General features: G+C 34.6%; 79 protein-coding genes and 2 tRNA genes (2 of these 81 only partly in view). 55 read left to right on the forward strand and 26 right to left on the reverse strand.

The window, feature by feature from the left end:
• The 20 genes from OLM51_RS17565 to OLM51_RS17660 all read left to right on the forward strand — a co-directional run.
• Positions 1-196 carry the 3' portion of a RagB/SusD family nutrient uptake outer membrane protein gene (locus OLM51_RS17565; RefSeq protein WP_264551897.1) on the forward strand. 1,082 nt of this gene lie to the left of the window's left edge, so only the last 196 of its 1,278 coding nucleotides appear in the window; its start codon lies off the left edge, out of view; the stop codon is at positions 194-196.
• Between the two features lie 87 nt (positions 197-283).
• Positions 284-1,489, forward strand: coding sequence for an anhydro-N-acetylmuramic acid kinase (locus OLM51_RS17570; protein ID WP_264551898.1), 1,206 nt, complete (start codon positions 284-286; stop codon positions 1,487-1,489).
• Positions 1,490-1,535: 46 nt separating this feature from the next.
• Positions 1,536-2,807 carry an acyltransferase family protein gene (locus OLM51_RS17575; protein ID WP_264551899.1) on the forward strand — a complete coding sequence of 424 codons (1,272 nt, stop codon included), beginning with the start codon at positions 1,536-1,538 and terminating at the stop codon, positions 2,805-2,807.
• Positions 2,808-2,901: 94 nt separating this feature from the next.
• A complete protein-coding gene (locus tag OLM51_RS17580) occupies positions 2,902-4,473 on the forward strand; it encodes a glycoside hydrolase family 10 protein (protein ID WP_264551900.1) in 1,572 nt (523 codons plus the stop codon).
• Complete coding sequence (locus OLM51_RS17585; protein ID WP_264551901.1) at positions 4,460-5,782, forward strand: MFS transporter; 1,323 nt, start codon at positions 4,460-4,462, stop codon at positions 5,780-5,782. The genes OLM51_RS17580 and OLM51_RS17585 overlap by 14 nt, the downstream gene beginning before the upstream one ends.
• A 22-nt stretch (positions 5,783-5,804) precedes the next feature.
• Entirely contained in the window at positions 5,805-6,146 is a 342-nt protein-coding gene (locus tag OLM51_RS17590; RefSeq protein WP_264551902.1) for a hypothetical protein, read from the forward strand.
• A 98-nt stretch (positions 6,147-6,244) separates the two neighbouring features.
• Complete coding sequence (locus OLM51_RS17595) at positions 6,245-6,694, forward strand: GNAT family N-acetyltransferase (RefSeq protein WP_264551903.1); 450 nt, start codon at positions 6,245-6,247, stop codon at positions 6,692-6,694.
• A 2-nt stretch (positions 6,695-6,696) separates the two neighbouring features.
• Positions 6,697-8,310, forward strand: a complete 1,614-nt coding sequence (locus tag OLM51_RS17600) for a glycoside hydrolase family 3 protein (protein WP_264551904.1) — start codon at positions 6,697-6,699, stop codon at positions 8,308-8,310.
• Between the two features lie 123 nt (positions 8,311-8,433).
• Entirely contained in the window at positions 8,434-9,072 is a 639-nt protein-coding gene (locus tag OLM51_RS17605) for a peroxiredoxin (protein WP_035649265.1), read from the forward strand.
• 228 nt (positions 9,073-9,300) lie between these two features.
• A complete protein-coding gene (locus tag OLM51_RS17610; protein WP_007805605.1) occupies positions 9,301-9,609 on the forward strand; it encodes a thioredoxin family protein in 309 nt (102 codons plus the stop codon).
• A 104-nt stretch (positions 9,610-9,713) separates the two neighbouring features.
• Positions 9,714-9,971, forward strand: coding sequence for a DUF6952 family protein (locus OLM51_RS17615; RefSeq protein ID WP_035684509.1), 258 nt, complete (start codon positions 9,714-9,716; stop codon positions 9,969-9,971).
• Between the two features lie 340 nt (positions 9,972-10,311).
• Positions 10,312-10,809, forward strand: coding sequence for a thiol peroxidase (tpx, locus tag OLM51_RS17620; protein ID WP_264551905.1), 498 nt, complete (start codon positions 10,312-10,314; stop codon positions 10,807-10,809).
• Positions 10,810-10,818: 9 nt separating this feature from the next.
• The gene (locus tag OLM51_RS17625) at positions 10,819-11,193 is read left to right on the forward strand and encodes a diacylglycerol kinase family protein (protein WP_264551906.1); all 375 of its coding nucleotides are present in this window, start codon (positions 10,819-10,821) and stop codon (positions 11,191-11,193) included.
• Positions 11,194-11,208: 15 nt separating this feature from the next.
• Entirely contained in the window at positions 11,209-13,659 is a 2,451-nt protein-coding gene (locus OLM51_RS17630) for a DNA translocase FtsK (protein WP_264551907.1), read from the forward strand.
• 7 nt (positions 13,660-13,666) lie between these two features.
• On the forward strand, positions 13,667-14,359 hold the full coding sequence (locus OLM51_RS17635; protein WP_264551908.1) for a LolA family protein: 693 nt from the start codon (positions 13,667-13,669) through the stop codon (positions 14,357-14,359).
• 8 nt (positions 14,360-14,367) lie between these two features.
• A complete protein-coding gene (locus OLM51_RS17640) occupies positions 14,368-15,822 on the forward strand; it encodes an LptF/LptG family permease (RefSeq protein WP_264551909.1) in 1,455 nt (484 codons plus the stop codon).
• A 2-nt stretch (positions 15,823-15,824) separates the two neighbouring features.
• Positions 15,825-16,958 (forward strand): 3,4-dihydroxy-2-butanone-4-phosphate synthase, encoded by a 1,134-nt coding sequence (gene ribB / locus OLM51_RS17645; RefSeq protein ID WP_264551910.1) that lies wholly within the window; start codon positions 15,825-15,827, stop codon positions 16,956-16,958.
• A gap of 3 nt (positions 16,959-16,961) precedes the next feature.
• Complete coding sequence (locus OLM51_RS17650) at positions 16,962-17,360, forward strand: acyl-CoA thioesterase (protein WP_264551911.1); 399 nt, start codon at positions 16,962-16,964, stop codon at positions 17,358-17,360.
• A gap of 139 nt (positions 17,361-17,499) precedes the next feature.
• A tRNA-Ser gene (locus OLM51_RS17655) sits at positions 17,500-17,584 on the forward strand.
• 146 nt (positions 17,585-17,730) lie between these two features.
• Positions 17,731-17,815 (forward strand) — tRNA-Ser (locus OLM51_RS17660).
• Positions 17,816-17,883: 68 nt separating this feature from the next.
• Here OLM51_RS17660 and OLM51_RS17665 read toward each other — a convergent pair.
• Both OLM51_RS17665 and OLM51_RS17670 read right to left on the reverse strand, forming a co-directional pair.
• A complete protein-coding gene (locus OLM51_RS17665; RefSeq protein WP_264551912.1) occupies positions 17,884-19,287 on the reverse strand; it encodes an MFS transporter in 1,404 nt (467 codons plus the stop codon).
• A 258-nt stretch (positions 19,288-19,545) separates the two neighbouring features.
• Complete coding sequence (locus OLM51_RS17670; protein ID WP_264551913.1) at positions 19,546-19,776, reverse strand: helix-turn-helix domain-containing protein; 231 nt, start codon at positions 19,774-19,776, stop codon at positions 19,546-19,548.
• Between the two features lie 148 nt (positions 19,777-19,924).
• Here OLM51_RS17670 and OLM51_RS17675 point away from each other — a divergent pair, with 148 nt between their 5' ends.
• Positions 19,925-20,395 carry a JAB domain-containing protein gene (locus OLM51_RS17675; protein WP_264551914.1) on the forward strand — a complete coding sequence of 157 codons (471 nt, stop codon included), beginning with the start codon at positions 19,925-19,927 and terminating at the stop codon, positions 20,393-20,395.
• Positions 20,396-20,807: 412 nt separating this feature from the next.
• Here OLM51_RS17675 and OLM51_RS17680 read toward each other — a convergent pair whose 3' ends face one another.
• The gene (locus tag OLM51_RS17680) at positions 20,808-21,491 is read right to left on the reverse strand and encodes a helix-turn-helix transcriptional regulator (protein ID WP_264551915.1); all 684 of its coding nucleotides are present in this window, start codon (positions 21,489-21,491) and stop codon (positions 20,808-20,810) included.
• A 308-nt stretch (positions 21,492-21,799) separates the two neighbouring features.
• Between OLM51_RS17680 and OLM51_RS17685 the strand changes: the two genes are divergently transcribed.
• The 26 genes from OLM51_RS17685 (at position 21,800) to OLM51_RS17810 (ending at position 61,403) form a co-directional block, all read left to right on the forward strand.
• Complete coding sequence (locus OLM51_RS17685) at positions 21,800-21,937, forward strand: hypothetical protein (RefSeq protein WP_264551916.1); 138 nt, start codon at positions 21,800-21,802, stop codon at positions 21,935-21,937.
• Positions 21,930-22,208: a hypothetical protein gene (locus OLM51_RS17690; RefSeq protein ID WP_264551917.1), complete on the forward strand. Its 279-nt coding sequence runs from the start codon at positions 21,930-21,932 to the stop codon at positions 22,206-22,208. Before OLM51_RS17685 ends, OLM51_RS17690 begins: the two co-directional genes overlap by 8 nt.
• A 28-nt stretch (positions 22,209-22,236) precedes the next feature.
• Positions 22,237-22,953, forward strand: a complete 717-nt coding sequence (locus tag OLM51_RS17695; RefSeq protein WP_264551918.1) for a DUF3164 family protein — start codon at positions 22,237-22,239, stop codon at positions 22,951-22,953.
• A gap of 240 nt (positions 22,954-23,193) precedes the next feature.
• Positions 23,194-23,433: a hypothetical protein gene (locus tag OLM51_RS17700; RefSeq protein WP_264551919.1), complete on the forward strand. Its 240-nt coding sequence runs from the start codon at positions 23,194-23,196 to the stop codon at positions 23,431-23,433.
• 519 nt (positions 23,434-23,952) lie between these two features.
• Positions 23,953-24,093 (forward strand): hypothetical protein, encoded by a 141-nt coding sequence (locus OLM51_RS17705; protein ID WP_264551920.1) that lies wholly within the window; start codon positions 23,953-23,955, stop codon positions 24,091-24,093.
• Between the two features lie 32 nt (positions 24,094-24,125).
• On the forward strand, positions 24,126-24,386 hold the full coding sequence (locus tag OLM51_RS17710; protein ID WP_264551921.1) for a hypothetical protein: 261 nt from the start codon (positions 24,126-24,128) through the stop codon (positions 24,384-24,386).
• Positions 24,387-25,054: 668 nt separating this feature from the next.
• Complete coding sequence (locus OLM51_RS17715; RefSeq protein ID WP_264551922.1) at positions 25,055-25,300, forward strand: hypothetical protein; 246 nt, start codon at positions 25,055-25,057, stop codon at positions 25,298-25,300.
• Positions 25,301-25,609: 309 nt separating this feature from the next.
• Complete coding sequence (locus OLM51_RS17720; RefSeq protein ID WP_264551923.1) at positions 25,610-25,897, forward strand: hypothetical protein; 288 nt, start codon at positions 25,610-25,612, stop codon at positions 25,895-25,897.
• The gene (locus OLM51_RS17725; protein ID WP_264551924.1) at positions 25,894-26,346 is read left to right on the forward strand and encodes a CHAP domain-containing protein; all 453 of its coding nucleotides are present in this window, start codon (positions 25,894-25,896) and stop codon (positions 26,344-26,346) included. Before OLM51_RS17720 ends, OLM51_RS17725 begins: the two co-directional genes overlap by 4 nt.
• Before the next feature lie 31 nt (positions 26,347-26,377).
• Positions 26,378-26,866 (forward strand): hypothetical protein, encoded by a 489-nt coding sequence (locus tag OLM51_RS17730; RefSeq protein WP_264551925.1) that lies wholly within the window; start codon positions 26,378-26,380, stop codon positions 26,864-26,866.
• A 133-nt stretch (positions 26,867-26,999) separates the two neighbouring features.
• Positions 27,000-28,145 carry a hypothetical protein gene (locus tag OLM51_RS17735; RefSeq protein ID WP_264551926.1) on the forward strand — a complete coding sequence of 382 codons (1,146 nt, stop codon included), beginning with the start codon at positions 27,000-27,002 and terminating at the stop codon, positions 28,143-28,145.
• Entirely contained in the window at positions 28,142-31,066 is a 2,925-nt protein-coding gene (locus tag OLM51_RS17740) for a S8 family serine peptidase (RefSeq protein ID WP_264551927.1), read from the forward strand. The genes OLM51_RS17735 and OLM51_RS17740 overlap by 4 nt, the downstream gene beginning before the upstream one ends.
• Positions 31,067-31,070: 4 nt before the next feature.
• The gene (locus OLM51_RS17745) at positions 31,071-34,502 is read left to right on the forward strand and encodes a hypothetical protein (RefSeq protein WP_264551928.1); all 3,432 of its coding nucleotides are present in this window, start codon (positions 31,071-31,073) and stop codon (positions 34,500-34,502) included.
• Positions 34,492-35,109, forward strand: a complete 618-nt coding sequence (locus OLM51_RS17750) for a hypothetical protein (RefSeq protein WP_264551929.1) — start codon at positions 34,492-34,494, stop codon at positions 35,107-35,109. Before OLM51_RS17745 ends, OLM51_RS17750 begins: the two co-directional genes overlap by 11 nt.
• 690 nt (positions 35,110-35,799) lie before the next feature.
• Positions 35,800-43,107, forward strand: coding sequence for a hypothetical protein (locus OLM51_RS17755; RefSeq protein WP_264551930.1), 7,308 nt, complete (start codon positions 35,800-35,802; stop codon positions 43,105-43,107).
• Positions 43,108-43,119: 12 nt separating this feature from the next.
• Complete coding sequence (locus OLM51_RS17760; protein WP_264551931.1) at positions 43,120-48,954, forward strand: VWA domain-containing protein; 5,835 nt, start codon at positions 43,120-43,122, stop codon at positions 48,952-48,954.
• Positions 48,955-49,049: 95 nt separating this feature from the next.
• Positions 49,050-51,305: a hypothetical protein gene (locus tag OLM51_RS17765; protein ID WP_264551932.1), complete on the forward strand. Its 2,256-nt coding sequence runs from the start codon at positions 49,050-49,052 to the stop codon at positions 51,303-51,305.
• Between the two features lie 357 nt (positions 51,306-51,662).
• Positions 51,663-51,914 (forward strand): hypothetical protein, encoded by a 252-nt coding sequence (locus OLM51_RS17770; protein ID WP_264551933.1) that lies wholly within the window; start codon positions 51,663-51,665, stop codon positions 51,912-51,914.
• Between the two features lie 307 nt (positions 51,915-52,221).
• The gene (locus OLM51_RS17775) at positions 52,222-53,019 is read left to right on the forward strand and encodes a DUF5977 domain-containing protein (RefSeq protein WP_264551934.1); all 798 of its coding nucleotides are present in this window, start codon (positions 52,222-52,224) and stop codon (positions 53,017-53,019) included.
• Positions 53,020-53,030: 11 nt separating this feature from the next.
• A complete protein-coding gene (locus OLM51_RS17780; RefSeq protein WP_264551935.1) occupies positions 53,031-53,903 on the forward strand; it encodes a Hint domain-containing protein in 873 nt (290 codons plus the stop codon).
• A 205-nt stretch (positions 53,904-54,108) separates the two neighbouring features.
• Positions 54,109-54,801: a hypothetical protein gene (locus tag OLM51_RS17785; protein ID WP_264551936.1), complete on the forward strand. Its 693-nt coding sequence runs from the start codon at positions 54,109-54,111 to the stop codon at positions 54,799-54,801.
• Positions 54,802-54,807: 6 nt separating this feature from the next.
• Entirely contained in the window at positions 54,808-55,632 is an 825-nt protein-coding gene (locus OLM51_RS17790; protein ID WP_264551937.1) for a hypothetical protein, read from the forward strand.
• Between the two features lie 80 nt (positions 55,633-55,712).
• Positions 55,713-56,177: a hypothetical protein gene (locus OLM51_RS17795; protein WP_264551938.1), complete on the forward strand. Its 465-nt coding sequence runs from the start codon at positions 55,713-55,715 to the stop codon at positions 56,175-56,177.
• A 2-nt stretch (positions 56,178-56,179) separates the two neighbouring features.
• Positions 56,180-58,396, forward strand: a complete 2,217-nt coding sequence (locus OLM51_RS17800; protein ID WP_264551939.1) for a BspA family leucine-rich repeat surface protein — start codon at positions 56,180-56,182, stop codon at positions 58,394-58,396.
• Positions 58,397-58,647: 251 nt separating this feature from the next.
• Positions 58,648-59,112 (forward strand): hypothetical protein, encoded by a 465-nt coding sequence (locus tag OLM51_RS17805; RefSeq protein ID WP_264551940.1) that lies wholly within the window; start codon positions 58,648-58,650, stop codon positions 59,110-59,112.
• A 2-nt stretch (positions 59,113-59,114) separates the two neighbouring features.
• Entirely contained in the window at positions 59,115-61,403 is a 2,289-nt protein-coding gene (locus tag OLM51_RS17810; RefSeq protein ID WP_264551941.1) for a BspA family leucine-rich repeat surface protein, read from the forward strand.
• Between the two features lie 611 nt (positions 61,404-62,014).
• Here OLM51_RS17810 and OLM51_RS17815 read toward each other — a convergent pair.
• Complete coding sequence (locus OLM51_RS17815; RefSeq protein ID WP_264551942.1) at positions 62,015-62,218, reverse strand: hypothetical protein; 204 nt, start codon at positions 62,216-62,218, stop codon at positions 62,015-62,017.
• 420 nt (positions 62,219-62,638) lie between these two features.
• Between OLM51_RS17815 and OLM51_RS17820 the strand changes: the two genes are divergently transcribed.
• The 5 genes from OLM51_RS17820 (at position 62,639) to OLM51_RS17840 (ending at position 73,189) form a co-directional block, all read left to right on the forward strand.
• Entirely contained in the window at positions 62,639-63,217 is a 579-nt protein-coding gene (locus tag OLM51_RS17820; protein WP_264551943.1) for a phage tail protein, read from the forward strand.
• Positions 63,218-63,306: 89 nt separating this feature from the next.
• Positions 63,307-63,897: a phage tail protein gene (locus OLM51_RS17825; RefSeq protein WP_264551944.1), complete on the forward strand. Its 591-nt coding sequence runs from the start codon at positions 63,307-63,309 to the stop codon at positions 63,895-63,897.
• A 50-nt stretch (positions 63,898-63,947) separates the two neighbouring features.
• A complete protein-coding gene (locus OLM51_RS17830) occupies positions 63,948-65,084 on the forward strand; it encodes an ABC transporter substrate-binding protein (RefSeq protein ID WP_264551945.1) in 1,137 nt (378 codons plus the stop codon).
• 16 nt (positions 65,085-65,100) lie between these two features.
• Complete coding sequence (locus tag OLM51_RS17835; protein WP_264551946.1) at positions 65,101-71,832, forward strand: MBG domain-containing protein; 6,732 nt, start codon at positions 65,101-65,103, stop codon at positions 71,830-71,832.
• Between the two features lie 31 nt (positions 71,833-71,863).
• Entirely contained in the window at positions 71,864-73,189 is a 1,326-nt protein-coding gene (locus OLM51_RS17840) for an OmpA family protein (protein WP_264551947.1), read from the forward strand.
• A gap of 148 nt (positions 73,190-73,337) precedes the next feature.
• On the opposite strand, the gene OLM51_RS17845 is transcribed toward OLM51_RS17840, so the two are convergent.
• The 18 genes from OLM51_RS17845 to OLM51_RS17930 all read right to left on the reverse strand — a co-directional run bounded on the left by OLM51_RS17845 (position 73,338) and on the right by OLM51_RS17930 (position 103,458).
• Positions 73,338-75,665, reverse strand: coding sequence for a glycoside hydrolase family 20 protein (locus OLM51_RS17845; RefSeq protein ID WP_264551948.1), 2,328 nt, complete (start codon positions 75,663-75,665; stop codon positions 73,338-73,340).
• Between the two features lie 119 nt (positions 75,666-75,784).
• Positions 75,785-77,419 (reverse strand): beta-N-acetylhexosaminidase, encoded by a 1,635-nt coding sequence (locus tag OLM51_RS17850; protein WP_264551949.1) that lies wholly within the window; start codon positions 77,417-77,419, stop codon positions 75,785-75,787.
• Positions 77,420-77,576: 157 nt separating this feature from the next.
• Positions 77,577-78,431, reverse strand: coding sequence for a fumarylacetoacetate hydrolase family protein (locus OLM51_RS17855; RefSeq protein ID WP_264551950.1), 855 nt, complete (start codon positions 78,429-78,431; stop codon positions 77,577-77,579).
• Positions 78,432-78,490: 59 nt separating this feature from the next.
• Entirely contained in the window at positions 78,491-79,075 is a 585-nt protein-coding gene (locus OLM51_RS17860) for a LutC/YkgG family protein (RefSeq protein WP_264551951.1), read from the reverse strand.
• A gap of 19 nt (positions 79,076-79,094) precedes the next feature.
• Complete coding sequence (locus OLM51_RS17865) at positions 79,095-80,468, reverse strand: lactate utilization protein B (protein WP_264551952.1); 1,374 nt, start codon at positions 80,466-80,468, stop codon at positions 79,095-79,097.
• Positions 80,469-80,516: 48 nt separating this feature from the next.
• Complete coding sequence (locus tag OLM51_RS17870; protein WP_264551953.1) at positions 80,517-81,254, reverse strand: (Fe-S)-binding protein; 738 nt, start codon at positions 81,252-81,254, stop codon at positions 80,517-80,519.
• 6 nt (positions 81,255-81,260) lie between these two features.
• On the reverse strand, positions 81,261-82,025 hold the full coding sequence (locus tag OLM51_RS17875) for an SDR family NAD(P)-dependent oxidoreductase (protein ID WP_264551954.1): 765 nt from the start codon (positions 82,023-82,025) through the stop codon (positions 81,261-81,263).
• Positions 82,026-82,136: 111 nt separating this feature from the next.
• Positions 82,137-83,756, reverse strand: coding sequence for a UxaA family hydrolase (locus OLM51_RS17880; RefSeq protein WP_264551955.1), 1,620 nt, complete (start codon positions 83,754-83,756; stop codon positions 82,137-82,139).
• 52 nt (positions 83,757-83,808) lie between these two features.
• On the reverse strand, positions 83,809-85,098 hold the full coding sequence (gene fucP / locus OLM51_RS17885; RefSeq protein WP_264551956.1) for an L-fucose:H+ symporter permease: 1,290 nt from the start codon (positions 85,096-85,098) through the stop codon (positions 83,809-83,811).
• Between the two features lie 132 nt (positions 85,099-85,230).
• Positions 85,231-86,136, reverse strand: coding sequence for a metallophosphoesterase family protein (locus OLM51_RS17890; protein ID WP_264551957.1), 906 nt, complete (start codon positions 86,134-86,136; stop codon positions 85,231-85,233).
• A gap of 98 nt (positions 86,137-86,234) precedes the next feature.
• The gene (locus OLM51_RS17895) at positions 86,235-88,493 is read right to left on the reverse strand and encodes a GH92 family glycosyl hydrolase (protein ID WP_264551958.1); all 2,259 of its coding nucleotides are present in this window, start codon (positions 88,491-88,493) and stop codon (positions 86,235-86,237) included.
• Between the two features lie 72 nt (positions 88,494-88,565).
• The gene (locus OLM51_RS17900) at positions 88,566-90,749 is read right to left on the reverse strand and encodes a glycoside hydrolase family 3 protein (protein WP_264551959.1); all 2,184 of its coding nucleotides are present in this window, start codon (positions 90,747-90,749) and stop codon (positions 88,566-88,568) included.
• 398 nt (positions 90,750-91,147) lie between these two features.
• On the reverse strand, positions 91,148-92,440 hold the full coding sequence (locus OLM51_RS17905; protein ID WP_264551960.1) for a hypothetical protein: 1,293 nt from the start codon (positions 92,438-92,440) through the stop codon (positions 91,148-91,150).
• Between the two features lie 290 nt (positions 92,441-92,730).
• Positions 92,731-95,112 carry a GH92 family glycosyl hydrolase gene (locus OLM51_RS17910; RefSeq protein WP_264551961.1) on the reverse strand — a complete coding sequence of 794 codons (2,382 nt, stop codon included), beginning with the start codon at positions 95,110-95,112 and terminating at the stop codon, positions 92,731-92,733.
• Positions 95,113-95,215: 103 nt separating this feature from the next.
• Positions 95,216-98,542, reverse strand: coding sequence for a glycoside hydrolase family 38 C-terminal domain-containing protein (locus OLM51_RS17915; RefSeq protein ID WP_264551962.1), 3,327 nt, complete (start codon positions 98,540-98,542; stop codon positions 95,216-95,218).
• A 23-nt stretch (positions 98,543-98,565) separates the two neighbouring features.
• Complete coding sequence (locus tag OLM51_RS17920) at positions 98,566-99,945, reverse strand: sugar porter family MFS transporter (protein WP_264551963.1); 1,380 nt, start codon at positions 99,943-99,945, stop codon at positions 98,566-98,568.
• 103 nt (positions 99,946-100,048) lie between these two features.
• The gene (locus OLM51_RS17925; protein ID WP_264551964.1) at positions 100,049-102,712 is read right to left on the reverse strand and encodes an ROK family protein; all 2,664 of its coding nucleotides are present in this window, start codon (positions 102,710-102,712) and stop codon (positions 100,049-100,051) included.
• A 5-nt stretch (positions 102,713-102,717) separates the two neighbouring features.
• Positions 102,718-103,458: a GntR family transcriptional regulator gene (locus OLM51_RS17930; RefSeq protein ID WP_264551965.1), complete on the reverse strand. Its 741-nt coding sequence runs from the start codon at positions 103,456-103,458 to the stop codon at positions 102,718-102,720.
• 423 nt (positions 103,459-103,881) lie between these two features.
• Here OLM51_RS17930 and OLM51_RS17935 point away from each other — a divergent pair, with 423 nt between their 5' ends.
• The 3 genes from OLM51_RS17935 to OLM51_RS17945 all read left to right on the forward strand — a co-directional run bounded on the left by OLM51_RS17935 (position 103,882) and on the right by OLM51_RS17945 (position 108,140).
• Entirely contained in the window at positions 103,882-105,552 is a 1,671-nt protein-coding gene (locus tag OLM51_RS17935; RefSeq protein ID WP_264551966.1) for a GLPGLI family protein, read from the forward strand.
• Positions 105,553-105,792: 240 nt separating this feature from the next.
• Positions 105,793-107,124 carry an alpha-L-fucosidase gene (locus tag OLM51_RS17940; protein WP_264551967.1) on the forward strand — a complete coding sequence of 444 codons (1,332 nt, stop codon included), beginning with the start codon at positions 105,793-105,795 and terminating at the stop codon, positions 107,122-107,124.
• 47 nt (positions 107,125-107,171) lie between these two features.
• Entirely contained in the window at positions 107,172-108,140 is a 969-nt protein-coding gene (locus OLM51_RS17945; RefSeq protein ID WP_264551968.1) for a M20/M25/M40 family metallo-hydrolase, read from the forward strand.
• Between the two features lie 394 nt (positions 108,141-108,534).
• On the opposite strand, the gene OLM51_RS17950 is transcribed toward OLM51_RS17945, so the two are convergent.
• From OLM51_RS17950 to OLM51_RS17965, 4 genes are all read right to left on the reverse strand, one after another.
• On the reverse strand, positions 108,535-110,100 hold the full coding sequence (locus OLM51_RS17950) for a SusD/RagB family nutrient-binding outer membrane lipoprotein (protein WP_264551969.1): 1,566 nt from the start codon (positions 110,098-110,100) through the stop codon (positions 108,535-108,537).
• Positions 110,101-110,131: 31 nt separating this feature from the next.
• A complete protein-coding gene (locus OLM51_RS17955) occupies positions 110,132-113,467 on the reverse strand; it encodes a SusC/RagA family TonB-linked outer membrane protein (protein WP_264551970.1) in 3,336 nt (1,111 codons plus the stop codon).
• A gap of 264 nt (positions 113,468-113,731) precedes the next feature.
• Positions 113,732-114,745 (reverse strand): LacI family DNA-binding transcriptional regulator, encoded by a 1,014-nt coding sequence (locus tag OLM51_RS17960; protein ID WP_264551971.1) that lies wholly within the window; start codon positions 114,743-114,745, stop codon positions 113,732-113,734.
• Positions 114,746-115,333: 588 nt separating this feature from the next.
• Positions 115,334-115,343 carry the end of a glycosyl hydrolase family 95 catalytic domain-containing protein gene (locus OLM51_RS17965; protein WP_264551972.1) on the reverse strand. Its footprint extends 2,303 nt past the window's final position, so the window shows 10 of its 2,313 coding nt (coding positions 2,304-2,313); its start codon lies beyond the right edge, outside the window — the gene reads right to left on this strand; it ends in the stop codon at positions 115,334-115,336.

A 115,343-nucleotide genomic window follows, 5' to 3' on the forward strand; every position in this document is an offset into this window, starting at 1 on the left:
AGCAGCTATTTTGACTGAAATTTACCGAAACCGTTGTATCGAAATGTACATGTCGAGTTTGAAACTGGAAGACAGCAGAAGATTTGAGCGTCCTGGTGCAGGTACAGCCGGAGCCGAAAGAAACCGTAACTGGTATCCTTACCCGGATTCTGAAAGAAACAACAATACAAACACTCCACCAGATCCGGCAATATAAATGAATAAAAATGGGGACTAATTTTATGTCCCCATTTTATTAAATACATAGTATTTGAATTAAGAAAAATTCATAAATCTACCTTTCATGAACAAGAATATTAGCGCACTTTATCAAATTGCGCAAAAAGAAACCCGAAAAATTATTGGTTTAATGTCTGGCACATCATTAGACGGGCTTGATATTGCTTTATGCGAGATTTCGGGATCCGGAGAAAATACTGCCGTAAAACTTATTCAGTTTGAGACCATTGATTATTCGGAAGAAATTAAAATTGAAATTCGTAAAGTATTTGCCAAAAAAGAAATTGATTTCCAACATTTGGTTGTCCTTAACGAATGGATTGGTCTACTGCATGCTGAAATGATCAATACCAGTTTAAAAAAATGGAATATCACTTCTGATTCAGTCGATTTAATAGCATCGCATGGACAAACGGTTTTACATGCTCCAAAATTTTTGCATCAGCTGGAAAAATTTCCAAATGCTACTTTGCAAATTGGTGATGGTGATCACATTGCTATTAAAACCGGAATTATAACATTGTCAGATTTCAGGCAAAAGCATATAGCTGCCGGCGGCGAAGGAGCTCCATTGGCTGTTTATGGGGATTATTTTCTATTCGGAAAAAAAGGAGAAAACCGAATTATGCTTAACATGGGCGGTATTGCCAATTTTACTTTTTTACCTGCTTCATTAAACGCCAATGAAACGTTTGTAACCGATACAGGAACCGGAAATACTTTAATTGATCTTTTTGTAAAGCATTATTTTCCCGAAAAAAGCTATGACAAAGATGCCGAAATTGCCAAACAAGGAACAGTAAATCAGGTTTTATTGCACAATTTAAAAGACAATTCCTTTTTCCAGCAGGAGTTTCCAAAAACCATCGGACCGGAACTATTTGGTGCTGAATATGTAAAAGACGCCTTGAAAAAAAGTGCAATCGAAACCATCTCTGCTCCGGATTTATTAGCAACACTCTCCCGTTTTACTGCCGAAACAATTGCAGAAGCTATTCAATATGCCGTAAAAAATACCTCAACCCCTATTCAGGATTTTAAAATCTATATGTCTGGCGGAGGAACAAATAATCCTTTAATCGTAAGCTGGCTGAAAGAATTATTGCCTTGCCAATTTTATAAAAGCGATGATTTAGGAATTTCAAGCGATGCCAAAGAAGCGGTTTTATTTGCCATTTTAGCCAACGAAACAGTAGCCGGAGGAAACTTTGATTTTGGATCACAAAAAATCCCATCCATTACAATGGGAAAAATCTCCATGCCAGATTAAAACAAATTACTAACAAACCAAATCTAATTACAAAACCAACCCAAAAATGAAAGATCGTATAATTTCAGTCGATGTATTAAGAGGACTTACTGTCTTATTAATGACTTTAGTAAACAATCCCGGAAGCTGGAGCTATGTCTATCCGATATTAGATCACGCAAAATGGAATGGCTGCACTCTGGCCGATTTAGTATTTCCGTTCTTCATCTTCATCGTCGGAATTGCAGTTCCTTTAGCAATGCCCGTTAAAAAAGACAATACTGAAAACGTCACTAAAATTATCACCCGATCATTGCGTATTTTTTGCTTAGGGCTCTTTTTAAGCTATTTCTATTCGATTCATTTTATGGGTTTACAACCCGGAATTCTTCTTTTATGCATTCGTTTATTTTTTACCTTTTTAGTTGGTTATGCCTTAATTGGTGATTTCAAACCCAAAACAAAAACCATATTAGCAGTTACCATTTTTATAATTCTAATTGGCTTAGCATACAGCGGACATGAAAATTTTGCCAAAATAAGATTACTCGGTGTTTTACAACGCATTGGTATTGTTTACTTTTTTGTTTCGATTATCTATCTAAAAACCAATATAAAAACGCAAGCCATATTAGCAGCTAGCATCTTATTGGGATATTGGGCAATAATGACACTAATTCCTGTTCCTGATGTAGGGCATCCAAATCTCGAAGTGGGAACCAATTTTGCCTCTTGGCTTGACAGTGTTTTACTCGAAAACCATATGTATATCGAAACTAAAACCTGGGATCCTGAAGGTTTATTAAGCACATTACCCGTAATAGGAAACGGTTTGATAGGTTTGCTAATTGGTCAATTACTGATTCAGCCAATGCCAAAAATAAAAATTAATAAAATAATGACTGGTATAAGCTTCGTATTAATACTTCTCGGTTTAGTATGGTCTTTAGTCTTCCCTATAAATAAATCAATATGGACCAGCTCTTATGTTTTATTTACAGCAGGCTTGGCTCTATTATTGCTTTCGATAATATATTATATAATTGATGTTTTAGGATACAAAAAATGGACAACCTTCCTATTAACCTGGGGAGTAAACCCGATGATTGTATTCTTTGTTTCCGGGATTTTACCGCGAGCCCTGACAATGATTAAAATTCAGGATCCTGAAAATATTTCAGATACAATCAACGTTAGAGATTATGCCTACCATTTTTGGATTAGTCCGCTTTTTGAAAATCAGCTGCTTTCATCCCTAACTTATTCTATAATTTACATCCTATTATGGAGTGGTGTGTTATGGTATTTTTACAAAAAGAAAATGATTTTTAAAGTCTAATTTCTTAAGAAAAACCATAATTAATATTGCAAAATTTAAATTTCTTATAATCATCTAAAAAAACTATTTTTGGTTTCTGTTAAAAAACGTTGAAATGCATAAAAGTCAGTATCTAATATTCTCCATCATATTTATTCTTTTCTTTCCTGTGATTATTAATGCGCAGGAAAATACAATGCACCCAAAAAATGAATTTAGAGGTGTCTGGATTGCCACCGTTGTAAATATCGACTGGCCAAAAACAAGCGTTGATAATGTAGAAAAAGAAAAAGCTGATTATCTGGAAATTTTAGAAACTTATAAAAAATTAAATTACAATGCCGTAATCGTTCAGGTTAGAAGTGTTGGAGATGCCATTTATCCTTCTGAATTGGCACCCTGGTCACGTTTTTTAACCGGAAAAGAAGGTTTAGCACCAAACCCATATTACGATACATTAGCCTGGATGATCGAGCAGGCACATGCCAAAGGTTTTGAGTTTCATGCCTGGCTGAATCCTTATCGCGCTACTTTTGATTTGAATAAAAATATTTTAAGTCCGGGACACGATCTTTTTAAACATCCCGAATGGATGATTGAATATGGAGGAAAATATTATTATGACCCTGCTTTACCAGAAGTTCAGGAACATTTAACAAAAGTCGTAAAAGAAGTAGTAGATAAATATGACATCGATGCCATTCATTTTGATGATTATTTCTATCCGTACACTGTTCCGGGGAAAGTTTTTAACGATACCGCTTCATACAAAAAATACGGAGCCGGATTAAGCCTTTCAGACTGGCGCCGTGCCAATGTGAGCAATTTTGTACACACCATTTCAACCACTATAAAAGCAAGTAAACCGTGGGTTCAGTTCGGAATTAGTCCTTTTGGAGTTTGGCGTAATAAATCAGTCGATCCAAGAGGTTCTGAAACACAATCAACATCAAATTATGACGATTTATATGCTGATCCGGTTTTATGGATGGATCAAAAATGGATCGATTATATTTTACCTCAACTCTATTGGAGCATGAATAATCCTCGTGCTTCTTACTCAAAATTAGTAAAATGGTGGTCTGAAAACTCAAACAACACAGCCATTTATATCGGACATGCATCTTACAAAATCAGAGGTGATGGTGACAAAAGCTGGAACTTCATGAATGAAATTCCAAGTCAGATTGATTTTGCAAGAAGTTTCAAAAACGTTTCCGGAAGTGCTTATTTCAGCTCAAAATGGTTCATGGGTAAAAATTTAGATGTAGTTCGTCATTTAGAAGAAAACCAATACAAATACCCGGCGCTTCCTGCGGCAGTTCCAAATTTAAAACATGTTATTATTGATACTCCTCAAGTACTTGAATATACCAAAGACAGTATAAAATACACCTTTACAATCAAAAGTCCTCTGAATACAAATGTTCGCTATATGGTGATTTACGGAGGTGAGCATGTTTCAAAAATCAACATTAACGACGCTACAAAAATTGTGGATAAAGTAACCGTAAAAGAAATTGACGGAAAAATCACTTTCTCAGTTGCAGGAGGAAAACTTAACCTATTTAAAGCTTGTGCAGTAACATTTATTGATTACTATGCAAACGAAAGTACACCAACAGCAATAGATCTAAAAAAACCATTCAAAAACTATATACCAGCCCAACCAAATGAAAATAGATAATAAACCTTGGTTTTGGATTCCGTTTCTAAACTTTGCATCTGGATTGCCGTATGCCATAATTATATCGGTTTCGGTAATTATGTACAAAAATCTGGGAATTTCAAATGAGGATATTGGTATTTATACCAGTTTATTATATCTCCCTTGGGTAGTAAAACCGCTATGGAGTCCGCTTATTGAAATAATCGGAACCAAAAGAAAATGGTTTTTATCCATGCAGCTAATTATTTCTATAGCCTTTCTGTTAGTTGGATTCACCATTCCAACAAGTGGCTTTTTTATGATGTCTTTGGCTATATTTTGGGTAGCTGCTTTTGCTTCAGCTTCAAATGATATTGCCACTGATGGTTTCTATTTATTGGTTTTACCAGAAGACCAACAATCTTTCTTTATTGGTATCAGAAGTACTTTCTACCGACTTTCTATGCTTGCCGGAAACGGATTAGTGGTACTTTTTGCCGGATATTTAGAACACAAATATGGTGACAACACTAAAGCCTGGTCTTATACTATGATTTTTGTTGGTTTATTGATGACTTTCATTACAGCTTACAATTTTATTTTTACGCCAAAGAATGAGGTTAATGTCGTAAAAAGCAAAGAAGAAACAGCTCACCAGAACTTCGGAACTATATTTATCAGTTTCTTCAAGAAAAAACAAATCGGATTAATTCTGGCTTTTATTTTGGTTTTTCGATTAGGAGAATCACAATTACTAAAAATGTTAAGTCCTTTTTTACTTGATAAAAGAGAATTAGGAGGAATGGGATTAGATACAGAAGCCGTTGGAATCATTTATGGAACATTAGGTATTCTAGCTTTAACAATTGGCGGTATTTTAGGCGGAATTGCAATTTCTAAACATGGACTAACCAAATGGATGCTTCCAATGTTTTTAGCAATGCATCTCCCAATACTTGGTTTTATTGGCTTAGCTCATTTTCAGCCACAGGAATTATTCCATCTTCATATAAATTTATATTTTTTTGAAATAAATTCTCCATTAAATCTTTATACTTGTATTACAGTTGTTTTAGAACAGTTTGGATATGGTTTTGGATTTACCGGTTTCATGATGTATTTAATTCATGTTGCCGAAGGCGAATCAAAAACAGCGCATTATGCACTTGCAACTGGTTTTATGGCATTAGGAATGATGCTTCCGGGAATGTTAAGTGGTTTTATACAACAATATTTAGGCTATCAAAACTTCTTTGTTTGGGTTTTGATTGCCACAATTCCTGGTCTTATTTTATCACGTTTTTTAACTTTCCCGAAAGATTTTGGGAAAAAATCAGAAGAAGTTTAAACCCCAAATCAAACTTTTACCTATGGAAATCAATGAAAATTTGCAAGCCGAACGCAACTTGAAAGGAGCTGAATTCGAAAAAAGCGGAAATCCTGAAAAAGCAATTGAATTATATGAGGAAAATGTCAAGGAAGGCTTTAAAGGAAATCATCCTTACGATAGATTGGCAACAATCTACAAAAACCAAAATGACATTGAGAATGAAATTCGTGTTTTAGAAAAAGCCATTATTGTCTATGAAGAAATTACGCTTGTAGACAGAATTGAAGGTCTGCCAAAACTTTTCCGTTTCAAAAACCGATTAGAAAAAGCACTTGAGACCAAAAAACAATTAGCTAAGCAGAAAAAGGCAAAATTAAAATAAGTGAATTAAAAGAAGCTTAATTTTCTTTAACCATTAAGAGATTAAGTTATTTAAGCCAAGCTTTATGAACTTCATATCTTAATGGTAAAAAAGTAGAAATGAGTAATTTAAAACGTACAAATTCAGACGATATTGACTTTATAAATCTGGTTGCTTTATTAGATAAAGATCTGGCAATTAGAGACGGGGAAGATCATGCTTTTTACAATCAGTTCAATAAAACTGATAAAATAAAACATACGATCGTTTATTATGAAAATGGTATTCCAGTTGGCTGCGGCGCTTTTCGAGAAAAAGAAAGTGGTACAACTGAAATCAAACGAATGTATGTTCATCCTGATTTTCGCAATAAAGGAATTGCATCAAAAGTTCTGGCCGAATTAGAAATCTGGGCCAAAGAAGTGGGTTATACTTATACTATTTTGGAAACCGGCAAAAACCAGCCCGAGGCCATCAACTTATATCAAAAATTAAATTATACTATCATTCCAAATTATCCGCCTTACGAGGAAATGGACAATAGTGTCTGTATGAAAAAGACTTTATAATAATGAAAACCACAGCCGAAGCATTAAGACAAAGGATAGGGCAATTTTTCTTCCCAGCCGTTTTTATTAACGATACCGAAGAAAATATTCAGGAAACTGAACGCCTTATTAAAGAACATAATATTGGCGGACTAACCTTTTTTCATAGTCGCGCCAGTGCTGCAACCAATTACGAAAGCAAGAAAAAAGTTATTTTTAATGATGACAGCTACGAAAAAATCAAAGCGCTGATTGTTCGTTATCAAAAAGCAGCTTCCACCCCTCTTTTAATCAGTATTGACGCAGAATGGGGTTTAGCCATGCGTATTGAAAAAACACCACAATATCCGTATGCAATTACACTTGGAGCTTTACCTGAAAACAAATCTGATTTAGTTTTTGAAGTTGGAAAACAAATCGGTTTAGATTTAAAAGCAGCCGGAATTCAGTATAATTTATCGCCTTTGGCAGATATCAACAATAATCCAAATAATCCGGTTATTGGTTATCGTTCTTTTGGCGAAAACAAAGAAAAAGTAGCCGATTATTCAATTCAATATTTAAAAGGAATGTCGGAAGTTGGCGTTTTAGGCTGTCTGAAACATTTTCCCGGACACGGAAATACTAATGTTGATTCGCATTTAGGATTGCCGGTTTTAAAAGAAACTCTTGAAGAATTATTAGAAAACGAATTATATCCTTTTATAAAAGGAATAGAAAACAATGTCGATTCTATTATGATCGGACACTTGGCTGTTCCAAGTTTAAACGATGGGAAAGATACCTCAGCAACTTTATCAAAAGCAGTTATTCAGGATCTATTGCGTGATAAATTAGGTTACGACGGATTGGTAATTTCTGACGCATTAAATATGCACAGTGTTTCTAAATTGTATGATACTAAAGGTCAACTGGAATGGGAAGCTTTCAATGCAGGAAATGATGTTTTATGCTTTGCCGAAAATGTTCCCGAAGGAATCGAAGCCATCTTTAAAAATGCTTCGCCAGACCGTATTTTCGAAAGCTATAACCGAATTATGAAAGCTAAAGAAAAAGCTGGATTATTTTCGAATGAAACTTTTACTTCAGGCGAATTAAATTTTGAAAATGCTTCTAAATTAAACCTTGAAATCGCACAAAATTGCATCACAAAAATCATTGATAACGGAATTTCAGATTTAGCTTTTGAAGCTCAGAAAAACAACAATCTAGCCAAGCTGAGCTTATATAAAAATACCAAAAATACATTTTTTAAAACTTTAAGGGCTGAATTACCTTCACCGGAATTTACTTTTGAAAATTTAGAAGTTTCGGATATTTCATCCATTAAAAAAGAATTAGAAAATTTTGAAACCATTATTATTTCATTATTTGTTCCAAAGGCAAAACCAATGAACAATTTCGAAATGGATAATGAAGTTTTAGAGTTGCTTTCAAGTTTACTTCAAACCAAAAAATGCATTGTTTACGTTTTCGGAAATCCGTATGTTTTACCAATTATTCCAAATCTTAAAAAGGCTTCAGGATTAGTTCAGGCATATCAGGATTTTGAAGAATTTCAGAAATCGGCAGGAATTCAATTTTTAGAAAAAAATAGTTTTAACGGAGTTTTACCAGTAAATATTGATATTCAATAAGTTAAAAAGTTAAATAGCCAAAATTTATCAACTTATAAATTTTTATAATCACATCTTATTGTAAGTACCTGTACTTATGCCCTACTTTTGCATCAAATAAATTTTTAACGTAAAACGAATATTATGTCTTTAGTAGGAAAAAAATTCCCAAGTATTGCAGTAGATGCTATCTCAGAAATGGGTGACAATTTAAAAATCAACATTTTTGAAGAAGCGGTAAACAACAATAAAAAAGTACTTTTATTTTGGTACCCAAAAGATTTTACTTTTGTATGTCCAACTGAATTACACGCCTTTCAAGCTGCATTACCAGAATTCGAAAAAAGAAATACTATCGTAATTGGTGCTTCTTGCGATACTAATGAAGTTCACTTTGCTTGGTTAAACACACCAAAAAACAATGGTGGAATTGAAGGCGTAACTTACCCAATCTTAGCGGATACAAACCGTAACTTATCTAACATTTTAGGAATTTTAGATATTGATTCTACAGAATACAGCGAAGAAACGGATTCAGTTATCATCGAAGGTTCAAATGTAACTTTCAGAGCTACGTACCTAATTGACGAAACTGGAAAAATCTTCCACGAAAGTGTAAACGATATGCCATTAGGACGTAACGTAAACGAATATTTAAGAATGGTTGACGCTTACACGCACATCCAGACTAAAGGTGAAGTTTGTCCTGCAAACTGGGAAGCTGGTAAAGAAGCAATGTCTGCTGACAGACTAAGTACTGCTGAATACTTAAGCGCTAACTAAGCTGCTAAGATACTAAGGTTCTAAGTTGCTAAGTTTTTTAACTTAACTTTTGAATCTTACATACAATTCTACAATAAAAGTCAAGAGATTCTAAGATTAAACTTAGATCTTAGAATCTCAACGACTTAAAAAAACCTATCAAATAAATCCACACAAAGTTATTCGGTTCGAGAGCAAAAGCTTAGCATCTTAGAACCTTAGCAACTTAGTGTCTTAAAAATAAAAATTATGTTAATCGACTTAAACGAAGATACGTTAGCAGATTTAGTTGCTAAAAACGAAAAAGTAGTAGTACAATATTCAGCTTCATGGTGTGGAAATTGCCGTATTATGAAACCAAAATTCAAAAAATTAGCCACAGAAAATGAAGCTATCACTTTTGTTTTGGTTGATGCAGAAAATTCTCCTGAATCAAGAAAACTTGCTAATGTGAGCAACTTGCCAACATTCGCAACTTTTGTAAACGGACAATTAGTTGGCGAAACACAAACTAACAAACAAGAAGTTTTAATCGACTTGGTAAACGCTATTGCGTAATTAGATTATGAGACTTGCTTAGATTTTTAGACTACTTAGATATTTCTAAAAATTTGAAAAAGTCTAAAATGTCTAAGTAGTCTAACAATCTAAAAATCTAGAAAATGAAATTACCAGTAATAAAGCATTTAACACAGTTTATCGAAGAAAACGATCAGGATTATATCATAGAAACGATCGAAGTTTTGGAAGCCATGACTGAAATCTCTTCTCTTAAAGATGAAGAATTAGACGTAATCGGCGAATTGATTTCAAATATGTACGGTGCACTTGAAGTACAAAAATTGGTAGCACAGGGAACAGATAAAAAAGAAGCTCTTAATACGTTTATGAAGCGTGTTTTAGGCTCTATCGATAAATAAATCGACCTCTTTTTCAAATAAAAAACAAAAAAACATGACTGAGAAAGCGTTTCTATTTTAGGGACGCTTTTTTTTTATTGTTACAGATGGTACGCGGATGACACGGATTCACTTCGTGAAGTCGCGGATCTAAACGGATTTTTTCATTTTATTATTTTGTAAAAAAAAATCCGTGTAGATCCGCGTTTTTGCGTAAGCAAATCCGTGTCATCCGTGTGCCATTCGTCGTAAACCAAGATAAAAACTCACCTTCTTAATCTCTCCTTAAACCCATAACAAATACTTTTAGATTCAAATATTAATCCTTACTTTTGAGCCTCATTAATTTTAATCAAAAATCATGGCATCTATCACATTAGGAGGAAATCCAGTACATACATCAGGCGAATTACCAGCAGTTGGATCACAATTAGCTGATTTTAAATTAATTCAAAACGACTTATCAGTTGCTTCATTAAGTAATTTTGCTGGTAAAAAACTAGTTTTAAACATTTTTCCAAGTGTTGACACAGGAACTTGTGCTACATCTGTCAGAACTTTTAATGCAAATGCAAGCGGACTAGAAAACACGACTGTTTTATGTATTTCCAGAGATTTGCCTTTTGCTCAAAAACGTTTTTGTGGTGCTGAAGGATTAGAAAACGTGGTAAACTTATCAGATTTTCAGACTGGTGCTTTTGGAAAAGCAAACGGTTTAGAAATTGTAGACGGACCATTAGCTGGTTTACATTCAAGAGCAATCATTGTAGTCGATGCAAACGGAAAAATCACTCATACAGAACAAGTTGCAGAAATTGCAAACGAACCAAATTACGAAGCAGCTTTAGCAGCACTATAATACCCTTACATGGAATTTCAAAAAGACAATACATTTGTTACAGGCCGTTTAAAAAGCATGACTTATGCTTTTAACGGTGCTGTAAAACTGATTACAACAGAACATAGCATCATGGTTCAATTTTCATTGGGCATCCTGATGACTATTGCCGGGTTTTATTTTCACATCTCACAAACCGAATGGCTTTGTCAAACATTAGCTATAGGTTTAGTTTTAAGTATTGAAGGATTAAACACAGCGGTTGAAAAGATTGCTGACTTTATCCATCCGGATTACAGTAAACGAATCGGATTTATTAAAGATATTGCTGCCGGAGCGGTATTTTTTGCCGCAATGACTGCAATAGCAATTGGCTTAATTATCTATCTCCCAAAATTTATATAGGCAAGAAACGCAAGAATGGCAAAAAGTAAAAAAGAAACTGTAGACAAAAAAACCGAATCAAAAATTGAGAGCGTTAGGTCCTTCACATTATCCAGACAACAAAAATTTGTTTTAGGATGCCTTTTAGTCCTCTTTTCGATTGCATTATTAGTTGCATTTATTTCGTTTTATGTTAACGGGCAATGGCAAACAGACCAAAGTGCCGTAAGTCAGCTTGATGATCGTACTGAAGTAGTACAAAACTGGCTTGGTAAATTTGGTGCTTTCCTTGCTGATCTCATTGTTTACAGAGGTTTCGGAATTGCTTCTTTTATTTTTGTCCGTTTATTTTTCTTAACCGGATTATTCCTTGCATTAGAACTTTCGACCAAAAAATTAAAAAACACCTGGTTTTGGGATTTATTTGCCATAATAATTGTTTCTGTTCTGTTTGGTTTTTTCGCTACCTCAGCACCCGAACTAGGAGGAACAATTGGTTACGAACTAAATCTTTTTCTTCAGGACTATATTGGAAAAACAGGAACATTATTAACCCTGCTTTTTGGACTAATCGTTTACCTCATCTTCAAAATTAAACTGTCTCCTGAAAAAATTCAGTCTTATTTTGACTCAACAAAGAAAGAGTTCAAATCCGAATTAAATTCCATCAAACCCACTCCGCAACAACCGGAAAGTGCTTATAATCTGGAAGAGTTTGCTATTGAAGAAGATCCTGAAGTAGATAACATTCATTTAAAAACAGTAGATTCTCAATTCGAAATCAACAAAGAGGCTTTAAAACCAACCATTTCACATTCATCAGAAATTGATTTGAATCCGGTTTTAAAACCCGTACAAATGAATGTAAATCCAGTTGTAGAAACTGCTGCAGTTCATACAGAAGAATTTGTTATTGAAAAAGCTGAAGAAGAAGATATTATTGAAGAAAATCTGGCTTCAAGATTAGTTGCTGATTTTGGTTTATTTGACCCAACTTTAGATTTATCGAATTATAAATTCCCAACCATCGATTTATTAAAAGAATATTCGACTGGTGGAATTACCATTAATCAGGAAGAATTAGAAGAAAATAAAAACAAGATTGTAGATACACTTCGTAACTACAAAATTGAAATTGCACAGATTAAAGCGACCGTTGGCCCATCTGTAACTTTATATGAAATTGTTCCGGAAGCCGGAATCAGAATTTCTAAAATTAAGAGCTTAGAGGATGATATCGCCCTGTCTTTATCTGCCTTAGGAATTCGTATTATTGCACCAATTCCAGGAAAAGGAACTATCGGTATTGAGGTTCCGAACAAAAACCCAACTATGGTTTCGATGAAAAGCGTTATTGGATCAGCTAAATTTCAGGAAGCTGAAATGGAACTTCCAATTGCCCTTGGAAAAACCATATCCAATGAGACTTTTGTTGTCGATTTAGCCAAAATGCCACACTTATTGATGGCCGGGGCAACTGGACAAGGAAAATCGGTTGGATTAAATGCTGTTTTGACTTCACTTTTATACAAAAAACATCCTGCCGAAGTAAAATTCGTTTTAGTAGACCCTAAAAAAGTAGAGCTTACACTTTTTAATAAAATCGAAAGACATTACTTAGCAAAACTTCCAGATACGGAAGATGCAATTATTACCGATAATGCAAAAGTGGTTAACACGTTAAACTCACTCTGTGTTGAAATGGACAATCGTTATTCTTTATTAAAAGATGCGATGGTTCGTAACATAAAAGAATACAATGATAAATTTAAAGCAAGAAAATTAAATCCGGAAGCTGGTCACCGATTTTTACCTTACATCGTTTTGGTTGTCGATGAGTTCGCCGATTTGATTATGACTGCCGGAAAAGAAGTTGAAATTCCTATTGCCCGTCTGGCTCAGTTGGCCCGTGCAATTGGTATACATTTAATTATTGCCACTCAAAGACCTTCTGTAAACGTTATTACAGGTTTAATCAAAGCCAATTTCCCTGCTAGAATCGCGTTTAGAGTAACTTCAAAAATTGACTCGAGAACTATTCTTGACACACAAGGTGCAGACCAATTAATTGGTCGGGGAGATTTATTATATACAAACGGAAACGATGTAACACGTGTTCAGTGTGCCTTTATTGACACCCCTGAAGTAGAAAAAATTACAGATTTTATTGGTGGACAAAAAGCGTATGCCACAGCTTATTTACTTCCTGAGTTCGTTGGAGAAGAAACTGGCATCAATCTTGATATGGATATTTCCGAAAGAGACACCTTATTTAGAGAAGCTGCTGAAATAATTGTCAATGCGCAGCAAGGCTCTGCTTCATTATTGCAAAGAAAATTAAAACTAGGTTATAACAGAGCCGGCCGATTGATAGATCAATTGGAAGCAGCCGGAATTGTTGGTCCATTTGAAGGCAGTAAAGCAAGAAGCGTGAACATTTTAGACTTAAGTGCTCTTGATCAGTTTTTTAATAATGAACAAAATTAACCCCATCATGAAAAAGAAAATTCAGGAAATCAGCAACAATTCTATCACTAACAGGACTAAAAAGTATTTTCAAATGGCAATTATAATGCTTTTGAGCTTCACTTCTATTCAGGCACAGGATAAAAAAGCCAAAGATTTATTGAACGAAGTTACTTCCAAAATAAAAAGTTACGACAACATTGTAATTGATTTTAAATACTCTTTGAATAACGCCAAAGAAAATATTAATCAGGACAGTAAAGGAAATGTAACTATGAAAGGAAATCAATATGTATTGAATTTTATGGGCGTTACAAAAATATTTGACGGTCAAAAAACATACACTATTAATCCAGAAGACGAAGAAGTTACTGTTTCTAAAGTAAATGAAAAAGATGATAATGCTATCACACCTTCAAAGATGCTTACATTCTTTAATTCTGGCTATAAATACAATATGGATATCGTTCAGAATGTAAAAGGAAGAAAAATTCAGTACATCAAACTAGTCCCTACGAGTGGAAAAGATCAAAGAAAAGAAATTCTTTTAGGTATTGACGTTCAGACTAAACACATCTATAATTTGATTGAAACTGGAAAAAACGGAACAAAAACAACTTTAACCGTTAATTCTTTTAAAACCAATCAGCCTTTATCAAAAAATCAATTTACCTTTGTTGCTAGCAAATACCCAAAATATTACATCAACAAACTAGACTAATTACAAGGTTGAAAATTTTAGACAAATACTTACTAAAAACATTTCTGATTACATTTACTACGGTATTTGTAATCCTTTTTTTTATATTCATTCTACAAACAGTCTGGCTCTTTATCTCTGAACTTGCAGGTAAAGATCTGGATTTGATATTGATTGTAAAATTCCTGTTGTTCTCAATGCCCCGAATTATTCCGTTAGTTTTACCACTTTCGGTTTTACTGGCTTCGATTATGACATTTGGAAATCTAGCTGAGAATTATGAATTTGCAGCGATGAAATCTTCCGGAATATCGCTTCAAAGAGCCATGCGTATTCTGATTGTTTTTATATGTGTACTAAGTATTGTGGCCTTTTGGTTTGCCAACAATGTAATTCCGTATGCAGAATACAAATTCGTTAACTTCCGAAAAAATATCGCTCAGGCAAAACCAGCAATGGCAATTGCAGAGGGTCAATTTAACGATGTGGGAACTTACAATATTAAAGTAAATAAAAAGTCTGGTGAAAACGGAAACATCTTAACTGGTGTTACGATTCATGAGAAATCAAATAATATTGGAGAAAACAAAACCGTTATTAAAGCGAAAGACGGTAAACTTATAAGCAATGAAAAATCCAGTATCTTAAAACTGGTTTTGAATGATGGTTATTACTATCAGGATGTTACACCAAAAAAATATGAGGATCGCGCCAAACTTCCGTTTGTAAAAGCCGCCTTCAAAAAACAGATTATCAATATTGATCTTTCTGAATTGAATAAAGTTGACGAAGACAAAGAAAGCATAAATAGCACAAACGGTATGCTAAATGTTAACGAATTACGATACACTTTAGATTCTTTAAATAAAAATCTAAACAACGAAATTTTATCTTTTTCAGAAAACATAAATCAGCGAGTTGGAATTAAAACCTCTCCAATCGAATTAAAAACAGACAAAAAGAAAAAACCTTTACCTGGTAATCTTTTATCATTGTACACCAACAAGCAAAAGGCAGACATTTTAAGAATGGCCGGCAGCAATGTGACCAGCAATGTATATTCGATTGAAACGACTCAGAAAGACTTAAAAGACAAACAAAGAGAAATCAATAAACATTTAAGCGCATTATACGAAAAGTTTGTGATCGCTTTCGCCTGTTTCTTAATGTTCTTTATTGGCGCTCCCCTAGGCGCAATTATTCGCAAAGGCGGACTAGGTTTACCAATTGTGTTTGCCGTTTTAATTTTTATTACTTTTCATTTCATCAATACTTTTGGAAAAAGATTATCGCAAGAAGGCGGAATGACTCCGTTTATGGGATCATGGATGTCTTCTTTTATTTTGTCTCCACTAGCAATATTACTAACCTATCGTGCAACAAATGATAACGGGTTAATAAACTTTGATGCCATTACAACACCTATTTCGCAATTATTTCAAAAAATTTCTGAGCGGTTTTTTCCAGCTCAAAAGCAACAATAATTATGTCAACAACAAAAATACAACTGAATACCATTGAAGAAGCTATAGAAGATATTCGTCAAGGTAAAGTAATCATTGTAGTCGATGATGAAGATCGTGAAAATGAGGGTGATTTTTTAGCTGCAGCTGAAAAAGTAACTCCGGAAATGATCAATTTTATGGCCACACACGGGCGTGGTTTAATCTGCACTCCTCTTACCGAAAGCCGTTGCAAAGAACTTGATTTACGCGCTATGGTAACCAACAACACAGATCATATGGAAACTGCTTTTACTGTTTCTATAGATTTAAAAGGTAACGGAGTTACTACAGGAATATCTGCAGCAGATCGTTCTAAAACAGTTGAAGCTTTAGTAGATCCTAATACAAAACCTCATGATTTAGCACGTCCCGGACATATTTTTCCACTGATTGCAAAACAAGGAGGCGTGTTAAGAAGAACCGGACATACAGAAGCTGCAATTGATTTTGCCCGATTAGCAGGATTTAAGCCTGCCGGAGTAATTTGTGAAATCTTAAATGAAGATGGAACAATGTCTCGTTTACCGGAACTTATTAAAGTTGCTAAGAAATTTGACTTAAAATTAGTTTCAATTGAAGATTTGGTTGCCTACAGAATGCAGCACGATAGTTTAATTGTAAAAAAAGAAGATTTTGATATCGAAACTCGTTTTGGAACTTTTAGACTAAGAGCTTACGAGCAAACAACAAATAAGCAAATTCATATTGCTCTAACTAAAGGAACATGGAATTTAGGAGAGCCTATTTTAACCCGAATTCATTCTTCGCAGGTTAACAATGATTTGCTAGGCACATTGACTAATAATGCTGAACAGCAATTAGACGATATGTTTAAAGTAATTAATGAAAACGGAAAAGGCGCTGTTATCTTTATTAATCAGGATATGACGGCTGTAAACCTTTTAAACAGAATTTCTGAGCTTAAAACTTTACAAGCTAAAGGAACTTTAAAAGCTCCAAAAGTTATTATTGACAGCAAAGATTACGGAATTGGAGCTCAGATTCTTCATGACATTGATATTTCTAAAATTAGACTGGTTTCAAACACCGAACAAACAAAACGTGTTGGAATGATCGGATATGGCCTTGAAATCACTGAATACGTTAGTTACTAATTTATGGGAACATTAGAAGAAAGAATTCAGAAATCTGAAACACGTATTTTTAAAGCCGTTTTTCCTAGCACAACTAATCATTATGACACTTTATTTGGAGGAACAGCTTTGCAATTGATGGACGAAGTATCGTTTATTTGTGCTACTCGTTTCAGCCGAAAAAAGGTAGTAACCATTTCGACAGGTCAAATTGATTTTAGAAAATCGATTCCTGCCGGAACTTTAATCGAATTAGTGGCAAAAGTGGTAAGCGTTGGAAGAACAAGCTGCAAAATTCATGTAGATATTTTCATGGAACAAATGTATTCAGAGCTTCGGGAATCAGTAGTTTCAGGAACTTTTTCGTTTGTAGCCGTTGATGAAAACAAAAAATCTGTGCCAATTTTAGACCATTTGGAATAAAATCTCAAAAAAACCTTTTTCGGAAACACTGATAATTAAATACTTAAAAATTAATTTAAAAAAGTTTCCGAAAAAATTTTTATAATTGGAAAAGCGCACTATATTTGCACTCGCAATCACAAAATGATAGCAACATACTGGAGAAATGGCAGAGCGGTCGAATGCGGCAGTCTTGAAAACTGTTGACTGTAACAGGTCCGGGGGTTCGAATCCCTCTTTCTCCGCAGAACCTTGAAACCCTCAACTAACGTTGAGGGTTTTCTTTTTTTTATCATATTATTTTCTTTGTAAAATAATTTCAAAAAAGCTTTCATAATCAAAAAAACACCTTATATTTGCACTCGCAATCAGAAAACGATAGCGACATACTGGAGAAATGGCAGAGCGGTCGAATGCGGCAGTCTTGAAAACTGTTGACTGTAACAGGTCCGGGGGTTCGAATCCCTCTTTCTCCGCTAAACACAAAACCCTCAACAAATGTTGAGGGTTTTCTTTTTTATTTATATCCCGGTTTATCTTTTTATTAAGCAGGCTTTAAATTATCACCATCTTTAAAATGCAGCCTTCTAAAAACCAATCCTGATAAAATCGTCAGAAATCCTACCACCAAAAATGTATACCTGAAAGCATTATGAATTTCGTCATGAATGAGTTTTACATCGCCCTGAAAAATTTTTAGAACAAGCAAGCCAAAAGCTATTCCAAAGCCAATAGCCAACTGCTGATTTACCGAAATTAGCGAATTACCACTACTGGTATGATATTGCCTTAAATCGGCTATAGAAATCGAATTCATCGAAGTAAATTGTATAGAGTTAAAAAAGCCTAATATTGCGATTATAGGAACATACCAATAAATAGAAGTATGAATAGAAGGTATCGCCAAACAGCAGATCAAAATACCAATTATAAAAGTATTCACCATTAAAGTTTTGCGGTATCCAAACTTGTTCAGAATACCAATCACTGCTGATTTACCAAACATTGCCGTCAGAGCCATTGGAGCCACAATCCATCCCGAAACAACAGCAGATTGCCCATAAGCAATCTGAATCATCATTGGGAGCAATAACGGAATAGCACTAATACCTAAACGTGTAGCCATATTACCCACAATACCCACCCTAAATGTTCTCACCTGAAATAGATTTAAAGGAAAAATAGGATTATTATCTCTTGATGCATATCGATAATACAGATACAACATTAAAAAACCTGACATTAGCACCACTAAAACCGGTGAAACCCGTACCGTATTTCCAAACAGCTCCAAAGAAATAGACAATAAAAGTGAGGCTGCAGCAAATATGAAAAAGCCTTTTAAATCAAAATCAATTATTTTAGATTTATAATTAGGCATATATTTTAGACTCAAAAGAACTCCGATCAAACCAAACGGAATATTTATCAGAAAAATCCAATGCCAGGACAAATAATCAACCATATAACCCCCTACCAACGGACCTAAAACCGGACCTATTAAAGCAGGAATAATAGCAAAATTCATCGCTTTAAGTATTTCGTTTTTCGGAAATGTTTTTATGAGCGCCAATTTTCCAACCGGCGTCATCAAACTTCCTCCCACACCCTGAACAATTCGAGCTAAAACTAAATGCATTAAATTTTGAGAAAGCGCACAAAATAAAGACCCCACACTAAATAATACTAAGGCAAAAATAAGGACATTTTTTGTTCCAAATTTATCCGATAAAAAACCGCTCACCGGCATAAATAACGCCAAAGTTAAAACATAACTAATAATCGCATTTTGCATATCGAGCGGAGATTCGCCCAAATCTTTTGCAATAGAAGGCAGCGAAGTATTCAGAATTGTCGAATCCAGCATCTGCATAAAAATAGAAGTCGCTAAAATAATAGGTAATACCTTTTTTATTCCTTTCTTGTTTTGCTCTGTGGTTACTGTCATCAGATTTACTTTTAGGCTTAGATATCTTTATTGACTATTCTATTCGGGAACTATTTAACATATAACCTCTTATTATTCCCTAAAAATTAAAGATACAAAAAAAGCCTCGACAACAGAAAGCTTTTATTCTTTGACCTATTTATTACAAAACTTTATTGATTTTAATTATGGAGTTACTTATAAAAGAATGATCCGTCGTTAAAAATGACAAGATTATAATAATAAAACAGACATATTTTCGCCCTAAATATTAAATTTTCACAAATCTTTGAAAAAATCTCCCAGCGTAATTTTATGAATATCCAAAACTTTAATCAAAGTCTTCAAAGTCATATTCTTGCCTGATTCTATACGCCAGTATTGAACTCTGTTTAAATCATTTTCAAAAGCAAAAGTTTCATAACTCGTATAACCTTTCGACAACCTGATTTCTTTCAGTTTTTTAGAAATCTGATTAATTTTCAAATCTATATTATCTAAATTTTCCATAGAACGGAAAATTCCAAAAAATACCGCATATAATTTACCGCATTTATTATACAATTTACTATCTTTGCGAAGATTTTTCTTATAAAAAACAAGCTTTTCTGTGACATTTGATATTTAGATTTCCACAATTAATAAAAAAATCAGCTTTATGAAAACCTTAAAAGACAGACAAGATTGGAAAGTCGCATCAGAAATCGAATTGATTTACAAAATCAAAGTAAAAGCCTCACAGCGGCCTCATATTACCTCTTCTAGCGCTGCATACAAAGTAGCAATGGAAGCTTGGAATATGAATAAAATAGATTTTTTTGAGCAGTTTAAGATTCTTCTTCTCAATCAGTCTAATAAAGTATTGGGTGTTTATGAAGTGGCTTCCGGTGGAATATCCGGGACTTCTGTAGATCTTAGATTATTATTTGCCGCAGCGCTCAAAGCAAATGCTTCAGCCCTTATCATGATTCACAATCATCCTTCCGGCAAAACACTACCTTCTGCAGCCGATAAAATAATTACAATAAAAGCCAGACAAGCTGGTAATATTTTAAACATCGATGTAATAGATCATTTGATTATTACATCAGAAAGTTATTACTCTTTTGCCGATAGAGGCGATTTATGAGTGATCCTGATTATTTTCAATTTAGTCTTTTATTTCTTTAATAAAAAGTACCTAAAAATACTTTATTACTTTTAGAACTAGTAAAAAATAGTGGTCCTTAGAAAGTCATTCTATATCTCTTCAACCACTATTTTATATCAAATTTTGTAATATTCTGGCGTTTTTATCTTATTTCTTAGCCCTTAGAAAAGCTTTGTAGTCGTTAAAATCTTTGTCTTCTTTATCGATTGCTTTCTTGTTTTGCTCTGTAGTTAGCGTCATAACATTTACTTTTAGGCTTAAATATCTTTATTAAATACTCAAAACTAGTTCCATATTACAATTACTCATTCTTCTAAACCAAAACTAAAAGAATATACTTTTACAAGAAAAAACTAATTCTTTTACACAGCATCGTTCAATCACAAAACCTTTACATCATCGTATTAATACGAATACTGGCTTTTATAAGTGCCAGAGCAGATATTTTTGAAATATGAATATCTTTTGGCTGATGATGCGAATTCTGACTGACCAATTTTACATATTCCTGCCCTTGCTCCGATTTTTGAACATATTTTACAGTGATATATTCTTCCCAATCATTTAGCTTCACACTTAAAAGATACATTTCACCAAAAAAGATATTTTCAAATTCTGTTTCCTTATACAGAATAATATCTCCAGATTTTAACAATGGATACATACTGTCTCCTGTCACAGATATTGCCCCATCACATTTTGGCAAGTTCGGAATTTTTATGGTATCCAGAATTCTCTGCGGTTCTCCACTGCTAAACAATTCTCTCAACCCCGCAACAGCTTCCAAATCATACAATGGTATTTCCTGACTAGCATGTAGCGAATCGACTGTTTTTCTATCATTATCCATTATTACTAAGCTTGTATTTTCTTCTTTAATCATTGATCCATTTCCCGTTAATAGCCACTCCGAATTTAAGTCTGGATAGTAGTGTAATATTTTACACGCTTTATCTGTCCCCATATTACTACTATTATCCAAAAACTTATTAGAAAATCCTAAATCATTACAGAACTTATACTTAGTAATCCCTTTGTAATCAAGGTATTCCCGAACCCTTTCCGTTGATCCCATAAAAAGATGTATTATTTTACGTTAAAAATTTGTTTTAATGTATTATTTTACATTATATTTGCAAAGTAAAGAAAAATAAAATTGAAAAACAATAGGTTAAACCAGAAAATATTGAAAAAAGACAAATTAAACCAATCCGAAATAAAACACAAATAATTGATATACAACAATATCATAAAGCATAAACTTAAAAAGAAAAATACTACCCTAAAATATAAAAAGAATGGAAAATACTACGAGTTTAAAAATAGTCATTCATAAAAAATCTGAAAACAGGAAATATCATCAAAACTTTAATCCGCATTAAAATGGGAACAAATCAAATCAAAGAAAAAATTCGGGAACTGGAAAACTGGCTGATTGAAAATCCAAACAGTCCGGAGAGAAACTTAATAGAATCTGATGTTAAAAAATTACGAACCTTAATAGATAAAAATCATGAGTAAAAATCAAATCGAAGCAAGAATTTCACAATTGTATCTGGCACTTCAATATTGTTCTGAAAGATCAAAAACTTTTACGCCCGGAGAAAGAATCTGCATTAACCAGGAACGTTTTCAATGGATGCATATTCTGGAAGATGAAACCGCATCACCACGTCCGGTTTCGCAAATCATTGAAAACAAATTAAAAGAAGTCTGGAGACTTGCTGATCACTATAATTTTAAACCTTATTATGGTGATCCTTTTAAAGAGGAAATCTTATTGTATATCTAAAACTATTATAATCTAAAAGCCAATTACTATGAACACGCCATTAACAAACTCAATCAACCCAACTATGGATTTGTCGCAATTTTCTGCCCAGCAATTAAAAGAAGCTTTAAACCGAATTGAAAATAAAAAAAATGAAGAAAGAGATGCTTACAAAAAACTGGTCGCCGAAACGATTCCGAAAGCACTTTCGAGATTACATGAAACTTCAGAAATGATGAGAAATGCTAAAACAGAAACTTTTCAATTGTTTGAAACTATTCTGGATTTAAAAAATCAGGTTTATGGTTTTAAAGAAAAACAGATGTCACATACTTTTTCTAATGATAAAGAGGAAATCACGATTGGATATCGCATTAATGAGGGCTGGGACGATACTGTAACTATTGGAATCGAAAAAGTACAAAACTATATTTCTTCTCTTTCTACGAGTAGAGAAACAGCAGCACTGGTTAAAATCGTTTTTAATCTACTAAAAAAAGATGCTAAAGGAAATTTAAAAGGTTCGCGCGTTCTGGAACTTCAGAAATTAACAAAAGAGTTTAATAATGAGGAATTTACAGATGGTGTAGAAATTATTGCTTCTTCTTTTAAACCTATCCGCTCAAGCTGGTTTATTGAGGCAAACAAAATTGACGAAAATGGTGTAAGAACCAATATTCCATTGTCTATGTCCTCTGTAGATTTTTTGCAAGGATATGCCTTTAATTTCTTTAATCAGCAAAACGAACAAAGTCATGCAGCCTAGTAACGACATCTACACATCGGCACTTTTAGTAATTTTATTAATCGCAACCAATCTGAAACCTATTCTTATGTTTCATGAATGGCTAAATTTTAAAATAAACACAACGTACAAACAATATAGAAACGAACTCAAAAACAAAGTTAAAAACAGATCACAAAATTCTTTTTTAAACAATTAACTTCATCCAAATACCACAAATTACTACACTTCATTCTTTTCACCATTTTAATCATTTTATCTATGTCAATCTCAAGCCAAAGAAGTCTCGGAATTCAAAAAAACAAATTACTTAGATATAAACTTATAAAAGATTTATATCAAAAACACAAAACGGAAGATATTCCAACTACGGTCGTTTGGCGTAAATATATCTATCCTGTTTATCCTATCTCAAGAACTACACTTTACGAAATCCTGTGTACTCCTATTACAATCGAATTGAAAAAAATCGAGGAATTGAGCCAAAAAATGGCTTCATAATTGCATCCAATAAATTAGCTGAAATTGCTTTTCTGTACAAGTCTGTAAAAACTTCGAACATTGGTGTTCACACACCTTGCATTGACTTTTTTAAAGCAAATAAAGCCCACATCTTTGCTCTCTCAACTAGATTCATTTATAAAAAACTGAATCAAGAATCATCTAAATTGATTTAAAAATTATAGTATTAAAAATACGTTCTTTTGACATTTTAATCAAATAAAAAGCCTGTAACAATTTATTTTACAGGCTTTTTATTCTAAACAAAATTCGTTTTTTGATCTTAAAATATTTTTTAAACGTACTGCCTCTTTTTAGCTTTGTCTTTATAAAAGCTTCTCTTTAACATCTTTCAAAGTGAATCAAGAAAGTTTCATTTTTTCTGATTTCACGATTTGTAACAACTTCTCCATTTGTAAAAATTAATACAATCCATTTACAAAAAACAACATTCTAATTTCCTAAATCCATAAACTCATTTATGGAAAAAAGTCTCTCCATCTTAAATCCTAAATTAAAATGACTATTTCTCAAATCATTGAAAAAATACAGGAACTAGAATCCTGGCTGATTAAAAATCCTAACAGCGCTGAAAGAAGCCTAATTGAATATGATCTGAAAAAATTACGAACTATTCTACAACTGCGAAAACATGAATAAACACTAAATTAAGAAACGTATTGTACAACTTTATGTTGCACTTCAGTTTTGCTCAGAAAAAATTAAAACGTTTACTGCCGGAGAACGAATCTGCATTAATCAGGAACGCTTTTTTGGATAATCCAGAAGCTGAACTGCGCCCTGTTTCATTAGATCTTGAAAATAAAATAAAGCATGTCTCCCGACTTGTAGTGAAATATCGTTTTACGCCCTATTATGAAGATCCTTTTATGGAAGAAAAATTGACTTCTGTTGCAAAAAGTGAATTACAATTAGATCAAAAGACCAATTAAAGCTTTTCAAAATAACCCAAAAAACACTATAAATCAATGTTACCAAACCATGACCTTTACGCTTCTCTCCTTTTAGGGGCCCTTTTAATTGCAACAAACTTAAAACCGATATTGGATTTTCGCGAATGGATCAATTTCAAAATAAATTCGACTTTTAGGCAATACAAAAATGAGCGTAAAAAAAAGAACGATCAAAGATTGTAAATTGAATTTCACATAACTATTACTCATTGAAATTCATATCAAACAAAAAATAGTTTGATATGAATTTTTTCCCACTCAGAACCCGACAGTTTTTAAAACTGTAGCAAATAAAAAAGGTCCCTGTTTTCTTAACTTATTTTAAGAAAATCAGGAACCGAAAAGCGGGCGCTTTCTGCCCTAATCAAATAACTCAAAACCATTCTTTTTCCCAGGATGTTCCAAGTTTATAACTCAGGAACAAAATTGTCGTGCGGACTCTGCTGACTTAAATTATTAAGTTCTTATGCAAGAATGACTTCAGGACGAAGCTCCAGACGATTTTCGGCATTAGGAGAGTGGCCATTGATATATTAGGATCAAATGGTTTTGGTTATCTGTAATGCATTTAAAATTATTCTTAAGCCTCAAATGGCTGTACTTCTTTAATCTAAAAACAATTCTTTCAATCATTTTACTCTTTCATTATGGCAATATCTAATAACAGAAGTCTCGGAATTCAAAAAAATAAACTTTTACGCTATAAGCTTATCAAAGAATTGTATCAAAAACACAAAACCGAAGATATTCCTACTACTGTAGTTTGGCGTAAATATATCTGTCCAGTCTACCCTATTTCTCGTACCACTTTGTACGAGATTCTTTGTACTCCGATAACTTCTGAACTCAAAAAAATAGAAGAACTGATTTCGAATCAAACTAAGACTTTATAGAACAGTAAAATCATATTGTCTACTGCTATTTTATCTGAATCGCTTTGCAAAGATGTGTCTTTTTTTGCTGTAAAAAAGGCCCTTGTTCGTTGACTGAACAACTCTGTAAAGTACCAGAATACAAGTGTTTAAACACCTTTCATTCGTTTTTTTTACCGCTTTTTTAGACCAATCTTTGTACCCACTAAAGGAAACAACTACAGCGATTACAACAGAAAGTTCAGGCCACATTTCTTCAAAAACACACTCTCCAAAAGCTGTTTCTCCCAAAAACAAAATTCAATCCTAACACCAATTTTATAACATTAAATGGAACAGTTTCTATACCCCACTCTTACCGCATTTTTTGCCGCATTTATTACCTGGTTCTTCTCTATGAGAAAATCATTGGCTCAGGACAGAGCCGCCGAACTTGACAACGCCGTGAGCGCCGTAAAATATTACCGTGACTTACTCGATGACCTTACCGCCCGACTAACCACTGCAACTGACACCATTAAAAAAATGGAAATACAACATAGAGAGCTCATGCTCATAAACCAACAATTAGTAGATGAACTACAAAAATTTAAACAACTAAACGGAAAACAACAATGACATTATCCCAGAAAACCTTAGAAACTGCAATTGCTCAGGTTGGCGTTGAAGAAATGCCACGAAACAGCAATGCCGGTCCTGAAGTCGAGATTTATTTAAGAAGTGTCGGACTCGCAAAAGGATATCCATGGTGCATGGCTTTTGTTTACTGGTGTACTCAAAAAGCGGCATTACAATTAGGAGTCAAAAATCCTTTAAAGAAAACAGGCGGCGTATTAGACCAATACAACTCAAGTAAAACCTTAATAAAAAAAGAACCTCAGCCTGGCGATGTCTTTATTCTAGATTTTAAAAACGGAACTGGCCATGCCGGAATTGTCGATAAAGTTGCAGGAAGTCTTATCTACACCATTGAAGGCAATACAAACGACATGGGAGGTCGCGAAGGCTATAAAGTAGCCAGAAGAAAAAGAGAAATTAAAAGCATTAAAGGCTTTTTAAGACTCTAAAATATACTTAATAAACAAATTGCAATTTATCATGAATAATTTAAAACGTCTTGTTTTTTTGTTTTTTTCAGCCTTAGTTCTGGTTTCGTGCAAAAGCCCGAAGCCGGTTCTAAGCGAAGAAAAAAACAAAACTATTACTATCAAAGAAACGGTACACGATACTGTTTTTAAAATTCAGAAAGACAGCAGTTCTTTCAAAGCATTACTCGAATGTCAAAACGGAAAAGTAGTTGTTAAGAATGTTACTCAAGCCGAACCAGGGCGTACATTAAAAAGCCCAAAGGTTCGTCTTGACAACAACAAACTTAACGTAGACTGCGAACTCAAAGAACAGGAACTCTACGCCCGCTGGAAATCGCAACAGGTAAAAGAAACGGAAGTAAAAACCATCAACACCACAAAATTTGAAAACTATTTGACTTTTTGGCAAAAGGTACAGATTTGGTTGGGGAGAATTTTTCTTTTGGTGTTGGTTTACTATGTCTTAAGATTTATCAGGAGATTTTATCATTTATTTTAACAAGTGTATCTCTATATAAATTGGTCGGATTTTTGATTATTGTTTTTAAATTAGCTTTCATTAGCTTTTGTAATTAATTACAGCGTTTAGTAACCCAAATCATCCAGTCCAACTTAATAATACCACACTTATCATGAAAAATCTATGCTGTCTTTTCTTTTCACTATTCTCTTTATGCATCTCTGCTCAACAAAAAAATAATCAAGAGATAAAAATTTTTCTTGAAGATGCAGAAACAGGAAAAAATATTGATGACGCAAAAGTAACTCTTGAAGGTTTTGAAATTCCTCCAATCATTGGTCTGTATGACAAGAAAGATAAGTTTTATTATTTTGATAAAATACCTGCTGGGTATAATACAATCATGTCTTATCACAAAAAATATAATGAGAAGGGGTATCAAAACTTAGAGGGATTGCCGGGAGAGTTGAAGTTGAGGCTTTATGATCCTTTGAATGTTTCTTATAGCTTCGAGTCATATATCTACAAAAACAATTATGTAGAAGATCCTTATAAGATTAGCATATTGAAAGAAGATTTGTTAGAATATAATACTCAAAAAGATTTTATAAATCAAACGATCAAAGATTTACAACTAGCTGTAGAATTAGTAAATCCTTATTGGGAAATGAACAAAATTGAAAATAATTCATATGGCATTTCTCAAAAAGAAGGATATCCAGCATTAAATCTTAAAGAAAATCAAAAAGTAGAAGGAGATTATTTATTTCCATTAGCGGGAGGAGTAAGTTCTTTTTTTCCTGATAGATCTTATTCAAATACATCCAGAGATATATGTTTCATTTTAAGAAAAACAGATGGCTCAAAATTTAAAAGATATAACGATCCGATAATAAAAATACTAAAGCAATACAAATTTGAAGTCTATTCCATAGTATTAAACAAGAAAAATAGAACAGAATTAAATACCAAATTTAAAATCAGAGATCGTGAGAATAAAAAATTCAATCTAAAAAATAAAATAGATTCATCTAAAGTATTCTTTTATGATAATAATTTTCGAAACGAAAAAAAATCATTTGCACTGTTTAATTTTTTCAAAAAACAGTATTACTTACCATTTGATGAGCCAAATAAATCCACACAATTACCATCTTTCATTTTAATATCAAATAAAAAAAATGAAACCTATAATCTTTTCCCTGAGATAGGAAAAGAAAACCCAATCACACATAAAATACCTTTCCCTGATGAAGCTCTTGGACTCGGTATATTAGACATATATGAATATTACTCAAAAGTACATTTAAAAACATGAGAAATTGGCATCACAAAATAATAAAATTAGATCAGGCAAGGCAATTATTATCCAATAGTAATAGATTAGGCTCTTCTGATCTTTATATAGGGGTTATCGAAGGACAAATTGAATTTCGTCCTGTAAATAATCCTTCTCCGTTAACCATTAACTATAAACCAGCACACCCTAGTTTTTCAGACATTTCTAATAGCAGAAAAGTTTTTTTTAGAGATAAAGAAGGTAATCAGTTTACCCAAAATATTAGTTCTTTTTCTCCAAGTATGCACACTAATTGTGTTACAGGAATAATTTCAGGAAATGAAGATGTCAACAATCTCATTGATGGTATTTCTCCTAACATTCGAGTTATCAATTCTAATAATTTTGAAAATGGTTTATTCTTAGCATTAATAAATCCATTTTCTAATGGTAATATTAAATCTGCTTTTTTTCAATCTGCTTTTGACAACAGTTTTCTAAATAATGGAGCCTCTGATGTTAACAATTTATATTCAAGTCAAAGCGCCAGTATTATCAATTGTAGTTTTAATATACAATTAACATCATCTAAAGTTGATTTTATACTTAAAGAATTATTTGCTTATGGCAGAGACGGAAGAGGTACCTTGGTTGTGGTATCTGCTGGCAATGGAGATTCTTCAACCGGTTCTGGTCTTGAGATTAATGATACTGCAGGTTCTTCAGGGTTTAGAACGACTGTTTATAGTAATAAATCATTAATAGTTGCCGCATCAAAAGTACTATTAGATAGCTATCCATTATCTTCATATACAGGAACAAAACCTGTTTTTGATGAAAGAAAAGCGAACTATTCTAATTATGGAAAAAGAATTGATCTTTGTGCCCCAAGCGGTCCTGATAGTACTCCATCAAAAGACGATATAAATATTTACAGCACTACAATGCTAAATTGTGGAAATGTTGGAACCGATGATCAATTATTTTTTCCAAGAATAAATGCCGTAAGCAGTAGTACTAAACTAATTCTTGAAAACGTAAGAGGAATTTTTAAAGGCCAATCAATTGAATTAGGTACACGAAACAGCTATTTTCATGAATTGAGATATATTGCAAGAGTAGACAAAATTTCTGGTACAAATAATATCGAAGTTACTCTTGATGCTGCAATTAAATTTACCAAAGATTTTAACAAGGACGGTGTACAATTTACTTTAGTTGGCACTACGGCTAGAATAGTAGCTCTTAAAAAAGTCGCAACAAAACATATTGAATCGAACGGACAACCTTCTAATTATCAATTAAATCTAAAAAACCTAAACGGAATTAATCTTAAAGCAGGGGCTCCTCAAAAAGTTTATATTTATCCGGAAAATTCTGAACTATCCGGAATTGAAACAGAGATAATTTCAATTGCCAATCCTGATAATAATCGCATTGAGGTTAGAAATAACTTGAGTACACTACCCAACGATCCAAACATTCCACTAATTTTAGTTCCTGATCAAATTAAAGCTTCATTAACATGCATTAAAGCTGGAGCTCCTAGTAGTCAACCAGATCAGTCTCCTTATTATTTAGCACCTACAGTAAATGACTTAACAGGTTTCTTCGTTGGTCAAGAGGTTTTACTTTCCGGAGGAGGAAAAGAGCGAATTGCCTTTATTTCACAAATTACAGGAAGAGGAATAGAAATGTCCCATTCTCCAAGTATTATCGGCGATACTTTTACTATGACTTCATTAGCATATGGAGACTTTACTTCCAGATTCACAGGAACGTCTGCTGCTACTCCAATTGTTTCCGGTCTAGCAGGACTTGTTCTTTCTGCTAATAATGATTTAAACGCTGCTGAAATAAAACATATATTAAAAGAAACTACCGATAAAATTACAGGAGTATCTCATTACAGCATGGTTAATAATGACACAAAATACAACTATGGTTATACTACAAATGATGATTATGGTACTGGCAGAGTAAATGCTGAAGCTGCTATTCAATTGGCAATAGACTGGCATACTAGCACAACTATTCAGAAACCTAAAATGGAAATAGCTGATCGATTAAATGGCCTTGTTTTAGAAAGTGTTTTAGAAACTGAGCCAGTAGATAGTCCCGATATATGGATAAAATCATTAGCAGACAATACCCTTCAAGAACCTTCACCAACACAACTTTTCAACAACCCTAACACTTCTGTGGATCAAAAGATTTACATAAAAGTACGTAATAGTGGCAACAGAGCTAGTTTTAAGGAATGTGATTTAAGAGTTTATATTGCATTTACTGATGATGAAAATCCTGCTTTCCCATTTCCTTCTAAATGGTATGATCAAGCAGATGTAAAGTTATTAGCCGTAAAAGAAATACCAATTATTCAAGGTGGAAGTTCTACAATTGTAGGGATTGAATGGAAAGATATAGCGTCAAAATGGAATACGTGGAATAATTTGGATATAGCTACCACTAAAAGAAAAAATGCATATCTACTAGCACATATTGCTCCTTTTGATGGTAATTCTAATGAAGTACGAAATACTAATATTCGATTCAATAAACAACTCAGTTGCAGGCCAATCATAGTCAGTCATAATAGTATAACTGATGGATCTGCATTTCTACCTGGAAAAAAACTAGATCTTACAGTAGGCACGCAAACAATTCAAAGAGATTTCTATTTATTAATGGAAAATGTACTAACTACCAATTTAAGTAATTTTAGAATAAGAGCTCGTACAACAAGAAACAATAGTAATAAAACTGTTGAAGAAGTCTTTTTTGAACGAACAGGAAACACATGGGCCTTAGCTCCTTTGGCTACTAACAACTGGATTACTTTTGCTCAACCAATTGAAACTCCAGGAAATCATCCCGAATATACAAATATCAAATTCCCACATACCATTAATGTGGACAATACAACATTAGAAGTCAAATTAGAAATCGTAAATATTTAATACCATGCCAATCGAACCATTTGATTTTACATATAGCTTAACTTCTCAATCAGAAGAAAATGAAGTTTTAAATACTTTAGGAAAAGGTCGAATAAAAGAATTTGAACCCAAATCTTACTTTTTTACAGAATCTACTATCGCTGCACAGTCTACCGCTGAAGGTGCTTATGGACCAGATTTTGTAAGTACTAATACAAAATTTAATATTACCACCCAATTTGAACTGGCTAACAAAAAAGCTTATGCCGTTACAAGCGGGCAAGTATTAATCGTCCCTCAATCTGGTGATGAAAATGAATCTAAAGTAAACGTTTTCATCAAGCCTCTAAAAAATGTTGATGTTGGGGTTCAGATTAAATACTACGTTTACAGAGGGCTAAAAAAAGAGTTATTTATTAATTCAAACAATAACATTTTACCCAAAAGCAGTGCCAATACCCTTTTTATGGCTAAAGTATGGACAGACCTTGTTAATTTCAACGAACTAAAAGAACCACTACCTGAAATTTCTGCAAGTCTATTTGGATATAATACAACAGAAACAGATACAAATAGTTTAGATGCCAAATTTTTCAATACTTATGATGTAACAAGTACAGATGAAAATAAAGCATACAATCTTCCAATAATTGAGGCAGGACAATATTTTGGTGAGTTCCAGGATAACAAAGGTGGATTCGAAATTGTTTTAAATGACGGATTCTATTACCAGGAAAAATCAGATACCGGTTTTCAATTTGACCTCAAATATGCTAGAGCCGAAAAAGCAGTTTTAGATCTTGCTGAAATTGCAAGCGATCCAAATATTTCTGAAAAAATTTATAGAGAAAATGTTCAAAAATTTCTAGATCCTGCAGCCTTTTATGGGGCTCATATTACCGAAAAAGAAAAAGGTAAAGTGAAATTTGTAGATGATTCAACAGAGTATTCTTCTAGAGTAGATATTTTTAATCATGTAATAAATAAATTCTACAATAAACATAAATGCTACATTTATATTCAAGGTAATACAGGAAGGTCTTTCAATTTTGATGAATCATTAGGAGCAGATCCCATAAAAATTGGTATATCAGAAATTTTAGCAGTTGGTTCATATAAGACTAATGACTGGCCAATTATTATTAACGAGTTTGAGCAAACTCATTCATCGGATGAAAATGAAAATAAGAAAAAAAATAATAATTTATCTTTTCAGTTAAAATTTAAAACTGCAGAGAAAAACGTAACACTATATAATACGCATGGCAATTGTAGTAATACACTAATACAAGGAAAATTTTTAGGCAATAAAGCTCTAATTGATGATAATTATAGAGATACACAAGAATATACGAATAATGTAAATTTCAGATTAATTAACAACTATAGTTTAAGCGACAACCCATTAGTAACAAAAAACATAGCAACATTTATTTATATTAATCATGAAGAAAAAGAGGTTGAGTATTTTAATAATTTTTTTGGGCCTGTAAAGATTGATCACTTAAGGAAAACAAACCAATCTTCACAGTACATTACAAGAAAATCTTCAAACACAAAAATAAAAATAAAAAATAGTTACATAGATGGTAAAAGTATTGCTAGTAATGTTAACTTCACTACAATTCCATACTCAAATTCTTCAAATCAAACTCCAAATGAAGATAAATTCAAAATATATATATCAAAAAAAATAGATTCTGAAAATTCCAAAGAGCCAACCTTTAAAAGGACTACATCATTAGATATTACAGACAGAACCATAAAAACTTCTGATGATTACTCATTATTCGAATATGGAGATAAAAATTATAAAATTTGGAAAGGTCAAGTAGATAATAATGGCGAAACTATTAAAACCTTACAACTTATAAATTTCGAAGAAGAAGGTAATGTTACCAACTTTATGCATTTGGGGTTAATGAATGACGATTATAATAAAGTTGTTTATAACAGTTTAACATCTACAACTACAAATCATATTCCGGAGTCTTATTCAAATTTCTATTTTCATTTAGAAATGCCTGTTTCAAGCGTACAAGACGGTCTTGTCAAAAAATACATTTTAGGAGTGAAAGCTGAAAAATACCTCGGTCTTGTAAGTGAGATAATTTATCCTTCACCTGAAAATACTGTTTATGTATATACAGTAGATGGTCATTATTTTTTCACAAAAGAGTTCGCTGAAAAATTCACTTATACTGAAGAATTCTCTAGTTCTAGAGTAAATTTTAAACCTAAATATGATAAAATTCAAGGAAGTGGTTTCGATTGGATGAGATTGACTTCAGAATTTACACCTCCATTTGAACCATCTGAATATGGTTATGAAGATTCTATTTTAGGTGGATATGGCTTTATCAACAAAACAGATGCTTATCAAAATTTAAAAAGAGAATATACTACAATTACAACAAAACAAAATAATCTTTATTTTGTACCATATCTAAATACAATTGCTGGAACCCCCGAAAATATATCTGATAATTTTTCTTACATAACTTCTTTGACTGCGACAGTAGACATACAAGAAAAACTTACTAACCTAGAACTTGATTATGACCATGATTTGTTCGAAATTTCAACAAATTTACCTATAGATTTATCTCCTGGAAAAAAAGAATTTGATATTGAAATTATTTGCAAAAAAGAATTTCAGACTGATAAAAGCATTAAATTTATTGCATTCTCACAATTGAATGGAGAATTACCTATGTCTAAACTAGCAGGAGTTATAAAAGTTTTAAAAAATAGTAAGGAAAATCAAAAAAAAATAAAAATTGTACTAATAAACCTTAAAACAGATGTTGCTGGCTATGGATATCCTGAAACAGGAGAAATAGAAGATATTGAAAAAATTAATTTAAAAAAAATATTATTTCAAGCAAAGATTGCTGCAGATATAGAATCTTACACAAGTATTGATAAAAATAATAAGGTCACACATGAGTTGGATTTAACAAATGATTCTAAATTTAAAAGTTCTAATTCTACAAGTGGCGGTTATGTAAAATCAAATGGTACAGCAATATCCATCGTAAATTCAAACGGAGGAATTAATGATGAAAAACAAGATTACTTAAAAAAACTTATTGATGAAAAATATAAAAACCATTTCAAAGTTTATGCTTTCGGTATCCCTTGTAATGATGCCGGAGGAAACGTCCAAGAAATAGGAAAACATTCTGTGTGTTTATATTTCAATAGAACTCCTGTAGCTTTAGCACATGAAGTTTGTCATGGTTTAGGATTATTTCACACACATATAGATGGAAGCGTCACAGATGAAAGGCAAAAATATGTATATCCATACTCTGGTGACGAAGCAACTGAAGATGCTAAAAAAAGAGGAACTGACAATATTATGTGTTATAACCAACCTATAAGTAAATCAACATGGCAATGGCAATGGAAAATTATGCATGACAACATTAAAAATTATATCTATGAAGACTAAAATGATTGTGATTTTTTTTGCTTTCTTAAGCTGCAATGAAAGTAAAAAAGAAAATATAAGTGCTCCTATAAACAATACAATAATTATGAAAAAAATAAATACAGATTATCTAAATAAAATAAATGAAACTAATTTAATAAATGAAAAAATTCAATTTGTAGAAAATGACACTAATGTTGTTTTGATTGACTATGGAGATCATTATTTTGAAAGTAAGAGAAGATTTGACGAATCAATCATTAACTATATTATTTACAATAAGAAAAATAATCAAATGATTTCGTCAGGGACTTATTTTTATAATTCCCCAATAGACATATATAGAAAATACAATGAAAAAGGGGAAGTTATACAAGAAACAGATAACAATAAAGATTTTCCTTTTTCTATTTCCGATTTAATAGAAAAAATTAAGATTACACATAAAATAAATCTCAATGATGGGAAAATAGATAGAACCGTTAATCGTGGCATTGACGAAAAAACTGGCAGACCAACTTATTCTATACAGTTTGATATAAACAAAGATGAAGGTCATTTAAATTATATTACAATTGATGGTAAAACTGGTGAAATTCTATCAGAAGGAAGAAAGCAAATTTTGTAATTTCAAAAGCGGTATTAAACTACCGCTTTTAAATGTAGTTTAAAATCAAAAAAAATGTTTTCTATCTGAATAGATTGTTTTTTTGTCTTCTCATAATCTAGATTTTCTGGCATAATAATGTAGTATGTTTAGCTATATTATAAAACTTCGCATAGAAGAAAGGCCGTAACAATTATTGGCAATGTTATTTCTGATGAATCGGAGAGCATAATGACAGCTAACTAATAAATAAATAACAAATTCATCACTTTCTCAATTAATTGATGCTAAGTTTTTTAAATAAATTTCCACAACTTATTATTTTCTAATCAGAATCCTACGAACTCTTCATTTCTAAATTAAAAAAGTATTAAAAACAAATACTGATTTTACAAATCTTCCCAACCACTTTACACACCTGTAAAGCACACGAACAACTATTTTTTTTCCACTCAAAAATCACGCAAATTTGCTGAAACAAATCAACATTTCAGCAGATAAGTGAGCTTCTTTATAACTAAAAGTTCGGCTTTTTAAGGTTTTAAAAAACCTTGTATTTCACAATTTCATAAAACAGGTCAGTTACAAAAACTGACAAATTCATTTCAAAATCAATACTGTTTATCAGTTTTTGATCAAGCATTTTTTTGCCTAATGCTTTCCAAATTACAAACAAGAATTAAATAAATAATTTAATTAAACAATAAAAAAATGCCAACACCGACCACGCAAAAGTATTACCCTTCCTTGTCGACTGTAGTAAGTCTGGATGATTTTCCAGATGCTTTAGGCTTCATTAAAGATGGGATTCAACAAATATTTGACAAAGTATATATTAAAGATTTCCAGGCTAGCATTAGTCCGAGAGGAGAATCTGGTTTCTACGGCTTGTCTATTGTTTCCAAAGAACGATTACAGTTTCAAATACCAGGAACAGAAATGTTCTTAATTCTTAATCCGGACAATACCGATTCATCTATTTCATCTTTTCCCGTTACTGTAGAATATCAGTGGCTAATTTTATCTTACTTGAGAAGTTTCAATCTTCAAAATTTCTCTTATTCTCCGAGAGAATTCTTTGAACTTGGATTGCAAATTTTGAACACTTCTGAAGAAGAAGTGGTAACCTTAATCATTAACAATTTTGTTTCTCCAAAAAGTGACAACTTAACAAAAGTTGAGCAGTTTGTCAATGACATTAATTCTAAATTTGGATTAACGATTCCCGTTCCTACTTCAGATAACAAACCTAGAGAATTGGTTTTAGCAATTAAAAATCAATTCACTGATGAGGCTTCAATTGCAGCATTTTTGCTGTATCTTTTAGATGAATCAAGTGTTTCAAATTCTATTTCGAATGTAAAAAACTTCTTTAAGAACTTGATTCCTGATGATATTGACAGCTACATCAAAAATATCATTACTCCAAAAGCCCGAGTAACATTAGAATTAAGTGCTGCTATCGAGTTTCCAAATTCTTATTTGAAACCTGTAACTAAAGAAGGTAATCCTTACACTGACCCTTCAAATCCTAATCCTAAATCACAATTTAGATTTGCACAAGCTTTATTACAAGCTGATACTCAAGAAGGAATTGGCTATCAGTTTGAACTAGGAGGATCTCTAGGCCCTTCTAAATATGCAATGATTGGTAACACCGGAATGATTCTGGAGTTAGACACTTTAAAACTCGATTTAAGCAAAAAAACAAATATTCCGGAAGCTACTGCAGATGGCAGACCAAATGACTTCGTGGGAGTTTATGCACGTGCGGTATCTGTTACTTTACCTTCAAAATGGTTTCATGATTATGAAAAAGAAGGACAAGGAAGCACAAGCACAACATTAAGAATTGGCGCATCTGATTTACTAATTGGAACAGGTGGAATTTCTGGAGATATTTACCTGGAAACAGTTCCTGTGCCTACTGGTGTTTTTAGTTATTTCGGCGATAAATTCGATTTTCAGTATCCTCTTTCCATGTTACAAAGAAACGAAGAAACGGATGTTGTTGAAATCACACAAATTGCCGATTACAATGAATTGCTTGCTTATTTACAAGAATTTAGTGCTACGAGCAGCCTGCCTTATCCTTTCAGTTATCCTTTAACATTAACCACTAAATCTACATTAGTATCTTCAGAAGTTAGCCCTTCTACTATTTATACTTTTAAGAATGCTAAAGAATACCAAGCCTTTTTATCAAAACTTGCACCAGATAATACACTTTGGAAGAGAATTGGTAATCCTAATCGTGGGTTTGAAATTGGTTTCAACAAATTTGATATTTCTTTCAAACAAAACAAAGTTATTGGCTCTAATATCAAGGGACAATTAATTATCAATAAATTAAAAAATCCTGACGGAAGTTCTTTTCATGCAACATTGGAAGGACACTTATACGACGACGGTGACTTTAACCTAACTGCTTCTTTTGACAAAGCAAGTGAACCAAAAGCCAATTTATTTGGTCTGGTGAATTTCGATTTCCACAGTTTTGAACTTGGAAAACAAGATGATGATTATTATGTAGGAACTTCTTGTTATGTGTCTTTCCCTCAAGGAACATTAATGAACAGATTGGCTAAAGGTCAAGGTTTTGATGTTGAAAAACTTCGTATTTACAGCGATGGAAACATTGAAGTAGAAGGTGGTTCTATTCCAATTCCGATTAATTTATCTGTGAATCTTGGACCGGTTCAAATGGCGGTAAGCAACATCAACTTTGGTTCAACACAAATTAATGGACATAAATATAATTTCTGGGGATTTGATGGTGCCATCAGTGTCAATCCACTTGGATTAGATGCTCGTGGTGAGGGTATTAAATACTATTACAGCACCGAAGAAGGATTCAAAGATTCTTTCATCAGAATCCAGACTATCGAAGTTGATTTAATGATTCCCGGAACAGCTTCAGAAGAATCTGCTATGGCTATCATTCATGGTATGATTTCGTTACCCCAGCCAGGAGTTTCTCCTGAGTTCATGGGTGAGGTTTCATTAAAGTTACCAAAAGCAAAAATTACAGGAAGCGTAGGAATGCGTTTTGCGCCTAAATACCCTGCGTTCTTAGTTGATGCAGGTATTGAATTGCCTACAGGTATTCCGCTTGGATTTCTTTCAATCACAGGTTTCAGAGGTTTATTAGGATTTAGATATGTGGCTACCAAAAAAGCGGCTGGATTAACAACTGAAAATTCTTGGTACGAATTCTATAAACATCCAAAAGCCGGAATCAATATTAGAAAATTCAGCGGACCACCAGATTCTATGCAATATGACTCGCCGTTTTCTATTGGAGCTGGTGCAACATTTGAATCAACAGGCGGAACTATTTTAAATATGCGAGCCATGTTGTTGCTTTCACTTCCTACTCTATTTTATATCGAAGCAGGATTAAATGTTCTTGGCGATAGATTAGGTCCTATTGAAAAAGATCAAAGTACTCCCCCATTCTTTGCAATGGTTGCCTTTGGAGATAATTCGCTTGAACTGGCAGCCGGAGCAGATTTTCAAATGCCTAAAGATGGTGGACAGATTATTCAGTTGCATGCTTTATTAGAAGCTGGATTTTTCTTCAAAAATCAGAAACCTTGGTACATTAATCTTGGTTCTAAAAAAGATCCTATTACGGCTAGAATCTTGACTTTATTTACAGCCAAAGCATTTATTATGCTGTCGGCCCAAGGAATTGAAGCTGGAGCACGATTAGACTTTAAACTGGAGAAAAGCTTCGGACCTGCAAAAGTAAAATTATGGGCTTATCTGGAAATGGGTGGAAAAATCTCATTCAAACGTCCTCAAATGGGCGGTTATATTAGTGCCGGTGGAGGAATTCAGATTAAAATCTGGATCATTAATGTTGAAATTGTTTTAGACACCATATTCTCTGTAGAATCGTTTAAACCGTTCTTGATTTATGCAAAATTAGAATTAAGTGTACGTGTTAAACTTGGGTTCGTAAGGGTTCGTAAAAACTTCTTGATTGAACTTCAATGGGATATTAACAGAATTGTTGACCGTACGCCTTACAGTCCGCTTCCTAAAGGCACATATGGAGACGTTAATGACAATAGAACTGCCGATTCTGTCAAAGGAGTACACATGCTTACCAATGAAGCTTTCTTGCTTGATTATTTTGATCAAATGCCTAGCACAACAGCTATTAATAAAGTGATTCCGTTAGATACTTTCATCGATATTAAAATGACGAAGGGAGTATTGCCTGACACTAGTCTTTCTAAAATAATTGGTGGATACACGGCAGATGCAAAAAATTATACTGATTTAATGCCGCCTGAAGCAACATCAAAAGCAGGTAGAAAACTTCGTCAGGTAAAACACCAATATTCAATTGAATCGATTGAATTACTTTCTGCAAATGGAAACTCCTGGGAGGCTTATCATCCTTTTAAAGCGGTTGTGGATTCAACATCCCGAGACCTTGTAAAAGATTTGCCTTGGGCACAATGGCAAAAAGTAATCGATCAGTACGATAGCATTCGTGTATTGGCAACTAATCCATTTTCATACTTAAGTGCAGGAGAACCAGGCTGGCATGTTCCGGAACAATTCGGAATCACTCCTTCTAAATTATTCTGTGTCTCTGATAGTATTGAAGCAGAATATGTCAACTTTAAAAATAAAAAAATAGGAAAACGTTATTATGTACCTACTCAATATGAAGCAGATAGAATCAATGGTCTCTTCTTTAAACTCGTTGGTGAAACTCCTGAAATCGTGGATGGCAAGCTTTCTGGCGGAGATTTTATGAGCATTTCTGGAGAAAGCAACCCTTTTGGTTTTAGAAGATCACTATCCTTCAAAAATTATGATAAACTGGAAATCATTTTCCCTGAGTCTGCTATCGAACCGACTTTAAAACTTACAACTCAAGCCAAAACAGTACATATTACTGCCTATACTTCAGTTTTTGATAAAGGGGCTAAGTTGTCTAAATATAAAGAAGTTAAAATATGTAAGGCTAAAAATTCGCCAGCTTTATATGAGATCGCTTACACTAAAGCTGAACTGAGATCACCAATAACCTTATTTGATGAAAACGGCGATGTTTTATTGAAAAAGAAAATTGATAGAATTGTCATCAGCCCTGTGGCTGCAAATGCAGATGCTATTTTAGATGTTAGAAATAAAATTGCGGCGTTATTTAATGATACGTACGCTTCTGCTGATGGAGAATTTATTGTATCAGAACCAAGCAATATAACCGAATACAATCGTTTAATAACGTTATTGGCTGAATTAAAAGCTGAAGCAGGTAACGATAATCCAACTGGAACTTCTGAACCATTGACATTTACTCGTTTTTATGGATATAACGGAAGATCTCTTTTTGCCTTTGATAAAGTTTTCAAATACAATGACACTTACTTAATTTCATTTCATCCAACACCAAAAACTACTGTTATCGCTCAAATTGATGCAAAAGGAAATCTGTTGAGAGAGCGTTTATTGAATGGTTTGGTAACATCGATGCAAGTCGTAAATAATAATTTATTGCTTACTCAAGCTCTAGATGCAACGCAATGCAAAGGAATTGGAGAAGCGGTTGTTGATGACACTTTTATAGTAGGCTGCGTAGCTCCTGCTGCCACAACTGCCATTATTGAACTTGATTCTGAATTAAACAGAAACTCCGGAATGCAGTATATGAATACGTATTCTGAAAGTTTCAACAAACTTATTTCATTACCAAATAATGAATTGCTTTGGATTAATACTTTAGAAGACGGAACTCAAATTAACTGGGTTAACGGCATCGATCGTTCTCTAGTTCGTCGTGTAAAAGTAGGCGAAGTCGCAATCAAAGTTCTTCAGCATAACAGCACGGATTTCAGTTTGATTTCTAAAAACAAAAAAGTCATTCGTTTCAGCATCAATCTTAGCACTAGAACAATTACAATAACAGATACAAAACTAGTTTCAGAATCCTCAATTGTTGAAATTACAGATGCAGTAATTGCAAACGACAAAGTCTTGCTTACGGTTAAATTGATAAACGGAAAATTCGGATTGGCTCAAATTAACGGAACTGCTATTACAGTTGTGAAAAACGATGCAATTTTTGATTCTGCGATATATTTATCGAACAACACTTTGGCAGACAATTCTGTTATCGTCTATAATGAAAAATACCTGTTTGTGTTTAATATTTCATTAAACCTTGTAAGATTAATCGAAAGAGGAAGTTCATCAGATAAAGCATCTATTATTAACATTCAAAATGAGCCTTCGACGAATGAAATTCTAATGCTTTCTTCGAAACAAAATGAAAAAGGAGTTTATTTCTCTTTATTTAATGATCAATTTGATAACTGTTCTTTATATCCAAAAGAAACTGTCTCGGTTGTTTCGTCTGCATCTGCTTTAACAGATTCGACTGCGACTCATACAGACTTAGGCAGCACCGTTAAATTGGAATATACAAGAGGTACAAAATCTTCAAATTTATTGACAATCAACGCTCTTATTTGTTCTGCTGGAGGAGATTCTGATGATGATAATGAAGTAAACTACTCTACTTCTATTCAAGAAATTGGATGGTTAACCAGGGAAAGTGCGGTGCACAATCTAACTATTCCAGGTTCTGATGCTGTAATCGCAGATAATAAAGCAATGGAAGCAGCGATTCAAAATACAGTTCAACCAATTTGGAGGCCAAATTCAACTTATTGCTTAAAATTTACTTTAGCAGATAGAGTAGATGATGGAGCGCCAGTTAAATTCGATTACTATTATGGTTTCAAAACATTAGGTCCTGTAGGGCACTACCCTGTTCCAGATCCTGTGGTTCCTCCTGGACAAACACTTGTAAAAAATGAATTGACCGATTTATCAAAATCGCCATTAACTTCATTAAGACAGTATTTAGATTACAACCGTTCTTACCCAAATGCCGATGGAAGTTTATTATTATCTAAACCTTCATTCTACGGAAATGAGCAATGTAAGATAACAATGTTCTTCAAAAATCCTTATGTGTATCATATGCTTAAAGAATGGGATGTGTATGACAGCAGAGTAAAAATTGATGGTGCTTTAAATCTTATTATTAAAGATCCTTTGAATGATGTTCTTATTCCATATCCGTTGCCAACAGAAAAAACAACATATCCTAAAGCAGAAAAAGGCAATACAGAATGGGTTGACGATAACGATCCTAGAATTCCTCTAAACATTCAAATGTTGCAAAACATGATTAAAGGAAGTACTGGCAAAATAAGATGTGACATTACAATTGGAGATGCTTTAAAACCGAAATCGTATGGATATGAGGTCAAATTAACCGATTTAAAACCTTCGAAATTATATACAGTATTAGCTAAAAACTATTTCGATAAAAATCAAAACAATCAAATCGAAGATTCAGAAAATGTATTGGTACATCAATTTGGTTTCCAAACCTCTCGATACAGAGATTTTGCAGAACAAGTAAACAGTTATAAGCTTGACCAAGCCGAATCAAGAAAAGCTTTATTTGATGTTCCGTTAAGGTTAAGCGAAGATCAGATTACATCTTTAAACAATGTTGTTTTGGGACTTGACGATACTCTAAGTAATTCATTAGCATTAAAATATCAGCACTTATTTGATCGCGCTATCGAAGGAATTTTAAAAATGTCTCCTCTCGATCCAGCTCAATCTACAGAAGTTAATCGAATTATCAATACCAATACTGGTGAAGTGGTAGCGCTTTTAGTTCGCAATCCGGAGCCATTTAATATTCCTAAAATTCCATTAGAAGAAATTAAAAATACAATTTCAGTAGTTGACGATGCTGGTGCAGCAAAAGCAAACTATAAAGCACTTCATTCTAAAGACTATGCGCAGGTTTTAATTATGAATGACAGTAAAAAAATTACTGATGAAAATTTAAATATCAAGTTCGAATACAGAATGTGGAATAATAACGGGTCTGTTGCCCAGTATTCAACGCCATTAACAGTTCGTGCTGCTGAGCCGGTAACTTTAACTATTGAAAATATAAATCTTTAAAAAACAATAAAAATGAGTTCTATAAATCTTCAAGAAAGCCAATCCTCAGGTTGCGAAACGTATATCGCTATCGTTGTCGATGAGTCGGGGTCGATAAATGGCAATGAAGCGCAGCAAATACGAGATGGGCTGACTTCATTTATCAATTCTCAAGCTCAAAGCAAAATTACACTTTCGTTAATCGGAATGTCTGGTAGCGACAACAACTCAAGATCAGAGCATGTTATTCAAAAAAGAATTTCGGGAAATACTTCGAGTTTTTTAAGTTGGATTAATGGTTTTGGTTCAAGATCGGCCAATCCTCAATCTGATCACTGGGCTTCTGGTTTAGAAGTTGTAAACAATTTGACTGTAATTCCAGACGTTGTCGTGGTTGTTACAGATGGTTTGCAGGTCAATGATACCAATTTACTTAAAAATTTATATCAAAATCTGGATGATAAATCACATATTTTTGTTTACGGTGTTACAAGCACCGTAAACAATGCTACCGAGTTGGTAACACCGATTACTAACTTTTTAGGAAAAACGCCTGTACTAAAAAACAGCGGTCTTTCCATGCTAAATACAGACTATATCAGGGTTCCTGATTTTAGCACTTTAGGAGCTGAATTAAATCAGTTGAGCAATGATCTATCTGGTGCACAAATTGGGTGTTTGCCGAATGTGAGTATCATTCAAAATAAATTGGTTTATCCTGTTCTAAAAAAAGGTCTTGCTGTACACGAAAGCGCTGGAACTTTGGTTCTAAGAAATAAAAGTCGTGTTCCTCTTACTCTTCCTGCGGGAATACGAATCCATAATGCAAGTAATCTTGGCGGATTGGTTTTTAGACTTGAAGAAACTGTTGTCATTCCTGGTTTGGCGAGCGTAGAAGCAAAAATAAGAATTGACGGAACGCCTTCTGCAATGGAAAGCCACAATGCCTTAATTGTTCTACCGGGCGTTTACAATCCAAGCAATTTTAAAATCAGTTTTACCGTAACCAAAGAGGTTTATATTGTTGATCTTAATTCAGGCAAAACTGCTTTGCAATCTACAAGTTTGCAGATCGCAGCAGCAGGTTCTAAGGGACTTGATAGTACAAAAGGAATTCATCTTCGTTGGCTTTTGGCTGGAGAATTGGGAGCAAACCACCTTCCGAAAGGGGATTTATATACAGGCGGTACTACTAATTTTAATAAACCTGATGATTTCGTAAAATTATATCGAGCACCTTATACTAAAGTTGTCCATAAATTGGATTTAACGAAAAAACCTCAAACTGTTGATCGTAATAAAGCATTATGGGTTTATAAAACTCCTGCTCTGCAAAGATCAATCTATGTTTATTTCAAAAACAAAGCAAAGTATCTTTTAACATATGCTAGCATTAATCCGATGACAGATCCATCTGGTTTTATTGAAGCTTATGGAAATGAGATTATTGAGATTGAGAATAAAAGCGAATTATTTTTTGCTGCCGAACTTAAATTTAATGCCGTAGAGAGCGCTAGCATTGTTAAATTAGAAACATTATCTGTTGCTGAAAATAGCATTGCTGCATCAAAAAGAGTTACAAATCGTAAAAACTACTCTTCGTCACAGGCTAATTCGATTCGTGTTCTAGCCGAAAATGGAAGAAGTCTTCGTTTTAAAGCAAATAAATGTTTGTTAAGAGAAATCCATTTTGAATTTTATAGAGATTTTATCCAAAATGCAAATACAAATGGCAATTGGGATTTAAAAGGAAAATTCGCTTTAACTCTTACTGATAATAAAGCATTTGAACAATTAGAACCAAAGCTAAATGCTGTTCATGGAAAATGGTTAAAGTTTAATGATGGAGAATATGTAAACGTAAAAAACTATAAAGACAAATGGAAACGTACAACAGCTGAAGGAGATAAAAACATCAAACAAGTTGTTAATAGTTACATCGATCTAAGTCTTGATGGTACAAATCCGACAGCATTAGAAACTGTTAAATTTAAAGACAGTGTTCCGACCAACGAACCTGTACCAGGAGAAGAAGCAAAATTTGAAGAAAATACAACCGAAATATCCAATCTGGATTTATTGAATATAGCAGCAAACGATTTTCATATTGCCAGAATGTTAGGTTTAGGATGCATTGATATTGATGAAACAGTTCTTTCCGGCGAATATATCTATCTAACAGAGTACGTTACATTTAAGAATTTAGAAGGCGGTACAACTCCAAAAGAAGTACAGCATCTTTCTATGAGTATTCCAACTTCTGTAAATACAGAACGTTTGCCTCTTCCTGTGCAATTAAGTAAATATTTACCAGGCCTTAACGCAGGTTCTGATGAAGATGAGCAATCAGCAAAAATTACAGATCCTAACGGATATAGTTTTGATGGCAAGAAAAGATATGTGAGTCTGTTTATGAATGACATCGCAGATTACAGTGTAAATACTGCTTTCTTTGATTCTACTGACGAATTTGACGGAAGCTCTTTTACATTCCCAATCTATGCCGGAGTTGATTACAAGTTTAAAGGTGAAGCAAATTGGCAAAAACCAGAATTAGCTTGTGATACAGCCTATTCTAATGTTACTAAAGACTTAGGCACTGGTTCTTTTGAGCCTTCTCCGATCATTATACCTGAGTCTGGAAAATCATTTTTAAATGTTCGTCAGGAAAAAACAGGTTTACAAACGTATGTATATCAAGGTTATGGTATTAATATTTTCTCGAGGGCAACCTCTGGAAGACAATTAGAAATTACTTCTGAAATTAAGCCAAATAATACGCTTTTGCCTCCATCTGGAATTAATTCTTTACTGATTACAGAAGAAAACCCGTTGATGTTTACTTCAATTAGTGAACAGATTAAGCTGAAAACACTTTTAGATAATGAGTCAATAACTGATAAGACTTACATCCGACTTCTTTTTGAATATTATTCTGCTCAGGAATTGTTAAGTTATAGCATTCCAGATGGAATGACTAAAGAAGATGCTTTACTTTCTGATAAGATTTATCCAGATAATGAAGAGCTGTTTGCTGATTATTTTAAACTTTATTTCAGAGATAGTCTTCCTCAAATTGAACATGCAAAAATTGCAAGCATTACAGATAGTTCATCAAATGAACTTACCTCAATTATTAGAATTAACGAATACAAAATTCTAAGCAGTGGCGAAGACATTAAAATCAGCTTAAACAATTCTAATAAAAATAGATTTATCGGAGGTATTTTAACAGTTGGTGATGAAAACTATATCATTCAGAATATTAATGTTGTTACTACAGCAGGAAAATTTGGATATGCAGATGTCGAAGTACTTAAAAAAGAAGTAGGTCAAAGCCTTTCTGACGGTAATGCAACAATTGATTCTGAACAGATCAAGCAAATCAAAAAACCAGTTAACGAATTATGTTCATTAGTTGAAAATATGCTAACGCCTGCAAACTGGCGCCAGCCAAGTCCGATTGGTTTTCAGGTTCAAGTGCCGCAAGCCTTAAAAACTGTAAATAGAGAGATTGTTTCGCAAAAAGACAGTCAAGGAAATGACACTTTGCAGGTAGAAAAAACTCGAGGAATTTGGAATGATAAAGTAGAAATTAAAAAAGTTCTGGAGCAAGCTTTTAAGGTAGATTCGAAAGGAGCATATGTATTGGATAAAGATGAGAATCCGATTCCACTTCCAAAAGAAGAGAAAAAACATTTTGGTTTATATCAGCTTACTTTCAAAGGATTAAAATTAGCTCAGCATCCACAATTCAATAATGGTAATCAACATTCTGTTGAATGGATGAACGGTACTGTTCGTTTATTTACTAAAAGCTGTTTTGAAGGGGCTAACCCTATTCCGGTAAAATCGAGAAAAGAATTTAAAGTTATACGTGTAGACAATATCGGAACAGACCAGGATTTAGTATTAACTATCAATGATCCTAATTTTAAAATTAAAAAAGACGGAACCCAAGAAATGGATCCGACTTACGATCACATTCTTTTTCAAGAAAATGTACAACAGAAAGTAAATTATTATCCAAGTTATAAAGTATATCTTTTTGCTGATTCTTCAAACGGAATTACAAAAGAAAGCATTCAGCCAAGAGAAGGAGAAAATACGCATTATTCAATTTTTGGAATTAGCAGCCATTCAAATGCTTATAACTATGATTCTAAAATTAGTGCGCCAACTCCAATGTATGCGGTTAGAATTGAAAAACCTGCAAAACCCGAGGATGTAAAAGGAGCTTTATATGCCACAAGACCTGATTTTTTCAACAGATCAACATACACGTTCACAACGACATATACGCACAAACCTTACGGAATGCTACATTACAGGGCAAATGACCAGGCTTTGTTAGATGCTTTGTATAAAACGGAAACAATTGCTGCAATTCGTGAAGAACTTAGTAAACTTGGCGGAAATAATGAAACTTTTTTCTCCAAGAGATGGGAAAATTTCTTAGATCTTGAAAGCTTAATAAAAACGAATAATGTTTTAAATCCGACTGATTTACTTGGGCCTGAAGATCAACCAGATGTATTGCCTCCAAGACAACCTTTGTATTATAAAGAGTTTCCTCTTGATGGTGATCCATTACTTAGATATCGTTTCCCTGCTCCAGATAGCGAACTTTTTATTGATTCTATTAATGAATTTATTGAATGGCACAATACGTCACATCCTACAACAAAGGCTCCAAAAATTACTGTTCTTAACACTTTAAATGATATCATAATTTCGACAAAACATGGAATTGAAAGAAATCTATTAGCAATACATTTTATAGAACAAGTTATTCACGCCACTTTTGTGCCACTTACTGAAGTTCCTGTTATTTACGAATATATTAAGGATAACGATTATGTACCCGTTAATAAAAAGCAAACCATTAAGGATAAGAATGGAAATATTTTAAAATATCCGCATCCTGATTTAGATATTGCACCGATGATGAAAATCACAGATGCAGCGCTATTCAAAACGCAGTTTACAGATTTTAATCTAGACGGAAATTCTCAAAACATTTATTTCTACGGTGTTCGCGAAATGGATATTAAAATGAATTTCAGTGAGTTCAGTACTTTCTTGGGACCTGTGAAACTAGTTCCTTCTAGCCCACCGCAAACACCAGAGATTAAGAGAATTATGCCTGTTTTAGAAAATCAGGTTTTAGGAATCAAGCCTTCTATTCAAATCGAATTAAATGCTTACAAGCCAGAATATAACATTAGAAAAATTAATATCTATCGTGCAAAAAACATGCTGGATGCACAATCAATTAGAACGATGACTCCTGTCAAAGAAATTTTGATTAATGAGGATACTTTATCTACTGATTTTAATAGTGTTTGGACGGTTTACGATGAATTTGAAGATTTAGAAAACGTTCCTTTTGGTGATGGCCTTTTTTATAGAATTACGGTTTCAAGAGAAATCGAATACGCTGATCCGAGTTCGACAGATGAAAATAAGATTATCAATATTGATTATACACCATCTCAGCCATCAAAAATTACAGCTACAATAATTGCTGATAATGTTGCTCCAGAATCCCCAGTATTATCTGCTACTGGTATTCCAACCGGAGAAAATGAATCTGTTTTGAAACCAGTTGTATTTAGTTGGGAAAAAACAGTTCATAATGGTAAGTATCATTTGTATAAAATGAATAATCAAGGAAACTGGGATAAAATTCAAGAGAAAATTTCTAATGAAAACACAGTGATGTTGGCTTTACTGGAAACCAAATTAGAAACCGACGAATTAACTATTAAAAATGGTGATGATGAAAGAATCTACCATCATTTCAAAGTGCTTGCCGAAAACTCTTCGGGCATGTACAGTAGTGAAGAAAAAATTCTAACCCTATAAATTCAAAAATGAATCCCAACGAAATTGTTTGTTGGGATTCAAAATCAAGCTAATCAAAAATAATATTTACAGAAAGAAAATAAATTTCAAACAACATGGCAACAGACAGAACTAACATTGGCTACAAATTCGAAAAAGGAGATATTCCGTCGCAGGAAGACTTCCAAGAGGTGTTTAAAAGTTTCGTTCATATTGACGAAGACAAAGCCGATTTTCAAATGGTCGAAGCAGGAACCGATAATCAGCATTATGTAACTCCTGCCCTTTTGTATACAGGTTTAAAGAATATTGGCATCATTACTGGAAATAACTATATGCCACGTAAAGAGCATTTTGACTCATTTGTTGGCGATACCATTACTTTGCAATATGCACCAGTTAATTACAGTGTTAAAGTTTTTAAAAACGGACAATTATTACTGGAGAAAGAAGGTCAAGGAAATGATGGAGATTATATTATCAATTACGAAATGGCCAAAATCACTTTTTCGGGAAATATTGACAATAGAAACATCGAAGTCGATTATTGGTATAAAAATTTAGCTCCAAATCCAAATCCAGGAGGCGGTTCTGGAGAACCAATTGACTTTACAAGCTTTCTGCATACTTCAGGAAATGAAACCAAAAACGGAATCTTAACTTTCAACAACACTACTCCTACCTCAACTAGCGGAATTGTATTAACAAATAGCGGTGCCGATGCTGGCGCAAAAGTATTGGATGTAACAGTTAGCGGAGCCGGAAGTGGTATTGCTGTTCAAAATACAGCAACAGGAACTGGTATTAAAGTATCTAACACTGGATCTGGAGCGGGTTTACAAGTAAATTCTTCTTCAACAGCAACAGGAGATCCTTTGCAAATATCGAAAGATAATGTTGTAAAAGCTAAAATTGATAATGATGGAATTGTAACAGCTAAAAAATTTGTTAGCGAAAATGGAACAGATACTAAATTTGTTAAAGGAGATGGCTCTCTTGATCCTAAAACATATGCTGAAGACAATAATGTAATTCATACCACAGGAAATGAATCTAAAGATGGAGCATTAAATTTAACGCACAATACCTCTGTAGATGATGTTCTAACCATCACTAAAAACAATAGTGCTAACTGCTTAAAATTAGTTCAAAACTCTAATTCTAGCGCTACTACTTCTACTTTTGATACTACTACTTCCAATGTAAACAGAAAAGCGATCAGTATTAAAAAAGAAGGACAAGAAAAAGCCTTTATTACACACGATGGAAACGTAACAGGAACTTCCTTTACAACCTTAAACGAAAAAGCCGATATTACCAACGGATTTTTAACCTTAGCCGCTTCCGATTCTCCAACTGCAACAGCAGGTCATGCAAAATTATATGCCAAAACAGCTGGCACTACTGATTTGTATGTGATGGGTAGTGATGGGGTTGAGAAGAAGATTGGTGATAACAACGCATCTACTGGAGCATTATTAACGACAACAGACCAATCTTTTACTGGTATCAAATCTGTTACAAATACTGGCAACACACAAACAAACGGATTATCTATTACCAATGATGGCGGTGGCGGAAGCTATTCTGTATCATTAACAAATAACGGTGATGGAATTGGTCTAATGTCAAATAATACATCTACAGGTTTTGGTATTTACTCTCGTCAATCTGGAGAGGGTGGACGAGGAATCTATGCTGGCAACTCTACCGATTATGGTTTTGGTCTATTTTGTCATAATACAGGAAATGGAACTGGACTATTTGCTCATAATGAATTTGGTTCAGGAAATGCTATATCAGTTGTCAATGGCGGTAGTGGTGTGGGGATTTCTTCTTTTACATCTTATGATGGACACTGTATTGTAGCCAATGCCGGATCTAGCGCTACAGGTCTTTTATATGTTGGAAAAAACAGTGGAACCGATACTTTTACAGTAGATAAAACTGGTGATGTGAGAGCAAATCGTTTTATAAAAGCTGATGGTACAAGTTCTGAATATTTGATGGCAGATGGCTCTGTTACTACGTCCACACCCCAAGCGTTACCTTATAAAGTTTATACAGCTATTGTCTCTCAAACAGCCGGTGGAATCCCGACAGCTATAGTATTAGAGAATACTTTAGGCGGAACAGTAACCTGGTCTAAAAATCAAGTTGGATTCTTCTATATGAATTCAACAGGTCTTTTTACACTTGATAAGACAGTAGTTTTATCTTCTAATGGTCTTAATTATGAAGACACTTCCAATTATCATATCACTTGGGATAATGACAGTACTGATACCATACGTTTATACACTTCTACAGACATTGAACCGAAAGATGATTTATTAAGAAAATCACTTATAGAAATAAGAGTATATAATTAAGTCAATATAGACATGAAATAATTATTCCTAACAATAGACCAACCAATCTATATCCTACTCGATAACAAGACTGAGTGCATTAAATAATGTAAATATGCTTAATTCAGATTTGTCAGCGACCGTTTCGGTTGCAAATTATTATAAAATGTTCAATAAAAAATAGAACTGATAAATGGGGAAGAATATTAATCTTCCCATTTATTATAATGAAATCAGAATACAACTATTATGTGATGGTTATTAATCATCTTTTTAAATAGTAATCAAGTCAATTTAGGACTTACCTAAAAATGAACCAAAAAAGGATTGAATAAGAACAATACTAAAATAAATTCAAAAACAGATTAAAATAATAAAATGGAAAATATAGAAATAAAAACAATTAACCCAGAACAATTGAAGAAATTGCAAGATTTTAATGTCTTTATGGATAAAGCCAGAACATCACTGGGAGAATTGTCTATTCAATTTGAATTTCAAAAAGCTGATATTTTAAGCCAAATTGCCGTTCAGCAGCAAAACTTCAATGAACTAGAAAAAGCAATTAAAGATGAGCACGGAGATATTCGCGTGAACATTGAAACCGGCGAAATTGTAAAGCAAGAATAAGAATAATTCTTGGTAACAATTTTTAAAATAGTTATTTAGGAACCACAAATTTATCAACCTTTTTGGCGTGGTTCCTAATTAACTTTAATACTTCCCTATCACAATCTTTGTGTACTTACTTTTAGACAATCTGCTTAATTTAATTGTTGCTTTTTTATAAATTCAATTTACAGCAAGGAAATAAATTATAAAAATTACTTCAAAAAAGCTCATAAAAATTGGCTTTTTAATCTCATTAAACTTAGTAGTTGCTTAAAGCAATCCTTCTCTAAGTTGAGACAAATCATAAATCAATTATAAACAAAGTATGGAATATTACAATATAGCCAAGTCATTGACTGCGGCAAAAAATGATTGCGCTGCCGGAGTCATGGGTACTTCCGTCGAGCTTACTGCAAATGCAAATCAGTTTGTATCGACCATAAGTGTCGAAGATGCCAATGCAAAAGCAGATGCATGGCTCGCAGCAAACGTACAAGCTTATGCAAATAACGCTGGTTCCTGCAGGGCTACTGCCTGGAGAGGAATAAATCCTTCTTGTGTAGTCGAACCCATAACTGAACTATCTCCTTTTAACTACATGGTTATTAGATACAAATGGGCATTAGGAGCAGGACAAGATTTTGACACTTATACCGGAATTATTAATTCAGGAACTTCCTTGGATAATAAATGGATGGGATGGGGTCACGGATTTAATAACGAAATTCCAGAAAATGCCTCGGCTGCCAATGCTTACATTATGTGGGCGGGAGATAACAGACAAAAAAATGGTGTTGAAGCCTGTCTTGTTAATTTCAATAAAATTACTTCTGATTATCCAAGCCTTAGTACAGTACAGATAAGAATGGCTGGCTCATGGTTTACTGCAGTTGAAACAGGAAATATAGATGTAGAAATTGTTACTTATCTGGGTGGTACAATGCAGAAATCAGGATATGACATAATCAACGTTGGCGGAACTCTGGTCGATCAAAAAAGCTTTTCTAAAAAAGTACCAATTCAAGGAACCAATTTGGCCAAAAACATTGAAGCTGTCACTAATCTCGGATACATTACTTACATCAAAGACTCGTCTACAGGAAAAATCGTAATTAAATATTAAAAAACAAACATATGGGAAATACAGGATACAAATCTTTTGGGGCACTGGAGTTATACTATGTTGATAACGGAAGCCCAACAGGACAGCCGACAAAACCAAATGTAGTTACAGATCCAGATTATATTGCACCAGTTCTAGATACTGCCACATGTGCTCCTAGCACAAGATATTATAGTGTAGAAAAAAAACTAAGCGCAAAAAAAAATAATTGCGGAACAGGATACAGCGGAAGCACCGTTACACTTACAGCTCTTCCAAATCAATTTGTCTCTACCTTAAGTCTTACAGATGCTAATGCTCAGGCAGATGAGTGGTTAGCAGCAAATGTACAGGCTCATGCAAATTTGGCAGGAACCTGTGAAGTTACTCCAACCTCTGGTGGTGGTGGCGGAAGCGGATGTTTTATTGAAGGCACTCTAATCACATTACCTGACGGAACAAGAAAAGCAATTGAAAAACTTACTCTTGACGAACTATTGCTTTCTGCCGAAATTGAAACTCTTAACGATACCAATATTCCAGACGAATTGTATAAATGGTCATCCGAACATTTATCTGAAAACAGAATCGTATCGCCTATTACAAAAATTACAAAACAAATTGCCGACGAAACAATTATCGTCAATGAAGGATTATTCGAAGCCACTCCAACTCACCTACAATTAATTCAACGCAATGGTTTTTGGAGATTTATTCCTTTAGGAGATATAGCGCTTGGAGATAATTTATACACGATAGACAGCGAAATTATTCCTGTTACTTCTGTAACTGTGAATTTAGAAAAACGAAACATCTATCCAATGACCTTGAATCCATTTCACACCTATTTTGCGAATGGAATTTTAACTCACAACTATAAAGAAGCAATGCATAATGATAATTAAAACTAAACGTCAACCGAATAAATATAAATAGTTTTTCCTTTAAAAAATACATGTATTTAATCCAAATTCTACAGAAAAAATATTTTTAAAATTGAAGATCAAAAAAACTTTAGTCGAAAAAAATAATGTAGAATTTGGATTTACGTGTATATATCAAAAGAAAAATTTCAAATAGTTTGTAATATTTCAAAAAACAAATCAAAAAATGGACACTAACCACAATAGAATAAAAGTAGCCGATTTAGAAACGAATCAGCAAAATAAAATTTTAACAACAAACTCCAGTGGCGAACTGGAGTTTAGTGATATTAACAACATTTTAGTTAATGATCTCACTACTGGCGGAACTACCAAAGCGTTGACTGCTGAGATGGGAAAATCATTGGAAAGCACAAAAGAAAATGTTTCAAGCAAAGTTCAGGAAATAGAAGTGAATAAAACTTCTTCTTTACTATTTCCGAGTGTAAAAGCGGTGTATGACTGGGTGCTATCTAAATTTCAAGCTACATTAATTTCAGGAACAAATATAAAGACAATAAATGGAGCATCTTTATTAGGTTCTGGTGACATTGTTACAGTTTCTTCAGAACCATCTCAAATAGTCATAACAACTACCACAAACATTACAACCGAGACCCTCGATGCAAAAGGCAAAGGGCAACTTGGCAAGAACGTAATAATAAATAATGGAACAAACGCAATAAACATTACAGTAAATGGAGGAACCGATTTTTGCGCTTCCTATTTAAAACATGGTACTAGTGCAATAACATTTGTTCAAGGAAATGGTAGAAGTTTAGTATTGGTCAACGGATCAGCTGTTTTAAATGGAACCCAAGGATCAACAGCAACAATATCAAGCATTGGAACAACAGACTATTTACGAATTTCAAATTAATAAATTATGCTCAATCCAATAATTCAATATGAATTTGGCAAAAATCAGCGTGCAACAATTACGTATAGCAATAATGTTAAAACTAATTTATCGCAACAAATGTGTATCTCGTTTAATTCAACAGGAACATTACTATATACTACTTTGCATAATGGCCCGGATTCCGTTTCACAATATAAATTGAGTACTCCCTGGGATGTTACAAGTGCTATCTATTTGAGTAAATCTCTGACAATTAATCAAAACGGAGAATCAAGTCCTCATGGACATCATATATCACCAGATGGAACAAAATTGTATGTTGGTGGTACGACTTCAAAAAGCATTTTATACTTTAAATTAAATATAGCATGGGATGTAAGCACTGCCGTATATGTTACTTTTTTATCTGTTACATCAACAAGTACATTCGATTATCTGCATTTTAGTAATAATGGTGTTTATATGTTTTTAAAAAGTCACGGAAATAATGTGCAAAAATACACATTGAGTACCGCTTGGGATATAACAACTGCCACGTTTACTCAAACATTACCACAATCATCTGCAGGTTATGACATATATTTTAAAGATGATGGCCTATCTCTTTTTACTTTTGATGGCAATAATCGGATTATTACCAAAAAGAATTTATCAATTGCGTGGGATTTATCATCTGTCACTTCGACACAAACATTAAACGTTTCTTCAGTAGTAGCCACAGGAAATTTTCAATCTATACATTTTAGTGATAATGGTTTATATATGTTTGTAGGGGCATATTTCTCCAGCATCTATCGGTTTGAATTAAACAAGCCATTTGATATTAATGGACCATTAATAATCTCATAAATATTTAGAAGAAAATTATACGACAATTCTTAAAATATAAAAGACCACTATCAATTTACAATACAATAAAAATTATTACAATGAGTATCAATCACAATAGAATAAAAGTCGCTGATCTGGAAACAAATCAACACAATAAAATTTTAATAACAAACTCCAGTGGAGAACTGGAATTTAATGATATAACATCAGCTTTAGATCTAAAAACAATCAATGGAGAATCAATTCTTGGAACTGGAGATATCGACTTATCCAACAAACAGGATATCTCTAATCAGTTAGAAGTAAATTCAATCCAGACTATTCCATCTAACTGGCACGGAAAAACCGTACTCTTTACAACCAGTTGTACAATTACAGTACCAGCTTCACTGCCTCAAAGTTTTATTTTTAACGGAATCACATTACCTGGGGTAAGTGTAACCTGGGCCATTACGGCACCACATACCTGGTTATTTGGAACTCCATCGGTAACAGCCGAAAAACAGATTTTCACTTTTACAAAAAGAGGAACGACAAATAGTGTTTTATTATTGGGAGTATAATTATGGGAAGCTTAATACAAAATACCATTTTCGGGAGAAGTAAAAACTCTTTTGTTTCTACCTGGCGAACTTCTAATACGTCTACAGGATCTAGCACTTCTATGCAGGTTAAACTTCCATTAGTTTCGTCAGGAACTTATAATTTCATCGTTGATTGGGGAGATGGAAGTTTTAACAAGATAACTGTTTGGAATCAGACTCAAGTTACACATACATATACTGTGGCAGGAGATTATACAATTAAAATAAATGGCACTTGTACCGGTTGGCAATTTCTTAATACAGGAGATAGGCTAAAAATATTATCTGTACAATCATGGGGGAAATTAAAACTTGGCACATCATCGTTTAATCATTTCCAAGGATGCTCAAATTTAAATCTTTCAAATGTTTCAGATATTTTAGATTTGTCAGGCACAACTTCAATTAGTGGTTTATTTGCCGGGTGTAGTTCACTAACAACAATAGGAAGAGTTAGTGAGTGGAATGTTTCTGCTATAACTAATATGAGTAGCCTGTTTTCAGGCGCAACGGCATTCAATCAAAATTTAGGTTCTTGGGATGTTTCGGCTGTAACCAATTTCTCTAATATGTTCTCAAGTGCATCTTTTAATAATGGCGGAAGCAATACTATTAACAACTGGACAATTAATACTACATCCGCTGTATTAATGAATGGAATGTTTGGTGGTGCATCTGTATTTAATCAACCAATAGGATCTTGGAACACTTCTAAGGTTTCTAATATGAGTCAAATGTTTTTTAATGCAGCCGTGTTTAATCAGCCTATAGGTTCTTGGAATACATCAGCTGTAACTAATATGAGCCAAATGTTTCAAGCTGCATTTAAATTTGATCAAAATATTGGCTCTTGGGATGTTTCAAGTGTGATTAATTTTTTTAGCATGCTTCGAGGCGCAAGCGCATTCAATAATGGTGGAAATTCAGATATTAACAACTGGACAATTAATACAATTAGTAATGTATCATTTGATTCTATGTTTTATAGTGCTTTAGCTTTCAATCAAAATATCGGTGCGTGGAATGTTTCTAATGTTTCAACTTTTAATCAAATGTTTCAGAGTGCAACTAAATTTAATAACGGAGAAAGTTCCGATATAAACAACTGGAACTTAAGAACTAGCGGGGCAATAGTAACTAATATGTTTAACGGAGCATCTTCATTCAATCAGCCATTAAGAAATTGGAATGTTTCAAGCGTAACAAATATGACTGGTATGTTCCAATATGCTACTGTTTTCAATCAAAATATAGGTTCATGGAATACGATAAACACTACAAATATGAGTTTAATGTTTAATGGAGCTAGAGATTTTAATAATGGCGGATCATCAACAATTAATAATTGGAATACAGGAAATGTGGTTACTACACAACGAATGTTCTCTAAAGACAATGCAGCCAATGTAGTTATGACATTTAACCAGCCCGTAGGTAATTGGGATATGTCAAAAAACACAAACATGAGTTACATGTTTGGTGCTTTCCAAGGCACAGCTGCAACATCCTTTAATCAGGATATTGGTTCTTGGAATGTTTCATTGTGCACCAATTTTAGTGGAATGTTTAGTTTATGTAGTCTGTTCAATAATGGGGGTAGTCCTACAATTAATAATTGGATTCTAAAAAATACCGGAACAATTGATATGTCAAATATGTTTCGATATGCTACATCCTTTAACCAAGATATTGGCTCTTGGAATGTGTCAAGAGTCACAAACATGAGTTACATGTTTTATAATGCAACCGTATTTAATAATGGAGGTAGTGCTACAATTAACAATTGGGATACTGGAACTGTAACTAATATGGCTGGTATGTTTTTTTGGCTCTCCGGACCAGTTCCAGCATTTAATAAACCAATTGGAAATTGGAATACTGCTAATGTAACAAATATGAATGGGATGTTTGGAACAAACAATGGTACTTTTTCTTCACCATTTAATCAAAACATCGGAGCTTGGAATATATCAAATGTAACTGATTTTGGAAATTTTATGCAGAATAAAAAAGTAGCAAATTTCTCCACTGCAAATTTAGATGCTATTTATAATGGTTGGAGTTCTAGGCCAGTAAAAGCTCCTATTACAATAACATTTGGAGCAGCAAAATATACATCGGCATCAAGTGCAGGAAGAGCAATTTTAACCGGAGCTCCAAACAATTGGGCTATTACTGATGGTGGTATATCAGTATAACCCAACAAAATAATAAAACTCTTTTTTAATGTCATTAGGAACCACAGGTTTATCTTTCTTTTATGTGGTTCCTAATAATTTCCGATATCAAAAATGGTAAAAAAATATTGATAGTAAAAGAAAGTTATTAGATCTACTTCTACTCTACAGAGCACTAATTTTCTCACTTTAAATCAGAGAACACAACTCAAACTAATAGCAAATAAATCAGAAATAACAATTCTTCTCTAAGAAGAAATAATAATTACCATATGAGCACAAACCACAACAGAATAAAAGTCGCTGATCTGGAAACAAATCAACACAATAAAATTTTAATAACAAACTCCAGTGGCATACTGGAGTTTAATGACATAACATCAGCTTTAGATTTAAAAACAATCAATGGAGAATCAATTCTTGGAACTGGAGATATCGACTTATCCAACAAACAGGATATCTCTAATCAGTTAGAAGTAAATTCAAGCCAGACTATTCCATCTAACTGGCACGGCAAAACGGTGCTCTTTACAGCCAACTGTACAATTACAGTACCAGCTTCACTATCTCAAAGTTTCATTTTTAATGGAATTACATTACCCGGAGTAAGTGTAACCTGGGCAATTACATCACCTCATACCTGGTTATTTGGAACTCCATCTGTAACAGCCGAGAAACAGATTTTTACTTTTACAAAAAGAGGAGCAACAAATAGTATTTTATTATTAGGAGTGTAATTATGGGAAGCTTAATACAAAATACTATTTTCGGGAGAAGTAAAAACTCTTTTGTTTCTACCTGGCGAACTTCTAATATCTCTACAGGATCTAGTACAGCTACAAAAGTAAAATTACCATTGGTATCAACTGGAACTTATAATTTCATCGTTGATTGGGGTGATGGAAGCTCTAACATGATAACTGTTTGGAATCAGGCTCAAACTACACATACATATGCTGTCGCAGGAGATTATACGATAAAGATTAATGGTGTTTGTACTGGATGGTCTTTTGCGAATACGGGTGATCGATTAAAAATACTATCCGTTGCTTCATGGGGTAAATTAAAATTTGCGAATTCATATGCACATTTTCATGGATGTTCTAACTTAAATCTTTTAAATGTTTCAGATGTTTTAGATTTAAATGGAGCAACTACATTATCAACTAGTTTCGCTAATTGTTCCTCTTTAACTACCGTAAATAGAATGAACGAATGGAACACTTCTAGTGTTACAAACATGACAAGTACTTTTGCAGGAGCTGCTAATTTCAATCAAAATATTAATTTATGGAATACTGGAAATGTCACAAGCATGGCTGGTATGTTTGATAATGCTTCTAATTTCAATCAACCAATAGGTTTGTGGAATACTTCAAATGTTACATCAATGGGTAACATGTTTAGAAGTGCTACTAATTTCAATCAAAATATTGGCGCATGGAATGTTTCTAAGGTAACCAGTTTTTCTCAATTCGTTATAGCTACTAATTTCAATAATGGTGGTAGTCCAGATATAAATAATTGGATTTTAAATACTACTTCCAATATAACAATGGCTAATATGTTTACAACATGTACGTCATTTAATCAGCCATTAGGAAATTGGAATACTTTAAAAGTTACAGATATGAGCAGCATGTTTAGTGGAGCAACAGCATTTAATCAAGATATTGGAGCCTGGAATGTGTCTGCAAATATAACATTTGCATCAATGTTTCAAAGTGCAACTGCATTTAACAATGGAGGTAGTAACACAATAAATAACTGGATGTTTAAAAATAGTGGCACAATAAACATGACTTCCATGTTTCAACAATGCGCTTCATTTAATCAGCCTATTGGAAACTGGAACACAGGAAACGTCACTACAATGAATTCAATGTTTCGAATTGCTTCATCATTTAATCAAAATATTGGAGCCTGGAATGTTTCAAATGTAACTGATTTCTCATTAATGTTTTATATTGCAACGACATTCAATAATGGAGGCAGTCCTGATATCAATAACTGGTCGTTAAAAACTACAGGAACTATTAGTTTTTATCAAATGTTTATTTCTTGTTCTAATTTTAATCAACCAATAGGGAATTGGAATACTGCTGCTGTTACAGATATGTCACAAATGTTTCAGGGAGCAAACAAATTTAATCAAAATATTGGAGCTTGGAATGTTAGTAATGTAAGTTCTTTCTCTTCAATGTTTAATAGTGCATTTGTTTTTAACAATGGAGGTAGTCCTGACATCAATAATTGGAAATTAAAAGTAACTGGAGCTGTTAGCTTAAATAGTATGTTTCAAGGTGGTGGAGGTAGTTACCCAATGCAATTTAACCAACCTATTGGTAATTGGAACACCGTTGCCGTTACAAATATGGCCGGTATGTTTCAAAAAACTGGAAATGGATTTCATTCTTTCAATCAACCAATTGGGAATTGGAATACCTCTAATGTAGTAACTATGGCTAGTATGTTTAGCCAGGGCGGTACTGATGGTGGTGCATTTAATCAAAATATTGGAACATGGAACGTTTCGAATGTATCTGATTTTTCAAACATGTTTTTAGGTGCTCAAACATTTAATAATGGTGGCAGTCCAGATATAAACAATTGGATTCTAAAAACAAATGGAAGTGTTAATATGAGTAAAATGTTTGCAAGTGTTAACTCCTATATTTCGACAACTTTTAATCAACCAATTGGAAATTGGAATACATCGGCAGTTACAAATATGTCTCAGATGTTTGGTGCTACGGCCGGAAAAGTTGCTTTTAATCAGAATATTGGAAATTGGAATATAAGTAATGTTACCGATTTCACAAATTTCATGATAAATAAAACTCCAACAAATTTCTCTACTGCAAATCTAGATGCAATATATAATGGTTGGAGTAGTAGACCTGTAAAAACTCCTATTACAATAACATTTGGAGCAGCAAAATATACATCAGCATCAAGTACAGGAAGAGCAATTTTAACTGCATCACCAAACAATTGGGCTATTACTGATGGTGGTATATCTGTATAACCTAACAAAATAATATAACGCTTTTAGGTGTCATTAGGAACCACAGGTTTATCTTTCTCTTATGTAGTCCCTTATAACATCCGATATCAAAATAGTCAAAAAAATAATGATAGTTAAAAGAAGTTCTTCGATCTACTCCTACTCTACAGAGCACTAATTTTCTCACTTTAAATCAGAGAACACAACTCAACCTTTTAGCAAATAAATTAGAATTAATAATTCTTCGCTAAGAAGAAATAATAATCAATAGATGAGTTTAAACTATAACAGAATAAAAGTCGCTGATCTAGAAACAAATCAACGCGATAAAATCTTAATAACAAACTCCAGTGGTACACTAGAGTTTAGTGATATAACATCAGTTTTAGATTTAAAAACATTCAAATAAAAAACAATAACTGTAACTAAGTAAATTTTTACATTTTACTTTATAATAAAGCCACCATAAATCTTTATATGGTGGCTTTATCTATATAATTTAAAAAACCAAAAATGTCATTTCTCATCAATCAAATCTATAATCATATCATAAATTGTTGCGTTCTGTCAAACTCTCATAAATTTTTCGGTTCTGAATCTATAAACAGCTGTATAATCATTTGTGTCGAAACTTACTTTACATAGCTTTTTTGAATACTTTCTTCAATCAAAGAAAATCCTCCTGTTCCGTGATCGGTTGTTTCAATCCATAATATTTCTGGATTCCAATTTACAAATTCCATTATTTTCCTGACAAGTTGATCAAAATTCAGAATTTCTCTGACCTTATATTCTATTATTATTCCCGTGGTCCTCTCAATTAATTTTGAATGCATTCTGCTATAATAAAATGCAGCTTTTTTAATATTTTTTTTACTGCAAAAGTTCTAATATTGAAAATAAACCCCAATAAGACACAAAAAGAATATATGCTCATTATGCATTATGATACTTCCTAAAAATGATTATCACTCAAACAATTTCCTAACTAGTGTTTAAAAAAAAGTAATTTTTTAGACGTGCAACAATTAAAAATCAAAATTGTAGCTACACCGTAAATTAAATATCTGTCCTTCTATTTTATAAAGATTTTTTCTACGATTATTTATTAAGATTCTTAAAGATAATCATTGATTATTTTTTCTATAGTGCAATCTTTAGTACACTTTACCTACAAAACAGGTATTTCTACCTGCCCGTAAAACACTGGAAATAAAGTAGTTTTGTTACATCAAAAACACTTAAACTATTTTATTATGGATGAAATAATGGGAACCATTAAAATTTTCGCATTTAATTTTGCTCCAAAACAATGGGCGCTCTGCAATGGTCAGCTTTTGTCAATCTCGCAGAATAGTGCATTGTTTTCCTTACTTGGCACTATGTATGGTGGCGATGGGGTATCTACTTTTGCTCTGCCAGATCTTAGAGGGAGATCTATGATTGGAATTGGACAAGGTAATGGTTTGTCTTTTATAACTCAGGGACAAAAAGCGGGTACAGAAAATGTTACCTTAAATACCACCACCATGCCAGGTCATATGCACCCTATCGTAGCTGGAACTGCAGTCGCTACTTGTGCTGCAAAAGCTTTAGCAGGCGGTACTATAAGTAACGAATGTGATAATGGCGGAAATTCCTTTTCTACCGGAGGGGCAACAGCAAACATTTACTCTGAACCAAATGTAAATTACGCAAAAATTGGCGGCGTTACTAATACCATTAGCGGTTCAACTTCTGCTATAGGTAGCAATGTGCCTTTTGACATCCGAAATCCTTACGTGGGAATAAATCACTGTATTTTATTGTATGGCGTTTTCCCTTCCAGGAATTAATAATGGTGCAGAGCGTAATCAAAAAGAAGTTAGGCTCATAAACCAGTTAAAACAAATAAACTCATCATTAATCTAATCAAATAAAAAACATGGACGAATATTTAGGAACAGTAAAAGCTTTCGCATTTAATTTCGCACCAAGAGGCTGGGCTTTTTGCCAAGGTCAGATTATATCAATATCACAAAATACCGCATTATTTTCATTACTTGGAACAACTTATGGAGGCAACGGACAATCAACATTTGCTTTGCCAGATTTAAGAGGCCGTACAATTGTACATCCTGGTGCAGGACCAGGGTTATCTCCTGTTGTACTAGGTGAGGTAAGCGGAACTGAAAATGTTACTTTAACACTAAATAATTTACCTTCTCACGTACACCCGCTGGTAGCAGGAACTGGCGCAGGACAAGTTAGCGTCTCAACAGTTATTAATGCTTTAAATGGTGGTACAATATCTAATGAATGTGATAATGGCACAAACTCTTTTTCTACCGGAGGGGCAACAGCAAATATGTATAGTGAGCCAGGAGGAACTGCAAGTGCGATTGGAGGAATAACAACAACCATTAGCGGCTCTACAAGCCCTGTAGGAAACAACCAGGCTTTTGGCATTAGAAATCCTTATTTAGGAATCAATATGTGTATTTGTATGGAAGGTGTTTTTCCTTCCAGAAATTAATAAAATTATAAGACAGAGGTAAAAATCCTCTGTCTTTTAAATCTTAATTTATGACAAAAGATATTAAAATAGGTATCCTAGTTCCAAAATCACAACAATATCCAACATTAGACAGGGATTTTATACGAGGAATAAAGCTAAACAATCTCGACGTAAAATTCTATGTAGAAAGTATTGGTATAGGTGCCGATGAAAAAATGATAATTGACAAAATACAGAAATTCAATTTTCAGGAAGATATAAACATTATTATAGGCTTTTTTGGGCATAATAATATGTCTCAGGTTTATGAGTATACTTCAAAAAATGATATTGTATTAATTGCATCAGATCTTGGAGCAACAATACCTTATGGTGCTTTAACTTGTAAAGGGGCTTATATAAATTCATTGGGATTAACAGAATCCTGTTATCAGTTAGGCAATTATCTAATCAATAAAAATTACCAAAAAATTGCAAGTGCAACTTCGTACTATGATTCAGGTTATGGTATGTTATCTGCCATAGAAAAAGCATTTGATGGCCAGACCAATTTTTCCGGTCATTACATTACGCCTTTTATTCCCCGCCAGGACGAGGCTATACATATGGATCAATTTATTACAGCTCAGGAACCTGATGCTGTTTTTGCATTCTACAGTGGTTTGTATGCTGAGGAGAATGCTGATTTTATCGCGCAAAACAAGATTACTCAAAAATATCCTTTTTACGTAACTCCGTTTTTTATTAACGATCAGGTTATAGCACATTATAAAAGCAATCCTCATGAACTTTATATTGTGAGTTCATGGATGAATACCAAAGGTGAAAATCTGGATTTTGAAAAAGAATACCAAAACCACTATTCTGATGATCCTACTATTTTTTCTGTTTTAGGATATGAAAACGGACTTGTTGTAAAAAATATTCTTACCGTGACTAACAACGAAACCAAAACCAGCATTTTAATAGACGAAATAAACAAATTAAATATTGCCGGTCCAAGAGGAATTATCCAGTTTGATAAAGATACTAACAGAACAATATTTAACCACTATATATATGAATTAAATCTGGATTCTTCCAGTACTATTAGCTTTAAAAAGATCGAGACATTGGTAAATGAAGGATCTTTTATTAAAGCAATTACTTCTTACAAAGAGCCTGTCCAGCTTACTGGCTGGCAAAATGCTTACTTATGTCATTAACTTAAAATCTTATGTTATGAAAAGAAAATTACTTTTATTACTAATTATATCTCTCGGCGCGTTATTTGCGCAACCAAAAGCATACTCGCAAACACTTAGTCCTGGCGATATTGCTTTTATTGGATATAATACCAGCCCTACAGATGGTTTTTCCTTTATTACCTTAAAACTTATACCAAAAGATACCGAAATCTTTTTTACGGAGCGCGGATGGGGTAATGGAACCTGGGTAGCTGGAAGCACTGAACCTCATTTAAAATGGAAAGTTCCAGTTGATACCCCGGCAGGAACCATTATTTCAGTAATAGAAACAACTACCGCTGATACTTTCACGGTCACCGGTACAACAGGTCTGGCAATGGTAGCCGGATTTACTGGTTTTAACCTCTCTGGCGGTGATCAAATGTTGGCTTATCAATCTCCTACCGGACTGGCTGAACCTGCTTCTCCTGTTTTTATTGCAGGTGTAAATGGAGACTATAATTCTGGTGATTATGATGCTGTAACACATTGGAATCTAACAACTACAAGTGGGGGTAATTCAAGCGCATTGCCTGCAGGACTTACAAATGGGGAAAATTGTGTCTCTTTATTTCCGGGCACTGGCGAAATTGCAAACAATAAATATAATGGAACATTAAGTGGTCAGGTATCTGTTATTCTGGCTGCAATAAATAATTATACCAATTGGATACATGATCCTACAACAAACTATACTATTACAGCTGCAGGCTATCCTGCACCAGCATTAATCTTATCAGTTGCACCCACTGTTACTACCGCGGCAGCAACGAGTGTTAAATCTGTATCCGCAACTTTGGGCGGTCAGGTAACTGCTGATGGTGGAGATGCAAGTATAGAAAGAGGTGTTGTTTGGGCAACCACAGTAAATCCTACTACATCAAATAATAAGGTTATAATTGCAGGTGCTTTAGGAAACTTTAGTCAAACTATAACCGGACTTCCTGCGGGAACTTTAATCCATTTTAGGGCTTATGCAAAAAATGGTGCAGGTACCAATTATGGTACTGATCTAACCTTTACAACGGGGACTGCTTTAAATGTTTCTTCATTCTCACAAATTAATGTTAAGTGTAAAGGAGATTCAACCGGTTCTGCAAGTGTTGTTATAGCCGGAGGTACTACTCCATATTCTTATTCCTGGTCTCCGTCTGGAGGAACCGGAGCAACTGCAAGTAATCTTTCTGCCATAAACTATTCTGTAACTATCACTGACGGCGAATTAACCCAAATAACAAAAAATTTTACTATAATTGAACCCGCAGCAATACTTGGTAGCAGCATATCAAGTCAGACCAATGTGAGCTGTAATGGCGGTGCTACCGGAAGCGCTACCGTAGCACCTTCTGGAGGAGCTAGTCCTTACTTCTATTCCTGGGCACCATCAGGAGGAACCGGAGCAACAGCCTCTGGACTTACTGCACAAACCTATACTGTAACGATTACAGACAATAACTCGTGTACAACAACACAAACAGTAACGATATCAGAACCTACATTAGTACAATCTTCACCTGCTATCAGTGCTCAGCCAACTGCTTTTTCTGCTTGTGCGGGGGCAAATACTTCTGTTACAGTTACAGCAACTAATGCTTCAACATATCAATGGCAGGTAGATAGTGGTTCAGGATTTGTAAATATCACAAATGGAGGAACTGCTCCGCTCTATTCAGGAGCCAATACGGCAACTCTTGCTATCAGTAATGCAACAGGAGCAATGAATGGTTTTGCTTACAGAGTTATACTTACAAGTTCTTGTTTGAAAACGACGACATCAAATAATGCAGCGCTTACTATCAATGTAAGTCCTTCAATTTCATCACAGCCGTCTTCAAGTACTATTTGTGCAGGAGCAAACACTACATTTTCTATTACTGCGGCAAATGCAACAGGATACCAATGGCAGGTAGATAATGGAGGAGGTTTTAGCAATATTTCAAATGGAGCACCTTACTCAGGAGCAACTACAGCAACTCTTACTATAACTGGAGCAACTGCCGGACTTAATGGATATTTATACAGAGCCATAGCCACAGGAGGGTGTACTCCGACTGCGGTTTCAAATAATGCTGCTCTTACCGTTAACGCAGCACCTTCTATTTCATCTCACCCATCTGCAAGCAGTATTTGTGCAGGTGCCAATACTACATTTTCTGTCTCAGCTACAAATGCGACAGGATATCAATGGCAGGTAGATCAAGGTTTAGGTTTTAGCAATATTACTAATGGTGCACCTTACTCAGGAGCAACTACAGCAACTCTTACCATAACAGGAGCAACTGCTGGACTCAATGGATATATTTATAGAGCGATAGCGACAGGCGGTTGTACTCCAAATGCGACTTCAAATAGTGCAGCTCTTACTATTAACTCTGCACCATCTATTGTAACTCAGCCATTGCCAAGCAGTATCTGTACAGGAACAAACACTACATTTACAATCTCAGCAAACCATGCAACAGGATACCAATGGCAAGTTGATCAGGGAGCTGGTTTTATTAGTATTGCTAATGGCGCACCTTACTCGGGAGCAACTACAGCAACTCTTACCATAACAGGAGCAACTGTCGGGCTTAATGGATATCGCTACAGAGCTGTAGCTACTGGGGTATGTGTACCTGCAGTAACATCAAATGATGTTTTGCTTTCTGTTGGTCCTGCCCCTTCTATTACGGCACAACCATCTTCAGCAACCATTTGTATTGGTGAAAATACCACTTTTGTTAGTGCCGCTTCAAATGCAACAAGTGTTCAATGGCAGGTAAATGAGGGTTTGGGTTTTGTGAATGTTAATAATACAGCTCCCTACTCAGGAGCAACTACTCCATCACTAACTATTACAGGAGCAACTGCTTCTTTAAATAATTATCAATATCGTTTAGTAGCAGTTGGCAACTGTACTCCTAACGCCATTTCTTCGGTTGCAACACTAACAGTGCCAACCATTGTTGCAAATGCTACACAGACTAATGTAAGCTGTAATCAAGGTGGTAATGGTACCGCAACAGTTGCACCATCTGGAGGGACTGCACCCTATACTTTGCTTTGGTCAAATAATGAAACTTCAGCAACAATTACCGGTTTAAGTGCAGGAAATTACAGCGTAACAATTAAAGACGCTAATCTTTGTCAGATTATACAAAATTTTACTATTACAGAACCATCAAAATTGATGGCTTCTCAGGGAGGATTAGTCAATGTAAGCTGTAATGGCGGTTCTAACGGAGCAGCAACTGTAAATGTAACCGGAGGTGCAGGAAACTATACTTATTCATGGGCACCTTCCGGAGGAACAGCAGCAACTGCAAGTGGTCTTACAAGCGGAACATACACTGTAACTGTTAAGGATGCTAACTTATGTCAAACTACTCAAAGTTTTACTATTTCACAACCAAATGCTCTATCTGCTACTATAAGTAAAACTGATATATTGTGTAACGGAACTCCATCGGGATCTGCTTCAGTTACTGTAACTGGTGGAACGTCAAATTATACGTATTCATGGTCACCTTCCGGAGGTACTTCGGCTATAGCAAGCAATCTTAGTGCAGGAGACTATACTGTTACGATAACAGATGCTAACTCATGTCAGTTAACAAAAACGGTTACAATTATCGAACCTCCAACAGCCTTAATCGTGGGTGCAGGATCAATAACAAATGTGGCATGTTTTGGCGGAACTACCGGTTCTGCAAGTGTTATCGTATCAGGAGGAACAGGAAATTATAGTTACTCATGGGCGCCTTCTGGAGGAACAGCAGCAACAGCTACGGGTCTTGCTAGTGGAACATACAATGTAACTGTTACAGACGAAAATGGTTGTCAGAAAACACAGTCCATTACAATTAGTCAACCAGCTTCAGCGCTTTCTGCAACTACGGCATCAATAGGTGTTAGCTGTAACGGAGGAAGCAATGGTTCTGCAAGTGTAACAGTATCAGGAGGGACTCCAAATTATACTTATGCATGGGCTCCACTTGGCGGTACCGGATCGTCTATTTCGGGCAGACCTGCAGGAGATTATACCTGTACTATTACAGATGCTAATGGATGTTCACTTGTTAAAAACATTACAATTAATACACCTGCCCCATTTTCAGCTACAGTTTCGTCGACAGATGTTTCCTGCAACGGAGGAAGTAATGGTTCGGCAAATATTACAGTATCAGGAGCTACATTCCCTTATAGCTACTCATGGAGCCCAACTGGTGGTTCAGCTGCAACTGCTTCCGGATTGTCTGCGGGAGATTATACAGTAACGGTTACAGACGCAAACAACTGTGCATATCCAGTATCTGTGCACATAAGCCAACCTACAGCTTTAACAATGACACTATCAAAAACTGATGTCCTTTGTAACGGAGGTGCAACAGGAACAGCTACTGCAAATCCTTTGGGGGGTAATGGCTCTTATACTTATCAATGGTCACCAATTGGAGGAAGTAATGCGACTGCTACAGGTTTAACCGCAGGAGATTACAGCTGTACTGTTACAGATGCCAAAGGCTGTTTTATTATGAAAACTATCACTATTATTGAGCCTAATATACTTGATGCAACAACATCTCAAATCGATGCTACTTGCACTACACCTGGTCAGGCATCAGTTACTCCTTCTGGAGGAACTTTACCTTACAGCTATTTGTGGTCAACGGGCGGAATAACAAATCAGGAAACAAATTTAGCCGCAGGAAATCATAGTGTTGTCATTACAGATGGTAATGGATGTACCGTAACTAAAAACTTTACAATAGTAACAAACAACACATTAGTGGCAACCCAATCTCAAAATGATGTATTATGTAATGGCGCAAATACAGGTTCAATTACCGTTACTCCTTCGGGAGCACCGGGACCATTTTCATATGTATGGTCGCCTTCTGGTGGTAATAGTGCTACAGCAAACAATCTTACTGCTGGAAATTATTCTGTAACAATAACATCTGCAAATGGATGTTCAATTATAAAAAACTTTACAATAACTGAACCTTCTGCCATTACCTTAGTCCCTTCTCAAGTAAATATTTTATGTAATGGTCAGGCTACTGGTGAAGCTACTATCTCTGCTACAGGAGGAACCGGAGCTTACACATATTCATGGGCTCCTTCCGGGGCAACTGGCGCAACAGCAACAGGATTAGCCGCAGGTACACACACTGTAACCGTTAAAGATGCAAATGGATGTACAGCAATACATAACTTTACAATAGAAGAACCAAATCCAATTATTGTAACAGTTTCTAAAACTGACGTAACTTGTATTGGATCTAGTAATGGTTCTGTTTCTTTGAGCGTAACAGGTGGTACCGGAACTTATACGTATTCATGGGCACCATTATCAGGAACGGGATCTACTATTTCTGGTCTTTCGGCGGGAACTTATACGGTAACAATTACCGATGCCAGTTCATGTTCGATCACTGAAAATATTACTATTAGTCAGCCAGATAATCTTGTTAGCTTGAGCACACTGACACCTTCTAGCGTGACTGTCTCTGGTGCTGTTTTAACCGGAACTGTTTCTTCAGACGGAATTAACAGAGATAAAGGGGAATGTTTAGCCGAAGCCGGTTTTGTTTTTGCAACACATGCTAATCCAACTGTAACAGATACTAAAATTACTATTGGTACTGCATTAGGTTCCCTTAGTTCATCGTTATCTAATTTAAAAGGAAACACGACCTACTATGTTAAAACCTATGCTATCAATAGTAATGGAAATGTGAATTACGGAAACGAAATCAGTTTTACAACAGAAAAATACAAACTTACTATTACAGCCACGGCCGGACATAAAAAAGTGTACGGTACTGCAGATCCCGTTTTCGATTACACGGCATCAGGATTTGTAAATGGTGATACCAATGCTATAATTTCTGGTAATCTTTCAAGAGTTGCAGGAGAAAATGTTGGTACGTATGCTATTACAGCCGGAAGTATTAGTGCCGGTGCTAACTACATCATCGTACTTGAAAGCGCCTCTTTTGAAATTACTAAAGCAGATCAGGTAATAACATGGTCTCAATCTTTAGAATTTGGATGTGATACGGGAGAAGAAGCTCAACTTACCGCCTCTTCCAACAGCGGACTTCCAATAAGTTATACTATAGCTAATTCAAATATTGGCGAAATATCGGGAACAACTTTACATATTAAGAATGCCGGCAGTACAACAATTACAGCAGATCAAAATGGAAATCTGAATTATAATCCTGCAACAGCAGTTACAAAACCAGTAACGGTAAGTCAGTCCGGACTTGTTATTCAGCAGTGGTCTGATGTGCTTTTATTCAATAACCAAGGCAAAATCTTTGTAGCATGGCAGTGGTATAAAAACGGAACAGCCGTTGTTGGTGCAACACGTCAGTATTACAGCGAAGGTCAGCCTTTAAATGGAACCTATTATGTAATTGCTAAGGATAAAAACGGAAATTCGATTAAATCATGTCCAATTGTATTGACAGGAGTAGTTTTTACAAACACATTAAAGGTATATCCTAACCCGGTAAAAGCATCAAATGAATTTACTTTGGAATGTAATTTTAGTGAATCTCAACTAAGCGGAGCAACAGTAACTATCTTTAACATTACCGGAACACTTGTTCAGACTATTTCTAATGTAAAAGTTAAAAATCAAATTACTGCACCGTCTCAATCAGGAGTTTATATTATAATGCTTACCCTATCAAGTGGTCAGCTAAAAACAATCAATTTGTTGGTAAACTAAAGAATGAGATTTAATTAAAAAACAGATGAAAATGAAAATTAAAATCGTAATAGGCCTATTTTTATTATATAACCTTAATACAAATGCTCAGGAAATTAACATTAAACTCAACGGAGGGCTGTCTGGAATTCTTTATGACAGCCCCGTGGGTGATGGCGAACTGAAATTTGGAGGAGGATTAGGAGTTGGATATACTCATTTCTTTAGTAATCATTGGGGAATTGCTACTGGTGTTGATTTTATGTACAATCAAAATAGTTTTAAACTTAATGATGGAACAACAATCAGCTCTTATGAAGTTGACGATCAGACTTCAGCTTTTGAGTATCAGGTAACACCAAAGAATTACAAAGAAGATCAACACTTTATTTCTTTTGCAATACCGATACTTTTACAATACCGAACTATGATGGCAAGCCAGACGCAATGGTATTTGGGGTTTGGGGGAAAAGTATTGTTTCCCGGCAAACAAACCGTAGAAGCCTCAGCCAGTGAGCTACAACTCAGCGGTTATTATCCTGATTTAAATCTTGTGATTGATGATTTGCCTTCGCATGGATTTGGAAAAGTAACCAACTGGCAGGACAAAACTACTGTTAGTCTTGAAACTGTATTTTTGCTAAGTGTTGAAACTGGTCTTAATTTTAAACTTAAAGATAATTTACAACTCTACACAGGAGTTTATGCAGATTATGGTTTAACCGATTTGGCTCAGGATACTCCAAACAACAATATTGTTTCATATAGTCCTAGCGGATTGAATGCTGTAGAAGCAAAAGGTGTTATTGGAAATAAACAAATTGTAGAGGAAAGCCGCTATTTTTCTGCAGGGATTCAATTAAAATTAGGATTCATGCTAAATAAAAACAAGCAGGAACCTGTAAAAACTACTGTAGCAGAACCAAAGACTGAAGCTCCAGTTGTTGCCACAAAACAGCCTGATCCTGTACCTCAAAAAATTGTTGAGGTACCTGCAACTCCTGCTCCTGCTAAAGCAAAAGAAGTTACAGCCGATCAGCGCGCTTATATCGAAAAACCTTTGGCTTTTGAGCAGGTAGGAAATACAGCTGTTTCGCCACAGTTAGCCTCAAGACTTGATGAAATTGCTGCAATTCTAAAAGAAAGCAACACTACCGAAGTGAATATTACAGGATATACCTGCAATATTGGAACAGAGTCACGCAACTCAGAAATAGGGATGATGAGAGCTCAGGCTGTAGCAGATTATTTAAAAAACAAAGGAATTGAGACCAATAGAATGCATTTGTTTTCTAAAGGACAAAACGAACCTCTGGTTCCAAATACGTCCAATACAAACAAAGCATTAAATCGCAGAGTTTCAATTAATCTCGAATAATACAAACTAGTTAATTCAATACATTCTATTCAAAAAAAAGCTGTCTCTTAATGAGACAGCTTTTTTTTGATATTAAATATCATGATGAGGTAGTTTTTTAAAAGAACAAAAACAAGACTGCATATTTTGTCTATTTTACATTCATTTTTTATTCCACCATAATTTCATCAACAAACAGCCAGGCAGTTTGTCCTTCACCAGGATGACCTGCCGGACACTGTCCCAGATTTTTGGCAGTAACACGAACAAACTTTGCTTTTTGTGCTGTAAACTTCGCTGTAAAATCTTTTATCTGAATCTCTTTTTCTGATGCAGAAACTGAATTGGTTACCGTTTTTACTTCTGTAAAAGTAATCCCGTCTTGCGATACTTCAAACTTTACCCATTGTGGCAAAAATATCCACTGACTCCAATTCTGAATACAACCCAGTGTGATACTATTTACAGCTGTATTGGTCCCCAAATCAATAGTGGCAATTAAATCTTTTCCATCAAATCCGTGCCATTGTTTACCAATATCTTTCGTACCTCTAAAACCATCAATCAATGTATTAGCTCCATTAGCCCGATAATGACTGCTGTTTGTATTTGCATAACTTATTGTTTTTCCTGTTGCTTTATTAAAGGTAAAAGATTGTTCTGCTGGTTTTGCACTCACTACTTTATTATTTATAACTGTAATTGCTTTTACCGCCATAGAACTATTTACAACAAACGGTTTTTCATACTTAATACTACTTATCGAAGGCTCACTTCCATCAGTTGTATAATAAATTACTGCACCTATCTGATCGGTATCCAATTCAATAAAAAGCGTATTATTTTCGACTACCGGCTTAATATCTACTTTAAAGTTACCTTTAGAATAACGAATTCCTCTTTGTTCAAAACCTACTAAATGCGGTTGTAAACGTTCGGCAAAATTTTTCCAGTCACGTTGTTCTTTTTTAGACCACAATACCTCAGCCAATGCAAGCATACGAGGTAGAATCATGTATTTTACATGTTCTGCAGTAGTTATATATTCTGTCCATAAATTAGCTTGTGCACCCAAAACACGTTTAGATTCTTCTGTGGTTAATTCTACAGGAATTGGGTCATAATTATAAACTTTTTTCAAGGTATTAAATCCTCCTATCGCAAGAGGCTCCGTTTCAGGATCACCTTGATAATGATCAAAATAATATGGAGACCCCGGTGTCATCACTACATCATGTCCCATTTTGGCCGCTTCGATTCCGCCAGCTTCACCGCGCCAGCTCATAACCGTTGCCTCAGGAGCTAATCCTCCTTCCAGAATTTCATCCCATCCAATCATTTTTCTGTTATTAGAAATCAAGAACTTTTCCATTCTGCGAATGAAATAACTTTGCAATTCTTTCTCATCCTTTAATTGCTCCTTTTTCATTCTATCTTGACATTTAGCACAATGCTTCCAGCTTGTTTTGTCTACTTCATCTCCCCCAATATGAATATATTTTGAGGGAAAAATGGTCATCACTTCTGTTAGTACGTCTTGCAAGAACGTAAAAGCCTGATCATTTCCTGCACAATAATTACTCTCGACTTTACTGGCTAAGAAATTTCCAGATTGTGCGAAATTATTTTTAGAATTACAGGAAAGTTCCGGATATGCCGCCATAGCAGCTTCTGAGTGTCCTGGCATTTCTATCTCAGGCACCACTGTAATATTTCTTGCTTTGGCATAAGCCACAATTTCTTTGGCTTGTTCCTGAGTGTAATAGCCCCCGTAAGTCGATTTACTTCTGTCGGCATTAAATTCTATTTCAGCCCAATTCCATGATTTTCCCCAATCATCAACTCGCCAGGCGGCTTGCTGAGTTAGTTTAGGATATTTTTTAATTTCTAAACGCCATCCTGCACCATCAACTAAGTGCCAGTGAAAAACATTCATTTTGTAAGCTGCCAGTAAATCAATAAACTCTTTTACCAATTCAGGAGAAGCAAAATGACGGCTAACATCCAGCATCATACCTCGCCACTGAAAACGAGGATAATCTTTTATTTCCATACTTGGAATCTGAACCAAATCATTTGTTCGGCTAAAAGGCAGTGTTTGCAATAAAGATTGAACACCATAAAACAATCCTTTTGATGTGTTTGCTTTGATATGAATTTCTTTTGGATTTACGGAAAGTAAATATCCTTCGTCTCCAATTTCTTTGATTTTTTCAATGCTAAAAATAATCTCTTTTCCATTTGTTTTAGTACTGTTTAATTCAAATCCTGTAACTCGTTTTACGTATTCTTTAAAAAAGTGAACTACTTTTTCAGCTGCTGCATACTTCTTATCTACTTTAATAATGACTGAATTATCAAAGAAAAAACTGCCTTGTTTGATTTCTAAATTTACAGGCTGCGGAATTATATGAACGGATTTCTGCGCCTGTAAATGCATTGAAAATGCCAATACAGCAGCTAGAATTAAATTTGTGGTTGTTTTTTTGGTTTTCATTATTTGATATAATTGGCTAAAAGTTAATTTTTTAAATTCAAATTTCGTTTTGATTTTAAAAATTGGGCAAATAACAAAAGACAGCCCAAGTATAGCTGTCTTTTATTCATTTCCTATTATTATTGCTCTTTAAAATAATTCGCTCCCCACATGGTATAGCGTTTTTTCATGGTTTCAATTTTTGTTTGAAATTGGGGCCAGTCTTTTTTATCTTTTGGAGACCATAAAACTTCACTTAAAGCACTCAAACGAGGAAATATCATGTACTCAACTTTTGCCGGATTGGCCATATATTCTGTCCAGACATTACCCTGAGCACCCAAAACATATTTTGCTTGTTGCTCATTCAACTCTTTCGGAATTGGCTCGTAGCTGTACACTTTTTCTAATGGCAAAAATCCGCCAATGGTAACTTCTTTTTCGTTTTTGGTTTGTGAATGATCTAAATAAACGTGACTTCCCGGCGTCATGATAACCTGATGGTTTTCTTTGGCTGCCGCAATTCCGCCTTCTTCACCTCTCCAGCTCATCACCACTGCATTTGGTGCCAGCCCACCTTCTAATATTTCGTCCCAGCCAATGAGTGTTCTTCCTTTTTTATTGATGTATTTTTCCATACGCTGAATAAAATAACTTTGAAGTTCGTGCTCGTCCTTCAATCCTTTTTCTTTTATTAGTTGTTGGCAAAATTCGCTTCTTTTCCAGTTGTCTTTTGGAGATTCGTCACCACCTACATGAATGTATTTTGACGGGAATAGAGCCACTACTTCATCCAGAACATCTTCCAAAAATTTAAACGTATTTTCAGTTGGTACAAATACATCAGCATGTACACCCCAGGTTTCCTGAACGACCTTATTTCTTCCGGCTGCCATTTCTTTTTTGCTCTGGTTCGAAATCATATTATCAGGAAGTTTTGTTTTCTCGTTTGGAAAACAACTTAATTCCGGATAAGCTGCAATTGCAGCACTGCTGTGGCCCGGCATTTCAATTTCAGGAATGACTGTAATAAATCGGTCTGCAGCATATTTTACAATATCTTTTACCTCTTCTTGTGTATAAAAGCCCTGCTCCGGAGTATTATCGCTTCCTGTTCCCGGATATCGGCCAATAATACTGCCATTTCTTTTGGAACCTATTTCGGTAAGCTTTGGGTATTTTTTAATTTCAATTCTCCATCCCTGATCTTCAGTAAGATGCCAGTGAAAATAATTTAACTTATGCAAAGCCAGATAATCAATGTACTTTTTTACAAAAGATACCGGAAAGAAATGACGTCCAACATCCAGCATAGCACCTCTGTAAACAAAACGAGGTTCATCGTTTACTTCTACAGCAGCAATCGCCAGAGTATTATTTTTCTCTACAGGTAATAACTGAATAAGAGTTTGTATTCCGTAAAAAGTACCAATGGCAGAATTTCCGGTAATTTCAACTCCGTTTTTATCCGATTTTAAAGTATATCCTTCTCCTTTAAGTCCATCGATATTTTTTTTACTAACCAGCTTAATCGAATTTTTGCTTACTTTTTTTGATATGGGTAAAGTAAGACCATAATAATCCAACAAATATTTATTAAGAAAAGCTGCTGTAGCATTATCTTCTGTATTTGCAACAACCAAACTGGTTTGTGAATTAATCACAAAATTTCCTGCATTTTTAACCACTTTTACCGGCTGCGGAATAATATTTACTTCCTGTGCAAACGACAATGTGCTGCATAAAAGAAGGGAAAAGAAAAATGACTTCACCATGTTTAAATTTTATTAAATATTGTTAAAAACTAAAAAAATCCTATGTGTGTACGATAACACTTTAAGCTTAAATCACTATGATTTTTACAAACACATAGTCCCGATAATTTATCGGGATTATGTGCTTTAATTAATTCCTCAAAGAGGTTACATTAATCTATTTTGTGTAAGGTACTGCCAGCTGTTTACTGCTTCCTAAACCATCCATTCCTAATTCTACCACATCTCCGGCTTTTAAGTATAAAGGCTCTGGTTTAATTCCTAGACCAACCCCCGGAGGCGTTCCTGTACTAATGATATCACCCGGAAGTAACGTCATAAACTGACTTAGATAATGTACTAAAAACGGGATCTTAAATACCAGATTGGAAGTATTACTGTTTTGGAATGTTTTTCCGTTCACTGTCAGCCACATTGGTATGTTATTTACATCTGCAATTTCATCCTGAGTTGCCAAAAATGGTCCAAGTGGAGCAAATGTATCACATCCTTTTCCTTTTGCCCATTGCCCTCCTCGTTCTATCTGAAAAGCTCTTTCGCTGTAATCATTTAGCAAAGCGTAGCCGGCAACATAATCTAAAGCATCTGCTTCTTCTACATAACTTGCTTTTTTACCCACTACAAAAGCCAGTTCAATTTCCCAATCTGTTTTTTCACTGTTTTTTGGAATAATCAAATCATCATTTGGTCCGCATAAAGAGGTAGTTGATTTAAAAAAGATAATTGGCTCGGTTGGAATTGGTGCATTGGTTTCACGACAATGATCTACATAATTCAATCCGATACAAATAATTTTTGAAGGTCTTGCAACCGGCGATCCTAGTCGCACTGAAGCGTCTACTTCTGGCAGGACAGGATTGCTTTCTAATGCTTTTTTAAGTTTTTCTAATCCGTTTTCTTCAAAAAAAGCTTCATTGTAATCCGTTACTATCGAGGATACATCAAATCTTTTTTCGTCTATTAAAACACCTGGTTTTTCTTTACCGGCTTCTCCAAATCGTATTAGTTTCATTTTATTACTTTATTATATTATACTTTTCTTATTTGCTCAGACAACATTATCCTTGTTGTTTATTCTATTACATAAATCGTAGCGCTTCTTGCACCATGTGCTCCAATTACTAATGATTGTTCAATATCAGCAGTTTTAGAAGGTCCGGCTATAAAAGCACCAAATCCTTCTTTTGATACATCAAGTTTTTGATATGCCTGATGTAAAGTGTTTACAATATCTTTTTTCTCGATTATCAAAATCAAATGCTGACATATAAAAGGAATAAGTCTGTTTATCATTTGACTTTCATAAACCCATATAGCACCGTTTTCTGCCACACCAACTGTTCCTTTCACATACGCTTTTTCTACTTTTTCTAATTCAATTGCAGATAAAGAAGCTACTTGTTCATCTATATTTCCAAGTGAAGAAATTGTATTTACAACGAAACTTCCGCTTATTTTATCAGCTAATAATTGATCTTTTAGCATTGTAATATCCGAAATCAATTCTGCTTTACCGCCAATGCTCTCCAATACTGTTTTAAACTGCGCATAAGCATCTTCATAATGAATAACAGCGCTAATATCAATAACAGGAAGTTCAGCCAATTCAGGCTGATTCATCGTTATGGCATTCAATATATTTTCTCTTGCGCTCATACTCTCTTTCTCTGCTATTTTATTTTTGGTTTTTCCCGTTTTTCAAATACCAATCACGGAATGATTCCTTTGGAGCAACTGGCATTTCTCGTTGTTTAGACCAAACATTTAATTTATTGTTTACCATAAAAGGGAATAAATGCATTACTCCTCTTCCCATTTTTCCCATCAAACGGTACACTTTAGGATTCGAGAATATAAAATCCATTCCCTTCATTCCTATTTTTTTACTTGTAGCTACATATCCTTCAGAAACAATAACTTGTCTCCATTTCCATAACTGTTCATGGATATTGATTTTTACAGGACACACATTAGTACAACTACCACATAAGGTTGATGCAAAAGGCAAATCGGCATTGGCTTTCATATCCAAATTTGGATTTAAAATAGAACCAATTGGTCCTGCAACGGCTGTATGATAACTATGTCCGCCACTTCTGCGGTATACCGGACAAGTGTTGAAACAGGCTGCGCAACGGATACATTTTAATGAATTTCTGAAATCTTCTCTTCCCAATTGTTTGCTACGTCCATTATCTACAATCACGATATGCATTTCCTGATTGGGTCTTGGTTTATGAAAATGGCTCGAGTAAGTAGTAATAGGCTGACCTGTAGCACTTCTGGCTAATAATCTCAAAAAAACTGATAAATGTTCTGCTTTTGGGATTAATTTTTCAAAGCCCATACAGGCAATGTGTACAGGCGCTGTATGTGCTCCCATATCAGCATTTCCTTCATTGGTACAAACTACAAAACCTCCTGTTTCGGCAATGGCAAAATTGACTCCTGTAATCGCTAATTCCGATTCTACAAACTTATTACGCAAATGTTGTCTCGCGGCTTCGGTTAAATATTGCGGATCATTATTTCCTTTTTCCGTTTGTAAATGCTCATGAAAAGTAGCACTTACATCTTCTTTTTTTAAGTGAATTGCCGGCAACACAATATGGCTTGGAGGTTCTTTTCTGAATTGAACAATGCGTTCTCCCAAATCAGTGTCAACTACTTCTATTCCGTTATGCTGTAGATATTCATTCAAATGACACTCTTCGGTTAACATACTCTTGCTCTTAACAATTTTCTGAATACCGTGTTTTTTGATAATTTCGTGAACTATCGCGTTGTGTTCCTTGGCATCTGCTGCCCAGTGTACTTTTATGCCGTTGGCAATGGCATTTTTTTCAAATTCTATTAGATAATTGGAAAGATTAGAAAGTGTGCGATTTTTAATCTGCGAGCCCCATTCTCTTAATTGTTCCCATTCCGGTATGCCATGAGCCGCCTTGTCACGCTTTGCGCGAACAAACCACAAGGTTTCATCGTGCCAGTCGGTTCTAGGCTCGTCAGCTATAAACTTTTCCGCTAATGCAGCATGTTTTACCGTCATCTTTCTTTCGTATTAAGTGTCTTCTTTTTAAAGAAATCACTTTTATTTTTAAACTAAACCATTCAATATTTCAGCAATATGAATCGTTTTTACTTTACTTCCTCTTCGTTTCAGCAGACCTTCCATATGCATCAAGCAGCTTGTATCTCCTCCTGTAATATAGTCGACATCATTGACTTCATGTTCTTTTATTCTATCCTTTCCCATTTTTACACTTACAGCTTCTTCAAAAACGCAAAAAGTACCCCCAAAACCGCAACATTCATCATTACGTTCCGGTCTTCTTAATTCAATCCCCTCAACCATATTTAATAATTGTTCGGGTTTAGAAAACTCGGGCAACATTTGTTCAGTCATAGAAGAAAGATGCAAACCTCTTTGTCCGTGGCAGCTATTGTGCAATCCTACTTTATACGGAAAACGAGCCTTCAGACTTTTAATTTTTAAAATATCAGTCAAAAACTCTGTGAGTTCGTAAACAGTACTTCGAATGTGAGCCGTTTCCTGCGGATTTTCGGCATCCTGCAAATGTTCTTTTACATGCAAAACACAACTTCCTGAAGGTGCTACTATATAATCAAATCCTGAAAAATTTTTAACAAAATTCTGGTCACAGCCTTTACTTAAACTTGCAAAACCACTATTTGCCATAGGTTGACCACAGCAGGTTTGCTCTAATGGAAAAGTAACATCACAACCCAGTTTTTGCAATAACTGTAAAGCAGCAATACCCACATTGGGGTAAAACTGATCGATATAGCAGGGTATGAATAAGGCAATTTTCATTGTAACCTAGTTATTTAATTTAATAAAACCTCCATCAATAGGATAATCGCAACCGGTTACAAAACCAGATTCGTCACTGCTTAAAAACAAAGCCAGAGCGGCCACCTCATCTGGTTTTGCCATTCTGCCAATAGGCTGTGTTTTGGATAATTTTTCAAACATTTCTGCTTCTTTACCTGGATATGTTTTTGAGATAAACCCATCTACAAAAGGTGTATGTACTCTTGCAGGAGAAATAGAATTACAACGAATATTTTCTCCTATATAATCCTTGGCTACTGATAATGTCATGGCCATAACGGCTCCTTTTGCTGTAGAATAAGCAAATCGATCCGGAATACCAACCCAGGCAGCAATAGATGCCATGTTTACAATAACACCTCCGCCAGAAGCTCTAAATTGCGGTATCGCAGCATGCAGACAATTGTATACCCCTTTTACATTTACACTCATTATTCTGTCAAAATCTGCTTCGGGTGTAGTGTCTGCTTTTCCAATGTGAGCAATACCGGCATTATTAATCAGGATATGAATATTACCAATTTTTTCAAATGTTGCTATTACTTCTGCCTGATTGGCTACATTACAGGCATGCGAAAATACTTTTCCCCCGTTTGCTGTAATTTCCTCTACGGCTGTTTTGGCACTTTCTTCTGTTAGTTCTATAATATGAACTTCTGCTCCCTGTTTGGCAAACAGAGCCGAGATTGCCTTTCCAATTCCGCTGCCACCACCGGTAACTACGGCTTTTTTATTTTGTAATGAAAACATATTTTTATTTTTAAAGGTTTAAAAATTTAGATTTTATTACTTTTCCAAACCTAAATTTTATTAATTCTTTGCTTCGTCATTCTCCTTTTTCAGTAAAAAGATTTTCTCCTTTTACAAAGATACGCCACGTTTCCATGGAATAAAATCATCCTGATTTAAAGAAACGGCTTTTGGTATGATTTCGCCACTTGCGGCCTTAATACAATACTCCAGAATATCTTCTCCCATTTCTTCAATTGTTTTTTCTCCGCTGATAATTGGCCCACAATCAATATCAATGATATCGCTCATTTTTTTTGCCAGAACAGAATTAGTCGCCACTTTGATGACTGGACAAACTGGATTTCCTGTTGGGGTTCCTAATCCTGTAGTAAATAGTATTAATGTTGCTCCCGATGCTGCTTTACCAGTCGTTGCCTCGACATCATTTCCTGGTGTACATACTAAACTCAATCCTGCTTTTGTTGCGGGTTCTGTATAATCCAGTACATCAACAACAGGTGCTGTTCCTCCTTTTTTGGCTGCTCCGGCGCTTTTTATAGCATCGGTTATTAAACCGTCTTTGATATTTCCGGGTGATGGATTCATATGAAAGCCCGAACCTACTTTATGTGCCAAAGCATCATAAGATTGCATTAAATCAATGAATTTTTTAGCGATCGGTTCACTTGTACAACGATCAATCAGATTTTGTTCAACTCCACATAGTTCAGGGAATTCAGCCAAAAGGACTTTTCCTCCTAAAGCCACCAGCAAATCTGAAGTATATCCTACCGCAGGATTAGCCGAAACCCCACTAAAACCATCACTACCGCCACATTTGACCCCCAGACACAATTCACTTAAAGGTGCCGGAGTTCTTTCGTATTTATTTATTTCGATCAATCCTTCAAAGGTTTGTTTGATCGCTGCTGCTACTAATTGTTCTTCACTTTTTGCCTGTTGCTGTTCAAAAACCAGTAAAGGTTTATCAAAAGTGGGATTTTGTTTTTTTACATCGTCTATAAAATCCTGTATCTGCAAATGCTGACATCCTAAACTCAATAATGTTATCCCTGCTACATTAGGATGATTTGCATAAGAAGCGAGTAAAGCACTCAGAGTAGACGCGTCCTGACGTGTACCACCACAGCCTCCCTGATGATTTAAAAATTTTATACCATCAACATTCTTAAATATTCTGTTGGTATTTTGATCTGGTGTTAATTGTACATCAATGGCATCCAGATTTTCTCCGTTTTTGTAAGCTTCCAATAAATAATGGGTATACTGAGTATATTTATCACTTACTGAATATCCCAATTCATTGTGAAGGGCTTCGCGTATTACATCCAAATTTCTGTTTTCGCAAAATACAGTTGGAATAAACAACCAATAATTGGCAGTTCCTACACGACCGTCACTTCTTTTATATCCATTAAAAGTTCTGTTTTTATATTTTGAAACATCCGGTGCCTGCCATAAAAAATCAACATGGCGATATTGATAAGGCTCTGCTGCATGTTTCAGATTATCGGTAGTCATGAGACTTCCTTTTGCAACATCACTTTGCACCTTGCCTACCAAAACTCCATACATCGTGATTTCGGACCCTTGCTTTAAATCTGCTGTATAAAACTTATGCTTTGCTTTTATAGTATCTTCAAGAATATAAGTCACTCCTTCAAAAGTTACACTTTCTCCTTTTGCCAGATCTGTTAAAGCGACCAGCACATTATCATTTGGGTGCATTTTTATCACCGATCTTTTAACTCCGTTTTCTAACATATTATATAAATAGAATTTATGCTTTATTTGTTTTATGTCCGTTAAATGCAAACAATAGTATTACTGAAAAACAGATAAGCGGAACGATATAACCGTACTGAATGCTTCCCGTAAGATCTGAAATCAATCCTAAAACCGGAGGCAATAAAGCTCCTCCCACTATTGCCATTACAATTAATGAAGAACCAATTTTTGTATTATGACCTAATCCATCAATTCCCATTGAAAAAATAGTAGGAAACATGATGCTCATAAAAAAGGCTATTGCTATTAAGGTATATACCACAATCATTCCTGATCCTGCTATGGCAACTATTGATAAAAGAATATTAATAAAGGCATAAATGATTAGTAATTTTCTTGGTTTAATGTATTGCATGAAGAACGTTCCTGCAAAACGTCCTAGCATAAAAGCCAATCCGAAGAAACCCAGATATTTGGCTGCTACATCTTCGGCCAAACCTGCTGAGGTAGTAGACATTTTGATAAAAAAACTACCCACACAAACCTGTGCTCCAACGTAGAAAAACTGTGCTAAGATTCCCCATCGCAAACGCATTGATTTTAAAGCTCCTGCAAAACTAGCTCCTTCTGCCCCTTCTTTATCTTCATCTTTTACATCGGGCATATTGGTAAAATAAAAAACCAATGCTACCGAAAGGATAATTAATCCCAAAATCAGATAAGGCATTTTTACACTTGCCGCTTCTTCTAATACATAAGCATGTAATTGTGCTGCCGGCATAGCATCCATTTCGGCCTGAGTTAAATTTTTTCCGGATAAGATCATTGGTCCTATATAGGCCGGAGCGATAAAAGCCGCCAGTCCGTTGAAGGATTGCGAAAAGTTTAATCGTCTTGTCGCTGTTTCTGCCGGCCCCAATATCGTTACATAGGGATTAGCTGCTGTTTCTAAAAAGGTAAGTCCACAAGCAATAACAAACAAAGCACCTAAAAAATAAATATACTGTAACGAATTGGCTGCCGGTACAAACAAAATTGAACCAATACCGAATAAAACTAATCCAATCATAATACCGGATTTATAACCGTATTTCCTCATGATATAACCTGCAGGCAAAGCCATGAAAAAATAGGCAACAAATACAGAAGAATCAATCAATGAAGATTCTAAATCGGTTAGATTAAATGCTTTTCTTAAATGCGGAATAAGTATGGGATCTAAGTTGTGTACAAATCCCCAGAAAAAGAATAAGCTGGTTACCAGTATAAAAGGAAATAGCCATTTCTTATTTTCTTTAGAACCAACCTCTTGGCGAACTTCTATTTCTGTTATTAATGCCATATGTTTTTTATTAAAATTGTAATTTTTTAGAATTATAAAAATACAATGTCTACAGTATATTTATTAATTCAATATTACCATTGTTTAATTATTAATTGTCTATTACGATAATTTTAAACAAAAAAAGTGCATTTAAAAAGAATGTGGATAATATTGGTTTGTAACTGATCCATCTTCAAACAGATCAATTATAGCATATCCCGGAGGTGTTTGTTTGTAATAAGTTTTTCCTGCTGAGTCTTTGTCTCCCGGCTCCCACCAAAAACCGCTCAAAGCACCGTTGCAGTAATAATGGACATTATTGTAAACCGCTTCGTCCAATAAATGAATGTGTCCGCTCAAGCAAGTAATTTTTTTATCTTTATGTTTATAAAAAAGATCACTGATGTATTTTGAATCTGTATGATTTCCTCCATCTACATGTGTACATACAGCAAGAATAGGAAAATGGCTCATGCAGACAACAGGCGTACCAACGGGAAGACTCTGCAAATCTTTTTCCAGCCATAAACGCTGCTCATCATCTAATGAACCTCCGCCATTATTACTGTCTAATATCACAAAGTGCCATCCTTTTTTATCAAAACTATAATAACGATTTGGAATTCCTAATTGTTTTACAACATAGTCTTTCCCATACATATTATCTTGTTTATTTGGCGCTGCCCACCACATATCGTGATTTCCGAGGCAACTGTGCAGTTCAAAACCGCTGATTTCTTTGGTTGTGTCGTTCCAAATCTTCCATAATTCATTTACTCTCTCGCGAGTAATATTATCGTAATCTGCGGCAAAAATGGAATCTCCTCCGTTGAGAGAAAAATCGACTTTATGTTTCTTGATTTCTTCCAGACATTTTACAAATCGATCCGGTGCATTTTCTTCTGGTCGGATGTGTACATCGGTAATATGTGCGATGCGTAAAACTCTTTTAGATTTAGTACTTTTCTCTGCTGCAGAAATAATAGAAGCTGAACCAGTTAAGGCTACAGTACCAGCGGTTAAACCAATATATTTTAATAATTCTCTTCTTTTCATTTTGTAGTTTAATATATTAGACCTGACAGGTTTTAAAAACCTGTCAGGTCTCTATTGGAATCTAAAAAAATGCAAACCCTCCCCTTCATTCAAATGAACTATTTTACAGAATAAGGTCTGTCTTTAGGAGAAACTCCCCAAGATTTTGAAGGTTTGTCTCCCATTGTAAAAATTAATTCACCACCTTTCATAATGTCCGAATGAAGAATATAACTTTGAGTATAAGGCTTGCCGTTTAAAGTCGCTTTTTGAATATAGATATTTTTTGAATTGTTGTTTAATGCTTTTACAGTGAAGCTTTTTCCATCAGCCAAATTCAGTACTGATTCATCCATACTTGGGCTTCCGAAAACATAAATTCCGTTGAAAGGATTTACTGAATACATTCCCATTGCACTCCAAATATACCAAGCCGACATTTGTCCTACGTCTTCGTTTCCACACAATCCGTCATGTTTGTCGCTGTATAAATTATCGACTATGTAACGTACTTTTTCGGCTGTTTTCCAAGGTTGTCCTACGAAATTATATAGATATGTAATGTGGTGACTTGGCTCGTTTCCGTGAGCATACTGCCCGATCAAACCTGTAATATCACTTGAAGCCTCTGCTCCCATATCGCCTGTAATGCTAAATAAAGTATCCAATTTTTTGGTAAATGGTTTTTCTCCTCCCAACATTGCAATTAATCCTTCTACATCGTGAGGCACTAACCAAGTGTATTGCCAGGCATTTCCTTCGGCAAAATCATCTTTCATGTGTGCCGATTTAAACGGATCGAATGGTGTTCTCCATTCTGTATCACTTACTTTTCCGCGTACAAAAGTGGTTGAAGGATCATAATACTTTTTATAGGCTTTTGAGCGATTAATGAAATAATTATAATCTTCTGTTTTACCCATTTTTTTGGCCATCATTGCAATTGCTCCGTCAGAGATAGAATATTCCATCCCGATTGCTACTGATTCTCTCAAACTATCTGCCGGAATGTAGCCTATTTTTTTTACGAAATTCAATCCGCGATCGTCTTGCATGGCCGTTGCTTTTACCGCTTCAAAAGCCAATTCTCCGTCAATTCCTTTGATGCCTTTTAAATATGCATCAACCACAATCTGAATGGCACTGTTTCCAGGCATACAATACGTTTCATTCCCCATTAAATGCCAAACCGGAAGATGTCCTGTTTCCTGGTAAATCGCCAACATCGAGTTGATTATATCTGAAACTTTTTCGGTTTGTGTCAACGTAAACAAAGGGTTTGCTCCTCTATAAGTATCCCATAATGAAAAAGTTGTCAAATTCGTGAATCCGGCTGCTTTATGAACTTGTTTATCCGAACCATAATAATCACCATTGCTGTCATTGTAGGTTGAAGGTGCAATCATCGTGTGATATAAAGCCGTATAGAAAGTTTTCATTTTTGCATTATCATTCGATTTTACTGCAATTTTATTCAACTCTTTATTCCATTTTTCATCAGCCTCAGTTGCCACTTTTTCGAAGTTCCAACCTGAAATTTCTTTTTTGATATTCATCAAAGCATTTTCTGTACTTACTGCCGAAATCCCCACTTTCACTTTAATCACCTCATCTTTTGAAGTCGAAAATTGAATCACCGCTTTGGCACTGTCACCCAAAACTACTTTGTTTATCATCTCTTTTGTACTGTTGTACAATTGGATTTTTTTAGCTGGTTTTGACAAAATTGCTGCGAAATAAATTCTTTGGTCTGGCGCCCAGCCTTTCGAAAAACGATATCCCTCGATCAAAGTATCATTTTTTACTTTAATATAAGTGTCTACCGCTTTGTCCCAGCCAATTCCTTCTACTAGATCTAAAATGATATGTGATTTGTCTGAAGTCGGGAAAGTGTATTTTTGGAAACCAACTCTTTCAGAAGCCGTCATTTCGGCTTTGATTCCGTTTTTCTTTAAAATAACAGAGTAATAACCAGGTTTTGCTACCTCATCTTTATGATCGAAACCTGAAATATATCCGTTTTCCATGTCTTTGGCAGTTCCTTTTTTCAGGTTAATTTTACCAACAGCCGGCATAAAAAGTACATCTCCAAGATCCCCAATTCCGGTTCCGCTCAAATGTGTATGTGAAAACCCTATAATAGTTGGATCGGAATAGTGATACCCAGAACACCAATCCCATCCTTGTGAGATATTTACAGGCCCAAGCTGAACTGCTCCGAAAGGAACATTTGCGCCCATAAAAACGTGCCCGTGAAATCCTGTTCCAATAAAAGGATCTACATATTGCGTTAAATTCTGTTTTCCAGTCTGACCTTGCATTTGCAGACAGCAAAGTCCTAAAATTGCAAAAAATGTTGATTTTAAATTTTTATTCATTTCTTCTTTTATTTTATTTCAAGACATGATTATCAAATCTTGATTCTATAATCTTTCTTCTATAATCTCTCTCTACTTCACAATTTCAAAACTCGCTTCTAACATTGCGTCTCTCGAATTTGAACCTATTTTTACATTATATTTTCCTTCGTAGATTTTGAACTCTTTTTTGGTATCATCCCATTTTTGAAGTTCTTCTAACGGGATTTCTAAAGTTAGGGTTTGAGAATTCCCTTTAGAGATTGATACACGTTTGAAAGCCTTTAATTCTTTTAATGGCATTCGGTCAAAATTTGGATATTCTATATAAACCTGAGCTACTTCATCGGCATTATAATTTCCTGTATTCTCAATTTTAATCTGCATCGAAATTTTATCAGAAGTCGTTTTGATATTCTCCGGTTTTTGAACCCAATTGTATCCAAAAGTGGTGTAACTTAATCCAAATCCGAAAGGATATTGCACTTCTTTATCAAAATAGCGATAGGTTCTGCCCGCCATTGCATAACTGTTGTAATCCGGTAAATCGCTGAAAGATTTGTAAAAACTAACTGGTAAATGTCCTGATGGAGATACTTTCCCAAAAAGAAGATTAGCCAAAGCTGTTCCGCCTTGTTCTCCCGGATACCACGCAAAAACAATAGCATCGACATAAGGCTCAATTGCCGAAATATCAACCGCACTTCCGCCTGTTACTACTGCTATAAGTGGTGATTTAGTTCCTTTACGAAGTGCTTTGATATATGCAATATGCGAAGCTGGCAAATCCATATTTTTTCTGTCTCCTTTACCATCAGCCAGAAAAGCATCCCCTTCTTCGCCTTCATAAACCGGAGTGAAACCAATTACTGCAATCGTCAAATCGGCCATAGAAGCTGCCCAAACTCCACCAAAATTGCTTGTATCAGTAAAGTCACAACCCATATCATATTCTACTCGGGTATCTGGATCAACAGCTCCGGCAATTCCTTCTACAAAATTTACGGCTTTATCAGTAATTCCGTGATAATTTCCTAATAAAGCATCAAGGGAAGCTGCATTAGGTCCGACAACGACCATCGATTTATAATCTTCTTTTTTCAACGGAAGCAGTTTTGTTTTCTTCTCGCCTACTTCGCCATTTTTCAACAAAACCATACTTTGTTCTGCTATTTTACGACTAAGGTTTCTGTGATAAGTATTTGCAATACTGTCTATACCATATTTCCTATACGGATTGTCTTCTGGTTTATCATAAAATCCTAATTTGAATTGTGTGCGTAATGTTGGTTCTAAGGCATTATCAATGTCTTTCTGAGTAATCATTTTTTGATTCAACGCATTGATCGCATCTTTTTGCAACAATCCGCTGCAATCCATATTTACTCCGGCTTTAATTGCTGCAGCAGCAACAGTTACGCTATTTGGTAAGGTTTTGTGACTATCATAAATATCCTGCAGCGCCCAGCAATCAGTTACAACATGGCCGCCGAATTTCCATTCATTGCGTAAAATATCTTTTAGCAACGTTTTTCCAGTACAGCAAGGTTCAGAATTTACTCGGTTATAAGCGCACATTACGGTTTCAACTTTTGCATCTACTAGTTTCTTAAAAGCGTATAAATAAGTTTCTCTCAAATCTTTTTCATCTACAATCACATCAATAGAATGTCTGTTTTTTTCCGGACCACTATGTACCGCAAAATGTTTGGCACAAGCTGCTGCTTTCATATATTTTGGATCCGTTCCTTGTAAGCCCTTCACATAAGCAGTTCCCATTTTTCCGGTAAGAAAAGGATCTTCTCCATAGGTTTCCTGTCCTCTTCCCCAACGTGGATCTCTAAAAATATTGATATTTGGCGACCAAAAATTTAATCCCATATATTGCAAACGACGATCTTTGGCTACAGCCATATTATTTTTGGCTCTGGCTTCGGTTGAAATAGCATTTGCTACTTCATTCAATAAATTATCATTAAAAGAAGCCGCCATTCCTAAAGCCTGTGGAAAAACAGTTGCTTTTCCTGCTCTTGCTACTCCATGCAGCGATTCATTCCACCAATTATACTGCGGAATATCTAATCGTTTTACGGCTTTACTTTCAAATCCTAATAATGATATTTTCTCTTCGGTTGTCAATTGTTTTAATAAGTCGGCTACTCTTTTATCGATGGGTAAATCCTGATTTTTATAAGCTGCGCTTTTTTGCTGTGCATAATTGATTCCTATACAGAAACAAAAAAACAGTACAAATCGGTAATTTCTTAAACAATTCATTATTGAGATTTTTAAATTTTATAATCGCGTTTCTTTCTTTTTACTAAATCGTTTTACCAATCAAAGCAAATGACTGCAAAATTCAGTTATACCAAGTGTTTTCAAAAACCATAACTTCCTTTACTTCAAAGAATCGATGTTCTTCTCTATCACTTTATTTGCAATATTTCGGAAATTTAAAGATAGAATATCTTTTTGATTAAATAATACTCCGATTTTATCCAAATTTAAGTTACAATTGCCTTTCTTTTAAGTTAAAAAAATAAAAAAGAGATATCTCTTTTGAAATATCTCAATTATATAAATGCAAGCCTAAATTGAAGTTACATAAAATTTTAGTCTGCAAAAAAGGTGAAGTTGATAATTATCTTATCTGCTTCACCTTTCTTTGAGTTTTCTTATTTATTAAGATTTTCAAACATTACAATTGCAGTGTATAGAACACCTGCTTCACCTCTAAAAGTTCCTGAACCTCTTGGTTCATTCTTTATCGAATACCATTCATAGAAACCGTTATTGTCTTTAACACGTTTAAGCATTGGCTGTATTTCTCTGTAAGCTTCTTCTATATATCCGTATTTAATTAATTGCTGAATTGTTCTTGCTCCAAACCAAGTCCAGTCACCACCATTTTGATAGCTGTAAACCGGATTCATTATTTTGTTTACAAAATAACCATTAGGATATGGTGGATAAAGCGTTAGACCAATAGACGGTGCTCCTGCCTCTTTTACTCTTTTTACCATTTCGTCTAAAGAAGCTTTTACTTCTGCTTTGCTTAATAATCCAGCCTCCATTGCTACTGTTGTTCCTCCGAAATAATAAATATTATTCTCATCAAAATCAGCAGGAAAAGGTGATCCGTTCAAATACAAATGCGGAATATATTTTTGATTTTTAGCGTCCCAAAGGTAGGTACGGGTGTTTTTTGCAACATCAGTTTTAATTTTATTCCATTTTGCTTTAGTTGACGGAATTATTTCCATCATATTATTCAAAGCAACTATAAACATAGCGTTGTCATAAATATCACAAGCCATATGCGTATTTCCATCAAGATCAACTCCATAACCTTCTTCTGGCTGTACATCTCCCCAATCTGCTGTTGTGGCACCTGTAATTAACCCGTATTTTTTTGTGTAACGGTTTTTCATTAGAAAATCCATTGACCATTCTAATCTTTTTGCTACGGTTTTATCTCCAACCTTTTCTGCTAAGATCGATTTATCGCCAGTTAACTGAATGTATTTGTAAACTGCTTGTACCAAAGATGTTTCCTGATCTGTTTCAACTGTGTTTTTATGAGCGGCATATCTTGGTTCTAATTTCGAATACGAAAAATCAGTTTCTCCTGCACCAATTTGCTCTTTGGGTGTATAGCCGTCAATAATGTTTCCGTCATCACCCTGCATTCTAAAAAATACTAAAAGATTCTCTTTTATATCTTCTTTTTTAGTGACTTGTGCAGCTAGTTCAATAAAAGTATTATAATCTCTAATCCAGACTTCACGGTAACCATCTCCCGCATTTACTCCGGTTTTTATCACTTCTAAAGCTTTCTTTTTTACAAAAGACATATTTTGGTCATTCTTAATCTTCGCTGTCAATTTTGGGTCAGTTGACAGCTTTTGCTGTGCTGTAATAGTCAATGTTAATGCAAATGCAAAAACTGACGAGAGTATTTTTTTCATGTTTATTTAATTGGAATTATTGTTTGTTGTTGTTGTTGTTGCTTACCACATAATCCGATAGCTATCGAGATTGTAAATAATGAGTACAAAAAGAAATACATTTCTTTCACATGATTGGCTTTGTGAATTGTCACCCTGAGCGATCCCGAGGCTTCGGGAGAAGGGCGTTCCAATTGGCACGTGGGCTTCGACTTCGCTCAGCCTGACAACGACTTCACCTAATAAATGATTATCAAAAGCCTATGTTTCTATGTGTTTAAAAAAAAATAGCACATACTGCATCTTTAAAATTATTCGCTTGTACTCATTGACGGTGGTGGTGTTTTTACTCCCCAGTTCATATTTGGTTTTGCTCCCATTTCAAAAAATAAGGTTCCGCCATCGGTTAGCTTTTTGCGGTCAATCCAGGCATTTTCTATTTTCTCTCCGTTAAAAGATGCTGATTGAATGTATTTGTTTTTCTTCGAATTATTTTTGATTTCTATTATCAATTCTTCACCTTTATAATATTTTGGATCCAGCTTAATAGTTACCTTATCAAATAATGGACTTCCGAATTGAAAGGTTGGATTCATCGCTGCATGTCCCTGAACATCAAACAATCCCATAGAAGCCATTACAAACCAAGCTCCCAATTGCCCCTGATCTTCATCTTGCCCAAATCCGTAACCATGAAGAGGTTCTGCTCCGTAGAATTCATCACAAATTGCACGAGACCATTTTTGCGTAAGCCAAGGTTTTCCTGAGTAATTAAACAGAAACGAATGGTGCAGACAGGGTTGATTTCCGTGATTGTATAACCTTTCTAATCCTGAGAAGCTGTCAATTCCTTTTCCGCCGCCAAAAGTCGATTTTTGGCTTTCATTAAAAGTAGTTTCCAAACGTTTATTGAATAAATCCAATCCTAAAATTTTGATTAATCCCGCGGGATCTTGTGGTACGTACCACGTATATTGATAGGCATTTGCTTCTTGAAATCCTCTCCAGGCTTCCATCGGATTAAAGTTTTCAATGAATTTACCATCTTGATATCGAGGTCGAATAAACTTGGTTTCAGGATCAAAAATATTCTTCCAGTTTCCTGCTTGTTTTGTTAATTTTTTATAATCCTCTGTCTTACCTAAAGCTTTTGCAAATTGAGAGACTCCATAAGATGTATATGCAAATTCAAGAGTATGAGATGCACCAAAATTAAATACCCAACCATTTGCAAGTGTGGTATCTTTTGACGGAATATAGCCTTCTTTTACAAAATAGGCTAAATCATATTTTCCTGAACCAAATGGGCGTTTACTGTAACCTGTTTCGTTTTTATAAGCAATTTTATAGGCTTCTTCTACATCAAAATCCCGAATACCACTATTATAAGCCGCTGCAATCATCAAACCAAAACAGTTGGTTTGTACACCATTTGCATGCGCTCCAGCTGCAATTCCATCGTGCAGCCAGCCTGTTTCTTTTGCAAAATCAATATTAGATTGAAGATATTCACTCAAATAATCCGGATAAGCCAATGCCCAAAGCTGTCCTAAATTCCAAAATCCGCCCCAAATTCCATCTGTGTTGTAATGATTGTATTTTGGTTTTCCATTTTTATCTAATGGTATTTGACCTATTTTTCCATCATGTCTTGGATAAGTTCCCTTAGCATCACTTGCTAACCCGCGTCCTAAAAGAGCATGATACAAACCTGTGTAGAATTTTACTTTATTGATACTGTCTTTAGTTTCAACTTTTATTCTTCCTAACTTTTCGTTCCATTTTTTATGTGCCGTTTCTTTTACCGCATCAAAAGTTTGTCCTGTTGCTTCGGTTTTCAAGTTTCCTTTTGCATTTTCGATACTTGTATACGAAAGACCCACTTGCATTTCGACAACTTCTCCTTTTTTGGTTGTGAAATTAATATACATTCCGTTTCCAATTCCTTTAGTTGCTCCCTGACCATCAAAGGTTTTATCTTCTACAAATGAACCAAAGGATTGCGGCGTTTTACTAAGCTGAATCACAAAATACATTTTCACTCGCTTTTCAGGGTCGCAAAATTTCAAATATTCAGGAAATGTTTCTATTGTTCCTTCTAAAGTATTTTTGCCGGAAAGTTTCATCTGAGCTTCGGTAACGCCGCTGCTCTCTCCCTGACGATGTCCGATATCAAATATAATTCTTGACTCTTTTGATTCCGGAAAAGTATAGCGATGAAAACCAACTCTTTCTGTAGCTGTCAACTCCGCTTTTATACCATATTCTCTTAGAAAAACCGAATAATAACCCGGCTCGGCGTGTTCGTCTTTTTTATCAAATGTTGATCGATAACCCGTTTCTGGTTTTTCTAAAGTTCCCGGTGTAGTTTGCAATTTTCCTGTTACGGGCATTGCAACCAATCCACCTATTTGAAACTCGTGAAAATGCCCAAAACCTTCAATTGAGTTATGACGATCGTCGTAACCGCAAGGTGCCCAGCTTCCACCGCTTCCGTAAGCATTGGTATGCGGAGCCAATTTGGCCATTCCGAATGGTAAAGAGGCCGGCGTGTAAAAAAACCAACGCCCGTGTACAGAACCTATCTGCAGATCAACCCAGGCAGTTGCATTAAAATCATCCTTTTTCTTTGAACAGGAAAAAAGCGAAATGATCATTGCGAACAATAGTATTGTCTTTGAAATTCTTTTCATATATCTTAATTTATTATTAAGGCGTTTTCTTTTATTGGAACGATAAATTTCTGACGCTGATTAAACGGATTCGCTATCGCGAAAACGCTGATTATAACCGATTTTATATCTTCAGTATAAACTCTGAAACTCCGCTTCCTGCCATTTTTATTTCAGCTGAATTTGCTTTTTCAACGCCAGTTGTTTTCTCTATAATTGATTTTGGCTGCAAAGATTTCCATACAAATTTTGTTTGTTGTTCTGAATCTTCCGGATTAAACAGGCGCATTAATATGGTACCATCCTGATTGGGCGTTAAACTGGTTACCACAATTCTGGAATTGGTCAATTCAAAAAGATTGACAGGCAGTTTTACATCTTCTTTTATCGTCATTGCCATCAATGGCTGTGTAAACTCCGCTGCTTCTTTTTCCATCGTGGTTCTATCTGTTGTTTCATGAGGACGAAGTGCATATTTAAAGCTTACAATGCCGCCCTGATCTGCTTTGTAATTGGTATGCCAATAATTATTCATCACGTAGGAGAACCAAGTAGAAGTTGGTTTCTCAGTCTTTTTCCATTCCTTATGATTAGGCACTACCTCTTTTCTTTCATCAACCATGCTGTTTGGTTCTACCAAAGGAGATTCTAAAAGCATCCATTGTACTCCTTTGTTTCCTGCCGAAACATCTACCCATCTTCTTCCATAAAGAAAATCCATATTTGACCCTGCCAATTGATCTTTCAAAAACTCAATTGTTCCGTAGCCTGCATCAAGCGTAGTTTTTGTTAATTGTGTATTGAATGGATATCCAAAATGCACTCCTTCTTTGGTACGAATGGCTTTTTTGTCTAAAACATTATGTATCAATACTTGATTACTTCCGCTGTAAAGCGAAATAATTCGCTCCAGTTTATTGGCTCCGGGAGCATCTGATGTAATTGAAACCGATGTTACAACAGGTCCGTTTTCCAGCATTTTAACCTGAACATTTGTATTAGTTTTTGCTTCCTCAGGATTTAAGCCGGGAACGTACCAATAACTGTTTAAGCCCTGTTTGTGGAAATCTCCGGCGTAGTTAAAATCTGAAATAGTTTTTAGATTCGTAATACTCCCGTTGTTTTTATCCCAGCCAAATTCAATTTTTCCGTTCGATAAAGAATGATCTCCCAAAACAAACTGATTTGTAAAATCTGATTTTGTTTTGTCTGTGATTTCATAAAATGCAGTTCCTAAAGCTGGAACATCTGTAGCAATAAAGGCATATTTTCCATTACTCAATTGCTGCAATGGCGTAATTTTTCCGTTAGCATCTTTTACTGATTTTCCTTTTAAAGTTGTTTCAATAAGTACCAATCCGGTTCTTTTCCAAGATGAGGTATTAAAAATGGCTATTTTCTTAGATTTCGAATTGCTTATCATCTCAAATAAGTTTTTCTCTAAGGCATTAATCTCAGTATCAGCGTCAAGCATAAACTGTTTTTTTATACGCCATTGTTCTGTTACAAAATGAGAATCTGGATCAGATATACTATTATGGGCACCCCAGGTATGTTCGTGAAACATTATAATATTTCTCCAAGCTTCATAAAAGTTTTGCTGATCGTATTTTTTAGGCTGCAACATGGTATAAAGTGTTGTTAATTGCTGCAGACGTAAACTGTTAATTCTGTTTTTTCCTTCTTCCTCCGCTGTAGAAAGGGCTCCATCCTCCCAATAAGGTGTCAAATCGCCTTTTACGGTTGGTATTTTATCCCCGTATTTTTTCTCAAAAGCTTCAAACATTTTATCAGCAGTATTGAGAATTAGTTTTGGAGAGGCGTACTTTTCATTCCATTTTTTTACAAAATCAGAAGCATTAGGTTCAATTGGAGCATTGTCGGCAATAATATTAAAACGCCATTGTACCATATCATAAGGATAATTGCTGGCTGTTAATTCATTTAAGTAATCTGCAATTTTCCTGGCTCCTCTTTCATAAATATCACCCGGCTGCATGCCGTGCCATGAGGAATATCCTTTGGCTCCTGCCCAAAACAATACTTTTTCCTGTCCTGAAGGTGATGACCACCAAACGGGTTTGTCCCCCCAATTTTTAAGAAAATGCCCCGCTCTGTCTCCTCTATACGGATGATCTAATCCCATAAAATTAGAACCTATAGAGAAATATTTTACGCCTCCTTTTGAAAGTGCTGTTACTGTTGACCAGGCAAATCCGGGAACATCAGAAATCATTGCGCTGTTTATGGTAAAACCAAATTCTTTGCGCAGCTTAGCAGCGTAATCTGTGTAATGAAACATTTCTTCGGCCTGGCTCATTCCGGTAAGCATATTTACATATAATGCCGAAAGCAGAATGTCGCCATTTTTTACTGCTGCTACAAACTTTTCTTTTTGAACCGGTGTTGCTTCTTTCAAATAATTTTCGACTGCCCAAATTGATTCTATATTCCATTTAAATTTTGCTTCCTCTGGATACGATTTTGTTTTTTCGATCATTTCGAGTGCATCATCGATATTTTTATTGTGCACTTTTACAATTTCAGGCTGCAAATGTGAATAACCAATATCTGTATGAGAATGATGCAGTAAATGAAATTCTCTGTAAACAATAGGTTTTACAACAAAAAAGTCATCGATAAAAGTTTTGCCCGCAAGTTTTACCTGCACCTTTACTTTTTCCTCTTTTGTAACTGCTGCAATCGGAATGTCAAAACTGTTCATTCCGTCTTTTGCTGTATAGGTGTAATTTTCTTTTGCGTTGATTTTTACATTTACCGTTTCCTCTTTACCAAAATGCAAAACACTTAAAGCAAGCGTTTGTGTTCCATTTTTTAAAAGAAAAGGCATTGGAGTTACTTTTACATTTTCTTCAAATGCAAACTTGAACGTCATAAACCAGTCGTTACTGTTTTGTTTTTGACCAACAATTTTTATTCGAACAGATTGTCCGGGTTTTACTTTACTGGCAGGAAGACGCAGGTATGCATATCCTTGAGAGTCGTTTGCTCCATCCAGTTTTATTTGCTGAAATGCTAATGCCGATCCGTCATCTGTTTTGAAAATCCAGTTTGCTTTTTGATTTTTAGGTAAAGTCGTAAAAGTCAACATCTTTTTTCCATCTACATACAAATCAAAATTTCTGTCACCGCTGCTTGATCCTGATGAATGTCCTGCAACCCAGCTAAAATATACATAATCGTCTTTTATCACTTTTGGAGCAGGAGCTGTTTCCCATTCTATAGTCTTATTACCATCGGTCGTCCTTGTTAAAAGCGCTACTGTTGCATAATCCTGAAAAGCAGAATTATACGTGATATTTTCTCCTGTAATTTCTTTTCCAAAACCATTGATCCAATTGATTTTTCCAAAAAACGGAACTTCTTTTTGTGCGAAAAGGGATTGTACTGAAAAAATCAGTAATAAGCCGAAAACTATTTTTACTTTCAAAATTATTTTATTTATATCCATGATTACAAATTCCAAGATTTTTCAATTTCTTCCAGACTCTTTCCTTTCGTTTCGAATAATTTCTTTTTTGCATAACCAAAAGAAAGAATACAAAAGAATGAGAAGATAAAAAATGTCGTAGCGATGCCTAAACCATCTCTCATAACCGGGAATAACAAATTCACCACCCAGTCTGAAACCCACATAGTCATAATACAAATCGATAAAGCTGTTCCTCTAATATGCGTGGGAAAAATTTCTGTGGAGATCACAAACTTTAACGGTCCAAGAGAAAAGGCAAAGAATAAAAGGAATAAGATGATGCTTAACAACATAAACCATCCTGTAATATTCATCAGGAAACAAAATCCAGTCAATGCCAGTGCAAAAGCCGCACATAATGAACCTGTGATATACAAAGGTCTTCGCCCCCAGGTGTCTACTTTTGAAATCGCGATAAAAGTAAAAAGTACGTTAGCCGATCCCAGAATAATTTGATAAAACAAGGCATCGCTCGTAACAATTCCGGCCGATTTTAAAATGGTTGGGCCATAAAATATGACACCATTAATACCGCTAAACTGAGATAAGGCAGTAAGCACCATAGCCAATATCAATAATTTGCGCAAAGGCAAACGTAATAATTCTTTTATGCCACCTGCTTTTTGCCCCGTCATTTCTTTGATAGAGTCTAATTCTGTTTGTGCAATTTCCTCTCCGTTTATTTTAGTTAATATTTCTAAGGCTTCTTCATTTTTTCCGTATTGAATTAACCAGCGTGGGCTTTCGGGAACGATTAGCAGCAGGAAACAAAATGCTGCGGCAGGAATTACGCCAACAATAAACATTCCGCGCCAAACATTTTCTACAAACATCCAGTACAACAAACCGCTGCCGGATCCTAAATGCGAGGAAGCATGTTTTTGAAGGAAAAAATTACTGATATAAGCCGCCAAAACTCCAACAGTTATTGCCAGTTGATAAAAAACCACCAATTGTCCGCGTTTATGCGAAGGCGCCACTTCCGAGATGTAAAGCGGTGACACATTTGAAGCTACTCCCACGCCCATGCCTGCAAGAACGCGGAACAAAATCAATACGGGATAGGCTTCTGAAAATGCAAATCCGACTGCACTTATTAAAAATAAAATCGCAGAAACAAACAATACTTTTTTTCTTCCAATTTTATCACTTAAATAACCTGAAAAAGCGACTCCGATAATACAGCCTAATAAAGCACAGGAAACAAATAATCCTTCCTGAGCAGATGATAATTCGTATTGTAATTTCAAGGGTTCGATAATACCACTTACCACAGCCATGTCAAATCCGAATAAAAAGCCTCCTAATGCTGCAATAAGTGTTATAAGAGAGATAAAATAATTGGTTCCTTGGGTCTTCATAATATTTTTGGTTCTTAGATAGTAGTTATAGTTAATCTTATTTCTTTGGTTTAAATACCAAAGGGCTTAAATGGTGGTTCATTTTGTTTACTGCCCCATAGTTTTAGCACCAGCTGTCTTTTACATACGAAACCACTACAAATGCTTTTTTGTCGCTTAGGTGTTTGATTTTGTACTTAGGAACATTGGCCGGAATCACAAATGTTTCGGCATATTTGAACTTTTGAATGTGTTCGCCCGCACTTACTTCTGCAATTTCGCCTTCTACTAACATACAAATATGACATTGCCCAAGGGTTTCAATCTCAATTTCTCCGTTAAATTCATAGCGATCAACAGCATAAAAATGCTCTTCGTGGGTTGGTAAACTCATTTTTTGGCCATTCGGAAATTCTTTAACAGCCTTTGGTTTTGAAATAAATTCATTGGTAATTCGTTCGCCTTTACGGTCAAAATAGACGTTTTTGAATCCGTGTTCGATATTGATAGGACGTGGTTTTCCATCTAATCCCGGACGAACCCAATCGTACATTTTAAAGGTGAAAATATAAGGTGTACTACTGATTTCCAGTACCATATTATTCTTTCCGGAAGCATGTATGGTTCCATTCGGAATAAGAAACAAATCGTGCTTTTGGGCTTTGAATTTTTGCACATATTTTACAATGTCTATTTCTTCTGCCTTTTCCTGTGATTCGATTAATGCATTTCTAAATTCATCAGGATTAATATCGTCCTGAAAACCTAAATATACTTCGGCATCTTCTTCACAATCCAGAATATAATAAGTTTCATCCTGTGTAAAAGGTTCTCCAAAATTCTCCTTAATGTATTCCGGACGCGGATGACATTGTACCGAAAGATTACCTCCGTCGAAAGTGTCCAGATAATCGAAACGGATTGGAAAATAATTTCCGAAACGTTCTGCGGCTTTCCCCAAAACTTTTTTGTTATCCTGAAATAACAGAAAGTCAAAAGAAACTTCCAGTAAATAATTGTTTCCTTCAAAGACAATTCCGTTTTCAGGACTTATTAATTCAAAAGACCACGCATAATTCACTTCCTCCTGATTTAAATCTTCAATATGATTTTTCATCCACTTACCGCCCCAAACTCCGGCTTCAAACCACGGACGGGCACGCAACGGCCTTTCCAACATTAGATTCAATGCATTTCTAAAATCGTTTCCTTTCATCCAGGTAATTTCATCAATACGCTGCTCATCAATAATCACATCCATTTTTGGCAGTAAACGCTCTTTATGAATATTTAAAACCGGCCATTCTATAAAATACATTCTTTTATAAATCTGAGAATATACTAAAGTGTCATTACTGCCAATATTTTTTGCAGAACCGGCTCTCATTCGATATTGAATTTCATTTTTCGGAACATCAACATAAAGAAGCAGTCCTTCCCAGTTGGATAATGAAGCTCCTGTTCCGTACACAATACAAATATCAGCACTTGTGTCTGGCTTTAATTTATTTAGTTTTTCAGTCTCGAAAAAATCAGCAAGTTCTCCCAGGTATTTTTTACCAAAAACAGGATCATCACCATTTAGGTTTGGCTCAATCATTTTATTGATTTCTTCACTTGATTTTAAGCAGGAATCAATATCATACCAAAGCACATTTTTCTTTTTTTCAATCAAAACTGAGTTTAAATGATCTTTAAAGTTTTCCCACAGAACACCGCCAAATCCATCTATAACAACAATCTTTTGTGTTACAATTTGATTCGCTAAAGTCTCAAACCCTACAAAAACTTCTGAGTTGGCAGGAAAAGAAGGAAAAACATTGTATTCTCCATTTTCTTTTATAACGGCTTGTACAGGCAATAAAGGTTGTGTGGTTTTTCTTTTAGACTGAATAGATTTTTCCATTTGTATTTTATTTTTCTTATCTGCAATAATTGTCGCTCCTCTTAGAATACTTAGCTCAGCATCATCACAGAAAATAATATTTACTTTTATTTTTAACTCTTTTAAAGCTTCTTCTAAAGCGGGCATAAATAAGGCTTTTGCTTTCGAAATATTACCGCCTATTACCAGCTCTTCACATCGAAATTTTTCAAACCAAGGAAAAAGAAATGCTCCCATGTTTCGACCAAAATTGGTAAAAACGGTCTTTGAAGCTTCTGTATTCAAATTTGCAATTGCTTTTACCGTTTGAATATTTTCTCCAGTAAGACGTTTATATTCTGCCAAAAGCCAACGGACTGAGAAATAATCATCGGCTTTTTGTTCTAAAAAAGACTGATTGTAAAAAGCACCGCCTTCTGGAATATCCGAATGTTTTTTAATTAGTTCACCGTCTAACATTATTGCGGAACCAAATCCGGTTCCTAAAGTCACAAAAACAGTTCTTTTACTGTTTAACCGGTGACGGAAATAAGCGCCTTCTGCAAAACAATCGGCATCGTTGGAAAAAACAAAGAGAGTTGTTTTCAGATTCGTAAAATTTTGGAGTGCCTGCTGCAAATGAATCCCAAAAGTGGTTTCAAATTTTCCGCCAACTCCCAAAACTTCACTCACGCCTTTTTCATAATTAAAAGGTCCCGGAAAAGCAATTCCTACAACATCAACTAACGCTTCTTCATTTAATATTTCCTTAATACCATTTCCTATAGACGAAATAATAGCGGTTGCATTTTCATTTGAATTGATCTCTTTTCTAATGAATCGCTGAGGTTGATTATCAAGAGTGTTGTTTGCTAAAACGCTTACGGTAACATGACTTCCGCCTACATCAATTCCTATTTTCATCTTGCTTAAATCGTACGTTTTATTTCGATTGTATAGGTAAACCAGTCGTTTCTGTAATAACAAATATTATATTCGATTGGCCTTCTCGCGGTATCAAGCACTACCCTTTTTCTTTCTAAAACAGGTTGGTTCTTTTCAATCTTTAAGGTACCTGCAATGCGCTTACTGGCTGCAATTGCCTTAAGTTCTTCCTGTGAATATACCGGAACCACATTGTATTTGTTCCCTAGAATCTCATATAAAGGTGCCTCGAAATTTTCATCAGCAGAAAGTCCGATTCTGGGATGAAAATAGGATTCAAAATAGACCATCGGGCTATCATCAATACTTCGGGTACGTTGTAAAAGCAATACTTCGTCTCCCTCATTGATTTGTAAATGTTTGGCAATTTTAGCACTCGCCTGTACCAGTTCGACATTGAGATAAAGGTTTTTAAACTCTAGTCCCATATCTTCCATCTCGTGCGTAAAACTCATCCAGTTATTCAGATTGGTTGTGATTCGGTTTTGTGAAACCCTTGTTCCTGAACCTTTCTTTCTTACCAGTAATTTTTCATTTACCAAAACAGCAATTGCCTGACGAAGCGTATTACGGGATATTCCCCAGCGTTTGGCCAAATCAACTTCTTTTGGAAACAATTCTCCATCTTTAAAATCGGGATGTTTGATCAATTCACGTAATAAATCCTCTACTTGTTTATGTAAAGGTATTTTGCTGTCGTGATCCAGTAACGGTATTTTGTTCATATGTTCATACATATGACAAATGTAGTTTTTTTTATTTACCGACAAAATTATTTTTTAAAAAATATAAAACACTGATTACTAAACAGTTTTACTAAAAAATATTTAGTCCTAAATCGTTATAGCAAAATCATTGATTTTCAGCAAATGAAACAAAATGCTTCACTTTTTTTAGTAAAAAACATTAGTATGTTCCTATTTGAAGCGAAAAATTTTTATCTTAGCTTTTTACAAATGTCGTACTGACATGCCGCTATAATTCCCAATACTATAATTTTAGAATACATCATGAAAACATCATTTAATGCCTTCATCCTACTTCCGATTTTTCTTTATTAAATCGATTTAGAAAAGACTCAAACCATCTTATTTTTCTATTTTGTTTCTTTTGAATTAGCTTAAAGAGACCATAAAACCAACCTAAACATGACTAGAATTTCATTTATCTTTCTTGCCTTTTGTATTGTTACATTGTCTTATGGCCAGAAAACCCCAAAAGCCATCAAAATCACTTATGACAGAAGTTATAACGGAAAACGTGTCGAAAACCCGGATCCGCTACTTTTATATGCTTCTAAAGAGGTAAGTCTGACTACAACTGACAAAATCCTCCAGCAAAAAGCGGAACTCCCATATGAACAGACTTTTATTGATTTCAATACCAAAACCATTTCGCAATGGGCGCAACTCAAAAACAAATCGATTCTTAGTAATGATAGCGAAGCATTGGGAAAACAAAAATTTGAGTTTAGTTCTGAAACTAAAAAAATACTCAACTATACCTGCAAAAAAGCAACTACTTCGGTAAATTCTAACAAAATTGAAATTTGGTACACGAACGAATTAGGTCTAAAAGGCGGACCAGGAGTTTTAGGGCAAGATTTAGGTTTGGTTCTGGAAACTATTCGCAATGGAAACTCTGTTGTTACAGCTGCTAAAATCGAGATTTTAAAAACTGTTCCTACTATTCTAAAAATTCCTGCTGTACAGTCTGTAGACCAATTGACTTATAAAGATTTATTATGGAAAAGCCGTTTTATCAATATCCCTGTTTTTAATAAAGAACAGATTCATTTTGTGCCGGATGCAAAATCAAACGACAGTATATTGCGATTTGCAAGCGGTACCATTATTGTGCGTAAGGTGAAATTTCCGGAAATAAAAAAAGGAAGTGCCATTTTTGCTGATGTTACCCAACAATCTAATGGTGATGCATACGACAGAACCGGTTCTGTTTTTATGATTCCAATGAATAAAAAAAGCTCGTTTCTGGACGGATTAAAAAACGGCGCTAAAACATTGCCTGTTTATGAAAATGGAAATGGTAAAAAATACCAGGGCGTTGCTGCAACGGATGACTATACTCCCTTATTGGAGTTGATGCGCTTTTTTACTCCTTTTGGCGTAAAGCATTTTAACTATCTGCAATTAAAAGATAAGGTTTGGCAGGATAGTGTTTTCTATCGTCAGGACATTTCATTATTACAATCTCAACTAAGCAATCAGGAAGTTTACATCGGAATGTTTATTGGAAATTACGATGCAGGCGGACATAAGGCGAGTTTAAATATCAGCATACATAACGGTGAGGATAACAATACAAAAGCTGATTTTATTCTTCCATTATTCAATACCCTCAATGTAATGGAAATGGCTGGACAGGAATATGCCACAATGTTTGATAATGACAAAGGATTGGAAATGTCTTTTGAAGTACCTCAGGGATATAAAAATTTCAAATTGAGTTATACCACAACCGGTCACGGAGGGTGGGAAAATGGTGATGAATTTTTACAGAAAAAGAACTCTATTTTTATTGATGGAAAAGAAGTTTTTGCGTTTACGCCCTGGCGTACAGATTGTGGATCATACCGATTGAGTAATCCTGCTTCGGGGAATTTTGGTAATGGATTATCATCTTCTGACTTAAGTCGTTCTAACTGGTGCCCGGGAACGACAACGAACCCGAATTTAATTGATTTAGGAGCTCTTTCCCCAGGAAAACATACTATTCGCGTTTCTATCCCGATGGGAAAACCAGAAGGAACCAGTAGCAGTGCCTGGAATGTTTCAGGATTTTTGATTGGAGAAAGGTAATTGATAATTAAAGTTAGATAATATCGACTTACTGATTATACAGAAGTCTTTATATATTTAAACTTCAAAAAATTAAAATTAACTCATTGGTTTTAATTCTTTTAACACATAGAAACATAATCCAAAAGCTACCTGACTATGTTTATATGTGTTTATTTTTTTTACGCATTACACTCAAAGAGTTAATTCTAGTTTTTCATTATTAAAACCTTACTCTCAAACCACCTAACTCCAAAAAACATGAAAAAAATCACATTTTGCCTGCTGCTTTTCTCGATGAGCCTGACCACAATAATGGCTCAAACCTATACTCCAACCGAAGGAAATCTAAAAAACAGGAAAGAATTTCAAGATGATAAATTTGGTATGTTTATTCACTTTGGCCCATACAGCGTTCTGGGAAATGGCGAATGGGTTATGAACAACCAAAACATTAAAGTAACAGAATACGGAAGATTGATTAATGTATTTAATCCGCAGGATTTTGATGCTAAAAAATGGGTAAGTATTGCAAAAAGTGCAGGAATGAAATATATTACTTTTACCACGCGTCACCACGATGGTTTTAGCAATTTTGACACCAAATTATCAGACTGGAAAATTACCAATACCCATTTTAAAAGAGATTTATTAAAAGAACTGGCAGATGAATGTCATAAAGAAGGTATTAAACTGTTTTGCTACTATTCGCTTTTAGACTGGACAAGATCTGATTACCAATACGAAACTGGAAAAACAGGCAAAGGAACCGGCAGAACCCAAAAAAGTGATTGGGAGAGCTACATTCGTTTTATGAAAGGACAATTAACCGAATTGCTGACCAACTATGGAGAAATTGGAGGAATTTGGTTTGATGGACATTGGGATCAATTAGATAATGATACTGATAAAACATTGACATCAAAAGTAAATTGGCATTATGATGAAATTTACAAACTGATTCACTCTCTTCAACCCAACTGTCTGATTTCAAACAATCACCATTTAACTCCAATACAGGGTGAAGATTTTCAGGCATTTGAAAAAGATTTACCAGGCGGAAATTCTACAGGATTTGGAGGACAATCTGTTTCTCAATTGCCTTTGGAAACTTGCGAAACCATGAACAATTCCTGGGGATTTAATATCAATGACAGAAAATACAAATCAACTAAGGATTTAATTCATTATATGATCAATGCTGCAAGTCTGAATGCTAATTTTCTTTTAAATGTTGGCCCAATGGCAGACGGAACCATTCAGCCGGAATTTGTTGAAACTTTAAAAGAAATTGGAGTTTGGATGGATAAAAACGGAAATACAATTTATGGAACAAGAGGCAATGTTATGAAACCACAGGACTGGGGCGTATTTACGGCTAAAAACAAAAACTGGTTTGCCCATATTATCAATGCTCCTAAACAAGCTGACTATATTTTTATTCCTGAGATGAAACAAAAAATCAAGAAATGTTACTTGATGGACAGTAGAAAAGAACTCCAATTTAAACAACAGGCAGAAGGCACTTTTGTCTATCTAAATGGTATAACGATAGATGCAATTGATACTATAATTGAAATGCAAATACAGTAAATCTAAAAGCTCTCACAGGGCTTTATTTTCTAAAATTATTTAAAAAAATGTTTAAAAAAATTCTATTTTTCTCGCTCGTTGCATTCAGCACAACCGGAAAAACTACAGCGCAATCTTCCTTTTCAGCAAAGCGCTTTTTGCAGCACGATACTTATTTGGCTTCCGATAAACTTGAAGGCCGTCTTGCCGGGACAAAAGGTAATAATGAAGCAGCGGCTTACATCAAAAAGTATTTTAAAAAATATGGACTGAAAAAATTCAACGACAATTATTATCAGCCTTTTAAAATATTCATCAAACCCGATATTAATAAAATGAAGTCCGACAGCGTGTCGACTCAAAATGTAGTAGGTTATCTGGAAGGTTCTGATGAAAAGCTAAAAAATGAGTTTATCGTGATTGGTGCACATTACGATCATTGGGGCTGGGGCGGAAAAGGTTCAGGCAGCAAGAAAAAAGACACACTCGCTATTCATAATGGAGCCGATGATAATGCCTCGGGAGTTTCGGCTTTGTTATCTATTTTGGAGGAATTTCACCATCACAAAATTGCCCCAAAAAGAAGTATCATCTTTATTTCTTTTAGTGCTGAGGAAGAAGGATTATTGGGGTCGAAGTATTTTGTTAATCACTTACCAGTAAACAAGGATGCTGTAAAAGTGATGATTAATATGGATATGGTTGGCCGATTGAATGATAAAAAAGAATTGTATATGGGGGGTGCCGGCACTTTTCCTGATGGTGTTGAATTGATGAAAAAATTAGGCGAAGGCAGTGGACTGAATCCGGTTGTTTTTGCTGGAGATGTAGGCGGTTCAGACCATGTTACTTTTTATAAAAATGATATTTCGGCTATAGGATTACATACAGGCGGGCATCCGCAATATCACACACCTGAGGATGATACTACATTGATTAACGGCGAAGGCGGGGCTTTGGTCTCAAAATACATTTATAATGCGCTTGTTTCTATTGCAAATTACGAACAGCCATTAACTTTTATTAAACAGAATTAAAACGCTTTAAATTCTCTTTGACAGCCTATTTTTTTAACCGCAAAGAGCGCTAAGATTTACGCAAGGTTCGCAAAGTTTCACTATAACTTTGCGAACCTTGCGTTTTTTCTTTGTGTACTTTGCGGTTAAACTTTTTACTAATCCTTTGCTTTTACACCCGACCTCCTCTTTATGGTATGATAAGAAGAAATTAAAGGAGAACCATTTAAAAATAAAATCGGTGGACTACAGTCAAATTAACTGCTAGTCCGCCGATTTTTTTGATGTAATAACATCCGCTTTACAAAGATTTTTTCTCTTAAAAAAAGATTCATTTCTAAGTTAAAAACCCCAGAATCAAGAAACATCCTGAATCTGGGGTTTACCAATTACTAACCAAACATTAAAAATGAAATTATTTTACGTCCCAGAAAATTTTGGTACTTAAATTATCTTTGTCTTTAACAGTATTGTAATTTGTTGTATTATAAACACGCTCAGAATTTGGATATGTCCAACGAGTTGGAGGTGTTTTTCTGATTGTACTTGTTTCATCTTCCATGAAATTAAGTGCCGGAAGTTTTAATCTTCTTTGTTCAGCCCAAGTTTCATCAGCCTGCATGATGTTGTAGTGAATATACTTTTGAAAAGCAATTAACTTCAACTGATCTTCTGCTGTTGTTGCTCCAGCAAAATTAATTTTGGCAATGTATGCGTCAACTTCAGCTGCTGTAGGCTCTGTAGTTGGTTTCCAGGTTAAATCATCAGCCTTATCACCTAATCTTACGTAATACTCGACAGACTGTTTAATCGCTTTTTCGAAATATGTTTTCGCTGTAGTACCGTTTCCGTTTCTTGAATAATACTCTGCAAGAATTAAGTTTACTTCGGCAGCATTAATCAATGTTCCAGGCAGCCAGTCATTTCTACTGATTACAGATCTATTATAAATTGCTATTTCAGTATCAGCAATTAATTGATCCTGAGTCCCTGAATCCAACAATGGATCAAGTCCTACATAATCTGTTGCACTTGCCCCTTTTTCAAATAACCAAGGTTCACGTGGATCGCTGTTAGCATTCATATGATCAATCATTGGTTTTGGAGCAAGATTGTTGTTAGTAGACTCTAAAGCATCAAAGAAACCTGAAGTATCTAAATCAGTATCTTGAGTATAAACTCTAAAGGCAATATTCTCTGAATTTTCATCAACAATTTTCGCTTCTGCAATGATTTCAGCTATTTCTGAATTTGCTCTGGCTGTAAAAGCCGGAACAGCAGCAACTCTATTTAATAATTTTAAACGTAAAGAGTTACAGTAGTTTTTCCACATTACCAAGTTTCCTTTGTTAATCAAATCTTGATTTTTGAACTCAACTACTACCTTAGCAGATAACGTAATTGTATTCAATTCAGTAGAAAAAGCTTTCAAATCGTCTAACATTTTGATGTAAAGCTCCGTCTGATTGTCATACTTAGCTGCTGCAGCGTCATAATTACCACCAGTCGTACTAATTTTACCTGCTTCAGAAAAAGGAATATCTCCGAAGTTATCAATCATTTTTGAAGTATGATCGTACAAATAAATTGTAGAAGTAACGGTATAAATTCGATTTTCTGCCTGCTCAGCTGGAGATAAAGTGGCCATTACTTTTTCTAACTCTCTATATTGAGTAATGAATTTGTAATATCTATCCCACCTGTTCGTTACTGCCGCTCCAGGAACAAAACGTCCTGATGCATTATAAATACCGTGAGCCTGAGTATAACTTAAAGAAGTAGTTCTAATTACCGTAAAGTAATTCCAATACGATGGAATAACATCCTCAAAGTTAATCTTCATGAACCCTGCAAACTGCTTAGGAACATTTGTTGCCGTTACAGTAGATGGATCTTTGTACGCATTTTCAAAATCACTGTCTGAACAAGAGCTCAAAAAGATCGCTGCTGTCGTTAATGATATATATAATAATTTTCTCATGTTGTCTATTTTTTAATTATAATTTACGCAATTAGAAAGATGCTCTTAACATTACTCCATAACTTCTTGTAGAAGGACTTACACCAGCATTGTTTACGTTTTTGTCCCATCTGGATCCAGAAGTAGTTGCTTCAGCGTCCATATCTTTAATAGTTCTGTAGATGTAGAATAAGTTACGTCCAAAGAAAGAAAGACTTAATTTAGTAGCACCAATTTTACTTGCGTATGAAGCTGGAACATTAAACCCAAGAGATAACTCTCTTAACTTAACGTAATCATTCTTTTTAATGTATAATTCATAACGTGAACTGCTGTATTGTGGACCTCCCCAGTTATAAGTGCTAACATAATAACCCGCTTGAGAAACCACATTTGTATTTTGGGCACCGTCTGCAGTAACACCGTCCATTAACATACCATCACGGAATACTGGTTGACCAGCAGGACCTGCAGTTGCACTGTTTGGAACCTGAACTCCTTTACCATTGTCCACGTAATAGGTTAAACCACCACGCTCGTTTGTACTAGCATTCAATGATTCTTCCGTTAAACCTAAAGCTGTCATCCAGCTGATACCTGTTGGCATTAAATAGCCACCATAAGAATAATCAATGTTTACATCTAATGTGAAATTTTTATACGTAAATGAGTTCAACAAACCTCCTACACCTTTTGCCATAGCCGATCCGTATTTTTCCCATTTGTCACCATCAAGCATGTAGAAACCATCAGAGTCAACCATTTTCTTACCGCTTGCATCTGTTTTAACTGGATGCGCATAAATACCTCCCATTGGGTCGCCCACTACAGATTTTAACTGAGCAGCAGATCCATCATAATCCGCGTGAAGTAATTCACTCGCACCGTTAGCTAATTTTACAATTTTATTGATATTTTTAGCCCAGTTTAAAGTTACGTCCCAAGAAAAATCCTGAGTTCTGAAAGGAGAACCTGTTAAAGCAATTTCAAATCCTTTGTTATTTAATTCCCCTACGTTTGCTAATATTTTACTAGCTCCAGTAGTTGGTGCTAAAGTCATGTCAAGAATTTGATCTTTAATTTTTGCATTGTAGTAAGAAAAATCTAACCCTAATCTTCTATCAAAGAACTTAGTTTCAAAACCAAGCTCGTACTCGTTTTTCATTTCAGGTTTAATTCCTTCATTTCCATACACATCCTGAGAATTTGTAATCAAAACAGGATTTGCTGTACCTTGAGTCCCTAAAGTATTTTGAATAAATGCAACGTTAGCTCTGTAACGATCTGGATAGTTACCCACTATACCCCAAGAACCTCTCATTTTTGCATAACTGATAAATTCTGGCAGTGTAACTGCATCAGACAATACAAAACTTGAGTTAACAGAAGGATAAGTAAAAGCATTGTTATTTGGGTTCATTGTAGAAGTACGGTCTCTTCTGATTGTTCCTTCAATAAACAAATAGTTTCTAAAACTTCCGCTCAAAGTTCCAAAAATTGCATCTTTAACCGTTTCGTATCTTGTACTTTTACTAAGAGGTGTTCCTATAGATGAGTTCATATCATACCAACCTTCAACACTTAAACCTCCATTTGTATAACGTGATACTGTTCTTCCTGTTTCTTGCGTACCAGAATATCCCAAAACAGCATTTACACCAAAATCTTCATTAATTTTTTTATTGTATGTTAATAATACATCTCCATAAAGAATATTATAATCCTGAGCATCCATTAAAAAAGATCCTGAAACATCTCCCTCTCCACCAAATTTATAAATCAAAGGTATCTCTACCGGATTTTTATTTTCTGTATTTACCGAAGTTAAATCAGTCGAAATACGGCCGCGTAATGTTAACTCATTTGTAATTGAAAGCGTTTCAGTAACACTTGCAATCAAACGGTTTGTAATTTCAGTTTGTCTTTTAGCATTTGTATTCCAGAAATAATCAGCAATATCACCTCTAAAACCATTACGGTAAATATTCTCATTTGGAGTTAAACTTTGAGTGTCTTTACCCGTAACATATTTATATCCTAAGCTCGTTTTGTATCTTTCTTTGTACCAATCTCCATTAGAAAACGGACTAATCATACCTGTGAAATTATTAACCAAACGATCCATACCGTAAGCACGATTCGTTATGTTTTGATTCAAATAACTTACAATTACATCTGTTTTTAATTTACCTGTTTTGAAAGATGCGTTTAAGTTAAAATTGTTTTTCTTGTTGTTGTTCCCCATACTTAATCCTTCTGATTCAATATGTGTGTAAGAAAAACGAGTGTTGCTGTTTTCAGTACTATTTGTAAGTGCAATGTTTGTAGTCGCATCCCAAGCATTTTGGAACATATTTTTATATCCATCTTTTTGAGGTGAATAAGGACGCACTACTCCATCCCAAGTCATAACTGGTTGTCCGTCGAACCAAGGACCATAGTTATAACTACTATTAGAAACTCCTCTAGTGTCAGGTGTACCATCTCCATTTGTATCATACTGTGCAAAACCATTTGGAGCTAAAAACCCTGCAGAGAAATTTGCATTTGACCATCCTGGACCTCTTTCATATTGAAATCTAGGTAAGTATGCAATTTCATTGCCAGAGTAACTAGTACTAAAATCTACACCTAACCCTTTTTTTCCTTTACCTGATTTAGAAGTGATCAATACAACTCCATTTACAGCTTCAGAACCGTATAAAGCAGCTGCAGATGCTCCTTTAAGAATCGAAATATTCTCGATGTCTTCAGGGTTAATATCTGCTAAACCATTGTTTTTTACACGTTGCTCATTCCAGTAATCACTATTGTTTACCTCACCATCACGAATAGGCACACCATCTAAAATGATAAGCGGCTGATTTCTACCTGTGATAGAGTTGATACCACGAATCTGGATATTGATTGCTCCAGCTCCTCCTGGTGTAGATGTAATACGGACACCCGGTGCTTTACCATACAAAGAGTTAGCAATTGTTGGAGATGCTGTTTTTGTGATTGCATCAGCTTTTATTATACTAGTTGCATAACCGATAGATTTGTTCTTTTTCGTTTGCCCCAAAGCGGTTACTGTAACACCATCTAATTCGTTAGTGGCGCTTGCCAGCTTAACTTCCATTCCGTCTTTAGCTTTTAATTCGGTAGTTTTAAATCCTACAGCGCTCAAGATGATCGTGGCACCATCTTTTACTGATATTGTAAATGCTCCATTCTCATCAGTATTTGTTTCTTGTTTGGTTCCTTTTTCCTTAACAGTAACAAAAGGAACAGGAAGATTGGCATTATCTGTAATTACCCCGGAGATTGTTTTATTTTGAGCATTTACTCCTTGATAGCACATTACCATTAGAAAAACTAACAGTGATTTGTATAACAGTTTTCTCATAATTAATATTAGTTTGGTTTGGTTTTAATTTTTTTAAATTAAAAGGTTCTTGTTAAAAAAAATATGGAATACTAAAACCTTTAATTCTACATTACCTTCTCCTTACCGGATGTAGTAATAGTCTAAGTTTCTTGTTTGTTCTCTCTCAATTTCTTTTACTCATAAGCATTTTTTTTATTTAATAATTGGTTTGGTTGATCCTCGTTATAGCATGCCCAACTATAACGTTTTAGCTAATTGTATTAAAAAAAAGGAATATCTTTTTTACACTGATTCCCTTATAATTAGATTTCCTTTTTTCTTCTCTTTAATAATTTTATAATTACTCCCGTCGGTCATTTGTTTCATTAATAATTTAACCGTTTTCTTTGCCATTTCTTCAATAGGTTGTGCTAAAACAGTAATAGAAGGTGAGTTCAGTCTAAAACTTTCATGATCATCAAAACTAATTACCGCTTTATCTGCAGGTATTTTTAATTCAAGCCTTCTAAAAGACTGTAAACCTGCAAGCAACAAATAATTAGCTCCAAATAATACCGCATCTATATCTGTTTTTTTAGTCAAAAATTCAGTGATCTTTTCAATTCTTTTTTCTTCAGAGATATGATATTCCATATCCAGAATTCGTGACTCATCATATAATCCTGCTTCCTTTAATACTTTAGTATATCCCTGCTTTCTCAAATTCATCTGAATAAGCTGTGAGTAATTGGTTATAAACGCAATTTTTCTGAATCCTTTTTCCAGTAAATAATGCGTTGCTTTCTCAGCCCCTTCAAAATTATCAAGTACCACATGACTCACATTCTGACCTTCAAAATATCGGTCGACTAAAACTACCGGACACTGAAGTTCTAATAATCTGTCTACAGTAGCTTTCATATTCTCTGTAGGTGTTATGATAAAACCGTCAACATTTGCCTGCAATAAACTATCAACTAATTCAACAGCACGCTCATCATTTCCTCCTGTACTGCAATAAAACACTCTATAATTAGAATCGATTGCCTCCCTCTCGATCACCTTTGCTAAATCGGAAAAAAAATGATTGGATATATCTTCTACAATAAGTCCTATAGATCTCGTTTTTCCGGTTCTCAAACTACTGGCGATCATATTGAGTTTGAATTTCATTTCTTCACTAACCTTAATAACTTTCTTAATCACTTCCTTACTTATCCCCATCTTCTCGCCTTTATTATTCAATACAAACGAAACTGTGGTAACGGATACATCTGCGGCTTTGGCGATATCCTTGATAGTAATGTTTTTCTTCATGAAATGTTAAGTTTATCTTAAACCTTAGTTAATTTATTTGAACAAATATATATTTAATAAAACGATTTACAAAAACGTTTTAGTGATTTTTTTATAGTAATTTATATTTTTTAACATTAAAAAAAATGAAATGAAAATTTAACCACTAATTGGCTGAAAATAAAATAATAAAAGATGCAAAATAGGTGCTTTTATTCTGACAAAATAAGGAAAACAAGCCCAAAATCAATAAAAATAAATACTGCAAAAAACAAACACTGAAACTTCAATAAATTACGATATTTTTAACATAAATATATGTTAACTACTATTCATTCACTTTTTTTATTTGTCTTCAAAATCAGAATTTCCGATAATGAATTATCTTCACTTAATAATTTCCTTTTTCAATAAAATTGTTACAAAATTTCCTGCTGTACTTTACTCATTTTTATCATTTTATAAAGTTGTAAGCATTTTTTTGCATTTGTTTTTTATCTACTCTCCAATTTTTCTGAAATCCAGTTTTGTTTTGCCAATCTGAGACTTACTTAAATCAAAATCAGCACCCTTTTTTATCAAAATAAATCCGGAAAAACTCGCTTTTAGTTAAAACTGA

This window comes from Flavobacterium sp. N2038 (assembly GCF_025947185.1).
Lineage (GTDB): Bacteria > Bacteroidota > Bacteroidia > Flavobacteriales > Flavobacteriaceae > Flavobacterium.

Bases quoted from the DNA above. Each gene is read 5' to 3' on its own strand.
- OLM51_RS17835 (WP_264551946.1), top strand. From the start codon at position 65,101: ATGAAAAGAAAATTACTTTTATTACTAATTATATCTCTCGGCGCGTTA.
- OLM51_RS17710 (WP_264551921.1), top strand. From the start codon at position 24,126: ATGTTGCACTTCAGTTTTGCTCAGAAAAAATTAAAACGTTTACTGCCG.
- OLM51_RS17855 (WP_264551950.1), bottom strand. From the start codon at position 78,431: ATGAAACTAATACGATTTGGAGAAGCCGGTAAAGAAAAACCAGGTGTT.
- ribB (WP_264551910.1), top strand. From the start codon at position 15,825: ATGTCAACAACAAAAATACAACTGAATACCATTGAAGAAGCTATAGAA.
- OLM51_RS17755 (WP_264551930.1), top strand. From the start codon at position 35,800: ATGCCAACACCGACCACGCAAAAGTATTACCCTTCCTTGTCGACTGTA.
- OLM51_RS17960 (WP_264551971.1), bottom strand. From the start codon at position 114,745: ATGAAGAAAAACATTACTATCAAGGATATCGCCAAAGCCGCAGATGTA.
- OLM51_RS17610 (WP_007805605.1), top strand. From the start codon at position 9,301: ATGTTAATCGACTTAAACGAAGATACGTTAGCAGATTTAGTTGCTAAA.
- OLM51_RS17775 (WP_264551934.1), top strand. From the start codon at position 52,222: ATGGAATATTACAATATAGCCAAGTCATTGACTGCGGCAAAAAATGAT.
- OLM51_RS17820 (WP_264551943.1), top strand. From the start codon at position 62,639: ATGGATGAAATAATGGGAACCATTAAAATTTTCGCATTTAATTTTGCT.
- OLM51_RS17815 (WP_264551942.1), bottom strand. From the start codon at position 62,218: ATGCATTCAAAATTAATTGAGAGGACCACGGGAATAATAATAGAATAT.
- OLM51_RS17590 (WP_264551902.1), top strand. From the start codon at position 5,805: ATGGAAATCAATGAAAATTTGCAAGCCGAACGCAACTTGAAAGGAGCT.
- OLM51_RS17870 (WP_264551953.1), bottom strand. From the start codon at position 81,254: ATGAAAATTGCCTTATTCATACCCTGCTATATCGATCAGTTTTACCCC.
- OLM51_RS17780 (WP_264551935.1), top strand. From the start codon at position 53,031: ATGGGAAATACAGGATACAAATCTTTTGGGGCACTGGAGTTATACTAT.
- OLM51_RS17875 (WP_264551954.1), bottom strand. From the start codon at position 82,025: ATGTTTTCATTACAAAATAAAAAAGCCGTAGTTACCGGTGGTGGCAGC.
- OLM51_RS17900 (WP_264551959.1), bottom strand. From the start codon at position 90,749: ATGAATTGTTTAAGAAATTACCGATTTGTACTGTTTTTTTGTTTCTGT.
- OLM51_RS17580 (WP_264551900.1), top strand. From the start codon at position 2,902: ATGCATAAAAGTCAGTATCTAATATTCTCCATCATATTTATTCTTTTC.
- OLM51_RS17925 (WP_264551964.1), bottom strand. From the start codon at position 102,712: ATGAAAATAGGAATTGATGTAGGCGGAAGTCATGTTACCGTAAGCGTT.
- OLM51_RS17735 (WP_264551926.1), top strand. From the start codon at position 27,000: ATGAAAAATCTATGCTGTCTTTTCTTTTCACTATTCTCTTTATGCATC.
- OLM51_RS17695 (WP_264551918.1), top strand. From the start codon at position 22,237: ATGAACACGCCATTAACAAACTCAATCAACCCAACTATGGATTTGTCG.
- OLM51_RS17955 (WP_264551970.1), bottom strand. From the start codon at position 113,467: ATGAGAAAACTGTTATACAAATCACTGTTAGTTTTTCTAATGGTAATG.
- OLM51_RS17905 (WP_264551960.1), bottom strand. From the start codon at position 92,440: ATGAAAAAAATACTCTCGTCAGTTTTTGCATTTGCATTAACATTGACT.
- OLM51_RS17725 (WP_264551924.1), top strand. From the start codon at position 25,894: ATGACATTATCCCAGAAAACCTTAGAAACTGCAATTGCTCAGGTTGGC.
- OLM51_RS17805 (WP_264551940.1), top strand. From the start codon at position 58,648: ATGAGCACAAACCACAACAGAATAAAAGTCGCTGATCTGGAAACAAAT.
- OLM51_RS17950 (WP_264551969.1), bottom strand. From the start codon at position 110,100: ATGAGAAAATTATTATATATATCATTAACGACAGCAGCGATCTTTTTG.
- OLM51_RS17810 (WP_264551941.1), top strand. From the start codon at position 59,115: ATGGGAAGCTTAATACAAAATACTATTTTCGGGAGAAGTAAAAACTCT.
- OLM51_RS17615 (WP_035684509.1), top strand. From the start codon at position 9,714: ATGAAATTACCAGTAATAAAGCATTTAACACAGTTTATCGAAGAAAAC.
- OLM51_RS17730 (WP_264551925.1), top strand. From the start codon at position 26,378: ATGAATAATTTAAAACGTCTTGTTTTTTTGTTTTTTTCAGCCTTAGTT.
- OLM51_RS17715 (WP_264551922.1), top strand. From the start codon at position 25,055: ATGGCAATATCTAATAACAGAAGTCTCGGAATTCAAAAAAATAAACTT.
- OLM51_RS17945 (WP_264551968.1), top strand. From the start codon at position 107,172: ATGTTTAAAAAAATTCTATTTTTCTCGCTCGTTGCATTCAGCACAACC.
- OLM51_RS17630 (WP_264551907.1), top strand. From the start codon at position 11,209: ATGGCAAAAAGTAAAAAAGAAACTGTAGACAAAAAAACCGAATCAAAA.
- fucP (WP_264551956.1), bottom strand. From the start codon at position 85,098: ATGGCATTAATAACAGAAATAGAAGTTCGCCAAGAGGTTGGTTCTAAA.
- OLM51_RS17605 (WP_035649265.1), top strand. From the start codon at position 8,434: ATGTCTTTAGTAGGAAAAAAATTCCCAAGTATTGCAGTAGATGCTATC.
- OLM51_RS17930 (WP_264551965.1), bottom strand. From the start codon at position 103,458: ATGAACAAAATACCGTTACTGGATCACGACAGCAAAATACCTTTACAT.
- OLM51_RS17575 (WP_264551899.1), top strand. From the start codon at position 1,536: ATGAAAGATCGTATAATTTCAGTCGATGTATTAAGAGGACTTACTGTC.
- OLM51_RS17910 (WP_264551961.1), bottom strand. From the start codon at position 95,112: ATGAAAAGAATTTCAAAGACAATACTATTGTTCGCAATGATCATTTCG.
- OLM51_RS17670 (WP_264551913.1), bottom strand. From the start codon at position 19,776: ATGGAAAATTTAGATAATATAGATTTGAAAATTAATCAGATTTCTAAA.
- OLM51_RS17690 (WP_264551917.1), top strand. From the start codon at position 21,930: ATGAGTAAAAATCAAATCGAAGCAAGAATTTCACAATTGTATCTGGCA.
- OLM51_RS17860 (WP_264551951.1), bottom strand. From the start codon at position 79,075: ATGAGCGCAAGAGAAAATATATTGAATGCCATAACGATGAATCAGCCT.
- OLM51_RS17570 (WP_264551898.1), top strand. From the start codon at position 284: ATGAACAAGAATATTAGCGCACTTTATCAAATTGCGCAAAAAGAAACC.
- OLM51_RS17920 (WP_264551963.1), bottom strand. From the start codon at position 99,945: ATGAAGACCCAAGGAACCAATTATTTTATCTCTCTTATAACACTTATT.
- OLM51_RS17585 (WP_264551901.1), top strand. From the start codon at position 4,460: ATGAAAATAGATAATAAACCTTGGTTTTGGATTCCGTTTCTAAACTTT.
- OLM51_RS17625 (WP_264551906.1), top strand. From the start codon at position 10,819: ATGGAATTTCAAAAAGACAATACATTTGTTACAGGCCGTTTAAAAAGC.
- OLM51_RS17865 (WP_264551952.1), bottom strand. From the start codon at position 80,468: ATGACGGTAAAACATGCTGCATTAGCGGAAAAGTTTATAGCTGACGAG.
- OLM51_RS17840 (WP_264551947.1), top strand. From the start codon at position 71,864: ATGAAAATTAAAATCGTAATAGGCCTATTTTTATTATATAACCTTAAT.
- OLM51_RS17740 (WP_264551927.1), top strand. From the start codon at position 28,142: ATGAGAAATTGGCATCACAAAATAATAAAATTAGATCAGGCAAGGCAA.
- OLM51_RS17720 (WP_264551923.1), top strand. From the start codon at position 25,610: ATGGAACAGTTTCTATACCCCACTCTTACCGCATTTTTTGCCGCATTT.
- OLM51_RS17760 (WP_264551931.1), top strand. From the start codon at position 43,120: ATGAGTTCTATAAATCTTCAAGAAAGCCAATCCTCAGGTTGCGAAACG.
- OLM51_RS17935 (WP_264551966.1), top strand. From the start codon at position 103,882: ATGACTAGAATTTCATTTATCTTTCTTGCCTTTTGTATTGTTACATTG.
- OLM51_RS17800 (WP_264551939.1), top strand. From the start codon at position 56,180: ATGGGAAGCTTAATACAAAATACCATTTTCGGGAGAAGTAAAAACTCT.
- OLM51_RS17790 (WP_264551937.1), top strand. From the start codon at position 54,808: ATGCTCAATCCAATAATTCAATATGAATTTGGCAAAAATCAGCGTGCA.
- tpx (WP_264551905.1), top strand. From the start codon at position 10,312: ATGGCATCTATCACATTAGGAGGAAATCCAGTACATACATCAGGCGAA.
- OLM51_RS17795 (WP_264551938.1), top strand. From the start codon at position 55,713: ATGAGTATCAATCACAATAGAATAAAAGTCGCTGATCTGGAAACAAAT.
- OLM51_RS17845 (WP_264551948.1), bottom strand. From the start codon at position 75,665: ATGAAAACCAAAAAAACAACCACAAATTTAATTCTAGCTGCTGTATTG.
- OLM51_RS17940 (WP_264551967.1), top strand. From the start codon at position 105,793: ATGAAAAAAATCACATTTTGCCTGCTGCTTTTCTCGATGAGCCTGACC.
- OLM51_RS17890 (WP_264551957.1), bottom strand. From the start codon at position 86,136: ATGAAAAGAAGAGAATTATTAAAATATATTGGTTTAACCGCTGGTACT.
- OLM51_RS17825 (WP_264551944.1), top strand. From the start codon at position 63,307: ATGGACGAATATTTAGGAACAGTAAAAGCTTTCGCATTTAATTTCGCA.
- OLM51_RS17745 (WP_264551928.1), top strand. From the start codon at position 31,071: ATGCCAATCGAACCATTTGATTTTACATATAGCTTAACTTCTCAATCA.
- OLM51_RS17765 (WP_264551932.1), top strand. From the start codon at position 49,050: ATGGCAACAGACAGAACTAACATTGGCTACAAATTCGAAAAAGGAGAT.
- OLM51_RS17850 (WP_264551949.1), bottom strand. From the start codon at position 77,419: ATGGTGAAGTCATTTTTCTTTTCCCTTCTTTTATGCAGCACATTGTCG.
- OLM51_RS17770 (WP_264551933.1), top strand. From the start codon at position 51,663: ATGGAAAATATAGAAATAAAAACAATTAACCCAGAACAATTGAAGAAA.
- OLM51_RS17665 (WP_264551912.1), bottom strand. From the start codon at position 19,287: ATGACAGTAACCACAGAGCAAAACAAGAAAGGAATAAAAAAGGTATTA.
- OLM51_RS17880 (WP_264551955.1), bottom strand. From the start codon at position 83,756: ATGCACCCAAATGATAATGTGCTGGTCGCTTTAACAGATCTGGCAAAA.
- OLM51_RS17830 (WP_264551945.1), top strand. From the start codon at position 63,948: ATGACAAAAGATATTAAAATAGGTATCCTAGTTCCAAAATCACAACAA.
- OLM51_RS17750 (WP_264551929.1), top strand. From the start codon at position 34,492: ATGAAGACTAAAATGATTGTGATTTTTTTTGCTTTCTTAAGCTGCAAT.
- OLM51_RS17785 (WP_264551936.1), top strand. From the start codon at position 54,109: ATGGACACTAACCACAATAGAATAAAAGTAGCCGATTTAGAAACGAAT.
- OLM51_RS17595 (WP_264551903.1), top strand. From the start codon at position 6,245: ATGAGTAATTTAAAACGTACAAATTCAGACGATATTGACTTTATAAAT.
- OLM51_RS17635 (WP_264551908.1), top strand. From the start codon at position 13,667: ATGAAAAAGAAAATTCAGGAAATCAGCAACAATTCTATCACTAACAGG.
- OLM51_RS17895 (WP_264551958.1), bottom strand. From the start codon at position 88,493: ATGAATAAAAATTTAAAATCAACATTTTTTGCAATTTTAGGACTTTGC.
- OLM51_RS17700 (WP_264551919.1), top strand. From the start codon at position 23,194: ATGTCAATCTCAAGCCAAAGAAGTCTCGGAATTCAAAAAAACAAATTA.
- OLM51_RS17600 (WP_264551904.1), top strand. From the start codon at position 6,697: ATGAAAACCACAGCCGAAGCATTAAGACAAAGGATAGGGCAATTTTTC.
- OLM51_RS17705 (WP_264551920.1), top strand. From the start codon at position 23,953: ATGACTATTTCTCAAATCATTGAAAAAATACAGGAACTAGAATCCTGG.
- OLM51_RS17680 (WP_264551915.1), bottom strand. From the start codon at position 21,491: ATGGGATCAACGGAAAGGGTTCGGGAATACCTTGATTACAAAGGGATT.
- OLM51_RS17650 (WP_264551911.1), top strand. From the start codon at position 16,962: ATGGGAACATTAGAAGAAAGAATTCAGAAATCTGAAACACGTATTTTT.
- OLM51_RS17675 (WP_264551914.1), top strand. From the start codon at position 19,925: ATGAAAACCTTAAAAGACAGACAAGATTGGAAAGTCGCATCAGAAATC.
- OLM51_RS17685 (WP_264551916.1), top strand. From the start codon at position 21,800: ATGGGAACAAATCAAATCAAAGAAAAAATTCGGGAACTGGAAAACTGG.